The following is a 110,434-nucleotide window of genomic DNA, read 5'->3' as shown; positions in this document are numbered from 1 at the left end:
CCAGGCGCAGGATCTCACCAGCGGGCTCGGCAAGGTGTTCCGCATCGACACCGACGGGAATGCGCCCAAGGACAACCCGTTCTCGGGCGGCGAGAAGGCCAAGCCCGAGATCTGGTCCTATGGACATCGGAACGTCCAGGCGGCCGCCCTCGACCCGCAGGGCCGGCTCTGGACCGCCGAGCATGGCCCGAAGGGCGGCGACGAGCTCAACCGGCCTCGCCCGGGCGTGAATTACGGCTGGCCCGAGGTCACCTACGGCCTGGAATACAGCGGCGAGAAGATCGGCGAGGGCAGGACCCAGGCAGGCGGGACCGCGCAACCGGTCTATTACTGGGATCCGGTGATCGGGCCCTCGGGGATGGCCCTCTATACCGGTGACGCCTTCCCGGACTGGAAGGATGCCTTCCTCATCGGTGGCCTCGTCAGCGAGGGCCTCGTCGTGGTGAAGCTCGACGGCGACAAGGTCGTGACCGAAGAGCGTATTCCCCTGCAGGCCCGCATTCGGGATGTCCGGGTCGGCAGCGAGGGTGCGGTCTACGCCGTCACCGAGGGAGCGGACGGCAAGATCCTGAAGCTGACTCCTGGCAGCTGAGCCCCCCATCTCAGCCCGGCGGCCCGGCGGCATGGCCGCCGGCCTCAAGGTGACGGGATCAGGCGGAACCGCATCCGCTCCAGGGTCCGCCCGAAAGCCGCGGGCTCGTCCAGGGCGCGCGCTAGGACAAGCCCTCCTTGGATCGCCGCGATGGCCTCCTCGGCGAGGTCGGCCGCCGCCTCCGGGCCGTGTCCGCTCCGCCGCAACGCAGCGGCCAGGGCATCGCGCCAGGCCGCGAAGTATCCAGCGATGCGCGCGCCGAACCGATCCCGTCCCCCCGTCAGGGCGAAGGCCCCGACGAGGCAGGCCCGGCCGCCGGAGCGAAAATAGGTGTCGGTTTCCGACAGCATCCGGGTGATCGCCGCACGCGGATCGGCCTCTTCGCGCAGCGGCGCGTAGATCCGGGTCTCGAACCATGCCTCGATCGCCGCAAGCACGGCCTCCGCCATCTCCGCCTTCCCCCCCGGGAAGGCGTGATAGAGGCTCCCCTTACCGAGACCGGTGCGTGCCCCGAGAAGCGCAAGGCTGGCGCCCTCGTAGCCGCGCTCCCGGAACACCTCGGCGAGGACCGGGATCGCAGCCGCCCGGGCGCCCTCCCCCTGTCCCATGCCGAGATCCCTAAAGACCAAGCTCTGTCAGGCCCGGGTGATCCTCCGGACGCGGCGCGGAGCGGTCCCACCGGAACTTGCGCTCGGTTTCGGGGATGGCGAGATCGTTGATGCTGGCATGGCGGTCGCGCATCAAGCCGTTCGCGTCGAAGGCCCAGTTCTCGTTGCCGTAGGCGCGGAACCATTGCCCGGACGCATCGCGGAATTCGTAAGCGAACCGCACCGCGATCCGATCGCCGCCGTGAGCCCAGATTTCCTTGATCAGGCGATAATCCAGTTCGCGCGCCCACTTGCGCTGGAGAAAGGCGACGATGGCGGGGCGACCGGAAAAGAACTCCGCCCGGTTCCGCCAGCGGCTGTCCGGCGTGTAGGCGAGCGCGACCTTCTCGGGGTCGCAGCCGTTCCAGCCGTTCTCGGCGGCACGCACCTTCTGGATTGCGGTTTCCCGGGTGAAGGGCGGCAGCGGCGGACGCGCTTCGGACATGACGGCATCTCCCTCGTCCATGATCGACGCCTCGGCATCTGTACCGATCGGTACAAACGCCTGCACGAATCGTCAAGCGTGTCCGAGGATCGTGAGCCAGACGATGGTCGTGACGATCGCCAGCAGGGTCGAGAGCATCACGGCGGCGGCGACCACGCCGGTCTCGGTCTTATAGCGCGAGGCCAGCAGATAGGCGTTGATCCCCACGGGCATGGCCGCGAACAGGGTCGCCACGCCGGCATAGGCCGGCGGCATGGTGAAGACATGGAAGGCCAGCACCCAGACCGCGAGGGGATGGATCACGAGCTTCAACCCGGTGATGACCATGGCGCTGGGCAGGTCGTGCAGGACCCGGTAGCGCACGAGCCCGGCTCCGAGGGCGATGAGCGCGCAGGTCGAGGCTGTCCCCGCCAGGGCGTCGACCAGGGACTTGACCATTCCGGTGGGGGCGAGCCCGAGCCCCTTGAGGGCGAGTCCGGCGATGAGCGCCAGGAAGATCGGATTGCGCAGGAGAACCAGGGCGAGACCGCGCAGGCGCCTCAGGATCGAGGCCTGCCCGTCCGCCTCGATCAGGAAGGTCGCGCAGCCCATCATGAGGGGCAGGTGCACTGCCAGCAGCATGAAGAGTGGGAAAGCCCCCTCCTCGCCATAGGCCTGGAGGATCATGGGCACGCCGATGAAGACGGTGTTCGACTGGCTGGAGGCGAAGCCGTGCAGGATCGCGCCGCGCCGCTCCACGCCCTTGCGGCGCAGGCTGAGGAGGGAGCCGACCAACCAGGACAGCCCGGCGCCGCCGAAGTAGCTGACCCAGTAGGACGGCGTGATCTCGCCGGTCAGGCCCGGGCGCGTCAGCGTGGAGAGGATGAGAGCCGGAACGGCGATCGAAAAGACGTATTCCGACAGGCCGTCGCTGACCTTGTCGGACAGGAAGCCGGCCAGGGCCGCGATCCAGCCGATCAGGATCAGCCCGAAGATCGGGGCGACGAGCGACAGGATGGTCATCGAAGGCGAGCCGGTGCTCCAACGCGAACGGTCGCCGTACGCGCTGAGCGTGCGGCGACCGTTCGGGAACCTGGACGGAGGCGTTGTGGGGGACCGCCGGCGGTGCGCGCCGGAGTGATTCGATCCCGCCGAAGCCTCAGGCGGCGGCGGGGGCCTCGACTTCGGCGAGCTTCTTGTGCAGCTCGCGCTTGAGGAGGCGGGCCGTCTGCGACAGCTCGATCTCGCGGGCCTTGATCAGGAAGGCGTCGAGACCGCCACGGTGCTCGACCGAGCGCAGGGCGTGAGCGGTGACGCGCAGGCGCACCCGGCGCTTGAGCGCGTCCGACTGCAGCGTGACCTGGCACAGGTTCGGCAGGAACCGGCACTTGGTCTTGCGGTTCGAGTGGCTCACGAGGTGGCCGGTCTGCACGGCTTTGCCCGTGAGTTCGCAACGGCGCGACATTGTTCTATTTCCCGTCTCGTTCCGCATGTCCGACAGGCTGGCGGGAAACCAGAACCGCGTCGCGGCAAACGGCTTCTCGCACGCCACGCCCGGTGGAGCGGCGTTCTCGTTGAAGGCGCGAGCCTATAGGGGACTGTGCCCCTTGGCGTCAAGGCCCGAGGCGATCTTTCGCGCCGTTCCGCGGACCGGCGGCCCGCGGCGTGCAAGCCTGGCTGTTCCGTGCCCAACGATGTGTTAACCATGAAGACGGACGATGCCGGCGAGATGTCTCCGGTCCGTTCGACCGGAGACCGACAGCCAACCCCGAGTCCCCAGCCATGTGCGGCACCCGCAAGCGCCCCGCCCCGCTCTTCCTCCTCGGCGCCAGCCTGCTGACGCTCGCGGCCCTGCTCGCCGCCCCGGCGGCGGAAGCCCGCGCCAAGGCCGGCCGGTCGGCCTCCAAGACGGCCGCCGCCGTCACCGTAGACTACGACATCGCTCTGGCCGGCCTCACCATCGGGAACGCCCAGGTGGCCGGCACCTTCGAGGGGTCCGGCTACCGGATGGACGTCTCGGCGCGCCTCACGGGCCTCGCCGGCGTGGTTACGGGCGGCATGGGCTCGGCCCGCGCCAGCGGCGCCATCGCGGCGGCGCCGCAGCCCAATACCTTCGCGATCGCCACCAAGACCACGAATTCCGGAATCGCCGTGCGCATGGCGCTCGCCCGCGGCACCGTCACCCAGGCGGAGATCACCCCGCCCCTCATCGACATGGGCGACCGGGTTCCGATCACCCCCGCCAACAAGCGCGGCGTCATCGATCCGGCGAGCGCCCTGATGATGCCCGTGCAGGGGCGCGCCGACCCGATGGACCCGGCCAACTGCAACCGGACCCTGCCGATCTTCGACGGTGCGACCCGGTTCGACGTCGTGCTGAGCTACGGCGAGACCCGCAGGATCGCCAAGCCCGGCTACAATGGTCCCGTCCTGGTCTGCAACGCGCGCTACACGCCCATCGCCGGCCACCGTCCGGATCGGCCGGGCGTGAAATTCATGGAGGACAACCGCGAGATGTCGGTCTGGCTCGCGCCGGTTGAGGGCACCCGCGTGCTCCTGCCCGTGCGCATCGCGGTCCGAACCACCGTCGGCACCAACATCATCGAGGCGACGCGCTGGACGCAGACCGGCGGACAGCAGGGCAGCACCACGGCGTCGGCGCCGGGCACTCCCGTCACGCAGGCCAGCCTGGCCCAGTGAGACGGTGCGCCGAATCGCGAATCGCCCGGCCCTGCGCGCTGGTCGTGCTGCTTGTCCTGACGGGCGGCGGGGCCTTGGCGCAGGCGAGCCTGTCCACGGGCCCGGATTGCGGCGGCGATGCCTATTCGTCGGCCCAGGTGATCGAGAACCGCCCGCCCCGGCGCGGCCCCCTCACGGCGGTGCCCGACACCCTCTGCGCCGATGTCGCACCGCAGGGGGGCCAGCCCCCCGTCGAGATCGGAATCTACCCGAGTCTCGGCACACCCGGCATGCCGCCACGGGATGGCAGGCGGGGCGATGGCGACCCATATGAGGCGCAGCCGCCACGGCAGCGCCGACCCTGACGGCGCCGCGGCGGTCTCCCCCGTTCCTGAGCCTGCCGGCCTCGCCGAAGGGACCGCCCCCACCTCATGATCCGCCCCTCCCTCTCCCCGCAGGCCCGCGCACGCGGCGTCACGGCGGTGCTCGGGCCGACCAATACCGGCAAGACCCATCTGGCTATCGAGCGCATGCTCGCCCATCCGACCGGCATGATCGGCCTGCCCCTCAGGCTGCTCGCGCGGGAGGTCTACCTGCGGGTCGTCGCCAAGGTGGGGGTCAACAAGGTCGCCCTCGTCACCGGCGAGGAGAAGATCAAGCCGGACCGACCGCGCTACTGGATCTCCACCATCGAGGCGATGCCGCGCGACCTCGACGTCGCCTTCGTGGCGATCGACGAGATCCAACTCGCCGCCGACATGGACCGGGGCCATGTCTTCACCGACCGCCTGCTGCACCAGCGCGGGCGGGAGGAGACCCTGCTCATCGGATCGTCGACGATGCTGCCGCTGGTGCAGTCGTTGATCCCCGGCGTCCACACGACGACGCGACCGCGCCTGTCGCAGCTCACCTTCGCGGGCGAGAAGAAGCTCGGCCGACTGCCCCGCCGCTCGGCCATCGTCGCCTTCTCGGCCGAGGAGGTCTACGCCATCGCGGAGCTGATCCGGCGCCAGCGCGGCGGCGCGGCGGTGGTGCTCGGCGCGCTCTCGCCGCGGACCCGCAACGCGCAGGTGGAGCTCTATCAGTCCGGCGACGTCGACTACCTCATCGCCACCGACGCGGTCGGCATGGGCCTCAACCTCGACGTGGACCACGTCGCGTTCGCGGCGAACTGGAAATACGACGGCACCCGCTTCCGCAAGCTGACCCCGCCCGAGATGGGACAGATCGCCGGCCGCGCCGGGCGCCACCTCTCGGACGGCACCTTCGGCTCGACCGGACGGTGTGCGCCCTTCGAGCCCGAGATGATCGAGGCGCTGGAGACCCACGACTTCGAGCCCCTGCGCGTCCTGCAATGGCGCAATCCCGACCTCGACTTCTCCTCCCTGAAGGCGCTGCAGGAAAGCCTGGACGAGCACCCGCGCGAGAAAGGCCTCACCCGCGCGCCCATGGGCGAGGACCAGTCGGCCCTCGAGATCCTGATGCGCGAGGACGACATCCGCGACCTCGCCAACAGCCCCGCCAACGTGCGCCGGCTCTGGGACGTCTGCGGCGTCCCGGACTACCGGAAGGTGCATCCGCAGACCCATGCCGACCTCGTCGCCCAGCTGTTCCGCTTCCTCATGCGCGGCATGGCGGGGCGCATCCCCGACGACTGGTTCGCCAAGCACGTCGCCATGATCGACCGCACCGACGGCGACATCGACGCGCTGTCCCAGCGCATCGCGCAGGGGCGGACATGGACCTTCGTGGCGAACCGTCCGGATTGGCTCGTTGATCCAGTGCATTGGCAGGGCGAGACGCGTCGGGTAGAGGACAGGCTGTCTGACGCCCTGCACGAGCGCCTTGCGAGCCGTTTCGTCGATCGGCGCACCAGCGTCCTGATGCGGCGCCTGAGAGAGAATACGATGTTGGAAGCTGAGATCACCGCCGGCGGGGACGTCACCGTCGAGGGCCAGCATGTCGGCCATCTGCATGGCTTCCAGTTCGTTCCGGATCCCGGTGCGGAAGGACATGAGGCCAAGACTCTGCGCAGCGCGGCCGAGAAGGCGCTCGGCGGCGAGATCGAGGCCCGCGCCGAGCGGTTCTCGTCGGCCGCGGACGCCTCCCTCGTGCTGAGCCACGACGGCGTCATTCGCTGGACCGGCGATCCGGTGGCCAAGCTGACGCCGGGCGACAAGCTGTTCGAGCCGCATGTCCGCCTGCTCGCCGACGAGCAGCTGACCGGCCCGGCCCGCGACAAAGTCGAAGCCCGGCTCGTCGCCTGGCTCAAGGCCACCGTGGTGCGCCTCCTCGGCCCGCTGATGGAGATCGAGACCGCAGCGGACCTCACCGGTCTCGCCAAGGGCATCGGCTTCCAGGTGGTGGAGTCCCTGGGCGTGCTGGAGCGTGCCAAGGTGATGCAGGAAATGCGCACCCTCGACCAGGATGGACGCGGAGCCTTGCGCCGCCACGGCGTCCGCTTCGGCGCCTACCACATCTTCCTGCCGGCCCTGCTCAAGCCGGCGCCCCGGACCCTGGCGGCCCAGCTCTGGGCCCTGAAGAACGGCGGCCTCGACCAGCGCGGCCTCGACGAGATCGCCCATCTGGCGAGCTCCGGCCGGACTTCGATCAAGGTCGATCCCGAGATTGCCAAGGGCCTGTACCGCGCGGCCGGCTTCCGGGTCTGCGGCGAGCGCGCCGTGCGCGTGGACATCCTCGAGCGCCTCGCCGACCTGATCCGGCCGGCCATCGCCTACCGCCCCGGCACAACGCCGGGCGACGCCCCGATGGGCGCGGCCGACGGCGACGCCTTCGTGGCGACGGTGGGCATGACCTCCCTAGTCGGCTGCTCCGGCGAGGATTTCGCCTCGATCCTCAAATCCCTCGGCTACGCACCCGAGACCCGTCCAGGCCCGGCGATCACCGTGCCGCTGCTCCCGGCGGCGGCGACCCAGCCCATCGTTCCCGCCGCGACCGCCAGCACCGACCCTATCGGCCCCGAGACGGCAGCCGACGAGAATGCTCCGGCCGAGGCCGCGAGCGAGATGGCGCCCGAGAGTGGGACCGACACGACTCCGGCCGGCGAGAGCGCGGCATCGGCCGAGATTGCCGAGCCCGAGATCGCCCCCGGCTCGACCGAGGATTCCGTTGCCGCCGACGCTCCCGAAGAGGCCGCCGGGGCCAGCCCGACCCAGGAGACCTCGTCTCAGGACAGCCCGCCGCGGGACGATGCGGCCGACGCGGTCGCCGAATCTGCCGAAGACGCTGCGGCACAGCCCGTCGCCGACGCCGCGGCTGTCGCCGAGGCGACGGAACATCCGCCGGAGAACGCCGACTTCGCCCAGCCTGAGGACGCCTCCGCGGAGGCTCAGGCCGAGACGGCTGACGGCGAGATGCCGTCCGACGTTTCCGCGGCCGAGATCGCGACCGTCGAAGTCTGGCGGCTTCAGCGTCACCAGCGCCATGCCAACCCGCGTCAGAATCGTCCGCGTGGCCAGAGCCGCGACGGCGGCGCCCCGAACCGCGCCGCGGGCGAAGCGCGCCCCGACCATCGCCGTCCGGGCGGTGGAAGTGGCGAGGGCCGCGACCGTCCGCGCAGTGGCCCGCCTGGGGATCGGCCTGAGGGGGGACGCCGCGGCGGCCCCGGCGAGGGGCGTCCGGATGGGGGGCGGCCGCAGCGCCGCGAGCGCTTCGAGCCGGGCCGCACGCGACCCGAGCGTCGGGACGAACCACGGGCGGCGCCCCGCGACGAGCCGCGTCCGCAGCGGCGCGAGCGGGCTCCGGATCCGGATTCGCCGTTCGCCAAGCTCGCCGCCCTGAAGGCGCAGCTCGAGGCTGGGACCGACCGCAAGCGTTGAGGTGGAATGAAGCCGGGACGTCAGCGGCTCGACAAATGGCTGTGGTTCGCGCGCTTCGCGCGAACCCGATCGCTCGCGGCACGCCTCGTCACCGATGGCTATGTCCGGGTGAATGGAAAGCGGGTCGATGCGTCCGCCACCGCCGTCGCCCTCGGCGATGTGGTGACGGTCGCCGCGGCGCACGCCACGGTGATCGCCCGGATCCTGGATCTCGGCGAGCGGCGCGGCCCGGCGCCGGAGGCCCAGCAGCTCTATAGGATCGTGGGGAGCGACCTCGAATAGGCCGCCCGCCCGTGTCGCCCGCGCGACACCGGAGACACGGTGGTGCAGGAGGCCCGCCGACGCGCTTGTCAGCCCCTCGGACAGGGTCTAGAGCCAGCGCGACTCCATCTTGCCCATGCGACCCCGCATCACCGCCACCCCGCATTAAGGCATCCGTGCAACGATCTGCGCGAGCGACCATGCATCGGCATCGGGACGCTCCCGGCGATGCCCGGATCAAGGACTGAAGGCCCCATGACCTACGTCGTCACCGACAACTGCATCAAGTGCAAGTACATGGACTGCGTCGAGGTCTGTCCGGTGGACTGCTTCTACGAAGGCGAGAACATGCTCGTCATCCACCCCGACGAGTGCATCGATTGCGGAGTCTGCGAACCGGAATGCCCCGCTGAGGCGATCAAGCCCGACACCGAGCCGAAGCTCGAGACCTGGCTGAAGGTGAACGCGGACTACGCGCGGACCTGGCCGAACATCACACAGAAGAAGGACGCTCCAGCGGACGCCAAGACCTGGGACGGCGTTGCCGGCAAGTTCGAGGCGCATTTCTCGGCCAATCCCGGCACCGGCGACTGAACGCCGCGCGGGGGTTCGGTGCGGTCCGTCATGGACGACGCGCACCTGACGGAGCGTTCACGAAGAGGCTGTGGAGGGCTGGCCCGCGGTCGCCCATCCCATGGCCTAGCGCCAGCAATCCTTTGATTCGTCGGCTGGTTTGTGTTATGACAAATGCCTGCCGTCGTTCGTGCCCGACGTGCTGCCTCCAGCCACCACTTGATGGGTCTCACACTCAGCTGTGGACTGGGGTCGCATGCGATCGATCGCTGAAGGCTCAGGTGCTTTCGGCGAACGCTCTCTCGTTGCGCGATCATCGGCGTGCCCGGGAACCGGCGGCTGTGCGTCACTGATGCAGATCCTTCGGATAAGGGGCTGAAGCCGGGTGACCCACCCCGGATTACAGGGTTCGGCGCGGCGTTCAAGGCCGCGCAATGTTCTGGAGGCGCTTCTCGCATGACCACAGCCAAGAAGACGACGGCAGGCCGCCAAGGCTTCAAGACCGGCGAAGCGGTCGTGTACCCAGCCCATGGTGTCGGTCGCATCACCGCCATCGAGGAGCAAGAGATCGCCGGCTATAAACTTGAGCTGTTCGTTGTGTCCTTCGAGAAGGACAAGATGGTCCTGCGCGTCCCCACCGCCAAGGCCAACAGCGTCGGCATGCGCAAGCTCGCCGAGCCGGATCTCGTGAAGAAAGCCCTGGATCTCCTCACCGGCCGCGCCCGGGTCAAGCGGACCATGTGGTCGCGTCGCGCCCAGGAATACGAGGCCAAGATCAACTCTGGCGACCTCCTCTCGGTCACCGAAGTGGTGCGCGACCTCTATCGCTCCGAGGCTCAGCCCGAGCAGTCCTACAGCGAGCGTCAGCTCTATGAGTCGGCCCTCGACCGGGTCGTGCGCGAGATCTCGTCGGTGAACCGCATCACCGAGACCGAGGCCTTGAAGCTCATCGAGCAGAGCCTTGCCAAGTCGCCGCGCCGCGCCAAGGGCGAGGCCGAGGCGGAAGGCGAAGCCGAGGGCGACGACCTGCAGGAAGAGGCGGCCTGACCGCCAGCCCCATCGTCCCGGACGCGGTCCGGGACACCCCGTTTCCCGAAGCCCGGCGCGCACGCGCCGGGCTTTTTTCATGGTCGAGACGGCGACGCGTCACAAGCTCACGAGACCGTGTGAAGCAAGCCGCCTGCGGAACCATCCCGGCGACTTCGGGTTGTCGCGTTGCCAGTCACAGGTCCTCTGCCCGATTACCATCGGCGACGTCGACTTGTGGTCAGAAGCACACGTTTCATCGAGGCGGAGGCGGGAATGGCGGACATCGCAGGGATACGGCGGCAGTTCATACGCACGGCGATGGAGGCGCCCTTCCTTGCGCGGGATGAGGAACGGGGTCTCGCCGTCCGGTGGAAGGACGAGCGCGACGAGCGAGCCCTGCATGGGCTGATCTCGGCGCATATGCGTCTCGTCATCGCGATCGCCGGGCGCTTTCGGCACTACGGCCTTCCTATGGCCGACCTCGTCCAAGAGGGCCATGTGGGCCTGATGGAGGCGGCGGCCCGCTTCGAGCCCGAGCGCGAAGTTCGCTTCTCCACCTACGCCACGTGGTGGATCCGGGCCTCGATCCAGGACTACATCCTCCGCAACTGGTCCATCGTTCGCGGTGGCACGAGTTCCGCCCAGAAGGCGTTGTTCTTCAACCTGCGTCGCCTGCGCGCTCGCCTGATGCAGTCGACCGAAGAGCATGTCGGCGACGAGATCCACCGCCGCATCGCGACGGCCATCGGCGTGTCCCGGGAGGACGTGGCCCTGATGGACGCCCGGCTCTCGGGCCCCGACATGTCCCTGAACGCGCCGGTTGGCGAGGAGAGCGAAGCCTCCTCCGAGCGCATGGACTTCCTCGTCGACGGAGCCGCGCTTCCGGATGAGACGGTCTCCGCGACGGTGGACGGCGAGCGCCGTCTGATCTGGCTGAACGAGGCCCTGACTGTTCTGTCCGAACGCGAGCTGCGCATCCTCAAGGAGCGCCGTCTCGCAGAGGACCAAGCGACCCTCGAGGCCCTTGGTCATCGGCTCGGCATCTCGAAGGAGCGGGTCCGTCAGATCGAGAATCGCGCTCTTGAGAAGTTGCGACGCGCCCTGGCCGAGCGCTTTCCCCAGACCGGTGGCAACGTCTACGCTTGAAACGTTGTCGGCGCTTCGCGAAGCCCCGCGAAACGTGGGCTTTCGCGGGATGCGCGGACCAGCTTAAAGCACTGTCCACGCTCACCATGCGGGCCTGACTGGGGCAATGACCGCAGTTGGACGGATCGGCTAATCGTGAACGATGCGGCGCACGGTGTCGCGGAGGCGGCGACGCCCGCCGCCCGGGATTGGAATGATGCCGTGCCTTGCCCCGGTGCCGGTACGGCAGTCTGGCGGATCGACCTCGCACTTCGCATGGCCCTTCCTCCCGAACAATCCGCTTGGCTCTCGCAGGAGGAGCAGGACCGCGCCGACCGTTTCCTGCGGGCCGAGGATCGTGCGCGCTTCGTCGAAAGCCACGCGGCGCTTCGCTTGATCCTAGCGGGATATGGGGATCGGCGGCCTCAGGACCTGATCTTCGCGCAGGAACCCGGCGGACGGCCGGTCCTGGCGTCACATCCTCGGGCAGGCCTCCACTTCAACCTGTCGCATTCGGGATCTCTTGCACTGGTGGGCATCTCCACGGCCACCCCGATCGGTGTCGACGTGGAGGCGATCAGGCCGGTTGGCGACCCGCTCACGATCGCGCGCGCCCATTTCCATCGGAACGAGATCGCGGCCCTGACACAGGTGCCGCAGTCCCGCCAGGGGCCGACGTTCTTTCGGCTCTGGACGCGGAAGGAGGCCGTGGTGAAGGCACTGGGCACCGGCCTGATGGGCGCGCTCGACGGCTTTGACGTCAGCGCCGGTGATCCTTCCGGCCCTGCCATCGCCTGGGAGGATATGGACCCCGTGGCCTCCGGATGGTCGCTCTCCGACCTCGACCTTGGACCGGAGGCGGCCGGTGCCGTCGCTATCCCGCTGCCCGGCCAGTCCTGCCACCGATACCACCTCCCGAAGGACTGGGCCGCGCGGGCTTGAGAACGGCCTCGTCCGACAATTTCCCGCAAGGAAGCGCTTGCGGCCCGGAGGAGGGCTCGCTATACGTCCGCTCGCCGGCCCACCAAGCCGGCGTTGTCGGAGTGTAGCGCAGTCTGGTAGCGCACCACGTTCGGGACGTGGGGGTCGCAGGTTCAAATCCTGCCACTCCGACCAGTATCATCAAGACCCTGTCTTTCCCGAGATTATCGAACATCAGAAGCTGTCCGGCTTTTCGTGCGGATTATCCTGACGGGAGCGCCTCGCGACGTCACGATCTCGGCCGATCGACGTCCCTCTTCGCCTGAAAATTCGGCCCGCGCGTTCGCGTAACGGGCAAGCCCCTGTCCGCTCGGACTGTCCGTCTGGAGTGAGGCGATCGCACGTTGGGGGTACGTCGGGGTCGTCCGCCGGAATTCAGCTCCGCGCATACGGACGATTCAGGTCTTTCCCCGCATCCTATGCGGCGGCCCTCGGCATTCCCGACGGCGCCCAGGCAAGCAGTGGTCGGGCGAAGGGTGATCGGGCAAGCGTGACGGACTTATCGGACAGATCCGTCGCGCAGCCGACGGTCGATGGAGTCGCCGACCGCTTCGGACCCCGTGCGCATGGCATCGCGGCCTGGCCCTTCGGACCACCCCGTCCCGCTCTGGTCGTTCCGCCCTTGACGAATCGTGCCTGGCCTCGCCTGCGTGTCGTCACGCTGGTCCATGGCTCGTGCGACGGGCCGCTCGCCGCCACCCGGGCGTCCGTGGAGGCTCAGGGCTATCCGAACCTCCGCCACGACCTCATCCCGCCGGCAGAGGGCGCGGTGCAGTTGCCCGTCATTGTCGCGGACGAAGGGTGGGACGCTCTTCTGGTCCTCCGGCCGGGGGATCTTCTGGCCCCGGATGCGCTCGCGGCCCTCGGCCTGCAATTCCTTCTCAGTGGCGCCGATGTCGTCGTCGGCCTGCGAGTCGTCTTCGATATGGGACCACTCGGTCTCGACGCACCGGCGGCGCCGCCGGGGACGCTCGTCGATCCCGCGCCGCCGGACGGGCCGCTCGCTCCCTTCACCGGCGGCGAGGTTCTGCTCAAGCGCTCCTGCGTGCAGGCCGCCGGCGGCCTCGACCCCGAGGCCGCACATCCGGTAGCCGCCCTCTGGCCCCGCCTCGTCCGACAGGGCGCCGCACTTGCACGCGTGGGCCGACCGGTGCTTCTGCACTATGCGCCGGGCAGCGTTGCGCCCGCGATGGCCTCCGGCCTCTCAGTGGCCAGCCTGACCGACCAGGGTCAGCTCGGCGGCGCCGGGATCGCCCACCGGCGCCTGTGCGATGCGCTTGCCCTTGCCGGCCACTCCGTCAGCGATCACTGCCTCGGGGCAGAATCGCCGCCGGCCGCGGCCGAGTGGGTCGAGCGGTTTCCGCAGACGGAGCATGCCCTGTCGCAGGGTGGCTACGATGTTGTCCTGGCGGGCAACCTTCATGGCGCGACCCGCCGCACCACGATCCTGGGGCGACTCGCCCGCACCGTTCCGGTCGCCGCCGTTCTGCACGATCTCTTCCCCGTCACCGGGCGCTGCGCCTCCCCGTCCGGCTGCCCGATCATCGCCGACGGATGCGACGCCCGCTGCCCCTCACCCAACGCCTATCCGCAGTTGCTGCCGCAGCGGATCGCCGGCGTTTATGCGGAAAAGCAGGCGATCCTCGCGGGACCCGAGGGACCCTTCCTGCTCGCGGCCTCCGACTGGTCGGAATCCGCGGCGCGCGCGCTGGCGCCGGAGGGGACACGCGTCCACCGCATCGACCTGGCTTTTCCGACGGGGGTGTTCCGGCCCGGATCGCGGGAAGCCCTGCGGCGCGAACTCGGCTTGCCGTCCGGTGACGTCCTCGTCATGTTCGCCGCCGTGATCGCGGACGCGCCCAGCAAGGGGACCACCGAGCTGACCGCGATCCTGCGCCGGGTCGCCCGGCCGGGGCTCCGTTTCGTCGCGGTCGGGCGGCTCGACGATCCGGATTCCCTGGGAATCCCGGATTTGATCGCGGCGGGTCCCATCGGCGACGAGGCGACGCTGGCAGCCTGGTACGGTGCCTGTGATCTCGCCATCACGGCGAGCCGCCAGGAGACGTTCGGCCAAACCCCCGTCGAAGCCGGGCTGTGCGGAACTCCGACCGTCGCCTATCGCACGACCGGTCTCGCCACCGCCGTCCTGGACGGGGTCTCGGGCCGCCTCGTCTCACCGGACGGGGGCGCCCTCGAGGACGCACTCCGAGCGCTGATCGCCGATGCTTCCGAGCGCAGACGCCTGGGAGCCCTGGGGCGGATTGCCCTCGAGAGCCGCAACAGCCACGCCGCCTGTGCGATGCGCCTGAACGACGTGTTCGTCGCGCGCGGGATCCTGCCGGCCTCGGCCGGGGCCGGACGTCTCCGCTTCGCGCCGGAGATGCTGTCGACCTTCGCGATGGCGTTGGACCGCGCGCCCGGACGTACGGGCCTGATCCCCGGCGACGCGTCGCGGGGAGTCCGCTTGGCCCGGCGGGCCAAGCACGCTCTCGTGGGACGCGACATGCCGCCGTGGCTGCGCCGGCTCCTCTACGCGGTCGCGACGCTTCGGAGAACGTTCCGGCCCGTTCCCAGCGGAGAGGCGCGATGACCGTGCCGTCCGAGCCGCGCCGCCTCTATCTCGATCACACCCATCTGCGCGGGCACGTCACCGGGATCGAGCGCGTCGCCCTCGACCTGTTCACGTCCGACACGCTCCATCCGCACCCTGTCACCACGGTCCGGGCGCGCGGGATCGCCGGCATGATCGCGGCCCAGCATCTCGGCCTGCCCCTACGGGCCCTGCGCGATCCCTCGGCCCTGTTCCTCTTTCCGGGGTTCCCCCCGGGGCCGCTCTCGGTCCTGCGCCGTCGCCAATGCATCACCTATGTGCACGACACCTTTCTGCTGACGCGCCCAAACGACCTCAGCTGGAAGAGCCGCCTCTACATGGCGCCGAGCTTCGACTTCGCGCTGCGCTTCGGGCGCACCTTCCTCGTCAACTCCCGCACCACCGGAGAGGCGGTAAGGACCTTCTGCGCCCGCGAGGCCCTAGTGGCCCTGCTGCGGCCGGCCGTGCGCGATGTATTCGGACTCACCGACCTGCCCGCAGGCCCGCCGCCCGCCCCCGGCATGCCGCTTCGGCTGCTCTGCATCGGGACCATCGAGCCGCGGAAGGACTACCCGTCCGCGCTCGCGATCGTTGCAGCCCTGAATGCGGGTGGGGTCGCGGCGGAACTCCATGTGGTCGGCCGGGTCGGCTGGGGACACCATGCGTTCCTCGCCGCACCGCCGCCGTTCCTCACCCTGCACGGCTATCTCGACGACGGGGCCCTGCGCGGCCTCGTCGCCCGGTGTCATCTCCTGCTCTCGACTTCGAAGGCCGAGGGGCTCGGGTTGCCACTCCTCGAGGCTCAGCACGGCGGGCTTCCGGTCGTCTCACCGCACGGACCGGTCTTCTCCGAAGTCCTGGCCGGCTCCGGTTTGCAGATCGAACCCTCCGATCCGGAGGGTGCCGCGGCCGCGATCCTCGCTTGGGTCGAGAATCCCGCATTCGCAGCGGTCCCGGCGGCCGCCCGGGCCAACGTGGCACGCTGGAACCGCTTGGCCGCCGGGGACGCGGCGTGTTTCTCGACATTTTTAAAGGTCGGCCCATCCGCCTACGAGGTCGCGGAAGATCGGCTCGTACAGCCATCCAATCATGACCCAGCATGACGTCGGGCGCAGTTGTGCACAGGCAAATGACGAAGGTTCGGCGGACTACGTAGATCGCAACCTGTCATCAAGCCTGTTCTTGCCAATATCATCTCGAATCCCGGCTTGGACGAGAACATCGTGGGGTGCGGCCATCGCGACGCACAGCGCATCAGCTCCCTTGGCATAGGTTCTGCGCACACGACGTTGTTGAGGACGTTTCGGTGGGCGCCTGTTCCGTTTCGAAACAGACCGGCGACGAAACTGGAACAGAGTTGTTCGAGGCGGAAGACAAGAACCGCGCGAGCGGCGACCCGGTCGGGAGACGAGACAGATGTTCGACTTCGGAAGCCCGGTCCGTGGCGAGCCGGTGATCCTCGAGACCAGAGTACCGAGCGGGCTCGACAGTGGCCTGATCCTGCGTCGCCTGTGGCGCGGCACCGGCGTGATCCTGCTCGGCGGGCTCGCGGCCGTCATCCTCGCCGTGGTGCTGCTGAACGCCGTGACACCGACTTACACCGCCGTGACGCAGATCCTGGTCGATCCGGCCGATCTTCCGGTGATCCAGAACGACTTGAGCAACCGGCAGCCCCAGGCGGATAGCGGCGTCTCGATCGCCGAGAGCCAGACGTGGGTGATGCAGTCCGACAACGTCCTGCGGCGGGTCATCGACCGCCTCGATCTGACGCGGGACGAGGAGTTCGTTCCCGCAGCCTCGACAAATCCTCTGGTGCTGAGCCTCAAGGCGCTCCTCGGCATGGAGCCGCCGCCGGCGAGCCGCGAGCCGGTCAATCTCGCCCTCGACAACCTGCGCCTCAAGCTCGGCGTGCGTCGGGCCGAACGGACATTCGTCATCGACGTCTACGTCCAGACCCGGGACCCGGAGAAGTCGGCCCGGATCGCCAATGCCATCGCGGACGCGTATTTCGCGGAGGATGCGGCAGCGCGCACCGATGCGGCGCGCCGTGCCTCTGAGGCCCTGTCGGGCCGTTTGACGACGCTGCGCCAATCGGTCGAGGAGGCCGAGCGCAGGGTCCTGCAATATCGGGTGACGAACAAGCTGGTGACGTCGAGCGGGCGCCTCCTGAGCGACCAGCAGCTCAGCGACCTCAACCAACAGCTCGTCACCGCGACCCTGAAAATGGCCGAGGCCAAGGCCCGCCTCGATCAGGCGCGGCACATGCGCACCGGCGAAGCCGGGACCGCCCTGCCGGAGATGCTGCAATCCCTCGAGATGCAGAACCTGCGGCAGCAATACGCGACGCTCTCGCGCAACACCGCAGAACTCGCCCAGCGCCTCGGCGACCGCCACCCGGCCATGGCCGACCAGTATGCGCAGCAGCGCGATCTCCAACGCCTGATCCAACGCGAGAAGGAGCGCATCATCGACACCTCGCAGAAGGACTACGACCGGGCCGTGGCGAGCGAGTCCGCCGTACGCCGGAGCCTGGAGCGGGCCAAGACCGAGACGGCGGGCAACGATCGCGCCAATGTCGGCCTGCGCGAACTCGAGCGCGAGCTCGATGCCCGGCGGTCGATCTACGAGGCATTCCTGCGCCGCTCACGGGAGACCAACGAACAGGAGCGCGTGAACAGCTCCAACGTGCGGGTCATCTCGACGGCGACGCCGCCGCGGAGCCGAGCCTGGCCACCCTCCCCCAAACTGGTGCTGCCCCTCGCCCTGCTACTGGGCATGGGTCTCGGCGCCGCCGCCGCTCTCTGGCTCGGGGCCCGTCGCGACCGACGCGTGATGACCCGTCCGCCTCGGACGAGCGGGTCAACCGGGGCCCGCAGCTTCCGAGCTGTCGATGCCTGAACGCAGCGCCGTCCGCCACGCCCCCCACGATCGATCCCCTCAAACCTCCCCCGCGCCAGCCTCCCCCGAGGCGCGATGGATCAGCCCCGGGTTCCCGTCGCTCATCCTCGGGGTGCGCACGGGACAGGTCCCAAAGGCGATGACATGAGCGTTCGCTTATTCGACATCACGTTCACGCCCGGATCGGCCTCCGACATCCTCGCGACCTCGGCCCGCCAGCCGGCGACTCGGCCGCGCATGATCGTCACCGCGAACCTCGATCACATCGTTACGCTGTCGGAGAACGCGGCGTTCCGGAAAGCGTATGAGGGCGCCGTCGCTCACACCCTCGACGGCATGCCCCTCGTCTGGCTCGCCCGGCTCCGCGGGGGCCGATCGGCACAGCGGGTCACGGGCCACGACCTGATCGCGGCCGCCTTCGCTGCGCCATGGCCTGCCGGCCAGCAGATCTTCCTCGTCTGCTCGACGGAGGCCGTCGGGCTCCACCTCACCGAGCGCCTGGTGGCGGAGGGGATCCCGCGCGCGTCGATCGCCTTCACGGTGCCGCCCTTCGGATTCGAGAACGATGAGACCTATGGGGCGCAACTCTGTGCGGCCGTGCGGGCGCACGGGACGACCCTCCTGGTCTTCGGCGTCGGTGCGCCGCGCTCGGAAATCTGGGTCGACCGCCAAGGAAATGCCCTCGGCGGTCCCGTGGTCCTGGCCGTCGGTGAAGCGCTGAACGTCGCGGCCGGGCTGGTGCCCCGCGCGCCCGCCCTGATGCAGCGCTTCGGGCTCGAGTGGTTCTTCCGGTTCTGGCACGCGCCGCACCGGCTGTTCCGCCGCTACTTCGTCCGCTCCTGGGGGCTGATCGGAATTGCCCTGCGCCGATCGCTGCTCATGACATCCCGCCGGCGTCCCCATGCTGCCCGGCCGCGTCCGACCCCCAACGCGCGGCGCGCGCCCGATACGCCCTGAAGCGTCGAGGAGGTATCAGGCCGCGGCGAACAGGTGCGGATGCCGCAGGCGTAGGGTCAGGATCAATGCCAGGGTCTTGATGTCGGTGACCTCGCCGCGATCCGTCATGGCCGCAAGTTCGCTCAGGGCCATCTCGCGAATGGTGATGTCCTCATGCTCCCCGGCAAGGCCGCCGCCGGGACCGACCCGGTCGGGCGCCTCGTACGGGGCCAGGAACAGGTCCATCTGCTCGGTCGAGATTCCCGGCATGCTCCAGCCGCAGGTCACCGGTTCGAGGGCACCGAGACGCAGGCCGGTCTCCTCGTAGGCCTCGCGCCGTGCGCCTTCCTCGGGCTCCGACTCGTCGAGGAGGCCGGCCGGGACCTCCAGCACGGAGGTGACCCCAGCCGCATAGAAGGCCGGGGTCCGGAACTGCTCGACCAGCAGGGCGACCCGCCGGGTCGGGTCGTAGGGCAGTACCGCTGTCGCCCGTCCGTGATCCTCGATCTCGCGCGCCAGGCGTGTGCCGTCGTCCATCGTCACCTCAGCGACGAGAAACCGGCTCCAGCCGTCGTGCACGATTCGGGTGCCGCGGATAATCGGCGCCATTCTGCTCTCCCCCGTCGGATCGCCGAGGCTGCGGCGACCGGATGGGAGGGCCCTAACAGGGCGTTGGCGCATCAATGAGGCGTGAGGCGCGTGTTTTCGGCAACAATCTCGGGGATTGTGCGGCCTCTGCGGATCGTAAACGTCATCCGATCCGCGTCCCGCGCCTGCGCGAGGAGGGTGTCGCCCTCCTCCCTGACTAGGTGCGGAATGTCGATCACCGCCATCGGATCGGTGCACGTCACCACCAGGACGGCGCCGGACCGCATCCGGCGCAGGGCTTTCCGGGTCCGCAGGGCCGGCAGGGGGCACTTCAAGCCGGTGAGGTCGAGATGCTCGGTCTCGCTGCCTCCGTCCGTCATCGGCAACGCATCCCAGCCCGCAGCTTTCCCGCTCACCGCTGCTCTACCCCCTGAAGGAATGAAAAATCCCGCCGACGGCTTTGACCGTCGGCGGGATCATGGACGTCCGGTCCGGGCGCTAAGCGCACCCGGACGGCGAGACGTCAGTAACCGTAGCCGTAGGCCGGATAGCCGTAGCCATAACCGTAAGACGGGGCGGCATAGTAGCCATAGGCGGGCGCGCCGTAGCCATAGCCGTAGCCCGTTCCGACGTAGCCGCGATCGTAGTAGCCGTAGCGCGGGGCCTGACTGGCGGCGATGGCGCCACCGATGATGCCGAGGGCCGCACTGGCCGCGAGCGCGCCGCCAACGCCGGGCCCGCGACGGTAGCCACCGTGATAGCCCCGGCCATAGCCACGATAGCGCACGGTTTCGATGGCCGCGCCGCCACCGACCTGGGCGGCGCTGAGCATCGGCATCGGAGCGGCCTGAGCGGCGGTGAAGGAACCGGCCGAAAGACCGATGGCAGTGGCGCCCGCGAGGGCGAAGGACAAGATGCGCGACATGCGAGCGTTCTCCGTCACAGGAAGAGTTAGTCCTGGAAACGGCAACATTGGCGATCCGTTCCCGATTCGCGACAGTCAAGCCAGGATGGCGGGTGTTTTCGAGCACCTTCGCGCTTTTGCCGGCGAATGTGCCCGGCTGCGACGGCGCGAGTCGTTCAGAAGACGCATTCGGTGAAGGCAGGCTCCACGGAGCGCTGCCAGCGGCCCTCGTAATCGGCGAGGCGCTCCTCGGCGAGGGAGCGTCCGGCGGCGACGATGGCCTCCAACGGCTGCAGGAAATGGGTCTCGTCCCGACCTTGAGCGTCGCGTCGCGCCCGGGCGGAAAGCCCGGCGCGGGCGATCGTCAGCGCCTCGGCCGCCACCGCCCCGAGGGATCGACCCGCGATGCGGGCGGCCAGACCGAGGCGGGGAACGGTGGCGCGCAGCCCCTCCCGGTCGCAGGCGTTCCAGTTCTTGGCGATGTCCCAGGCCGCCGCAAGCGAGGCTTCGTCGTAGAGCAACCCGACCCAGAAAGCAGCCTGCGCAGCGATCATCGACGGACCGCCCACATCGGATCCGCGCATCTCGATGAAGCGCTTGAGCCGGACCTCCGGGAAGGCGGTCGAAGCGTGGTTGGCCCAATCCGACACCGTCGCGCGCTCCCCCGGCAGCGTCGCGAGCCGGCCGGCCATCAGGTCGCGGAACGAGGCACCGGAGACGTCATGGTAGGTCTCGCCGCGCTTCACGAAGTACATCGGCATGTCGAGCAGCCAGTCGACGTAGGACTCGTAGCCGAAGCCGGGCTCGAAGGCCCGCGGCAGCATGCCGGTGCGGTCGCCATCGGTGTCGCGCCAGATCTCGGACCGGCGCGACAGGAAGCCGTTGGGACGCCCATCCGTGAAGGGCGAATTGGCGAAGAGGGCGGTCGCCACCGGCTGCAGCGCCAGGGCGACGCGCATCTTGGCCACCATGTCGGCCTCGGAGGCGAAATCGAGGTTCACCTGCACGGTGGCGGTACGCAGCATCATGTCCAGGCCGAGGCTGCCGACCTTGGGCATGTACGCCGCCATGATCTTGTAGCGGCTCTTCGGCATCACGGGGGTTTCCTCCCGCGTCCATTTCGGACTCATGCCGAGATCGAGGAAGCCGATGCCGAGACCGTCTGCAACCCGGGTCGTCGCCTCGAGATGCGTCCGCAACTCCGTGGCCGTCGCGTGCACGTCGGCCAGCGGTGCACCGGAGAGCTCGAACTGTCCGCCGGGCTCCAGGGAGATGGCGCCGCCCTCGGCACCGGCGAGACCGATCAGGTGGCCGGCATCCTCGATCGCCTCCCAGCCGGTCTCGCGGCCGAGCCCCTCCAGCAGCGCCCGGATGCCCTTCTCACCTGCATACGGGACCGGGCGGTGTCCGTCGCGGTAGAAGGGCACCTTCTCGTGTTCGGTGCCGATCGCGAAGCGCGCGCGCGGCTTCTCGCCCTCCGCGAACCAGGCGATGAGCTCGTCCCGCGTGGTCAGGGGCGTCGTATCGGACGTGTCGCGCGCCATGCGCTGCCTCTTCAGGAAGGTCGTTCAAAGGAGAGGCGCGCCGGACCGCAGCGGCGTGGCCCCTTACATCGGGTCAACGCGCCTCATAGGCCACGGGACCCGCGCGAACAACGCGGGCAAGCGACGCCTCAGCGAGCGTCGCCGAGCACCGCCTGAACCAGGGCCAGCACCGTCACCGCCGCCGTGTCGGCCCGCAGGATGCGCGGACCGAGGGAGAGGGCCACCGTGTTCGGACGTTCCAGGATCAGGGCGCGCTCGTCCGGTGAAAACCCGCCCTCGGGTCCGACCAGAACCGCGAGAGGCGGGGCGGCTGCGGGATCGGCGGCCTGCCGGAGAGCCAGGATCGGATCCGAAACCGGGGCGTCCTCGTCGCAGAACACGAGCAGGCGCAAGGGGTTGAGGTCTGCGAGCGCCGCCGGGAGCTTGGCCGCCTCCTGGATCTCCGGCAGTTCGAGGATGCCGCATTGCTCGGCGGCCTCGATGGCGTTCGCGCGCAGGCGATCGACATTCAGCCGCTCGCTCTGGGTATAGCGAGTGTAGACAGGGCGAAGGGTACCGGCCCCCATCTCCACCGCCCTCTGGGCCAGGTAGTCGAGCCGGGCCGACTTCAACGGCGCAAACAGGTAGTGAAGGTCCGCGCGTGGCGGCTGCTGGCGTGTGCGCTCCCGCACGATCAGGTCCGCGCTCTTGCGCCCGGTCGGGGCGATCTCTGCGCGCCATTCGCCGTCGCGCCCGTTGAACAGGAGAACTGGATCGGAGGGCCCGCGCCGCAGGACGTTGAGGAGATAGTTCGCCTGCGCCCGGTCGAGGGGCAGCGTCGCTCCGACGGAGAGGTCGGCCGCGACGAAGAGGCGTGGGGCGGTGAAGTCATAAGCGGCCATACCCGGCGTGGTCGCGTGGGGTGAGTCGGCTGTCAACGGCGCGGTCCCGAACCGCAGCGGCTGATGCAAACCCGCAACACGCGGCAACATTGCGCCGTAAATCCACCTTCGAATGCGACCCGGCGTTTGCGGCTCGAAAGACGCCACATTCCTATGCCGAAACGAAACCAAGACCGAAAGGCGCGAACTCTTGTGCGCTTCCGGGCACGCATCAGGCCATTCCGCATCCGGTCGCCGGGCTCACCCCCATCGGATCGCGGATGGGGGGAGAAAGGATCTCAAGGCATGTCGTTCAAGACCATCGCGACGCTGGCCGTCGCCCTCGCCGGCACGGCGCTCTTCAGCGAACAGGCCTTCGCGCAGTCCGCCGAGTGCGGCGAGATCCAGCAGACCCTCCAGGCCCGCAAGGACCTGATCGGCAAGGCGAACGCCGCGTCGAACTCGAAGAAGAAGATGACGCCGGCCGAGGCCTGCACCCTGTTCGGCAAGCTCCAGGCCAACGGCACCGCCGGCCTGAAGTGGATCACCGCCAACAAGGAGTGGTGCTCGATCCCGGATTCCTTCGCGGAAGGCTTCAAGGCCGACCACCTCAAGGTGTCGGGCATCAAGACCAAGGTCTGCACCGTCGCGGCCCAGGCCTCCAAGATGGAAGCCCAGGCCCGCGCGCAGGCCCAGAACGGCGGCGGCGGTGGCCTCCTCGGTGGCCCCGGACTCACGGGCAGCCTGAAGATGCCGCAGGGCGCCCTCTAATCCGGTGCTGAAACCTTTCCGGACGAGTCGGCCCGACGCGCCCGTGCGTCCATGGACGGCGTGAGCTCCCCGCATGCGGACCGCCGCGTCGCCGATGCGGTGGCGGGACATTGGGTCGACCGGATCGCGCCGCGCTGGTCCCGGCCCTACCTGCGCCTCGCCCGTATCGACCGGCCGATCGGATGGTGGCTCCTGCTTCTGCCCTGCTGGTGGTCGGCCTCCCTCGCGGCCATCCGGTCCGGTGCCGCTTTCCCCGACCCGGTCCATCTGGCCCTGTTCTTCGTCGGCGCCGTCGCCATGCGGGGTGCGGGCTCGACCTACAACGACATCGCCGATCGGGACCTCGACGCCCAGGTGGAGCGCACCCGCTCGCGCCCCCTGCCCTCGGGCCAGGTCCGGGCGCGCCAAGCCGCCGTCTTCCTCGTGCTGCAGGCCCTGATGGGCCTCGCGGTACTGCTCCAGTTCAACGGTCCTGCGATCGGCGTCGGCATCGCCTCGCTGGTCCCGGTGGCGATCTATCCCTTCATGAAGCGCGTCATGCCGGTGCCGCAGGCGGTCCTCGGCCTCGCCTTCGCGTGGGGCGCGCTGATGGGCTGGGTCGCGGTGTTCGCACGCCTCGATGTCCCGGCCCTGCTGCTCTATGTGGGCACCATCGCCTGGGTGATCGGATACGACACGATCTACGCCGTACAGGATATCGAGGACGACGAGATCGCGGGCATCCGCTCCTCGGCCCGCTTCTTCGGGCGCCGGATGCGGGGGGCGATCGGTCTGTGCTACGGCACCAGCGTCGGCTTCGTCGCGCTCGCTGCGGTCCTGGCAGGCGCAGGCCCCGTGGGCCTGCTCGGCGTCGCCCTGTTCGGCGTCCATCTCGGGCGACAGGTGCTGCGCCTCGACACGCGCGACGGGCGCGGTGCCCTGACGCTCTTCCGCTCCAATCGGGAAGCGGGCCTGATCCTATTTCTCGGCCTCGCGGCGGATGCCGCCGTGACGCACATCCTCTGAGTCTCGCTCGGGATCCGGCGACCCGGCTCAGCAGCGGGCGCCGGAGATGATCTCGTTCTCGCCGCGATGGATCAGGGGACGAACCGGCAGCGCGCCGGTCTTGCGGCGGACGAGGAAGCGCGGGCGGCGGCCGTTGAGAAGGCCGTGACGGCGGCGGGTCCGGGTCCGACCCAGGGCCACCGGGCCGAGCTGGTTCGAGACGCTGGCGAGTTCGCCGTCCTCCTTGACGATCATCCGTGGCAGGCCCGACTTGGCGGCGACGTCACGCCAATGTGCCACGACCTCGTCCTCGCAGAACGGTCCGAGGCGGGTGACGACCCGGCCGATGGCGTCGACGAGGAGGAGGTCGAAGCGGTCCTCGCCGCAAGCATCCGAATCATCCTCGGCGTAGGCGAGGGCCACGCCGGCGGGCCGCCCCGGGCCCAGGCGGTCGATCACCGGGAGACGCGACAGCGTCAGAACGGGGGCAGCGCCGACGAAGGTGGCATCCGCCGACATGTCGTTCATGTTCGCGAAAGTGTTCATGGATCGTACACCCTGTTGGCGCCGGCAACCTCTAAGGGCTACCCGTCTATGACAAGCAGATTTACGTCTAACCTCCTCAGGTCAGCTTAAGAGTGAGCGTTAAGCGAGTATGGACAAGGGTGAAGCACGTGGAATGCTCAACGCTTCCTTGCTTCGATCTAAGAGATTTGTCCGTATCGACATCTGCGTCGCTCTCCTTGTGACAACCCGCCCGGCATCCTACAACGAAGGAAGCACCGCCCTCCATGCATCCGTGCCGGGGCGACGGGCTCTTCAACAAGCGCCCAGCCTGACCTCCTGAACCGTATGGAGACGCATGTCCGATCCGATCCCCCCGGAAGCCGCACACGCCCTCGTTCCCGCCCTGCGCGAGACGATCCGCGAAGCGGCCGCCCTCGCGTTGCCGTTCTACAAGGCAGGCGGGCAGACGGGGGCGCGGGTCTGGTCGAAGGCGGGCGGCTCGCCGGTGACGGAAGCCGACGTGGCGGTGGACACCTTCCTGAAGGTTCGCCTCAGCGCGATGCTGCCCCGAGCAGCCTGGCTCTCGGAGGAGACCAGCGACAATCCGGTGCGGCTCGATGCCGGTCTCGTCTGGATCGTCGATCCCATCGATGGGACCCGCGCCTTCATGTCCGGGCATCCCGATTGGTCGATCGCCGTGGCGCTGCTGTCGGCCGGGCAACCCGTCCTCGGCTTCGTCCACGCGCCCGTGACCAATACCTTCTATGAAGCCATCGCGGGAGGGGGAGCCACCCGCAACGGACAGACCATCACCGTCTCCGGCCAGCGCGCCGTCGAAGGGGCTCGCGTCACCGGTCCGAAGCCGATGATGGACCGCCTGGCCCGGGGCGCCGGGACGAACGGGCAACAGGCCGAGCTCGTCTCCGTCGAGCGGGTTCCGTCCCTGGCTCTGCGCGTCGCGCGGGTTGCCGAGGGCTCCATCGATGTCGGATTGGTCTCGCCCCATGCGCGGGACTGGGATCTCGCGGGCGCCGACCTGATCCTGCGCGAGGCGGGCGGCACGGTCAGCGATCTTCAAGGCCGTCCCACGACCTACAACCGTCCGGATCCGGTGCATGGAGAACTCGTGGCCGTATCCCAGACCTTGCGAAACGATGTCGTGGCGGCGCTGACAGCCCGCTGAAAACGCCGGCGGAGGCGGCGCCCGGGTGTCTCGAAACAGGAAAGCCCAGCACCTGGGCGCTGGGCTCGATCGTAACGTCGGCTCGATGACGAGGCGCGTGGTCCGCCCCGACAGGATCCGGGCGGCCTCGGATCAGTGATGCTCGCGGAGGGCGACCGCCTCTGGGGCCATGCCGAACCGCTCGGCCAGATGCCAGCGCAGTTCGCGGGGCGAATGGTAGTTGTAGGAGGTGTCGATCAGATGGCTGAGGTCGACGGTCTTTGCCTCATGAGCCATGGTTTGCTTCAGGTGCCCCACCTTGAAGGTCGCCGCATCGGTGACGGGCGAACGGACGCCGCGGCGTCGGGTATATTCAAACAACATATTTTTCTTGTGTACTTTCAATAACGTGCAGGTTTTGCGTGCCGTGTCTCGGACGCATCGGGCCGGTTGAGCCGCGCGCGTCGTTGGTGTTGCGGGATATGCCGGATGCTAAACCCCTTCTCCCCAGAAGGGTGTCGGTCACCGGCGGCGGAGGCTTCGTGGGAAGCCCTTCAGGGTGACGCCAGCCCGGGGGCTGGCGCCGGGAGCATCAGGCCGCCTGGAGGTTACCAGCCGAGTCCTTGCCGCTGCGCTTGTCGGTCTGAATCTCGTAGGAGATCTTCTGACCCTCGATGAGGTTGCGCATGCCAGCGCGCTCGACTGCGGAGATGTGCACAAACACATCCTTGCCGCCGTCGTCAGGCTGAATGAAGCCGTAGCCCTTGGTCTCGTTGAACCACTTTACAGTGCCGGTATTCACGAAATAGATCCTCGTATCGTTCGTCGATCAACAGCCTGCGTCTGCTCGACACAAGCGGCAGATCCTCTTCGGTAGGCCTGACGGAATCAGCAGGACGTGAGACGCTTGCGGTACAAGATCCCAGCTCACCGATACCCGCTATCTCTCATGTAGTCCGATCATGCGGCGGCAACAAGGCGTTCTACCCGACGGAAACGACCCCGGTTCGGAGCGCCCCTAACGGCCCCCCTGTGTTATTTGCGTGGCCCAGCGCATATAAGAGTTCCTGAGCAAGCGGTTAGGCGATTCATGGCGGGCATCTCGGTTTCCCTCGAAGGGGCGAACATCCAGCTTTCATTTCAGAAGGACGATCAGGCCACGGCCGTCGTGATGGATGCCCGGGCGGCTCGCGCCCTGGTGCGGGCGGTGGGCCAGCTTCTCACCGCCATCGACGAACCCGACGACAGCGATCTACCCGAGGACATGTCCGACGAGGGGATTGCGATGCTCGACGTCACGTCGTCGGCGATCGAGATCGGTACGGACGAAAAAGGCCAGGCCGTCGTGGCCCTCCAGGCTGGCGCCCTGCCCCCGTTTCAGCTTCGCCTGACGGATGAAGAGGCCCGTCACGTGGCGACGAGCCTCTCCGAAATCCTGAGTGCACCGCGCGACGTGCGCGCGTCGCACGGGGACCACTGACCCCCCTACATCCGGACGCCGGGATCGGTCGGACCGCCCGGCAGGTAATCCGGCTCCGAGCCCGGGCCGGCCGGCTCGTCGATCCCCGGATCGTTGACCGGATACGGCGTGCGCGGCCCCGTCGGTCCGATATCGGGCTGCTCGTCCGGCGGGGGCGGCGTCGGCAGATCGCCCGGAATTCCACCCGGCAGCGGCTCGGGAATCGGCAGGCCGGGATTGGCCATCTCGTGATTGGCCATGCGAAGCCTCCTGTCTGTCTGAGGGATGTGCGGACCAACACGGCCGAGCGCGGCCAGGTTCCCGCGCCCGAAGGGCCCGTCCGTTACCCGTGCGGAACCCGCATCTCACGGGACCTGTTCAGTGCCATATCTTTCGCATTCCGGAGACAATCCATGTCTGACATCAGGCAGGCCAAGGTCTTAATCCTCGCCACCGATGGCTTCGAGGAGACCGAGCTCACCGTCCCGCAGAGCAGGCTCAAGGAGGTCGGCGCCACCGTGCACGTCGCGGCGCCGCAGTCCCGCACGGCGAAGGAATCCATTCGCGGGTGGGACAAGACCGATTGGGGCAAGAACGTCGCGGTCGACAAGGATCTCGAGTCCGTGTCACCGCAGGACTACGATGCCCTCGTCCTCCCGGGCGGCCAGATCAACCCGGACAAGCTGCGCCTGGAGCCGAAGGCCCTCGCGGTGATCCGCAGCTTCGTGGATTCCGGCAAGGTGGTCGCTGCCATCTGCCACGCGCCTTGGCTGCTGATCGAGGTCGGCGCCGCGAAGGGACGCCGGATGACCTCGTTCGAATCGATCCGGACGGATGTGGTGAATGCGGGCGCGGACTGGACGGACGAGCCCGTCGTGACCGACCGGGGCCTGATCACGAGCCGCAACCCTGGCGACCTCGACGTCTTCTGCGCCAAGATCATCGCGGAGATCCAGGACGGCAATCACGCCAGCCGCGCCGCCGCCTGACCGATCCACGATCCCGTCGTCGACGGTCGCACGCCCCGGATTCGGGCGTGCGGTTCGTGGCATGGCCGGCTGACGGGTAGTCGGGACTTTGGTCCTAGCGCTTGACGGCCGTCTTCTGCACCTTCGCCTTTTCGGGCGCCGCACCGGCGAAGAGTTCGGAAAGGTGGCGCTGGTCGAGGGTCTTGGCAAAGTCCGCAGCCGGCTCCGCCAGGACGGCAGGCTCTGCGTGCCGCGGCGTGATCGATCCGGTGGTGATCGGGTCGGGAAGCTCCGCCTGAGCGCGGAGCGGAAGGGTCGGCTCGCGCTGCAGGCGCAAGGTCCAGTGAGCGGCGGTGGAGAGCGCAGCGACCGCGAGGATCGCCTTGATGCCGCCCGTCAGGAGGCGTCTCATAGTGGTCTGGCCCGAAACTACGCAGTGGCACACGACCGGTTCCCCGGCCAATCCCTACACTTGCCGAGGATCCTTAACGAACGCGACCGGGATGCAGCCGAAGACCGTCCCGGGATGAGACGGGGCCGATGAGGTGGGCCTTGCGCCAAGGCTGCGGTTCCTGTTCCCCGCGTCCCTGACACGCCTGTCGCCACCCGGCCCACTAGGCCTCACAGGAACCATGCAGAGAACTGGTCCGCACCGCCCCGTCACGACAAGCCCCGCTGCCATGCCAAGCCCGAGAGGGTTCGCGAAACCATCGAGCGCCTCGGCAGCAGGGACCGCCGATGTAGGCGGCGCCGATGGAGCCGGCAACCGGCTTCCCCCGCGTCATGACGGCTGCGACGATCCGCACGCCGCCGCGAAGGCTCGCAGGCGGGCGCTGTCACCCGCCTCGTCCGCGCCGGACAGACGCGCATAGAGGTCGGCCGCGCCGGCGAAGACCTGGCGCCCGGCGGCATCGTCACCGAGGAAATCGGCGATCTCGTGCATCTCGGCGACCCAGCGCTGGGCTTTGGGAAGCATGTCGGGCAGGCCGCGGGCGAAGCGCGCGAGGAGAGCCGGCTCGGTTTCGGCGAGCTCCGCCCGCAGGGCTTCGCCGGCGCCCGCCCGTTCGGCCCCCAGCACCATGAGGGCGGCCAGAGCGGTGAGGCCCTTGTTGATGACCGCATAGGCCATCTTCAGGCCCGAGGCCGCGCCGATACCACCAGTATTCATCCTTAGGTCGACACCGAGGTCGCGAAGAGGTCGCGCGGATTCGGCGGCATCGCCCGACACGTGAAGGCGCGGACCGGGGGTGCCGGGTTTCGGCGGCAGGCCGATGATCGCACCGTCGAGGAAGGCCGCCCCGGTCGGCGCGACGATCCCGGCGATGCGTCGGACCGTCACGACGTTCACCGCGTTGCAATCGACGTAGACGGGCTTGTGCGCCGCAGCCGCGAGGATCGGCGCCAGAGTGATGGCGAGGGCCTCGGCATCGGCCGGCGGGACGATGGAGAGCAGCAGGTCGGCCCGCATCAGGCCGGGCAGGTCGGTGTCGGTCATGCCGGCGGCGAGCGCCCGCGCCCGGGTCCCCGGGCTGCGTCCGTCGAGGACGGTCAGGACTTCGGCGCCGTTCCCGGTCAGGCGCGCTGCGAGCGCGCTCCCCATCGCGCCGGCGGCCAGGATGGCGATCGTCGTCATGGGCACGGACCTCCGAAAACGAGAACGACCGCGCCGCGGCTCTCGGCCGGGGCGCGGTCGTTCCAGGGACGCAAGATCCGGGCGAGGCCCGCGGGCCGCGCCGGACGCCGCCTTCAGCTCAGGGAGCCGCAGAAGCGCTGGATCCGGGTGCAGGCCTCTTCGAGGGCCGCGTTGGAGGTGGCGTAGGAGATGCGCAGGTTGGGGCCGAGGCCGAAGGCCGAGCCGTGGACCGCCGCGACGCCCTCCGCCTGGAGCAGCTCCACCACGAAGTCCTCGTCGGTCGCGATGGTCTTGCCCGCCGGGGTCTTGCGCCCGATGGTCTCGGCGCAGGACGGATAGACGTAGAACGCGCCCTCGGGCGTCGGGCACTTGAGGCCCTTGGTCTGGTTCAGCATCGACACCACGAGGTCGCGGCGGGTGTGGAAGGCCTTGCGGAACTCGGCGAGGTGGGCCTGCGTCCCCTCGAGGGCCGCCACCGCGGCCCATTGCGAGATCGTCGAGGCGCCGGAGGTCTGCTGGCCCTGGACGAAGTCCATCGCCTTGATCAGGTGCTCGGGACCGGCGGCGTAGCCGATGCGCCACCCGGTCATGGCGTAGGCCTTGGAGACGCCGTTCATCGTCAGCGTGCGCTCGTAGAGGCCGGGCTCGATCTGGGCCGGGGTGACGAATTCGAAGTCACCGTAGGTCAGGTGCTCGTACATGTCGTCGGTGAGCACCCAGACCTGCGGGTGGCGCATCAGCACGTCGGTGATCTTCTTCAGCTCGTCGCGGGCATAGGCCGCGCCGGAGGGGTTCGAGGGCGAGTTGAGGATGATCCACTTGGTCTTGGGGGTGATCACCCGCTCCAGCTCCTCGGGCTGCAGCTTGAAGTCATGGGCCATGTCGGTCTCGGCGAAGACCGGGGTGCCGCCGCACAGCACCACCATCTCCGGGTAGGAAACCCAGTACGGACGCGGGATCACCACCTCGTCGCCGGGGTTCAGGGTGGCGAGGAGGGCGTTGTAGATGACGTGCTTGCCGCCGGTGCCGACGATGGTCTGGGACGGCTTGTAGTCGAGCCCGTTCTCGCGCTTGAACTTCTTGGCGATGGCCTCGCGCAGGGGCACGATGCCGGAGACGGGCGGGTACTTGGTCTCGCCGCGCCGGATCGCCTCGATGGCCGCATCCTTGATGTGCTGGGGGGTGTCGAAATCCGGCTCTCCGACGGAGAGGCTGATCACGTCCATGCCCTGCGCTTTCAGCTCGCGCGCCTTCTGCGTCATCGCGATGGTCGCGGACGGCTTCACGCGGGACAAGGCGTCGGCCAGAAAGCCCATGGGTGGTCACTCCCGTCTGTTTTCGAAGGTCGGATCGAGCGGCGCGGACCCTAGTCGCGCCGTCGCGCACGGGCAAGGGAGATGGGCGAGGGAGATGACCCTCGCCGCATCGATCCCTCCTTGCAAACGGCACCGGCGCGCAGCGAACGCAAACCGCCGCGGCTCCGGGAGGAGCCGCGGCGGTGAGGCCGTCGGGGGTGGTCCCGCGGGCCCGGCGCTGCCGGGCCGGGTACGGACCCGTCAGATCCCGCCGAAGACCCAGCGCAGCTTCGACAGGAAGCCGCCGCCGGAGCGCGTCTCGCGCACCTCCGCGGGCTCGTCCTTGACCGGGGTCGCCGCCGCATCGGCCTGGATCAGGCCGAGGGCCGCCGTGTCGGTGGTCTCGCGGTCGATCAGGATGAAGCCGCCGGTGTCGCGGTTGGCCGTATAGGCGTCCACCGCCACCGCCCGGTCGAGGGTCAGGGTCACGTCGGCGATGTCGTTGGCGGTCAGGCGCGCGGCCGGCTCGGGGTTGCCGGTCTCGGGATCGATCCGGGTCCGGATCGTCGTGACGACGGCGTTCACCGTCACGGTCCCGATCTTGGCGAGCAGGGTGGCGCCGGGCAGCAGCTCGGTCTCGGCCGCCCAGAACAGGCGGGCGTCGAGGCTGTCCGTCACCCGCATCGGGGCGTCCGCGGTGACGATCACCGAGCCGCGCGAGGCGTCGATCTCGTCGGCGAGCACCAGGGTCACCGACTGGCCCTCCACCGCATGCGGCAGGTCGCCGTCGGCGGTGACGATGCGGGCGATGGTCGAGGTCCGGCCCGAGGGCTCGACGATGACGGCGTCGCCCGGGGCCACGCGGCCGCTGGCGATCAGACCGGCGAAGCCCCGGAAATCCGAGTTCGGCCGGTTCACCCACTGCACCGCCATGCGGAACGGGGCGGCCTGCTCCTCGACGCGGACCGGGACCTCTTCGAGGTACTGGAGCAGCGGGGTGCCGGTGTACCAGGGTGCGGCGGCGCCCGGCAGCACCACGTTGTCGCCGTTCTTGGCCGAGAGCGGGATCGCCCGGATCTCGCTGAAGCCGAGGGGGCCTGCGAAGGCGTTAAAGGCCGACAGGAGCTCCTCGAACCGGGTCTGCGACCAGCCGACGAGGTCCATCTTGTTCACGGCCAGCGCTACGCGCTTGATCCCCAGCAGGGAGACCAGAAGCGCGTGCCGCCGGGTCTGCCGGGTGAGACCCTGGCGGGCATCCACCAGGATCACGGCCACGTCCGCCGTGGAGGCGCCGGTGGCCATGTTGCGGGTGTACTGCTCGTGGCCGGGGGTGTCCGCCACGATGAAGGAACGCTTGTCGGTGGAGAAGAAGCGGTAGGCGACGTCGATGGTGATGCCCTGCTCGCGCTCGGCCTGGAGGCCGTCCACGAGGAGCGCCAGGTCGATCTCCGCGCCCTGCGTGCCGTGCTTGCGCGAGTCGCGCTGCAGGGCCGTCACCTGGTCGTCGAAGATCTGCTTGGTGTCGTGCAGCAGGCGGCCGATCAGGGTCGACTTGCCGTCGTCGACGGAGCCGCAGGTGATGAAGCGCAGGACTTCCTTGTTCTGGTGGGCGGACAGGAACGCGTCGTAGCCGAAGGCTTCGGGTGACTGGTGGATCGTCATCTTAGAAATAGCCCTCCTGCTTCTTCCGCTCCATGGCGCCCGCACCGTCCTTGTCGATGACCCGGCCCTGGCGCTCCGAGGTGCGGGCGGCCAGGGTCTCGCCGATGATCTCCGGCAGGGTCGCGGCGCCGCTCTCGACGGCACCGGTCAGGGGATAGTCGCCCAGCGTCCGGAAACGGACCGACACCTCCTGGGGCGTCTCGCCGGGGTTCAGCGGCAGCCGGTCGTCGTCGACCATGATGAGCTGGCCCTCGCGCTCCACCACCGGGCGGGGCTTGGCGAAGTAGAGCGGCACGATCGGGATCTGCTCCTGCTCGATGTAGAGCCAGACGTCGAGCTCGGTCCAATTCGAGAGCGGGAACACGCGCAGCGACTCACCGCGCTTCTTGCGCATGTTGTAGAGGTGCCAGGGCTCGGCGCGCTGGCGCTTCGGGTCCCAGCGGTGCTGCGCCGTGCGCAGGGAGACGATGCGCTCCTTGGCGCGCGAGGCCTCCTCGTCGCGCCGCGCGCCGCCGAAGGCCGCATCGAACTTGTGCTTGTCCAGGGCCTGGCGCAGGGCCTGGGTCTTCATCACGTCGGTGTGCACCTCCGAGCCGTGGCTCACCGGACCGATGCCGCGGGCGAGACCGTCCTGGTTGGTGTGCACGATGAGGTCGAGGCCGAGTTCCTTCGCGCGCTGGTCGCGGAAGGCGATCATCTCCTTGAACTTCCAGGTGGTGTCGATGTGCATCAGCGGAAACGGCAGGCGCCCCGGCGCGAAGGCCTTCAGCGCCAGGTGCAGCAGCACCGAGGAATCCTTGCCGATGGAATAGAGCATCACCGGGTTCTCGGTCTCGGCGACCGTCTCCCGCATGATGTGGATGCTCTCGGCCTCCAGGCGCTGGAGGTGGGTGAGCCGGGCGGACCGGCTCGCCCCTTGGGCGGTGGCCGCGTGGGTGGTGAGGGGGGCGGCGCTCATCGGGCCATCTCCAGGGCGTTCGAGGTTCGGGTCGTTTCGAAGGCGGCCGCTTCCTGGCCGGGCGCGACATTCCGTTCGGGCGATCGCTCTTCGGGTGGCTGCTCTTCGGGGGCGTGGACGTGCAAGCCGCATTCCTTCTTGGACGCCTGTTCCCACCACCAGCGGCCGGCGCGCTCGTCCTCGCCGACGCGGATCGCCCGGGTGCAGGGCGCGCAGCCGATGGAGGGGAAGCCGCGATCGTGCAGCACGTTGTAGGGCACGTAATTGTCCGCGACGAAGCGCTCGACGTCGGCGCGGGACCAGTCGGCCAGGGGGTTGATCTTCAGGAGGCCGCGCCCCTCGTCGGCCTCGGCCAGGGGCGTGTCGGCCCGGTTGGCCGACTGCCCGGCCCGCAGGCCCGTGAGCCAGCCGGCGGCCCCTGCGAGGGCCCGGCCCAGGGGCTCGACCTTGCGGAAGCCGCAGCAGGCCTGCCGGGCGGCGACCGAGTGGCGGAACCCGTTGATGCCGGACTCGGCCACGAAGCGCTCCTCGGCCTCGCGCTCGGGTGCATAGGCGCGGATGCGGATGCCATAGGCCGATTCGGTCTCGGTCCAGGTGTCGTAGGTTTCGGGGTAGAGCCGCCCGGTGTCGAGGGTGACGATCTCGGTCCGGCCCTTGTGCATCGCGACCGCGTGCGTGAGCGCCTGGTCCTCGATGCCGAGGCTGGTGGTGAACACGAGCCGGCCCGGCACCGTCGCCTCGATCAAGGCGATCCGGGCCTTCAGGTCGCGGCCCGCCATCGCGGACGCGAGGTCCCGCGCCGCGTGTTCCAGTTGAGAGCTCATGAGAGACTTCGCGATGTACCGTGGTGGAGGTGGCTTGATGGCGAATGTGGCGATGTGACTTGTCTGGCACCTGAAATGTTCGCTATAACGAACGCTGTCAAGGCATGGCGGCCATCGATACCGGGCAACTCCCCGGTGCCGCGCCCCCCTTGCCGAAACGGGCCGCAGGGGCATTCTGTTGCTCGACGAAGGAAATTCCTTCTCATTATGCGGCCACGATGTGCCGACCAGCACGTCGCCGCGTCTCACGAACCCGCGAGGCCAGCTTGGATTCGATCGACCTGAAGATCCTGGCGCTGCTGCAGCAGGACGCCACCCTGTCCATCGCCACCATCGGCGAGAAGGTCGGCCTGTCGCAGACGCCCTGCTGGAAGCGCATCCAGCGGCTGGAGGCGGACGGCGTCATCGATCGGCGCGTCGCCGTGCTCGATCCGGTGAAGCTCGGCCTGGGCCTCACCGTCTTCGTCTCCATCGAGACGGCGGATCACTCGCGCGAATGGCTGGAACGCTTCGCCGAGACCGTCTCGGCCATGCCGGAGGTGCTCGAGTTCTATCGCATGGCCGGCGACGTGGATTACATGCTCCGCGTCGTCGTCGCCGATATGCGCGCCTACGATACGTTCTATAAGCACCTCATCGCGACTCTACCCCTCAAGAACGTGACCTCCCGGTTCGCGATGGAAAAGGTCAAGTCCACCACCGCCCTGCCCCTTCCGGCCCCGCCCGCCAACGGACGCTTCACGCCGACGCTGTCGGTGGCGGCCGGGGAATAAAATTCTCTTTCGCCCTGCACACGCAGGCAGCTCCTTCTACCGTGACGTCGTTCTGTAAAACGGACAACCCCGTTGACAGCCGGCCTCTCAGGACGACATGGCTTCCCACATGGCACGACACGCGATCATTCCCCGCACGGCTCCCTTCGGCGACACCGAACGCGCGAGCCTCGACGCCGTCCTCGGCGCCGCCTCCCCGATTCAGCGGGCCTGGCTCGCGGGCTTCCTCGCCGGCCTCGACGCCAGCGGTGCGCCGCAGGCCGCCACCGTCCCGGCCGCGCCGCCCAAGGCCGCCGAGCCGCTGACCATCCTGTTCGCGAGCGAGTCGGGCAACTCCGAGAAGCTCGCCGGCGACATGGCCAAGCTCGCCCGCAAGAACGGCTTCAAGCCGAAGGTCCTCGACTTCGCCGATCTCGACATCGCCAGCCTCGCCAAGGAGAAGCGCATCGTCGCCATCGCGGCGACCTGGGGCGAAGGCGAGCCGCCGGCCCGGGCCGTGCGCGCCTACAACGAACTGATGGCCGACGGTGCGCCGCGCCTCGACGGCGTGTCCTTCGGCGTGCTGTCCCTCGGCGACACCTCCTACGCGGAGTTCTGCGCCATCGGGAAGGCGCTCGATGCCCGCTTCGAGGCCCTGGGGGGCACCCGGGCCCATGACCGCGCCGACCTCGACCTCGATTTCGAGACGCCGGCCGCCGCCTGGATCAAGGATACCCTCAAGGCACTGGCGCCGCCCCCGAGCGCCGACAACGTCGTGGCGGTGGACTTCGCCGCGCGCGCTGCCGGCGACGAGGACGAGGAGGCCGAGCCGAGCCGCGAGCCCCGGGTCGTGGAGGTCATCGACCACGTCAACCTGAACTCGTCGCGCTCCGACAAGGAGACGATCCACCTCGCCCTCGAATTCGAGGACGGCGCGCCCGCCTACGAGCCCGGCGATTCCCTGGAGATCTATCCGGAGAACGACCCGGCCCTGGTGGACGAGATCCTGGCGGCCACCGGCCTGTCCGGTGACGCGGCCCTGCGCCAGGCCCTGCTGGCCGAGCGCGACATCACCACCCTGTCGGCCACCACCGTCGAGCGCTTCGTCAAGGCGACGGGCCATGCCGAGGCGCAGAAACTCATCGACAGCGGCGAGGCCAAGGCCTGGATCGAGGGGCGCCACCTCATCGACCTCATCCAGAGCTTCCCGACCACGGTCACGGCCGAGCACCTCACCACCATCACCCGGCCCCTGCCGCCGCGGGCCTATTCCATCGCGTCCTCCCGCAAGGAGGTGGGCGACGAGGTCCACCTCGTGATCGCGGCCGTGCGCTACGAGACCCACGGCCGGGCGCGCAGCGGCGTCGCCTCGACCCACGTGGCCGACCGGATCCGCAACGGCGCCAAGCTGCGGGTGAAGCTGAAGCCCAACCGGCACTTCCGCCTGCCGCAGGACCCGGCCACCGACATCATCATGGTCGGCCCCGGCACCGGTGTCGCGCCGTTCCGCGCCTTCGTGCAGGAGCGCCGCGCCGTCGAAGCGCCCGGCCGCTCGTGGCTGTTCTTCGGCGACCGGCACTTCACCCACGACTTCCTGTACCAGCTCGAGTGGCAGGAGGCCCTGGAGGACGGGTCGCTGTCGCAGATCAACGTGGCCTTCTCGCGCGACCAGCCCGAGAAGGTCTACGTGCAGGACCGGATCGCCCAGCACGCCAAGGAGGTCGTCGCCTGGCTCGACGGCGGCGCCAGCTTCTACGTCTGCGGCGATGCCACCCGGATGGCCAAGGACGTGCGCAACGCCGTGGTGAAGGCCTTCCAGGACGTGAAGGCCCTCAGCCCCGCCGAGGCCGAGGCCGCCGTCGCCGCCCTGGAGCGCGCCCACCGCTACCAGCAGGACGTCTACTGAGACCCCTCCCTCCCCCTTGTGGGGAGGGACCAAGGGTGGGGGTGGTGCAGGATCGAGCGCTCGCGGTGCCTCCTGCACCACCCCCACCTCCAACTCCTCCCCACAGGGGGGAGGAGAGTTCCCGAACCGGATGCCCGCCATGGCCGACAAGACCACCACCCGCACCTACGAGACCCCGCCCACCGACCGCCCGATCTCGGAAGCGGAAGCGGCGCGCGCCGCGGGCCTGGCCGCCAACGAACACATCAAGATCGCCAGCGGCTACCTGCGCGGCACCCTGGCGGACGGCCTCCTCAAGCACGCCACCGGCGCCATCTCCGAGGATGACGGTCAGCTCGTGAAGTTCCACGGGATGTACCTGCAGGACGACCGCGACATCCGGGCCGAGCGCACCAAGAAGAAGCTCGAGAAGGCCTACAGCTTCATGATCCGCCTGCGCATCGCCGGCGGCGTCGTCACCCCGAAGCAGTGGCTGGCGCTGGACGAGATCGCCACGACCTATGCGGGCGGGGCGCTCCGGGCGACCACGCGCCAGACCTTCCAGTACCACGGCGTCATCAAGTCGAACCTGAAGCGCACGATGGCGGCCATCGACGCGACGCTCCTCGACACCATCGCGGCCTGCGGCGACGTCAACCGCAACGTGATGGCGGCGACCAACCCGGCCCAGACCGGCGCCCACAAGGCCGCCTACCAGCTCGCCAAGGACATCTCGGACTCGCTCCTGCCCAAGACCAGCGCCTGGCGCGAGATCTGGCTCGACGGCGAGCGCGTGGTCGGCGGCGAGGACGCGGCGGAGATCGAGCCGATCTACGGCAAGACCTACCTGCCCCGGAAGTTCAAGACCGTGGTCGCCGTGCCGCCCTCCAACGAGGTCGACATCTTCGCCCACGATCTCGGCTTCATCGCCATCCTCGACGAGAAGGGTGGGGTGACGGGCTGGAACGTCACGGTGGGCGGCGGCATGGGCATGACCCACGGCGAGACCGACACCTTTCCGCGCACCGCCGACGTGATGTGCTTCGTGGCGCCGGAGGATGCCCTGAAGGTGGCGGAAGCCGTGATGACGGTGCAGCGCGACTGGGGCAACCGCAAGGTCCGCAAGAACGCCCGCCTGAAGTACACCATCGAGCGCTACGGGCTCGCCGCGTTCCGGGCCGAGGTGGAGACGCGCGTCGGCAAGCCGCTCGCCGACCCGAAGCCCTTCGCCTTCACGGCCAACGGCGACCGCTACGGCTGGACCGAGGGCGACGACGGGCGCCACCACCTCACGCTCTACGTCGCCTCGGGCCGGATTAAGGACTACGAGAACGGCCCGCAGCTGCTCACCGGCCTGCGCCGGATCGCCGAGATCCACGAAGGCGACTTCCGCCTCACCGGCAACCAGAACGTCATCATCGCCAACGTGCCGTCCGAGAAGCGGGCGGAGATCGAGGCCCTGGTGGACCAGTACGGCATGCTGAAGGGCGCCAGCGCCCTGCGCCGCAACTCCATGGCCTGCGTCGCCCTGCCGACCTGCGGCCTGGCCCTGGCCGAGAGCGAGCGCTACCTGCCGAGCCTGATGGACGAGCTGGAGGCGAGCCTCGCCTCCCACGGCCTGCAGGACGACGAGATCACCATCCGGATGACCGGCTGCCCCAACGGCTGCGCCCGGCCGTTCATCGCCGAGATCGGCCTCGTCGGCCGCGGGCCCGAGCGCTACCACCTCTATCTCGGGGCGGCCTTCGACGGCTCGCGCCTCGGCAAGCTCTACGCCGAGGATGTCACCGCCTCCGAGATCAAGACCCTCCTCGACCCGCTCTTCGCCGCCTATGCCCGGAACAAGCAGGCCGGCGAACGGTTCGGCGATTACCTGATCCGCGACGGCTACGTGACCCGGACGACCAACGGCCCGGATTTCCACGACAGCACGGGCGCGCTGAAGAGCGCCGCCTGATCCCGGAGCGCCCGGGCTCCGTGACGCCGGGAGGCCATCCCCCCCCGGCCACGGACCCGGCGGCAATCTCCGCAAGACCAGAATAGTTGCGGCGCACCATCGGACAGTGCGGCGCGGGGACGCCCAAAGCTAACGGTCAAGCTCGAACTTCGTTAACCGGGAGCGCAACCGTTCCCGTGCCGGCCCGTTGTCTGATGAGACAGCCGGGGAGGCCCTCATGGCCAAGCATGAGATCTTGAATTTCTTCGAACATCGGCGCGACGGCGCCTGGGTCTGCGTGAAGCCCTTCACGTTGACGACCAAGAGCAGCAGCGTCGACATCCGCCAGGGCATGCGCTTCGACTACGGCAAGCGGATCGGCGGCGTCGATCTGGCCGAGTACCTGGAACAGCTGGGCTCGCAGTTCGGATCCTGATCCGTTCCGATCCGGTTCCAGCCCGAAACTGTCCGGCGCCGCGCGGTGCCGGGCCGCGTCGTGCGTCGGCAGGCCATCGGCGAGGGACGGTAGGGCGCGGCGTGTTTTTGACGCCAGCGTGGCAACAGCCTAGTTAAACGCCATGACCCGTACAGCGGCCCTCGTCCGCGACATCCCCGACGAAGCGGCCCCCACCACGCGCTGCCGCATTCTCGCGACGGCGGAAGAGGCGTTCCGGCTCGTCGGCTACCAGAAGACCACCGTCGCCGACATCGCCAAGACGCTGCGGATGAGCCCGGCCAACGTGTACCGCTTCTTCGAGTCGAAGAAGGCGATCCACGAGGCCGTCATCAAGCGCCTGATGGACGACACGGAGCAGCGGGTGGCCCAGGCCGCCGCCGCGCCGGACCGGACGGCCGCCGCGCGGATCGCCGGGGTCGTCACGGTCATGCATCAGGCCTGTGTCGAGCGTTGCGAAGCGAACCCGCGCCTCCACGAGATGGTGGAAGCGGCCATCACCGAGAGCTGGGACGTCTGCCGCGCCCATGTGGACCAGATCGGCTCGGTCCTGCGCGAACTCGTCCAGGCGGGGGTGGCGGCCGGCGAGTTCGACGTCGCCGATCCGTCGACCGCGGCGGCCTGCATCCATACCGCCGTCATCCGCTACTGCCATCCCGCCCTGGTCAGCCATTACCCGGACGCGGGTGCCCCGCCCCTCGAAGCGATGATCGCCTTCCTGCTGGGAAGCCTGCGCGCCAGGAGCTGAACCCCTATCGCATCTCCGCGACGATGCCCTGCGCCACCACGCGGGGGTCCGCCGCTTGGGTGATGGGACGCCCCACCACGACGTGATCGATCCCGATCCGGCGCGCCTCGCCGGGCGTCATGACGCGCTTCTGGTCGCCCGCCTCGGCGCCCGCCGGCCGGATGCCGGGGGTAACGATGGCGCGGTCCGCCCCGATCCGGGCGCGCACCGCCGGGGCCTCGGCGGCGCTGCAGACGATGCCGTCGATCCCGGCCTCCGCCGCCTGGCCGGCGCGCCGGGCCACGAGATCGGCCACCGGCAGGGCATAGCCCGCCTCCACCGCATCGGCATCGTCGTAGGAGGTCAGCACCGTGACGGCGAGAATCCGGGGGCCGTTCGCACCCCGGCCCCGGATCGCCGCCCGCATGGTCTGCGGATAGGCGTGGACGGTGAGAAAGGTGGCGCCGAGGTCGGTGAGGGCCCGGACCCCTTCCTCCACGGTGTTGCCGATGTCATGGAGCTTGAGGTCGAGGAAGACCTTGTGGCCGGCGGCGGCGAGGCGCGGCACCAGGGCGAGCCCGCCCGCATAGGCCAGCCGGTAGCCGATCTTGTAGAAGGTCGCCGCATCGCCGATCCGGTCGACCAGACGCTCGGCCTCGTCCACGGTGCCCACGTCGAGGGCGACGATCAGGCGGTCGCGCGGGTCCACTAATGCGGTCATGGGGCTCTCCAGTTTCCCCGCGAGCGATCCCGCGCAGGCCCGTTCCTGTCAACGGGCGATCCCGCCGGGGGGAACGCCGTCAACGGGGCGCCATCGCTCGCGACACCTCGGCCTTCAGGACCGGCAGCAGCTCGGCCTCGTACCAGGGATTGGCCTTGAGCCAGCCGCTGTTGCGCCAGGAGGGATGGGGCAGCGGCAGAACCCGCGGCGTGCCGGGGCTCGCCAGGATCTCGCGCCAGCGCCGGACCGTGTCGGTGAGCCCGGCCTTGGAGCGGCCGAGATGCCAAGCCTGCGCGTATTGCCCAATTACCAGGATGAGTTCGAGGTTCGGCAGGCCGGCGAACAGCTCGTCCCGCCAGCGCTCGGCGCATTCCCGGCGCGGGGGTTTGTCGCCCCCCTTCGCGTCGTAGCCGGGAAAGCAGGCCCCCATGGGTACGATGGCAAGGCGGCGCGCGTCGTAGAAGGCCGCTTCGTCGAGGCCAAGCCAGTCCCGCAGGCGGGTGCCCGAGGGATCCATGAAGGGGATGCCGCTCTTGTCGGCTCGGTTGCCGGGCGCCTGGCTCGCGACGCAGAGCCGGGCCGAGGCCAGGCCCTGGACGATGGGGCGCGGCTCCTGCGGCAGGGGCGCGCCGTAGTGCGGCGCATCCCGGCAGATCCGGCAGGCGCGCAGGCGCGCCACGGTGGCGTCGAAGGGCGTCTCGGTGGGCTTGATCTCGGAGAGCATGATGCCCTCCGAGATAGGCGGCGTCGGAGCCGCGGGCGAGAGCCCGTGTCGTCGCGCCGGCTCAGGCCCCCTTCAGGCCGCTGAGGTCGAGGGGCAGCGAGCGCAGGCGCTGGCCGGTGGCGGCGAAGATCGCATTCGAGATCGCCGGGGCGATGACGGGCACGCCGGGCTCGCCGATGCCGGTGGGCGCCGCGGTGGAGGGCACGATGTGGACCTCGACCACCGGCATCTCGCTCATCCGGGTCGGCTCGTAGGCGTCGAAGTTCTTCTCCTGCACCACGCCGTCCTTGAGCGTGATCTTGTTGCGCAGGACCGAGGACAGGGCGAAGCCCACGGCGCCCTCGACCTGGGCGCGGATCACGTCCGGGTTGACCGCGATGCCGACATCCACCGCCGCCACGATGCGGTTCACCTTCACCTTGGCGTCCTCGGCCGTCACGTCCGCCACCATGGCCACGTAGGAGCCGAAGGATTCGTGCGCCGCGACGCCGAGGCCGCGATTCTTGTCTCGATTTTTGTCGGCGCCCTTCTTCGGATCCCAGCCGGCCTTCTCGGCGGCGAGCTTCAGGGTGGCGGAGAGGCGCGGCGCGCCCCCCAGCAGCCCGAGGCGGTAGGCGACGGGATCGGCGCCGGCCGCGTGGGCGAGCTCGTCGATGAACACCTCCATCGCCTGGGCGGTGTGGGTGTGGCCCACCGAGCGCCACCACAGCACCGGCACGCCCTCGCGGGCGTTGTGGACCTCGAAGCGGTAGGCGGGCAGCGCGTAGGGGGTGTCCGAGGCGCCCTCCACCGTGGTCGCGTCGACGCCGTCCTTCACGATCATGGTCTCGAAGGCGGTGCCGATCATGATCGACTTGCCGATGGTCCGGTGCTCCCAGCCCGTGATCCCGCCCTTGGCGTCGAGGCCGGCGCGGAGGCGGTGGACCACCATCGGCCGGTAGAAGCCGCCGGCCATGTCGTCCTCGCGGGTCCAGACGAGGTGGACGGGAGCCTTGCCGCCGGTGGCGCGGACGATGGAGGCGGTCTCGGCGAAGTAGTCGGCGCCCGGGGTCGCGCGCCGGCCGAAGGAGCCGCCGGCCCATTGCGTGTGCAGCCGGACCTTGTCGGTGGTCACCCCGAGCGTGGCCGCCACCACGGCCTGCTCGATCGTCTGGAGCTGGCAGCCGGCGAAGACGTCGTAGGTGCCGTCCGAGGCCTTCTCGATGGTGGCGTTCAGGGGCTCCATCGCCGCGTGGGCGAGGTAGGGGAAGGTGAACTCGGCCTCCAGCACCTTGGCCGAGCCGGCGATCGCGCCGGCGGCGTCGCCCTTCTTGGACGCGACGAGGCCGGGCGTCTCCAGGCGCTTGCGGTGATCAGCCAGGATCGCGTCGGACGAGCGGGTCTCGGCCGCGCTGTCGTCCCAGGTGATCTTGAGCGCCTCGCGGCCCTTCATGGCCGACCAAGTGTCACGCGCCAGCACCGCGACGCCGGTGGGGATCGTGAGCACGTCGACCACGCCCGCCACCGCGCGGGCGGCCTTGTCGTCGACGGTCTTCACGGTGCCGCCGAAGCGGGGCGCATGGGCCACCACCGCGGTCAGCTGCCCGGGGCGGCGGATGTCGAGGGAGTAGATCGCCGTGCCGTCGGTCTTGGCCACCGAATCGGTCCGCGGCACCTTCTTGCCGATGAGGGTGAACTGGCTCGCCTCCTTGAGGCGCGGTTCCTTCGGCACCGGCTGAGCCGCGGCGGCTTCCGCGAGTTCGCCGAACCGGGCCTGCCGGTTCGAGGCCGCGTGGCGCACCGTGCCGGATTCGACCGTGATCTCGGAGGCCGGGACCGTCCAGCGCTCGGCGGCCGCCGCCACCAGCATGGCGCGGGCGGCCGCCCCCGCCTTGCGCAGCTGGACCCAGGAATTGGCGATGGCGGTGGAGCCGCCGGTGCCCTGGACGGGGCCGAAAGCGAAGTTGTTGTAGAGCGTGGCGTCGGCCGGCGCGAAGGTGGTGCGGATGGTGGCCCAGTCCGCATCGAGCTCGTCGGCCAGGATGGTGGCGAGGCCGGTGGTGTTGCCCTGGCCCATGTCGAGGTGCTTGATCACCACCGTCACGGTGTCGTCGGCGGCGATCCGCACGAAGGCGTTCGGCATCGGCGGCAGGGCCGAGAGGTCGGGGCCGGGGGCGGCCTGGGCGAACTTCGCCGGGTCGAGGGTGAAGCCGATGACGAGGGCCCCGGCGGCCACGACGCCTCCGCCCAGGAAGGCGCGGCGGGACGGCACGGGCGGGGCGGCCTGACGGACCTTCAGCATGGGGGGCTCCAGTTCAGACGCGAGAGTCGGAAAGATCGGGAATTCGGGGTCGCGGCGGGCCTGAGGCTCAGGCGAGGGTTCGCGCCGCCTCGTGGATCGCCGCGCGGATGCGCTGGTAGGTGCCGCAGCGGCAGACGTTGCCGTCCATGGCCCCGTCGATGTCGGCATCGGTGGGCTTCGGGTTCCCGGACAGGAGGCCGATCGCCGACATGATCTGGCCGGACTGGCAGTAGCCGCACTGGACCACGTCGAGGCCGCGCCAGGCGGTGCGCACCGCTTCGGCGACCTTGCCGGAGACGCCCTCGATGGTGGTGATCTGGGCCGCGCCCACATCGCCGATGCGGGTCTGGCAGGCGCGGACGGGCTGGCCGTCGAGATGGACCGTGCAGGCGCCGCACTGGGCGATGCCGCAGCCGTACTTGGTGCCGGTCTGGTTGAGGTGGTCGCGCAGCGCCCAGAGGAGCGGCATCTCCGGGTCGGCATCGACCTCGTGGGAGACCCCGTTGACGGTGAGTTTCAGCATCTCGGCCTCCCGATCGCAGTTTGGAACGAGGCTAAGCGTTGCTTGATCGTAACCATGTGCGGCAGCACACCCCGGCAGACCGCATTCCATCGCCGCACCGTGGCCAAGCGCCCCTGAAATCCTTGCCGGAATCCTGTTCACAGGCCGCCGCCGTGATGCGGATTCCGACAATCCGCCCGGTTCCGGCAGGCGCTTCTTAACATATCCGGCGCAGGTTCCGAGCGGTTGTATCCCGGCCTCTCCGCGGTCCCGATCTCGACCGCGACGCCCCCTCCGACTCCTCGCGACGGTGATGACCGACCTGACTGCCGAGATGATTCAGCGCGGCCGCGGCCCCTCCGCCCAGGAGGCGGCCCGTCGACGCGAGGTGGCGCGCGACATGCGATCGGCGCGGGAGAAGCTCACCTCGACGAGCGGGCTGGAACGTGCCTTCGACTACGAGCTGATCCGGGTCTACGCGCAGTACCGATCGGGCGCGGTCATCCCCCTGGCGCTGCTCGGCCTCGCGGTGGCGGGGATCGCGGCGGTCTGGACCCCGCCGGCCCTCGCGGCGGGCTGGGGGCTGTGCCTCCTGGCGACGGTGACGGTTTCCAAGCTGCTCACGCGCCGCTTCCTGGCCCAGGACCCGGACCTCGTCTCGGTGCGGAGCTGGCGCCGCACCTTCATGGCCGCGGAGTTCCTCCAGAGCACGGCCTGGGCGATGATGGTGCTGGTCGGCGCCTCCGGGGCGCGGACCTTCGTGCTGTTCGGCCTCGTCATCGTGGCCGCCATGGCGACGATGCTGGCCGCGACCCTGCCGGCCGCCGCCGGGACCGCCCTGGTGCCCCTGTGCATCGCCGCCCTCTCGCTCCTGGCGGTGTCCCAGGACATGAACACGATGATGCTGGTCACCATGGTGGTCGGCGCGCAGCTGTTCTTCCTCGGCCTCGGGCGCCGCGTCTACGCCTCGACGGTGGAGGCGCTGCAATCCCAGGCGGAGAAGGATTCGATCTTCGGCGAGCTCGAGCAGGCTAAGGCCAATTCCGATGAGGCCCGCCGCCGCGCCGAGGAGGCCAACCTCGCCAAGTCCCGCTTCCTGGCCACCATGAGCCACGAGCTGCGCACGCCGCTCAACGCCATCCTGGGCTTCTCCGAGGTGATGAAGAACGAGGTGTTCGGCGTCCACGTCGCGCCCTCGTACAAGGAATACGCCTCCGACATCCACGACAGCGGGATGCACCTCCTCAACCTGATCAACGAGATCCTCGACCTCTCGCGCATCGAGGCCGGGCGCTACGAGCTCAATGAGGAGGCGGTTCAGCTCGGCCACGCCGTGGAGGAGTGCCGCCACATGATGAGCCTGCGCGCCCGCGGCAAGAACCAGGTCGTCCACGAGTTCATCGACGGCAGCCTGCCCCGGCTCTGGGCCGACGAACGGGCCCTGCGCCAGATCGTGCTGAACCTCCTCTCGAACGCGGTGAAGTTCACGCCGCCGGGGGGCGAGATCACCATCAAGGTCGGCTGGACCTCGTCCGGGGGCCAGTACGTCAGCGTGAAGGACAGCGGCCCCGGCATCCCCGAGGACGAGATCGGCACCGTGATGTCGTCCTTTGGACGCGGGTCGCTGGCGATCAAGACGGCCGAGCAGGGCTCGGGTCTCGGCCTGCCCATCGTGAAGGGCCTCGTCGACCTGCACGGCGGCAATTTCCAGCTGAAGTCGAAGCCGCGCGAGGGCACCGAGGTCGTGGTGATCTTCCCCGCGAGCCGCGTGATGGAGACCCTGCCGGCGCTGGAAGTGCCGAGGGAATCCCAGGCCGCCCCCGCCGAGAAGCGTGCCCGGGCCGCCTGAGGGCGTCAGCCCGCGCTGCGCTCCGAGACCCCGGCCTGGGCGAAGGTCGCCATGTCCCGGTGGCAGGCGAGCGCGCCCTTGAGGAGGCCCAGGGCCAGGGCCGCGCCGGAGGCCTCGCCGAGGCGCATCCCGAGGGCCAGCAGCGGCACGAGGCCGAGGCGCTCCAGCACGTCCGCATGCGCCCCCTCCGCCGAGACGTGCCCGGCGAGGCAGTGGTCGAGGAGCGTCGGGTCGAGCCGGTGCAGGAGCGCGGCGGCGGCGGTCGCCACATAGCCGTCGAGCACCACCGGCACCCGCTGCAGGCGGGCCGCCAGGATCGCCCCCGCCATGGCGGCGATCTCGCGGCCGCCGAGGCGCGCCAGGATCTCCAGGGGATCGTCGAGGTGGCCGGCATGCTGGGCGAGGGCCGCCTCCACGGCCGCGACCTTGCGGGCGAGCCCCGCCGCGTCGACGCCGGTTCCGCGCCCGACCCAATGGGCGGCCTCTCCCCCGTAGAGGGCCGCGTAGATCGCCGCCGCCACGGTGGTGTTGCCGATGCCCATCTCGCCCAGCGCCAGGCAATCGGTCCCGGCGGCCACCGCCTCCATCCCGAACGCCATGGTGGCGACGCAGGCCTTCTCGTCGAAGGCCGGCCCGACCGTGATGTCGCCCGTGGGCATGTCGATGGCGAGGTCGAACACCTTGAAGCCCAGGCCGTAGGCGGCGCAGATCTGGTTGATCGCCCCGCCGCCGGCCGCGAAGTTGTCGAGCATCTGGCGGTTCACCGCATCCGGGAAGGCCGAGACGCCCCGGGCGGTGACGCCGTGGCTGCCGGCGAAGACGCAGACGAGGGGACGGTCGAGGCTCGGCTGGCCCTTGCCCTGCCAGGCGGCGAGCCAGGAGACGAGATGTTCCAGGCGCCCCAGGGAGCCGGCGGGCTTGGTCAGGGTGGCGTCGCGCTCGGCCACCATCGCCACCGCGTCCCGGTCCGGCCCCGGCAGGGATTCGACGAGGCGGCGGATGTCGCCGAAGGGGCTCTCGGGGGCGGTCGTCTCGGAGGTCATGGAGCGATTCCGGTGGCCGGCCCCGGTGCCAGGATGGCGGGCCGCCCGTCGCGGGAGCTATAACGCTCCGGGCACGGGTGGTGAAGGCGAGGCAGGATCGCGATGAACGAGGAGGCCGAACCCGCCTTTCCGGGGGCCCGCCTGGCCTACGACCTGGCGGGCTGCCTGCGCTTCTACTCCCGCCTGCCCGTGCCGGCGCTGCCCGGCGAGGGCGACCCGCACGCGGTCCCGGACTTCCGCACCCTCCCCCGGATGCTGCCCCTGGCGGGCTTCCTCCTCGGCCTGCCCGGAGCCGGGGTGCTGCTCGCCGCCTGGGGCCTCGGCCTCGGGCCCTTCCTCGCCGCAGCCCTCGCGGTGACGGCGGGCGTCCTGGTGACGGGGGCCCTGCACGAGGACGGCCTCGCCGACGTCGCCGACGGATTCGGCGGCGGGACCACGCCCGCCCGGCGCCTGGAGATCATGCGCGACAGCCGCATCGGCGCCTATGGCGGCGTCGCCCTGATGCTGTCCCTGGCCCTGCGGATTGGCGCCCTGGCGACGCTCCTCGACCGGGTCGAGCTCCTGGCGGCGACGGCCCTGCTGCTGGCCGCCGCGGTCTCGCGCAGCGCCGCCCTGGCGCCCCTCGCCCTGCTGCCGCCCGCCCGTGCGGACGGCGCCGGCGCCGCCGTGGGACGTCCGAGCCGGCGGACCCTGGCCACCGCCGGGGCCCTCACCCTCCTCGTCGCCCTGGTGGCCCTGGTCCTCGGCCTTCCGGTGCCCGGCCTCGTCCTGATGCTCGGCCTCGGCCTCGGCGCGTCCCTCGCGGTCACCGCCCTGGCGCGACGGATGATCGGCGGGCAGAGCGGCGACGTGGTCGGTGCCGCCCAGCAGGCGGCCGAGATCGCCGCCCTTATCGGTCTCCTGGCGGCGGTCCCCGCCTGATCCGCGGCCGGACTTGATCCGGACGCCATGGCCCTGGCATGGACAGGGGCGATGACCCAGCTCCGCCCCAAACCCTCCAGCCCCTGCACGAAGCTCTGCCTCCTCGATGCGGCCACCGGCCTGTGCGAGGGCTGCGGCCGGACCCGCGACGAGATCGCCCTCTGGGGCTCGATGTCGGAGCCCCAGCGCCGGGCGGTGATGGCCACGCTCGACGCACGCCTGCGGAACGCCTTCCCGACCCGGGTCCCGGCCCCGGCGGCGTCATGATCCTGGTCGGACTGCTCATCCTGGGCGGCGCCCTGGCGGTGCTGCTCCTGTCCGATGACACCCAGCGCATCGCCGGGATGGAGCCGGACCAGTTTGCCCAGCTCGCCATGAGCGCCGGCCTCCTCGCCGTGGTGGCGGCGGGATTCTGGCACCAGTTCCGGGGCCGCATGAGCGCGAACCTGACGGCCCTGCTGCTCTGGGGCGCCCTTGGGGCCGCCCTGGTGGCCGGCTACGCCTACCGCGACGACGCCCGGATCATCGGCGACCGGATGCTCGGGGCCTTGCGCCCCGGCAGCGCGGTAACGGGGTCGGACGGCACGGTGACGATCACCCGGCGCAGCGACGGCAACTTCCACGTCCGGGCCGAGGTGAACGGCCAGCCCCAAGGCTTCCAGTTCGACACCGGCGCCAGCTCCGTGGTGCTCAGCGCCGAGAGCGCGGCCGCCCTCGGCATCCGCCCGGCGGAGTCCGAATTCAGCGTCCGGGTCTCCACCGCCAACGGCGTCACCGTGGCGGCCCCGGCCTTCCTCGACAGCCTCCGGGTCGGGGGTATCGTCGCGCGGCGGGTCCCGGCCCTGGTGAGCCGGCCGGGAGCCCTGCGCGAAAACCTCCTCGGCATGAGCTTCCTCGACCGCCTCGCTTCCTTCGAGGTCCGCGGGGACCGGCTGGTGCTGCGCGGCCGCTGAGGTTCTTCGCCGAAGGAGACGCCGCCCGGCCGACGGGGCGGGCGGCGTCTTCGCGTCTCCGACCCGGCCGGTCGCGTCTCAGAACCGGTAGGTGAAGCTGCCCTTCACCGCGTGGTCCTGGGCGCGTTCGCCGACCTGGCCGGTATAGGCCACGCCCAGGGTGGTGGCGCGGTCCACCCGCACGTCGAGGCCGGCCTCGGCCACCAGCGCGTCCCGGCCGATCGGCGTGCCGGCCACGAGGAAGCTCGGACCGGTGCCGAAGCCGAGGAGCGCCTTCGGCACCACGTCGCCATAGGCCCGGCGATAGCCCATCAGACCGTGCAGAGACACCGGCGCCCCGGAGCCCAGGCCCAGGTCCAGGCTGGTCTGGCCGCGCACGCCCACCGTGGAGGTCGCCACCTCGGTGGTTTGCGCCGCGCCGGTCAGGGCGGCGAGCCCCCCGGTCTCGGCGAAGCGGTCGCGCCCGATCGACACGTAGGCCCCGCCCACGAAGGGCTCGAGGTAGGTCGGCTGCAGGGCGGACGCCTGGAGCGCGAGCGCCGGCGCCGCACCCAGCACGATCCGGTATCCGATTTCGCCGAAGCCCTGCACGGTGGAGCCGCCGATGCGGGCCGTGTCGCTGTCGGAGACGCCCGCGAAGGTCACCGCCCGGCGCAGGCGGCTCGCCTGGTCGGCATAGACCGCGCCGAGGCGCAGGGCGAAGGCCCCCCGCGCGAAGCCGCCATAGACGCCGCCGAAGCCGCTCTCGATCGTGCCGGAGGCGAGCCGTCCGGCGCTGTCGAGGCTGGTGAGCGTGTAGCCGCCCGTGAACCCGAGGCGGAAGCCGGCTTCGAGGCGCAGATCGGCGCCGAGCACGAAGCCGGAGGTCTGGCGCGCCAGGGACGCGGCGTTGCCGTCACCGCGGGCCTGGCCGAAGCTGCCGAAGCCCTGACCCCAGAGCCCGAACACCTGCGGATCGAGCCCCCGCATGGGCACGGGCACCACCGGGGCGGCCCGGCCCGGCAGGTCGGCGGTGTAGGTCGCCGGAAGGACGCCGTAGTCGGCGGCCTCGCCTGCGCCCCAGCGCAGGCGGTCGAGGATCGCTTCGCGCACGAAGAAGGCGGTCTCGAACTGGGCGCCGGCCGCGCTGGCGTGGATGTCACCGGTGAGCGCCCCGAAGGCGGCGCGGGCCTCGGGCGTGCTCAGCCCGACGGTGCGGCCGTAGAGGGCGGCGCCCGCCCCGGCCGCCTGGATGGCGTCGGCGACGCTGCCCTGGTTGCGGGTCTGGGCGATGGTGGAGAACGCGACGTCGTTGCGGGTCAGGGTCAGGTCGACCGCGTTCGCGCCATAGCCCAGGGTGGGCGTCAGGAAGGCGAAGTTGGCGGTGACGCCGGAAAACTGGCCCTGCACGCCGCCGCCGGCGGTCAGGACGGTGTAGCGGGTGCGCGGATCGTAGGCGCCGTCGGCCGCCAGCACCTGGACGGTGCCGCCCGACAGCGTCGCGGTGCCCGCCACGGCGAGGCGGTCGGCCTGGCCGGCGGCGTTGGCCTCGACCCGGAGGGTGGTGCCGGCGGCGAAGGCGGCGTTGCCGGCCACGTTCAGGGTGCCGATGGAATTGCCCGGCGCCACCACGGCCCCGGACTGGGCCACGAGCCCGCCCACCGTGCCGGTGCCGCCGAGAAGACCGCCCGTGCCCACCGTGACGGTCCCCGCGATGGTGCCGTTGGCATAGAGGGCCCCGGTCTGGCCGACGGTGACGTCGGTGGCGACACGGTCGCTCGCGGCCATCGACAGCGTGCCGACGACGTTCCGGAAGTAGCCGGCGGCGCTGTAGAGGTCGATGCGCGCCCAGTAGCTCAGCGGCATGCCGTAGAAGGCGCTGAGCGCGTTCGTCTCGGTGTTGACGATGATCTGATTGATCGTGCTGTCCTGGAGCGCGCCATAGAGGCCGCCTTTCGGCGCGATCTGCGCGGCCGCGCTGCTGCTACCGCCATACAGAGGCGCAAGCAGAATGGCGGCATCCGGCCCGCCGGCAGGTGCGGCTTCGCGCGGCGCCTCGGCGAAGGTGAGGACCGGCAAACCATAGGTCAGGCGCGACTGGTACAAGGCCTGATTGGCGGCGGACGGGAGATAGGGGTTGCCCCCCGTGTTGGCCGCGCTCGTGGCGCAGGTCGCGACGGCGGCGCCGCAGCCGGCCGACAGGTAGCTCTGGAGTTCTCCCTGGGCCTGGGTGAAGAGCGAGGTCAGGTTGATGGCCGTGCCGGTGGTGGCGGCATTGTCGATATAGGCCGGGTTGGTGAAGGCCTGCGCGAGATTATAAGCCGAGAAGGCGCGACTTCCGATGATGTCGAGCGGATAATGGACGCCGAGCACGATGCGGCTGTCGCCGAATTCCGAGCCGCGCATGAGCATGCTCTGGTAGAGCGACGGCGTCAGCATGCCGAGCAGAATCGAATCGGTAATCCCGTAATTGGTGTGGCCGCTGGGGAACGAAGGGTTGGTGGTCAGGCCATTGATCGAGGTCGGATCGAACGGGTCGATGCCCTTCGGACGGACCTGGACCGGGCGCGAACTCCCGTAGACGTCCTGTCCGGCTTGCGTGTTGGTCACGCCGGCAGCGATATCGAGGACGCTCGTCGTCGTGTTGGGCAGCCCGTTGAAGCGGGGCAGCGTGTATCCGGCAGGCGCGACGGCGGGAACCGGGACATAGCCGGCCGGCGTCACGCTCGGGTTGTTGGCCGCACCGTTGGCGAAGTAGTTCTTCGCGACGCCCAGATCGGAGCTGGTGAACTTGTAGGCCCGGTTCAGGAAATTAAAAGTCCGGGCCAGCGGTCCCGTCGTGTCCGTGCTGGCGCGGATGCCCTGCTGATAGAGCGGACCCAGCACCGGGCCGTAACCACCCACCGGCTGGATCGGGTTGATCGTGCCCGGCATTCCCGGATTGCTCTGGATGGCCTGGAGCGGGAGGCCGCCGGCCAGATTGTCGGCCGGTCCGAGCTTCACCACCGATCCGTCGACCAGGGTGATCGAGCCGAGGAAGGGGGTGCTGCCCGGCAGGGCCTTGCCGCTGATGGCGAGGGCGCGCTGGTCCGGCGTCGACTGGTTGTTGATGGCGATGGCTTGCGAGAGGTTGCCTTGCAGCGTCGCCTGGCCAATCGCACTGGCGTTCAGGGACAGGAACGGTGCGAGCAGGTTCAGCACATTGGCATTGGACGGCGTGATAGTCGCGGTCTGTGCCTGCGCCGAGGCTATACCCGATGCCGCGAGAATGATGGCCGCACTCGAAACACTGTATTGGAATCGCATCGTTCGCCCCATCGAATCCGCTGGTCGGATCGATGGTTGAAATACCGAAAACTACAGCCGCAAATTGTTCATAATGATGTCACAATCTAAGCTGTGATCTTGCGTGCCATATCAGCAACGACCCCAATGCACTTCCTGAATATTGCGCCAGCAAACAAGAAGACGCCCGCTTCTAGTTATAAAGGCCCGGACGGGGAGGCTCAGGCGGCATCCTGTGCCCCCTCCCTGTCCGGAATGGCCGGATCGGAAGCCTGACCGCCGCGGGAGACCCGATTCACTGCCTCCCGCAGGGTCGCGAGGCCGGCCTCGGGCTGGAGGCCGAAGGTGGAGAGATGCCGGCGATAGGCGCGCGCGCCCGGGCGGCCGTTGAACAGGCCGAGCATGTGTCGGGTCACCGCGTGCAGGCGCACGCCCTCCTGCAGCATTCCGGCGAGGACGGGCTCGAAGGCCGCGATCGCGGCGAACGGGTCGGCCGCCGGGGCGGGCTCGCCGAACAGGACCGGATCGACGTCGAGGAGGATCGCTGGGTCGCTGTAGGCGGCTCGGCCGATCATGACGCCGTCGACCTCCGCCAGACGGGCGACCGCGTCCGCGAGGGTGGCGATGCCGCCGTTGATGGCGATGGGCAGCGTGGGATGGGCCCGCTTCAGCCGGGCCACCCGCGGATAATCGAGGGGCGGCACGTCGCGGTTCTCCTTGGGCGACAGGCCCTGGAGCCAGGCCTTGCGGGCATGCACCACGAGGCCGTCGACGCCGGCCGCGACCACGGCGTCCGCGAGGGCGTCGAGGGCCCGCTCGGGGTCCTGGTCGTCGACGCCGATGCGGCACTTCACCGTGACCGGCACCGACACGGCCGCCTTCATGGCGGCGACGCAGTCGGCCACCACGGCGGGTTCGCGCATCAAGCAGGCGCCAAAGCGCCCGTCCTGAACCCGGTCGGACGGGCAGCCGACGTTGAGGTTGACCTCGTCGTAGCCGAAATCCTCGGCGATGCGGGCGGCGCGCGCGAGGTCGGCCGGGTCTGAGCCGCCGAGCTGCACCGCCACCGGGTGCTCCAGCGCGTCGAAGCCGAGCAGCCGGTCGCGCGGACCGTGGATGACCGCCCCGGTGGTCACCATCTCGGTGTAGAGGCGGGCGTGCCGCGACAGGGTGCGGTGGAAGGCCCGACAGTAACGGTCGGTCCAGTCCATCATGGGGGCGACGGAGAAGCGGAGGTCGCGGGCGATCATCCGGCGGACATAACGGTCGGCGCCGCCGGCTTCAACGCGGGGCGGCTCCGCTCAGTGGTCGTGATTGCAGTCCGGCCCGTGCACGTGGCCGTGCGCGCCGTGCTCTTTGGCAGGGTCTTTGGCATGATCGTGCGCGTGGGCATGATCGTGCCCATGGGAATGGGTGTGCGCGTGATCATGGCCGTGATCATGGTCATGCCCCGCATGGGTATGGCCGTGGTCGTGATCCGCGTCGTCGTGCGCGTGGTGCCCGTGATCGTGATGATCGTGGCCGCACTGGCTGTGGTCGTGGGCGGCGCGCTCGGGCTTGAAGGCGCGGGTGACCGGCGTGGCGGCGCAGCCCTGGCCGCGCACCAACTCGGCGGCGCTGCGGGGCACGTAGAGCACCTCGGCGGCGATCTCGGCCGGCACGTGGCTGCCGCCGAGCTGCCAGGCGAGGCGCAGGAGCCGGGCCGGGTTCTCGGCACGGACCTCGAGGAGCGGCTCGCCGGCGGCGCGGATCGCGACGAGGCGCCCGTCCTCCAGGCGCAGGGCGTCGCCGTCCTCGAAGGCCGCCGCCTTGGCGAGCGTGAGGGTCAGGCTCAGCCCGCCTTCCCCGGTCAGGCTGTCCGGGGGGGCCTGCCGGGCAGCATGGTCGAGCACGATCGTGTCGACGATCGCATCGGCGCGGACGGCGACCTTGCGGACGATGGCGGTGGCGCGCTGCATGGAGTCCTCGCGGCGGGATGGGCGGACGGCGCCGCCCGGATGGGCCCTGATCGGCGCATCACTAGAGGGTTTTTCGACGAAACGGAAAGGCGGGACGGAACCTGAGCCGTTTCGCGTGCATTTCTCGCGCGGAATGCTTAAGCTCGGGCGGCACGAACATCACGGCCGAAGGCCGGGTCACGACGACGCACAAGGGAGTCTCGGAACCATGAAGAAGCTCATTGCCGCCACCCTCGCGGGTGCTCTCGCCCTCTCGGTCGGCGCCTGCAACACGCCGCAGGACCGCGCCCTCGGCGGCGCCGGCCTCGGCGCCCTCGCGGGTGCCGCCATCGGCGGTGCCGCCACCGGCCGCGCCGGCGGCGCGCTCGCGGGTGCCGCCATCGGCGGTGCCGGCGGTGCCATCGTCGGCGCCTCCACCGCCCCGCGCTGCCCCTACGGCACCTACCGCGACGCCTACGGCGACGTGTACTGCCGCTGAGACCCGGCAGCGCGCGGCCCGGAACGGCCGCGCCGGACCATCAGGCTCCCTCTCCCCCGAGAGGGAGCCTTTTTCGTGAGACGGCGAATCACGCGCCTCGGGCGGCGTCCCGCGCGATCCAGGCCAGCATGCCCGCCGCAGCCGCGCGGCCCGAGGCGAAGGCCCCCTGGAGGAGGTAGCCCCCCGTCGGGGCCTCCCAATCCAGCATCTCGCCGGCCACGAAGGTGCCGGGCCGCCGGACGAGCATGAAGCCGGCATCGAAGTCGCCGAAGCGGACCCCGCCCGCCGTGGAGATCGCCCGGTCGAGGCCGCGCGGCGCCAGGAGACGGAGCGGCACCGCCTTGACCAGGGCCGCCAGGGCCTCGGCGGCCACGGGCAGCGGGTGCGCCGCCTCGCGCAGGAGGCCGATCCCCACGGGCGTCAGCGCCGCGGCCTTGCGCAGGCGGTTGGCGAGGGAGAGCCCGGGTTTCGGATCGCGGAGCGCCCGTGCCAGCGCGGCCTCCTCCACGTCCGGCCGGAGATCGATCTCCAGCCGGGCCTCGCCGCGTTCGGTGGCGGCCCGGATTCGATGTGCGAGGGCGTAGATCGCCCCGCCCTCGATCCCGTCGGCGCTGATCACGGCCTCGCCCCGCACGCGGATCCCGTCGAGGCTGAGGGCGATCCGCTTCAGGGGCGTGCCGGCGAAGCGCGCGGAGAAGACCGGCGACCAGGCCACGGTGAACCCGACATTGGCGGGCTTGAGCGGCGCCACCGCGACACCGTCCCGTTCGAGCAGGGGCACCCAGGCGCCATCGGAGCCGAGGCGGGGCCAGCTCGCGCCGCCGAGAGCCAGGAGCACCGGGCGGTGCGCGGCCTCGACCCGTCCGTCCGGGGTCTCGAAGACTGGCCCGCCCGCGTCCGACCAGCCGGTGAAGCGGTGACGGGTGCGGATGCGGACGCCCAGCCCGTCGAGGCGCTGGAGCCAGGCCCGGAGCAGCGGCGAGGCCTTGAAGGCCTCGGGAAAGACGCGGCCGCTCGACCCGACGAAGGTCGGCTGGCCGAGGTCGTCGCACCAGGCGCGTAGGGCGCTCGGCGGAAACGCCGCGATCGCCCCGGCGAAGGCGTCTTCAGCCGGCTGGTAGCGCGCCAGGAAGGCCGGCAGCGGCTCGGAATGCGTGAGGTTGAGCCCGCCGCGTCCGGCGATGAGGAATTTTCGCCCCACGCTCGGCATCCGGTCGTAGAGGGTCACGGCGTGGCCGGCCTGCGCCAGCACCTCCGCCGCCGCGAGGCCGGCCGGGCCGCCCCCGATCACCGCGGGGCCGCGAGCCTCGCGGCCGTTGCGTTCGCTGTCAGTCATGCGCTTTGGGAAGCCGCCGGGGGCCGGCCCTGTCAAGCGTGACGGCCCGATGCCCTTGATTCGCCCGGTTCAGAGTCCCAACTGCGCCTCATCGGCTGCGGGCCCCTCTGGCGGGATGCTGCATGATGCGTTCCGTGATGTCGGAGCCGATGCTTTCTCTCCTCAAGAAGCATCGACGGTCCTGCGTCATGGTTGATTTTCTGTATTACGAGTGGCTCGGCAAGCCCGTGTGGATGTGGCTCGGGTTCCACGCCCTCGTGGCCGGGTTGCTGGCCTTCGATCTCGGACTCCTGCATCGCGACAAGAATCATGAGATCGGCGTGAAGGAGAGCCTGCTCCTCACGCTGTTCTACTTCACCCTGGGCATGATCTTCGGCGGCTGGGTCTGGTGGTATCTCGGGCCCCAGGCGGGCCAGGAATACGTCGCCGGCCTCGTGGTCGAGAAGTCGCTGTCGATGGACAACGTTTTCGTGATCGCCGTCATCCTCACGGCGCTCGGCATCCCCCGCGCCGCCCAGCACCGGGTCCTGGTCTGGGGCATCCTCGCGGCCGTCCTGCTGCGCGGGCTGATGATCGGCCTCGGCGCGGCCCTCGTGCACCAGGCCGCCTGGGTGCTGTCAATCTTTGCCGCCTTCCTGATCTTCGCCGGCCTCAAGATGCTGCTCTCGAAGGACGAGGAGCCGGGCGACATCCGCGAGAACCGGGCCGTCCGGTTCCTGCAGCGGGTCCTGCGCATCACGCCCGAGCTGCACGGGCAGCACTTCGTCGTGCGCAAGCCCGACCCGAAGACCGGCAAGACCGCCCTCTGGCTGACGCCCCTGGCCCTGGCGCTCATTCTCGTGAACGGCGCCGACGTGATCTTCGCCGTCGACAGCGTGCCGGCGATCTTCGCCATCACCACCGACACCTTCGTGGTCTACACCTCGAACATCTTCGCGATCCTCGGCCTGCGCGCGCTCTACTTCGCCCTGGCCGCAATGGTGGACCGCTTCGCCTATCTCAAGACGGCGCTGGCCTTCATCCTGATCTTCATCGGCGGCAAGATCGTGGTCGCCGACACCTTCGACCTCGTCCATGTGCCGCCGTGGGTCTCCCTCGCGGTCACCGTCGTGTTCCTCATCGCGGGCATCGCCTACAGCCTATGGCGCACCCGCGGCTCGGTGACGGAAGAGGCGCACGGGCATGGCGGCGGAGCGGTACAGCACCGGGCCTGAGCCGGCTTCCAGAGGTGAACCGGGATCTCCCGGCTCACCCGAGCGGGATCGCAGGCCGCACGCCCGCGAAGTGCCCGTCGGCCCTGGCGCAGGCGCCTTCCTCTCTAGAGGCTCCGCGCCCACCCTTTTCCGCAGGAGGACGCGAGCGGAAGCGCGCCCTCTCGTCCCCTACCGTCCCGGCAGCGCCGCGATCAGATCCCGCAGGGTCGTGATCGTCGAGGCGTCGGCGACACCATCGATGCGGGCCGGACGGAAGTGGCGCTGGAACGCCGTCACCATCGCGCCCATGCGGGCATCGAAGGTGGCGCTCACCGGCAGGTCGTAGCCGTAGAGGGCGAACATCGCCTGCAGCGCCTCGATCGGCGGCCCGGCATCGCCCTGCGCGAAGAAGCGGCCGTCGCGGATCGGGGCCGGCGGCACCCAGTGGCCGATGCCGGCGCGGGCGAGGGTCTCCCAGGGGAAGTGCTCGCCCGGGTCCTCCTTGCGCTCGGGGGCGATGTCGGAATGGGCGAGGATCCGGTGCGGAGCGAGGCTCCAGCGCTTGGCGAGATCGCCGCACAGGGCGATCACGGCCTCGATCTGTGCCGGGGGGTAGGCCGGCAGGCCGCCCGCATGGCCACCATTGACGATCTCGACGCCGAGGGAGCGCGAATTCACGTCGCTGAGCCCGGCCCAGGAGCCCTGGCCCGCGTGCCAGGCCCGGCGCCCCTCGGGCACCATCTGAACCACGCGGCCGTCCTCCAGCACCACGTAATGGGCCGAGACCTCCGCCACGGGGTTGGCAAGGCGCTGCAGGGCGACGGCCGCGCTCTCCATGCCGGTGTAGTGCAGGATGAGGAGATCCACCGGGCCGGACCGCCGCTCGCCGTGATTCGGCGACGGGTGGACGCTGGTGGCGACGGCGCTCTCGGGCGTCGGTTTCACGTGAGGCCCCGCTCGGTGCTGATCCGGTCATAGGCGGCGTTGATGGCCGCGAGCCGGCGGGTGGCGATGGCCACCGCCTCCGGCGGCAGGCCGCGCGCGATGGCCCGGTCGGGATGGTTCTCCCGCACCAGGGCCCGGTGGGCGGCCTTAAGCCCGGCATCGTCGACGTCGTGGTCGAGGCCGAGGACGAGGTAGGGATCGTCGGAGAGCCGGACGTGGCGGGCGGCGATGCGGCGGAACGCGGCCTCGTCGTAGCCGAAGGTCGCCGCCACCGCCCGCAGGTAGCGCTCCTCCGCCTCGTGGATGGCGCCGTCGGCCTTGGCGATGTGGAACAGGCCGTCGAGCACGTCCTCCAGCAGGGCCGGCTCGTCGTGGAAGGTGGTGGCCAATTGCCGGGCATAGGCCTCGAAGCCGTTCGCGGTGCCCTTGGCGAGGTCGAACAGGCGCTGCACGCCGGGCCGGGCGCGCTCGTCCACCTGCACCACCTTGGCGAAGGCCTCCACCTCGGCCTGCGTCACCACGCCGTCGGATTTGGCCATCTTGGCGGCCAGGGCCACGAGGCCGGTGGTGAAGACCACGTCGCGCGGCGTGGTGCCGAACAGCGCGCCCTCGCGGTCGACCAGGAAGTGCCCGGCCACCCCGCCGACGAGGCCGCCGAGGGGACCGCCGATGGCGAGGCCGAGGCCGGCCCCGCCGAGCTTGCCCCAGATGCCCAGGGTCATCGGACGACCCCGCGGGCGCGGGGAACGGGGCTGGCAGGGGCAGGGAGCATGGACGGTATCGACACGGGTGGGATCGACTTCGGCGCGAAACGAAGCGCGTCCTTACACCGGACGGCTCCGTTTCGGCGAGGGGCGATCGCCCGGGTCGTTCGTCCCCTCAGCGCCGGGCGCAGAGGCCGACGAGGCCCTGGCTCTCAGTGGGGCAGGCCGCGCTCAAGGTTCCGTCGGCGCCCGCCGTCACGATGGCGCTGCCGCCCTTCAGGCAGAGGGCCGAGGCGAGGATCTCGGTGCCCTCGCAGGTGATCGCGCAGCCCGAGGCCGGGCAGGTGTCCTGGCGCACCACCCGGAACGGGGATGCGGGTGCGGCGGCCGCCAGGGCGGCCTGACCGGGCTCGCCCTTCTGACCCGCCGGGCCGCGCTCGCCGGCCGGCCCCTTCGCGCCCGTCTCGCCCTTCGGTCCGGCGTCCCCCTTCGGACCCGTCTCTCCCTTGGGGCCGGGTTCCCCCTTCGGTCCGACCTCGCCCTTGGCACCCGGCTCGCCCTTGACACCCAGCTCGCCCTTGGGCCCCAGGGGACCGGGCAGGCCAGCGACGCCCTGCGGGCCGGCGGGGCCAGTCTCGCCCTTGTCACCCGTGTCGCCCTTCTGCCCCGTCTCGCCCTTCGGGCCGGGCTGGCCGGCGGGGCCGCAATTGGCGATGACCGCCTCGCGCTCGTCCTCGCCCGCCTTCAGGGTGGCGATGCAATTGGTGGGCACGTAAGGCAGGCGGAAGACGAAGCGGCCCCGGCTGTCGGCGATGATCGAGATGTCCTCGTCGAGCACCACCACGGTGCCGGGCTTGCGCACGCTGCCGGAGATGCGCAGGTCCCCGTTCTCGAAGCGGGCATCGTAGACCTGGATCGGCTGCGACACGACCTGGGGCCGGCGCGCCTTGGCCTCGCCCCGGGGCTGGGCCGCCGTCTGCGCGGCGGCGGGGAGGCCGCCCGCGACGGTGATCAGGCCCGACAGGACCACGAGGGCACGAGCGAAACGCATGGAGTTCTCCCGGCTGATCCGCGTCTTGTGCGCGGCAGGTGAGGAGTGCTGCCCTGCCCTCGCTATAGGGTCAAGCGCGGCGGATCGGCCGGCCCGGAAACCATCGTCCACAAGCGTCCACAGCCGTCCACAGGCCAAGTCCCTATGAGCAGGCGAAATTCCGAATCCCCCCGGAAACCGATTGAGTGTGTTCCTGTTTTGTTCTTAGCGTAGCGGGATGGAGCGGAGCCGATGAGACAGAGCCCTGAAGACCCTCCCGATGCCGAGACCGAGACTTTGCCGGCGGATCCGCCACATCCGGATGCCGCGAATCCGGGTGCGCCCCCGGATCTGGCGGCCCTGCGCGCCCTCGTGGCCGATCGCGGAGGCGCATCCGTCCTCCGGGGCGCCCTGCCCCTCGGCATCCACGACGTCGATACGCGCCTCGCACAGGGCGGCCTCGCCCTCGGTCAGTTGCACGAGATCGCCCCGGCGCAGGCGGGCGACGAGCCGGCGGCGCTGGGCTTCGCCCTTGCGCTGGTGGCGCGCCACCTCGCCCGGGTGCGCGGCGAGGCCCTGCTCGTGGCGGGCCGGGGGCATCCCCTCCCCTACGGGCACGGGCTGGCCGGGCTCGGCCTCGATCCCGGCCGCCTGCTGCTGTTCGAGGTGGCGAGCGACGGGGACGCCTACCGGGCCCTGGAGGAATCCCTGCGCGCGCAGGGGCTGGCGGCCGTGGCGGGCCTCATCGATGCCGCCCTGCCCCTCGCCCAGAGCCGCCGGCTCCACCTCGCGGCGGCCCGGACCGACCTGCTTCTCCTCATCCTGAGGCCGCCGGAGGCGGAGAGCCCCAATGTGGCGGCGACACGCTGGCGGGTCGCCGCCGGCAAGGCCCTGCGCGACCGCTTCGGCTGCATCGAGCGGCCGTGCTGGCAGGTGACCCTCGACCGGAGCCGCAACGGGCGGACCGGACATTGGCTTCTGGAGTGGGATCATGCCGCGCATCGTTTCGGTCTGGCTGGAGCACTGGCCGGTCACGCGGCTGAGGCGGGCGCAGGCGGCGTCCGTCCCGAGCGGCGCGCCCAGCGCTCGGGCTGACGGCGACCGCGACAGCGGCCCGATGGTCGTGGCCGCCATGGAGGCCAACGGCCTGCGCCTGGTGGCGGTGGATTCCGCCGCCCGCGCCCTCGGCCTCGTGCCCGGTGAAACCCTGGCCCGGGCCCGCGCCCGGATCGGGACGCCGGTCGCCGTCCATCCGGCCGATCCAGAGGCCGACGCCGCCGCCTTGCACCGCCTCTGCCTGTGGGCCAAGCGCTACACGCCCGTCGTCGCTCCCTACGGCCCGGCGGAGGGCGGCGACGGGTTCTTCCTCGACATCGCGGGGGCGAGCCACCTGTTCGGCGGCGAGGCCGCGCTGGTGGAAGACCTCGCCCGGCGGCTGTCGACCCGCGACATGCCGGCCCGGATCGCCCTCGCCGACACGCCGGCCTGCGCCTTCGCCCTGGCGCGCCACGGCGGGGGCGGCCTCGTGGCCCCGGGCTGCAACGCGGAGGCCCTGCACGCCCTGCCCGTCTCGGCCCTGCGCCTCGATGGGGCCACGGCGCAGGCCCTGGCCCGCCTCGGCCTGCACCGGATCGGCGACCTCGCCACGGCGCCCCGGGCGCCGCTGGCCCGGCGCTTCGGCGAAACCCTGCTGCTGCGCCTCGACCAGGCCCTCGGATACCGGCCCGAACCCCTGGTCACCGCCGAGGACCCGCGCGAATTCCAGGCGGCGCGCGGCTTTCTCGAACCGATCGGGCAGCCGGAGACCATCGTGGCCACCGCCATGGGTCTGATGGAGGGCATCGCCCCCCGGCTGGAAGCGGCCGGCCTCGGCGCCCGGGCCGTACGGCTGACCCTGACCCGCGTCGATGGGATCCTGCGCAGCCTCGACCTCGGCCTGAGTCTGCCGACCCGCTGCCCGGCCCAGATCGGACGCCTGCTCGCCCTGCGCCTCGACCGCCTCGGCCCGGCCCTCGATGCCGGCTTCGGCTTCGAGACGGTGGGCCTCGAGGTCACCGCCACGGGCCCGATCGCGGCACGCCAGACGGCCCTGATGGAGGCCCCCGGCGGGGGCGAAGGCACCGAGCATCTGGGCGATGCCCTGCGCCAGCGCCTCGGCCGGCGGATGATGCGCCTCGGGTTTCGCCAGACCCACCTGCCCGAGCGGGCCGAGGCCGTGGAGCCGTGGCGCGCGAGCCTCCCCGCGCAGGCGGGCCGACCCGATCCGGGAGCCCGCGCGCCCCTGCCGCCGCGCCCGCTGGTGCTGCTCAGCCGGGGCGAAGCGGCCGAGGACGTCATCGCGCTGGCCCCCGACGGGCCGCCGCACCGCTTCCGCTGGCGCCGGCGCCTGCACCACGTCGCCCATGCGGACGGACCCGAGCGCATCGCCGACGAGTGGTGGCGGGCGCCGGGTCCGCTGCGGGACTACTACGTGGTCGAAGACGAGGCCGGCCGCCGCCTCTGGGTCTATCGCGAGGGCTTCCCCACGATGGAGGCGCCCGCGCGCTGGTTCGTGCACGGGCTGTTCGCGTGACGCGACGGGAGTACCGCGCCGGGGCGATGCCGCGCCCCGCAACCTGTGATAGCACTCCGCGCGATCGGGCACGCCCGTCCGGGACGGAAACGCAGGGCCATCGGAATGATCCCCACCGGACGGGCGTGGAATCGGGTGCGGCCGTTCGCGGCGGCGCTGCTGGGGATCGTCCACGTCCCGATCTCGGACGCCGCGTCGGACGCTCGCGGCCGCGCCGCCTTCGTCGCGGCCCATCGCTGCGAAGTGGTCGCGCGGCTGAGCAGCATCCACCTGCGCGGCCCGCGCAGCACGTCCCGGGATCGGTTCCTCACCGTGAGCATCGTCCGAACGGATCAGCGCTACGTGCAGTGCATCTTCTTCGACATGGATACGTGGATGCGCTGCGAAGCCGCGTCGGGCGGGTGTGCGCAGGGGCCGGAGGCGTCTGGCGATGCCCTGCCCGACTCCGCGAAGGCGGCCCTTCACCGGCTGGGCTTCGTGCAGCTCCGGCGGAACGAGAACTATGAGCGGGAGATTTCGCTGGGCACGCCGCCCGACTTCGATGCCGCGGCCGATGTCATGATCGGCGCGCTCTCCGATGCCTACGACGCGCGCGCACCCACGCCTCTGGAATTCCACGCACCGCGTGCGGTCCTTCCCCGCGATGCCTGTCCCGGGCCGGTCAGCGAAAACCAGCCGGCCCGGGACGCGGGGGCCTACTCCGCCGCGTCGACGTAGAGCTTGCCACCCTCGGCCTGGAACTCGGCCGATTTCGCCGCCATGCCAGCCTCGCGCTCGGCCGCGCTCAAGGGCGCGGCCTCGCCCAGCACCTGGCCGGCCGCCTCCATCGCCAGCACCTCGGCGCGCAGGTCCTGCGTGATCTTCATCGAGCAGAACTTCGGGCCGCACATCGAGCAGAAATGGGCGACCTTGTGGGCGTCCTTCGGCAGGGTCTCGTCGTGGTAGGCGCGGGCGGTGTCGGGATCGAGGGAGAGGTTGAACTGGTCCTCCCAGCGGAAGTCGAACCGGGCCCGCGACAGGGCGTCGTCGCGCAGCTGCGCCGCCGGATGGCCCTTGGCGAGGTCGGCGGCATGGGCCGCGATCTTGTAGGTGATCACGCCTTCCTTGACGTCGTCGCGGTTGGGCAGGCCGAGATGCTCCTTCGGGGTGACGTAGCAGAGCATGGCGCAGCCGAACCAGCCGATCATGGCGGCGCCGATGCCCGACGTGATGTGGTCGTAGCCGGGGGCGATGTCGGTGGTCAGCGGGCCGAGGGTGTAGAACGGCGCCTCGCCGCACTCCACGAGCTGCTTCTCCATGTTCACCTTGATCTTGTGCATCGGCACGTGGCCGGGGCCCTCGATCATGGTCTGGCAGCCCTTGTCCCAGGCGATCTTGGTCAGTTCGCCCAGGGTCTCCAGCTCGGCGAACTGGGCCGCGTCGTTGGCATCGGCGATGGAGCCGGGGCGCAGGCCGTCGCCGAGCGAGAACGACACGTCGTAGGCCCGCATGATGTCGCAGATCTCGTCGAAGCGCTCGTAGAGGAACGATTCGCGGTGCCCGGCCAGGCACCAGCGCGCCATGATCGAACCGCCGCGGCTGACGATGCCGGTGACGCGGCGGGCGGTGAGCGGCACGTGGGCGAGGCGCACGCCGGCATGGATGGTGAAGTAGTCGATGCCCTGCTCGGCCTGCTCGATCAGGGTGTCCTTGAAGACCTCCCAGTCGAGCTTCAGCGGGTCGCCGCCGACCTTCTCTAGAGCCTGATAGATCGGCACCGTGCCGATCGGCACGGGCGAGTTGCGTACGATCCACGAGCGGATGTTGTGGATGTTGCGGCCCGTCGAGAGGTCCATCACCGTGTCGGCGCCCCAGCGGGTCGCCCAGACCAGCTTCTCGACCTCCTCGGCGGCGGACGAGGTCACGGCGGAATTGCCGATGTTGGCGTTGATCTTCACGAGGAAGTTGCGGCCGATCGCCATCGGCTCCACCTCGGGGTGGTTGATGTTGGCCGGGATGATGGCGCGGCCCCGGGCGACCTCGTCGCGCACGAATTCCGGCGTGATGAAGGCGGGCAGGGCGGCGCCGAAGCTGTTGCCGTCGGCCAGGGCCGCCTGGGCGCCCTCCAGCATCGTCTCGCGCGCCAGGTTCTCGCGGTGCGCGACGTAGATCATCTCCTCGGTGATGATCCCGGCGCGGGCGAACTCGTACTGCGTCACCATCTGGCCGGGCGCGGCCTTGCGGATCTCGCGGGTGGCCGGACACGGGGCCACGAGCTTGTCCTCGGGCACGAAGCCGTTGTCCTCGGGCTTGACCGCGCGCGGGGTCACGGTGGCGTAGCCGCGCCGGGCGATCCAGGGCTCGCGCACCAGCGGAAGGCCGGCCCCGAGGTCGATCCCCGCATCCGTCTCCGTGTAGGGACCCGACGGATCGTAGACCCGCACCGCCGCCTCCTTCGGATCGCTCAAGGTGATCTCGCGGAACGGTACCCGGATGTCGTCGTGCCCGGCCACCGCCGCGTAGACCTTGCGCGAGCCCATGATCGGGCCGGTGGTCACCGTGGGCGCCTGCCCCTGCGGCAGATCCTTCGGAAGAACGGGTGCATTCATCGGGTTCGCTCCTGGCGTGGGAGACGATCCGGACTCGCGAACGGCGGTGTCGGATGGGACGACGCCTGAACATGCGCGCCGCGTCTTGGAATTCCCGTCCCTCCGCCGGTACGAACCGGATCAGGTTCAAGGGTCAGGGCGTCGCGCCCAATCTCAGCCCCCGCACTCGGAGCTCCCCTCGGAATGCTTCCAGATTCGAGGTCGGCGGCCGTTTTGTCAATCGCCGGCCCGACGAACTGAGACGGAATAGGGCCTGAAACGAACTTTATCGTCAGGCCCCGCGTTCCTTTACCAGAAGTTCGATCCTCGGGATCGGCATGCGAACGACAGGTTCTCCCATGAAGCGCATACTCCTGGCATCGGCCGCCCTGGTCGGGGCCCTCTCGATGATTCCCGCCTCCGCGGACGCACGTCCGGGCGGCGGCGGCGGTGGTTTCCGTGGCGGTGGCGGCGGCTTCCACGGCGGCGGCCTGGGTGGCGGCGGATTCCGCGGCGGCAACTTCGGCGGCGGTGGCTTCCGCGGTGGTCTCGCCCAGGGCGGCGGGTTCCGCGGCGGCAATGTCGGGGGCAACTTCGGCGGCGGCGGGTTCCGCGGCGGCCTCGCGCAGGGTGGCTTCAACCGCGGCGGGTTCAACCGCGGCGGGACCATCGGCGTGGGCGCCGGTGCCGTCGGTGCCGGGGCGGGCCTCGCTGCCGGCAACGGCTTACGGGGTGATCGCGGCGGCTTCAACCGCGGTGGGTTCAACCGGGGTCGCGCCTATGCCGGGCGCGGCTACGGCTACCGTCGCGGCTATGGCGGCCTCGGGCTCGGCCTGGGTCTCGCCGGCGCCGGGATCGGCTACGGCCTCGGCAGCGCCTATGGCGGCTACTACGGCGACGACTATTACGCCGGCGGCTATGCGCCGGCCTATTACGGCGGTTACGCGCCCTATGGTGGCGGCTACGCCGCGACGGGCTACGAGGCCACCCCGGAGGTCGCGACCAGCGGCGAGGACGTCGCCTACTGCGTCCAGCGCTTCCGGTCCTACGACCGCCGCACCGGGACCTATCTCGGCAATGACGGTCAGCGCCACGCCTGCCCGTAACGGCTGACAGGCTCCGGGACGATCAGAAGGGGCTCCGCCGCGCGGCGGGGCCCTTTCGCGTCCGCAGGGCACTTTGATCGGGGGCGCGGAGGCCGGACGCGTCGGGCCTCACGAGCCCTGCAGGCTCTCGGCGAAGTCGTCCGGCACCTCGCCGAAGCTGCCGAGGATCGTGGCGCTCTCCAGTTCCCCCGTCTCGTCGTCGGCCACGACCTTGATCGCCGCCGTCCCGGGAAAGCGGGCGGCCATCGCCTCGGCCTTCTTCAGGGCCCCGCTCTCCGTCACCGCCACCTCACGGTCGCCCGGCGAGAGCCGCTTGCGCTTGAGCACGAAGGTCTGCACCAGGAACGTCGTCTTGAGGGCCATCGCAGGGTCTCTCCACCGGGCCGCGCCGGATCGCGTCGGATCCGGATACCGAGCGCACCTAGCACGAAAGCCCGGTTCCCACGCGACCCGAACGCCGCGGACAGGCCCGGGCCGCGCTCCTCCGCTCAGGCTGTCGGTTCGTGTGGTGCCTCGAGCCGCTGGATCAGGCGCCCCCCGTCCCAGAGCTCGACCGAACGGCCGTCCATGAAGGCCCGTGCCCGCTCCAGCGCCTCCGCCTCGGTGCAGCCCGCGAGGGACTTGGTGCGAAGGACGCGGCCGGCATTGTTCAGCAGCAACACGCGGTAGGCCGACGGCGGCGTCCCCTGCCCCGGCGCATCGTCCCGCATGCCCCCCTCCCGCCTCGACGATCGCGACGGGCCGGTGCGTCGCCCCGAATTCAAGACGAACCGCGCACCGGCTCCGCATGCGTCGCAAGAGTACGGCTCGGCTCGTTAACGTACACACCGCATCGGCAAATCATTCCACGATGGGTTCAAGTCTTCCGTTCGCGGTGGTCGCCCCGCACGAGCGGATCACCACAGGCGCACCAGCCGGAAACCTGCGATCACATCTGCGAGATCGATGCCGAGCAGGTCCGTCAACAGCAGGCTGGCGCGGAACAGCGGCCGGGTGAAGGCGGCGGAGACGAGGAAAAGACCCAGCAGCACCAGCCCCGAATGCCGGGCCATCCGGTCCACGAAGGCCCAGGGCGGGGATGGCGGCGAAGCCGGCGGCCCGGAGAGCCAGGGTCGGACGATGCCGTAGCCGTCGAGCCCTGGGATCGGCATCAGCCCGAGCACCAGGGCTGTGCCCTGGAACAGCACCGAGACGGCGAGCACCGCACGCAGCGTCTCGGCCCCCGGACTGGCCAGGGCATAGAGCAGCGCGAGAACGACGAGGAAGAGGACGCTCATCGCCGGGCCGGCGGCGGCCACCGCCGATTGCCGTCCCCGGCTCAACCCGGCCTCGGGCGGACCGCCGACGCGGCCAGGCAATCCCACGTCGCCCGGAAATCCCACGCCCCCCGGAAATCCCACGCCCCCCATGACGGTGAAGAGCGCCGGCAGCAGCATGGTCACCACGGGGTTGGGGGCCCGCAGGGGATCGAGGCTGAGCGCGCCGGTCGGGGGCAGGCCCCAGGACAGCGCGGCCCGGGCATGGCCGTATTCGTGCAGACACAGGCCCAGCACCCAGCCGGACATCAGGAACACGAAGGCGGCGCCCGAGCCCGCGAGCGCCCCGGCGCCGATGCCGAAGCCGACTCCGCAGAAGATAAGCCCGATGAGGAGCGCGTTCGGGCTCAGGCCGGGACCGCCCATACCCTCCGCGCGGCCGGACGCGTCCCTCATGCCACGCCGCGCCGGACCGGTGCGGGCGCGGCGGACCGGTGACGCGTCGTCAGGAGGCGGCTTTGGGGCCGGAGGCCGCTTCGGGGAGGGACGGGCGCGGGAGCATTCACGCGACGCAACATCGCTGGTGACACGCCAAAGTCCAGCCCTACCTCTCGGGGACGCCCCAGTGTCCCCTCCATCCCCAGGGTCCGGCGCGGTTCGGCGCCCCGCCACGACGGTCCGGGGTCGTCGCTCGGTCGCGGCTTCCCCTTCATCGAGCGCATGCGCCTTCTCGCTTCCCTCGTGGCCACCGCCATCCTCGGTCTCTCCGTCCTGGCCGTGACCCTGCTGACCGTCTTCCAGCGGCACCTGATCTATCCGGGCGCCTTCCGCAGCCGAGCGCCCGCCCCCGCCCGGCCGGCCCCCCCCGGGCACGGAGGCGATCAGCCTGCCCACGGCCGACGGCGAGCGGCTGTTCGGGTTCTGGCGCGCGCCGGAGCCGGGCTGTCCCGTGGTGCTCAGCTTCCACGGCAACGGCTCGCGTCCGGAGCCCGGTGCGGCGCGCTTTGCCGGCGCTCCCTGGCGCGGGGCGGGCTGGGGCGTCCTCGCCATCGCCTATCGCGGCTATCCCGGCTCGACCGGGAGTCCGAGCGAGGCGGGGCTGATCGCCGACGGACAGGCGGCCTACGCGATGGTCCAGGCGCGGGTCCCCGGAACCCCGGTGCTGCTGCACGGCCACTCCCTCGGGGCCGCGGTGGCGGTGGCCCTGGCCGAGGCCCGGCCGCATCTCGGCCTCTATCTCGAGGCGCCCTTCGACTCCCTCTCCGCCATCGTCGCCGGGCGCTTCCCCTTCCTGCCGACCAGCCTGCTCCTTCGGGACACCTTCCGGTCCGATGCGCGCATCGCCGCCGAGGGCGGTCCGATCGTCATCGTCCACGGCCGGGACGACCCGGTGGTGCCCCTCGCGCATGCCGAGCGGCTGGCGGCGCAGGCCGGTCCGCGCACGCGCCTGACGGTCATCGCCGGCGACCACGTCTCCATTCTCGGGACCCAGGACCGCGAGGCCGCGGCCGTGTTCCAACCGAACGACCCCGCCCACCGCCGGCCTGTTCCGGCAGCGGTCCACTGACGCACGCATCCGACGGGAGACACCCTTGGGACGACGAGCCCGACTCTGGCGCGACGACGACCCGGCGACGCACGGTCCGCAGGCCAAGCCTCCGGTGATCTGCCCGCTCTGCGAGCGGCCGATCCCGCCCCATGCCAAATCGAGCCTGCACCACCTGACCCCGAAGCTGAAGGGCGGGGCGCGGGCCAGCACCGTGCGCCTGCACCAGATCTGCCATTCGGCGATCCATGCCCGCTTCAGCGAGGCCGAGATCGCCCGGCGCCTCGCCGACGTCGATGCCCTGCGGGCGGCGCCCGAGATGGCGGAGTTCCTGGCCTGGGTCCGCACCAAGCCGGACGACTTTCACGCCGCGACCCGCATGACCCGCGACCGCCGGGGCGCCAAGCGCGACCCGCATTGAGGCGGCGAGGCGTGGCAGCACGCGGGCAAGGCGCGGCCCAAACCGGAGCCGGTCACGGCCCGGCATTTACCCTCCGTTCGGCATGATCCGCGGGCGGTCCTCGCCGTATCGCCATCCTTAAGACCTGGCGCCGAAGGATCGGGGTCCTGTGGGCGGGGGCGGATCATGGCGGCGGTCGCGGTGGGACAAGGCATGGCGGAAGGAACGGTGGACGGAACGGGGCAGCGCGCAGCGGGATTCCCGCGGGATGCCGCCCGGCTCGCCTGGGTGGATGTCGCCAAGGGCCTGTGCATCATCCTCGTGGTCATGATGCATGCGACGCTCGGCACCGGGATCGCGATGGAAGGCGAGGGCTTCCTGCACACCGTGGTGGCCTTCGCGCGCCCGTTCCGCATCCCGGACTTCTTCCTGCTGTCGGGCCTGTTCCTCGGCCGGGTCATCGACCGCGACTGGCGCCTGTTCCTCGACCGGCGCCTCGTGCACTTCGTCTACTTCTACGTCCTCTGGGTGCTGATCCAGTCGACCTTCAAGTACGGCCCGATCACCGACGGAGCCGGGCCGGGCGCCTTCGTCGCCCACCTCGCCCTGGCGGTGGTCGAACCCTACTCGACCCTGTGGTTCATCTACCTGCTGGCGGTGTTCTCGGTGCTGACCAAGGCGCTGCGGCCGGTGCCGACGGCCTGGCTCCTCGGCGGGGCGGCACTGCTGCAGGTCCTGCCGATCCATACCGGTTTCGAACTGATCGACGAGTTCTGCGACCGCTACGTCTGGTTCCTGGTCGGCTACCTCTTCGCCGCGCGCATCTTCACCTTCGCCGATCTCGTGCAACGCCACGCCCGCGCCGCGATGCTCGGACTGGCACTCTGGGCCGTGGTCAACGCCGCGATGGTCTTCGTCCCCACGGGCTTCCCAGCCGTGCCGGTCCTGGCGAACCTCCCGGGCCTCGCCCTCGTCCTGAGCGGCGCCGGCGCCCTCGCGATCGTCGCCATCGGGGCCCTGATGTCCCGGGCCGGCGGGCCGGTGACGGCGGCGCTGCGGGCCTGCGGCCAGCGCTCGATCGTGATCTACCTCGCGTTCTTCCTGCCGATGGCCCTCACCCGCACGCTGATCGTGCGGTCGGGGGCGATCACCGACATCGGCTGGGCGAGCCTCGTCGTCACGGTGGTGGCGATCCTGGTTCCGCTGGGCTTCGAGCGGATGATCCGTCACACGCGCCTGTCGTTCCTGTTCGTGCGACCGCGGGCATTCCACATCGTCGGCGCCCGCCCGCGGCCGGGCGCTCCCGCCCTGCGCGCGGTCTGAGCCCTCAGGCCGCGGCCTCGACCCGCGGCCGGACGAGACGGTCGAGGAAGTTCCCGATCTCCGCCCGCCGGCGGGCCGGCTCCAGCAGGTCGGGGCCGAGCCGGTGGCGGGCGATCCGGTCCCGGTGTCCCTCCGGGTCCGCGTGGATGCGGCAGAGGTCCGCCGCATAGGCCTCCACCGCCGCGCGGTCGGGCAGCGCGCCCGCCTCCACCACGTCCTCGGCGCTGAGGCGCAGCATCGCGGCCAGGGCGTCGAGATCGAGTTCGGGGTGGTACTGCGTGCCCCAGAACACGCCGGCCCCGTGCCGGATCTCGATCGCCTGGACCGACAGGACCGCGTTGCCCGCCAGCACCGTGGCGTGGGCCGGCGGCGTGATGACGGCGTCGAGATGCATGGCGGGGGCATCGAAGCGCTCGCCCCGCCCGGCGAGGAGCGGGTGCGCCCGCCCGGCCTCGGTGCGCACGAGATCGCGCGAGAATCCGTATTCCGGACCCTTCGGGTTGCGGGCCGCATGGCCGCCGGCCACCACCGCGGCGACCTGGACGCCCCAGCACGAGCCGAAGACCGGAAGCCCGGCGCCGAGGGCTTCGCGCACGAGGTCAATCTGGCGCCGCACGGCGTCGGACGCGTCGCAGACGTGGAGCGTCGATCCCGTGAGGAAGAGGGCGTCGAAGGCGGCGAGCCGCGTCCCGGGGGACAAAGCCGCATCGGCGTCGGCCGGGGTGATCAGGGTGCAGTCGACCCCGGGTGAGATCTGGCGCAGGACCTCCGCATAGGCTTGCGCCGAGGTGACGCCGGTGGCTGAGACGTGATCGGCCCGTCCGGACCGGTCGTTCCCATCGGCCACGAGGAGGTGCAGCATGGATGCGGTCCCATCCGGCCCCGGGGCCGGCCAAAGGGACGGGGAACGATCCCTGCCTGCCCTCGTTCCCGTCAGGCGGGACGCCGGATCGCCGCATGGCGGTCGGCGGCGATTCGCACCGAGAGCCCACGATCGGAGGCTTCGATGGCCACGCCACGTCCCGCGACCGCCCCACTCGGTCGCGACCGCCCTCGGTGGGCCTCCCTGGGTCTCGCCCTCGCCGGTCTGGTACCCGGCCTCGCACCGGCGCCCGCCGCGGCGCAGTACATGGCCCTGACCGCCCCCGCGCCGAAACCGGCCGCGCCCGAGCCGCCGAAGCCGGTTCCGCCGCCGACCCGCGCGGCGGAGCAGGCCTTCGACGGACACCTGCCGAACCAGCGCACGGGACACGGGCGCGAGCGCGTGGTGCGCGACATCTGCATCGGCTGCGACCGCTGACCCCGATCGATCAGGTGTCCGCGCGGGCGCCTCGCGTGATCGCCTCCACCATGCCCTGCGACAGCCGCACGAACTGGCCGGTGCCATGCCCGCGCGCATCGAGGAGTTCGGCGAAGACCGGCTTGGCCGGCTCGTAGGCCAGGGCGTCGCGGGACCGCGGCCTTCGGCGCTTCTCCCGGAGGCGGTCGGCAAGGGCGGCAGGAACGAACGGATCGCGCAAGTCCGGCAGGCTCCTCGTCATGGCCCGCGCGGGTGGGAATCCGCCGGGCGAGGCCCGGGCTTAGGTCCAGGGTGGTTGCGGGAAGCTTAAGGCCGGGCCGCCCGTCACGCTCAGAACCCGCGATCACGGAACCGTATTCCCGCGGCCGTGGTTGGGTCTGCCGAACAGGGAGAAAACTTGATGTCTGACAGCGTGTTGGCGACCGTGACCGTTCCGTCTCTCAGGGCCGCCCGCGTGGCACGGGATCGTCTGTCGCGCGCCGGCTTCGCCCGCAACAGCATCGAGATCGACCGCGTGGACGACGACGCCTTCGAAGTGTCGATCGCGACCCGGCCGGAGAACCATGCCCGGGCCGAGCGCATCCTCAGCGGCTCGCCCCTGGGCAACGACCTGCGGGCCGCAGGACAGGCCGCGGCGAGCCGCTTCCAGGACAATCGCGGTCTCGCCCTCGGTCTCGCGGCCCTGGCGGGCTTCGCCCTGTTCGGCCTGATGCGCCGGGACTAGAACCACCCGCAAGACCCTTGCTCCGCCGGCTCCGGCCGGGGGAGCCGACCGGAGTGATGCGTGGCGAGCCGTTACGGGCTGGAGATCCGAGCGGCGAACAGCAGCGACGCGGCGGGCCTCGCCGAACTCCTGCGCGGCTCCGGCCACCCCGCCGCGAGCGAGACCCTGGCCGAGCGGATCGAGGCCCTGCGGCACGGCTCGGGCGCGGCCCTCGTCGCGGTCGACTGGGGTCCGCCGAGCGGCCTCGTCGTCCTGCACTGGTATCCCTCCCTCACGGCCAGCCTGCCCACGGCGCAGATCACCACCCTGCTGGTCGATCCCGAGGCCCGACGGCGCGGTATCGGCCGCCTTCTCCTCAAGGCGGCCTCGCAGGCGGCGCGCTCGGCCGGATGCGGCGAGATCCAGTTGCTGGCCCGCCCCGACCAGGCGCATCTGCAGGCCTTCGGCGCCGCCACCGGATTCAGCGATCACGGCTCCGTCTCGGTCCGGCCCCTGCGCAAGAAGGCGTGAGCAGGCCCACCGGGTTGCGGGGGTCGAGCGGGCGGCCGCTCCCGCCGCCCCGGTCGCCCCCTGAACATCCGGTGCACGAACCGCGCGGGCCGTCGAATTTCCCCTGGTTTTTCAAGGCTTTGAAAAATCAGCCGGTTAACACCCCTTAAACCCGCCGCAATTACCGTGCGCAAGCAGGGTCGCTCGAATCGCGAACGAACCTTGGGGCAGACGGGACGCATGGCGAAGGGACGTGGAGGCGCGGGCAGGGGGGAGCCGAACTTCGACGTGCCCGAGGGCCGTGTCGGGGACCCGGCCGATCTCGATCTGCGGCTCTCGCGCGCCGATCGCGCGGGAGGCGGCGTGGCACGAGGCGAGTCAGGTTCACGGGGCGGCCGCGGCGCGAAGAGCCGTGCCCCCGCCCCATCACGGGCGCTGCGCAAGGCGCCGCGCCGGGCCCGCCGCTCGATCCTCGGCCGGCTCGTCTACGGCGTCCTCGTCCTCGGCCTCTGGGGCGTGATCGGCATCGCGGGGCTCGTGGCCTACCACGCGTCGCAGCTGCCGCCGATCGACCAACTCGCGGTCCCCAAGCGCCCGCCCAACATCGCCATCCTGGCGAGCGACGGTTCGCTCCTGGCCAATCGCGGCGAGACCGGCGGCCGGGTGGTCGGCATCAAGGAACTGCCGCCCTACCTGCCGCGTGCCTTCGTGGCCATCGAGGACCGGCGCTTCTACAGCCATTTCGGCGTCGATCCCGTCGGCATCGCCCGCGCGGTCGCCCAGAACGTGACCCGCCGCGGCGTGTCGCAGGGCGGCTCGACCCTGACGCAGCAGCTCGCCAAGAACCTGTTCCTCACCCCGGAACGCTCCGCATCGCGAAAGATCCAGGAGGCGATCCTGGCCCTCTGGCTGGAGCACAAGTACAGCAAGGACGAGATCCTCGAGCTCTACCTCAACCGCGTCTATTTCGGCGCCGGCGCCTACGGCGTGGAGGCCGCGGCCCAGCGCTATTTCGGCAAGCCCGCCAAGGCCGTGACGCTGGCGGAGGCGGCCATGCTCGGCGGCCTCGTGCAGGCGCCGTCGCGCCTGGCGCCGAACCGCAACCTGCCCGCCGCCCAGGCCCGTGCCGCCCAGGTGCTCGCCGCCATGGAGGAGCTGGGCTTCGCCAAGCCCGCCGACGTCAAGCTGGCGCTCGCGACCCCGGCCCGGCCCGCCGGCGTACGCGGCGGCGGCTCGGCCAACTACGTCGCCGACCTCGTCATGGATGTCCTCGACGACTTCGTGCCGAAGTTCGAGAGCGACATCGTCATCGCCACCACCGTCGAGACCGGCCTTCAGGCCGCCGGCGAGAAGGCCCTGGTGGACGAGCTGAACCAGAAGGGCGGCCGCTACAACGTCGCCCAGGGCGCCCTCGTCTCGATGAAGCCGGACGGGGCGATCCGCGCCCTGGTGGGCGGGCGCGACTATGCCCAGAGCCAGTTCAACCGCGCCACCACGGCCAAGCGCCAGCCCGGCTCGTCGTTCAAGCCCTTCGTCTACCTCGCGGCGGTCGAGCACGGCCTGACCCCCGATTCCGTGCGGGAGGACGCCCCGATCAGCATCAGGGGCTGGAGCCCGGAGAACTATTCCCGCGATTACCGGGGCGCGGTGACCCTGCGCGACGCCCTCGCGCTCTCCCTCAACACCGTGGCGGTCCGCCTCGGCCAGGAGGTCGGGCCCAAGACCGTGGTGCAGACGGCCCAGCGCCTCGGCATCTCCTCCCCGCTGCAGGCCAACGGCTCGATCGCGCTCGGCACCTCGGAGGTGACGCCCCTGGAGATGGTGGGCGCCTACGCCGCCTTCGCCAATGGCGGCACGGGGGTGATCCCCTACGTCATCGCCAGCGTGAAGAGTGCCGACGGCAAGGTGCTCTACCGGCGCAAGGACGGCGGCCTCGGCCGCGTCATCGACGCTAACGCGGTCTCGATGATGAACGCCATGATGCACGAAACCTTCGTGAGCGGCACCGCCAGGAAGGCGGAGGTTCCGGGCTGGGATCTCGCCGGCAAGACCGGCACCAGCCAGGACTTCCGCGATGCCTGGTTCATCGGCTTCTCGGCCACCCTGGTGACCGGCGTCTGGCTCGGCAACGACGACGGCGAGCCGACGAAGAAGGTCTCGGGCGGCAACCTGCCGGGCGAGATCTGGAAGGCCTACATGACCGTGGCGCTGAAGGGCCAGAGCCCGGTGATGCTCCCCGGCGCCAATCGCTGGCGCAACCGCGGCCCGTCGTCCGAGCCCGCCGTCACCAACAGCACCCCGGGCGGCCTGATCGGCGCCCTCCTGGGCGAGCCGCAGGCCGCCGCCCCGCCGCGCCCGGCCGCCCGCCACGCGGATGCGAGCCGCGGCCCGAGCCAGGACGACCGCAACTTCCTCGAGAAGCTGTTCGGGGTCGGCGAGTAGCGCCGGCTCCGGATCCCCTCCAATCGTTGCTGCGGGGTGACGGGTCCGCGCTTCGCCCAGGCGCAGCGCGAGCCGGCGGATACAGTCCTGGCTCCGGTCCAGCCGGATCAATGTCAGTCGTCCGCTCCCCAGGTCAACCCGTGCTGCGCCTGGAAGGCGGCCAGCGTCGAGACGGAGGCTTGCCCATCGGCGAGGGCCACGTAGCCGTCGGGCCGCACGAGGTAGAGGGCGTCCCGGGCAAGACCGACGCGCTCGGCCTCGGGGCTCCAGGCGCAGACGTGCAGGCACAGACCCTGCTGACCGCACCAGCGCGCCAGGTCCGGCGCCGCCGCCCCGTGGACCCGCACCCGCCATTCCGGGTCGTCCACGTCCGCGCCCGGCACCCAAGGCAGCCGGTCCCCGCCATGGACCCGGCCCGCCCGGCCGGCGCTGAGCGCGCTGTGCCGGTAGGCCAGGGCGATCTGCGCGATCGTTCGGAACAGGTAGCGCCGGAGGGCCGGGGAACCGGCGACGAGCCGTGCCAGCAGGGGCGCGAGGGTGGTCCGCCCGAGCTGCGCCAGCGGGGTCTCCGACGTCGCCAGGGTAAACACCCGGTCCGTCGTCGCGACGAGCCGGCGGGCAAAGCCGATCCGCTCGGTCTCGTAGGTGTCGAGCAAAGCGTCGTCGGCCCGCCCCCGGAGACAGGCGGCGAGCTTCCAGCCGAGATTCATCGCGTCGCCGATGCCGGTGTTCATGCCCTGCCCGCCGGCCGGGCTGTGAATGTGTCCCGCATCCCCGAGCAGGAAGGCGCGCCCGTCGCGAAAGCGGTCGGCGACCCGGTGATGCACCCGGTAGGTCGAGAACCAATTCACGGTCCGCGGCGCGATCCGCAGCCGCTCCAGCGCCGTGACGGCGATCTCGTCGAAGGTCAGGCGCTCGCCGCGACCGGCCTGATCGTCGCGCATCGTTCCGACGAGGCGCGCCCGCCCGCGCTCCGCCAGGGGAAACACGGCGAGGAAATCGGCGGCCCCGTCGAGGTTGAGATGGATCTCGCCGTCGATGGCCGGGCCGTCCGCGGCGAGATCGGCGACGTAGAAGAAGCGATCGTAGGTGCCGCCCGGGAACCCGATGCCCAGGGTCTCGCGCACCGTCGAGCGGGCGCCGTCGCACCCGGCCAGATAGGCGGTCGCCACCTGGGCCGGCACTCCCTCGGCCGTGCGCAGGGTGGCGACGACGCGCGCCCTGTCCTGCGTGAACCCGATGAGTTCGGTGCCTCGCTCAACCCGGATCCCGGCCGCGGCGAGACGATCGATCAGGAGCCGCTCGTGCGCGTCCTGTGGGTAGATCAGCAGGAAAGGATAGGGCGTCGGGTTCCGCGGGTCGGCCGCGAAGGCCACGCGGGCGCGCCGGGTGCCGGCGGTCCAGACGTTGACGGCCGGCACCCGGTGCCCCGCGGCGACGACCGCCTCGGCGACGCCGAGGAGGCGGTAGAGTTCGAGGGTGCGCGCCTGGATTCCGAGCGCCCGGGAGGCGGTGCCGGGCCCCGCTGTCCGGTCGATGATCCGGACGCGGATGCCGAGCCGTGTCAACCACAGGGCGAGGACCAGGCCCGTGGGCCCGGCGCCCACGATCAGGACTTCCGTGCGTTCCATGGATCGTCATGCCGACCCGGATCGCCGGGCGCGGCCCGGCCTGCCGGCGCATCGTAGCATCGCCCCGGGGGCCGGCCGCAAGCCTGCCCAACGGGCTTAGGCCATCCCGAACCGCCTACCAGTAGAGCTGAAACCGCCCGATGAAGCTGTCCGCGTCGATGGTGCGGCCGCCCTGCACCGCCGACGGGCTGGTATGCGAGCGGACGTAGTCGGCGACCACGCGGATGTTGCGGTCGGGGTACCAGTTCAGTCCGACCGTGACGTCGCGCTCGATGCCGCCGCGAATGCCGGCATCGTCGAGGTCGATGGCGCTGAAGCGGGTGCCGAGTTCGAAGACGCCGATCCCGCCCCGCGAGACACGGTCGGCCTCCGCCACCTGCACGCCGGAGAAGATCGCGTAGGTGGCACCGTAATCGGGGGCGAGCTTGTAGGCGCGGCCCTTGCCGTTCAGGATGAGGCTGGCCTGGACGTAGCCGCCCTGGAAGCCGACCGTGCGGGCGCCCCCGAAGCGCTCCACCTCCGTGCGGATGTACTCGGCCTGGACCAGGAACGGGCCGTCGCGATAGGCCGCCTCGAGGCCGATGCGGCGGACGCCCGACGCGTCGCGGATGGCGCCGGTGTCGACGAAGTCGCGCTGGTACAGGAACGCCTCGGACCGGCTCGACAGCGACAGCCCCTGCCCGTCGCGGGGCAGATCGCGAAAGCTTCCGGCGAGGCCGAGATGCAGCACCCTGTCGTCCTCGTGGATCGGCGCGTAGGTGGCGCGCCCCGTGGCGGCGACGCCCTCGCTGCCGACCCCGGTATTGGCGTTGCCGCCGAAGACGCTGGCGACCACCGTCCAGTCCTCTCCGTGGCGGCCGAGCGCGAAACCGAAATTGCGGGCCGGCGCGAAGGCATCGGCGAGCGAGCGCTCGGTGAACAGGGTGTTGTTGTCGCCGGTCAGCTGGTCGAGGCTGAAGGGCTCCTTCATGTTGCCTACCGTCAGGAGGGTGTTCGCGAAGCCCGTATAGGCGGCGGCCGCGTCATTGATCGGCCGCATCGGGTCGGCGAAATCGTACTGGAGGGCGAGCTCCAGGCTCTTGCCGAGGGTGAGATAGCTCTCGATCCAGGCCCGGCGCACCGCGAAATTCTCCGGGAAGGGCTCGGGAAAGCCGGGCTGCCGGATGGCCGCCGCCCCGTAATCGAGCTGCAGCTTGCCGCCGATGCGCAGCTTGGCGACATCGGGGAAGCGCAGGGTGATGCCCTTCTCGTCGATCGTCAGGGTCTCGCCGTTGGGCTGGTCGGGATTGCGCGTGTCGGGCCGGCTCTTGTCGGTCTTGGCGTCCTCGGACAGCGCAGGGGTGCCGGCGAGGCAGCACAGGCCGAGGACGACCGGATCCAGCCATCGCACCATCGCACGCATTCCTCACAGGGGCCCGGCGCGGACCGTCCGCGCCGGATCGTCCCCGGCCATTGGCCACAACTTCGCCCCGGCCGCTACAGCATCGGCAGGCTGCGCGGGCGCGGACCGCGCGGGAAGGCCGCCTCGAGGGCGGCGCGATCCTCCGGCGTCAGGCCGATCGACCCCGCCGCCGCGTTCGCCCGGGCCCGCTCGGGCCGCGCCGTCTTCGGAATGGTGAAGGTGCCCTCCTCCCGTGTCAGGAACGCGACGGCGATGGCCCGCGCCGTGGTGCCGTACGCCTCCGCCAGGCGGGCGAGCACCCGGCCTCCGGCGCTTCCGGCCTCGGGGAAGTCACCGCTCCCGAAGGGCGAATAGCCGACCAGGGCGACGCCGTTGCGTCGGCACCAGGGCAGCACCGCGTGCTCGATGGCGCGCTCCTTCAGATGGTAGAGCACCTGATTGCAGGCGATCTGGCCCGGCCCCGCGATCGCCAGGGCCTCGTCGAGATCGGCGACGTCGAAGTTGCTCACCCCCCAGGACCGGATCTTGCCCGCCTGCTTGAGGGTGGAGAAGCCCGCGATGGTGTCCTCCAGCGGGTAACGGCCCGGCCAGTGCAGCAGGTAGGCGTCGAGATGGTCGGTGCCGAGGCGCTTGAGCGAGCGCTCGCAGGCGGCGACCACCCCCGCCCGGCTGGCATTGCCGGGCACCACCTTCGACACCAGGAACACCTCCGCGCGCCGGCCCGCGATGGCCTCGCCCACCAGGGGCTCGGCCTCGCCGTACATCTCGGCGGTGTCGATATGCGTCAGGCCAGCGTCGAGGCCCGCCCGCAGAGTCGCGACCGCGGCGGCGCGGTCCGCCTGGTCGAGGTGCCACGTGCCCTGTCCGATGACGGGCACCGCCGGCCCCGCCGTCCCGAAGGTTCTACTCCGCATCCGCCTCGCGCTCCCAGAATGGTGATCTCCTCTGGCAACGCATGGCGGCCACACCGGTCCCCGATCCGCGGGCCTGCGTCACCTTGGCCTTACTCGCGCCATCATGGGGCGATGATCAGGACGGGGTTCGAAGCTCAGCGCGCCAAGGGGCGCCGCCGCCTCCGGACCCATCCCCGAAGGGGTCCATCCGTTGCGCAGCGCTGCACCCTCCCCCATCCTGACCGGATCGCCGCGGCCGGCCCCCGCCGGGGCACCGCACGAGGGACGCCGCTGATGCTGCCGCAGCACCGCTGGTTCTGGCTCCTCATCCTCTTCGCCTGCGGCGGCGCGGGCCTCCTCTACAACGTGCTGTTCGCCGGCGGCGCGACGCCCCTCGCCGGCCTGACCTACGGCCTGGCCGTGGGCGGTACGACGCTCGCCTTCGACCGGGGCATGATCCTGGGCGGCCTACAGGCGCGGATGCGCCGGATGCCGGCGAAGCTCTACGTGCCGGCGGCCGAGCTCGCCTACGTGCTGATGATCGCCGCCGGGATCGCGCTGGGCGGGTTGCTGGTCTGGGCTCTCGGACTCACCGACGACGACCTCAGCCACGCCGTGCGGATCACCCCGCGGGTGCTGGCCTACTGCCTCGCGGTCTCGGCGATGCTCGTCTTCGTCATCCGCATGCGCGATCTCATCGGCGGCGAGGTGTTCGTGAACTTCCTCGTGGGGCGCTACCACCAGCCCGTGCGGGAGGAACGGATCTTCCTGTTCCTCGACGTCGTCGGATCGACCGCCTTCGCCGAAACCCACGGCGACCTGAAGGCCCAGGCCTATCTCGGCGCGGTCTTCGCGGCCCTCGCCGAGCCCGTCCGGCGCAACGCCGGCTCCATCGACGACTATATCGGCGACATGGCGATGATCACCTGGCCGATGGCCCGCGGCCTGAAGGATGCGCGCTGCGTCGCCTGCGTGTTCGACGTGATGGACCGCCTGGACGCGGAATCCGAGGCCTGGATGGCGCGGTTCGGCACCGTGCCGCGCCTGCGCGCGGCCCTGCACGGCGGCTCGATCGTCACGGCGGAAGTCGGAGTCGACCGGCACAAGATCGCGTATTTCGGCGATGCGGTGAACGTCACCGCGCGCATCGAATCCCTGTGCCGGCCCCTCGGCACCGAGGTCCTCGTCTCGGACGACCTGCTGGCCCGGATCGCGCGCCTGCCCGCGGGCATCCGCGCCCGAGCCCTCGGCGCCCACGCCCTGCGGGGGCGCGGCCAGCCCCTCAGCGTCTCGACCCTGGAGCGCGTCGGGACGGAGACGGTGGAGTCCGGCGTACCGCCGCACGCGGTCGCCGCGCAGTGAGCGGGGCCGAGCCGACCCGGTCCATCGTCGTCTACATCGACGCGGATGCCTGCCCGGTGAAGGACGAGACCTACCGGGTCGCCGGCCGATACGGGCTGCACGTCTATGTCGTCGCCAACAGTTTCCTGGCGCTGCCGCGGGAGCCGTGGATCGAACGGGTGGTGGTCAGCGACGGGTTCGACGCCGCCGATGACTGGATCGCCGAGCGAGCCCGGCCCGGTGCCATCGTCGTCACCGCCGATGTGCCCCTGGCCAGCCGCTGCGTGAAGGCGGGCGCCGACGTGCTCGCCCCCACCGGCAAGCCCTTCAGCGAGAGCGGCATCGGCATGGCGCTGGCCACGCGCAACCTGATGCAGGACCTGCGCGAGGCCGGCGCGATCACCGGCGGGCCGAAGCCGTTCTCGGCCCGCGACCGCTCGGCCTTCCTCGGCGCCCTCGACCGCACCGTGATGCGGCTGAAGCGGGGCGGCTTCGGCTAGGCTTCCGAATCCGAATCGTCGACCGCTGCGGCAGAGCCGATGCCCCCACGATCAGGCCTCGCGGCGGCGTTGCGCCGTGCGGCCCCGGCCTAGAGCCCGGCGGCGGCCTTGAGCGCCGCGTTGATGCGATCCTGCCAGCCCGGACCGTCCTTCTGGAAATGCTCGAGCACGGCGCGGTCGAGGCGCAGGCTGACCATCTCGCGGGCGCCGGGCACGACCGAGGCCGGGGCGGCCGGCGTGGCCGAGATCGTCTTGGCCGTTCCGATGGGCTTGGCGGTCTCGACGGGTTTGGTGGTGGCGGCCTTGAAGGCCGCCTCGGCGGCCTGTCGCGGGTCGCTCGGTCGACGGGAGCGGTCGAATGCCATGGCTTCTCCTCCGCCGGGCCGTCTCAGGACCGCTTGCGCTTGGGCGCGGGCGGCGGGGCGGCGGCCTTCGCTTCGGCGTCGGCGGCCTCCTTGGCCAAGCGCAAGGCCCGCAGCTTCACCGTCCGCTCGTCCACGGCCTTCACCGAGGCGAGATGCTCGGCCATGGCCTGGGCGCCTTCCTTGGCCATCCGCTCGGCCCGCTCGGCGCGCTCCTCGGATCGGGTCCGGGCGTCGGTCTCGTCGCTCATCGCATTCCTGTCCTTGAACCCTCCCGCACGCGCTCGGCGCGGCGTCGCAGATGCCCGTCGGCGCGGCCGCGTGGGCGGTCCGGGCGCCGGATTTCGGTGACCGATCAGGTCGTGACGCGCGCCGGACTCAGCCGGGAGACGGCAATCGGGCGGCACGAGAGGCTGTCCACACACCCTTGACGCGGATCGGCTCCGGGCGGGATCGTCGGAGGTTTAGCACGCCGGGCGCCGAAAAGGCCAACGTTTCCCGGCGGCTGCAACCGCTTGTCCTCAAGCTTCGCGTTTTCGAATACGCAGGGGCCGCTCAAAACACCGAGATCAGCACGATGCCGGCGACCATCAGGGCCGCACCGCCGAGCCGGGCGGGCCCGGCCTTGACCTGCTTCATGCCGACCCAGCCGAAATGGTCGAGGGCCACCGAGGTCAGGAGGTTGGCGGTGATGAGGAGGCCGTTGAAGGCACCCGCCCCCACTTTGTCGACGAAGAGCAGGCCGCCGAACACCGCCACCGCCCCGGTGATGCCGGCGAGCGGCATCCACCAGCGCACGCCGGACACGTCCTGCCGGGTGGGCAGCGGGGTCGGGCGCACGAGGAACACCAGCACGAACACGAACACGACGGGCAGGAAGGAGACGGAGGCGGCGAGCCAAGGGTTCACCAGGGCGCCGCGCAGCTGCGAATTCCAGACGACGCCGACGGCCTGCAGGATGCCCGCCACCACGATGAAGGGATAGAGCAGCTTCGGGTTGAGCCCATGCCCGCCGTCCTTGTCCCCGCCCGTGTCGGCGGTGGTGCGGGCGATGAAGAACACGCCGACCGCCATCAGCAGACCGCCGAGCCAGGGCATCAGCTTGAAGCCGCCGCCCTGGAGCCCGAACAGGCCGAAGGAATCCATGGCGAGAGAGGCCAGGATGTTGGCCGTCAGGGTCAAGCCGTTGAAGGGCCCGGCCCCGACCTTGTCGATGAAGGCGAGCCCGCCGAACACCGCCACCGCGCCGGCCACACCGCCGAGGGGCGCGTACCAGGGCATCTTGCCCAGGGTCTCCAGGGTTGGGAGCGGTGTCGGCATGACGAGGAACAGCGTGGCGAACACGAACACGATGGGCAGGAACGAGACCGAGGCGGCGAGCCAGGGGTTCACAAGCCGGCCGCGCAGCTGCGCGTTCATCGAATTGCCCAGCGCCTGCAGGACGCCCGCGACGAGGATGAAGGGATAGAGCAGTGCGGCGTTCACGGGGGACCTTGGGCTAGGGACTTTGGACCGGAGACTTCGGGCTGAGACGCAAGGGAGCTAGACGAGGAGCAGGCCGGCGAGCGCCAGCAGCAGCGCGGGCGGCATGACGAGCAGGCCGAGCTTGAGGAAGCGCCAGAAGCCGACGTCCTGGCCCTCGCGGCGGATCGCGGTCAGCCACAGGATGGTGGCCAGCGACCCCGTCACCGAGAGGTTCGGACCGATGTCGACCCCGATCAGCACCGCGCCCGCGACCGTGTCGGGCACGTGGGCGGTCTGCACCGCGGCACCCGCGATGAGGCCGGCGGGAAGGTTGTTGACGAGGTTGCAGAGCACCGCGATCAGGGTGCCGGCGCCCCAGGCGGTCTCGACGGGCGAGGCGGCCGCCGCCTGCTTCAGCGCATCGGCGATCATCCGCAGGACGCCGGTCTTCTCCAGGGCCTCGACCAGCACGAACAGGCCGGCGACCAGGGGCAGCACGCTCCAGGACACGTCCTTGGCGACCTCGACGAGGCCGCCGCGCTTCATCAGGAGGACGGCCGCCGTGGTGAGGCCACCGGCCACGAAGGTCGGAAGGCCGAGATCGAGCCCCAGGGCGGAGGCGCCGATGAGGACGCCGCCGGTGGCCACGATGCCGAGGCCGGCGACGAGCCCGGTCCGCGACAGGCGTACCATTTCGACATCGGTGGCGACCTGCTGGTCGCGCAGAACGGAATTCTGCGTCAGGCGAAGGGTGGCGTAGGTGGCGACGATGGCCAGCACCGAGGGCAGCGCGAACATCGCCAGCCACTGCGTCAGCGGCGGCATGTGCTCGGCGAAGACCACGAGGTTGGCCGGGTTCGAGATCGGCAGCACGAAGCTCGCCGCATTGGCGATGAAGGCGCAGATCAGGAGGTAGGGCAGCGGGTTCTCGACCTTGGCGGCCTTGGTGGCGGCGTAGACGGCCGGGGTCAGCACCACCGCGCAGGCATCGTTGGAGAGGAAGACCGTCACCACGGTGCCGACGACGTAGATCAGGGTGAACAGGCGGGTGGCCGAGCCCTTGGCCGCCCGCACCGCGATGCCGGCGAGCCAGTCGAACAGGCCCTCCTTCCGCGCCACCTCCGACATCAGCATCATGCCGACGAGGAAGAGATAGACGTCGGTACCCTTGAGGACGCCCTCCCAGGCGGTCCCGGCCGGCATCAGGCCGAACACCACGAGGGCGGCAGCGCCCAGGACGGCCCAGATCGCCTCCGGCCAGGAGAAGGGACGGGTGATCACCCCCAGGGTGGCCACGGCGGCGATCGCCCATGTGACGAGGTTCGGGGTCAGCGTCAGCGCACCCATCGGGTTCGGAATCCTTGGTCGGAAAGAAAGTCGGGCAGGGCGGATGCGCCCTACCAGTGGCGCCCGTTGCGGTTCGGGCCGAGCTGGGTGCCGAGGATGCCCCGGTCCGGCCAGGCGCCGACGGAATCCGCGTCGCTGCCGAGGCCCTTGGAGCGGACGAGGGCGCCGACGTCGCCGGCCGGCTCGATCTGGTCCTGGCCGACGCCGCCTTCGGAATCCTGGGCGCGGACGGTGAGGCGTCCCGCGCCGGGGGGCCAGTCGACCGTGGCGCGGAAGCGGCGCTCGCCCTCGGCGCGCCGCATCGGGCGCCAGGGACCGCCGTCGATGCTGAACTCGCAGACCGCCGTCCGGCCGGCACCGAGCACCAGGGCGCGGATCTCGGTGGTGCCCGAGACGATGTGGTCCTCGGCATGGGCGAGGCGGCGGTCGGCCGGCGCGGTGATCACCACGAAGGGCCAGCCCTGCGCCAGTTCCTTGAAGCGCCAGCTCACCACGCCCCGGTCGATCGCCGCGATGGTGTAACCGACCGGCCCCTCCTCGATCTGGCCCGTCGAGCGGGTCACCGCGTAGATGGTCCGGCCGTCATTGGCGAGTTCGTTGTAGTGGGTGTGCCCCATCTCGACGAGGCGGATGCGCGAGCCGTGCACGAGTTCTGCGACCGTCGCAGCCTCGCCCTCCCCCGTCAGGTCGGCGGGGTAGCTGTGCATGAACAGGGCGCAGTCGTGCCCTTCCGCCTCGGCGGCGTCCGCCTCCCGCCGGAGCCAGGCGACCTGCCCGTCGCCGAGGCGAAAATCCGGTCCGCCGGAGCCCGGCCCGCACATGTCGAGGAACAGGCAGCGGGTGCCCGACACCGTCACCGCATAGGGCAGCCGCGGCACGCCGAGGCCGGCATAGAACGCCGCGAGGCTCCCGCCCTCCATGTCGTGGTCGCCGGTGATGACGTGGAAAGGCCGGCGCAGGCGGTCGAGTTCGGCGCGCACCAGGGCGTACTGCGCGGGCGTGCCGTTGTCGGCGTTGTCGCCGGGCAGATAGACGAAGTCGACCCCGTCCACGGCGTTGATCTGGTCCACGATGGCGTGGAGGTCGCGGGCGTTGTCGGCGTCCGCATCGGTGAGGTGCAGGTCGCCGATATGGGCGAAGGCGAGGATGTCGTCGGTGGCGGCCATGGGGGTCAGACCGCCGGCGCGGGGACGGGCGTCAGGCCGCCACCGTCGGCACCGGAGCGGCCGGGCTCGTAGCCGCGCGTCTCCGGCATCGCGAAGAGGTAGAGGGCGAAGCCCAGGCCCGCGATGGCGGCCAGGGACAGGAACGCGGTTGAGTAGCCCGCCGACACGATGATCAGGCCGGCGAGGGTCGCGCTCAGCGCCGCGCCCAGGCTCTGGGCCGTAGCGACGGCCCCCTGGGAGACGTTGAACCGGCCCGTGCCCCGGGTCAGGTCGGCGACGATGACGGGGAAGAGGGCGCCGTAGATGCCGGCGCCGACGCCGTCGAGGAGCTGGACGCCCACGAGATAGAACGGGTTGTCCGACAGGGTGTAGAGCACGCCCCGGATCGCCAGGACGCCGAACGCCGCGAGGAAGATCGGCTTGCGCCCGATCGCATCGGCCTTGGCGCCGACGAACACCGCCACCGGCACCATCACCAGCTGCGCGGCCACGATGCAGATCGCGATCAGCGAGGTGGCGTTGTCCTTGCCGGAGAGCTTCGTGAGCAGCTGCCCCACCGAGGTGAGCATCGCGGCGTTCGAGAGGTGGAACAGCGCGGCCAGCACCGCGAAGAGCAGCAGGTACTTGTTCTTCAGGAGCGCGGTGAGGCCCGACGGTTCCTCCTCGCCCTCGGTCCGGGCCTGCGTCTCGGTCTGGTCGAGACCGCGGGCGAGATCGTCGTCGATGGAATTGGACGGCACCATCAGCATGGCGCCGATGCTGCACACGGCGAGCAGCGCCATCAGCCAGAACACCACGATCGGTCCGAAGAAGTAGGCGGTACCGCCGGCGATCGCCGCCGAAGCGGCGTTGCCCGCATGGTTGAAGCCCTCGTTGCGGCCGATGCGCTTGGCGAACAGCTTCGGGCCGACGACGCCGAGGGTGATGGCGGCCAACGCCGGCGGGAAGATCGCCCCGGCGATGCCGGCCACCGATTGCGTGGCGGCCACCACGTAGAAATTCGTGATGAAGGGCAGGACGAGGCAGCTCAGCGTGACCGCGACGGCCGCCGCGATGACGATGGCGCGCTTGTGATTGGTCCGGTCGATCAGCGCCCCGGCTGGCGTCTGGGCGATGAGGCCGGCGATGCCCGCGATGGTCATGACGAGGCCGGTGGTGGCCTCGTTCCAGCCCTGGTCCGGCCCCCGCACGGCGATCAGGTAGATCGCCAGGTAGGGACCGAGCCCATCGCGGACGTCGGCGAGGAAGAAGTTGAGCGCATCGAGCCCCCGCAGGACACGGGCCGACGGGTTTCGCATCGGAGCGGTGCGGGAGGAGAGCGGCTCGGCCATGAGGGGCCCTTCCGGACGTTCGAGCAGGACGATGTGAGATCGGGCTCGCAGGGGACCGGATTCCTTGCCCCCACCAGCGGTGGCACAAGCGTGCGCGCCGATGATTGTTCCTGGGGCGGGATTAAAATGTCCGTGATGACGTAAGTGGCTGCGAAACGTCAGGTTTCGGAGACACCGCCCGCCCCGCCGCGGAAGCGCCGGCGGACGCGTCCGGCCCCGTCGATGAATTCAAAATGCGGCGTTCGGTTGAGGGTGTGCAGGCCCGTGCCCGGGAAGCGCGGCCCCGCACGCAGGATCATCTCCACGCTCTGGGCGTAGCCCGCCGCGTCGAGGCGCCGGATCCGCGCGAGGCCGAGCGCCCCGCCATAGCCGTCGCGGCAATCCTGCACCGGCCGGAACAGGGCACCGTCCCGGGCGACGATGCGGCCGCCGGACCGGGCGGCGGCGATGTCGATCAGCACCGGATTTCCGGGATGCGCGGTCCACGGCCCGCGGAAATCCGGCGCGGACCAGAGGTGCAGGCTGTCGGAATACGATCCCCAGGCGGCGAAGGGGCCGTCATGCTCGCCGTCGTCGCGCACCGTCGCGAACAGCCACCAGCGGCCGTCGTGCCGGAGAAGAGTCGGATCGCTGGCATTCAGGCCGGAGATCAGGGTCGCCTCCCTGACCCAGCCGCCGGGGAAGGCGGTGGCGCGGTAGAGATCGAGGGTTCCGGTGGCGCCGCTCTCGGGCACCATCCAGTAGGCACCGCCCTCCGCGAAGACGAACGGATAGGAGAGGTGGTGGGCGGCCTCCAGCACCGGCACCGGTGTCCCGAGGGGGCCGTCGGCGCCGAAGCGCACGGCCGAGATCACGCCCTTCTGCAGGACGTGGCTGTAATCCTCCACGAACAGCACCGTGCCGGCGGCATCGGCGATCGGGAACGGATCGGCGTAGAAGCGGCGCCCGTCGTCCGGAAGCGTGTGCCATCCGGTCTCCGGATGGGCCTGGAGGTCGATGAGGTCGGGACCGGCGAGCCGGCGCCAGCCGACCCGCCAATGGGGCGCCCAGGTGCAGAGGGCGTAGAGCCGGCGGGCGGCCATCCGGGCACAGGTGCGGGCGGCCCGGGCCGTGAGGGCGGCCGCCGTGAAGCCCGTCGGCGCCGGGCTCGGGATCGGGACACCCTCGGGCGCGAGCCGCGGCCCCGCTCCGCCGAGGGCGGCCAGGATCAGGCTCGCGGTCCGAACGAGAGCATCCTCGAAGGCGGTGAGCATGATGCCCCGCGCCTCGGTTCCGACCCGGCCGGAGGCGACGATCCGCCCGTCCTCGGTCAGGCTGACCACGGGCGGGCGCCCGGCCATCAGCGAGGCGAGCAGGGCCGCCTCGCCGCAGGCCCCGTCGAAGGCGAGGCGCCAGACCGGCACGCCCGGCGGACCCGCCGCGTCGCCGCAGAGGTCGAGGACGAGGTCGGGCATTCCGTCGGCCGGGGCGGCACCGGCCAGGAGGTCCGCGCGTTCGACCCGCAGGGCCGGCCCGTTGCGCGGCAGACTTCGCAGCATCGCCTCGAGCCGGAACAGCAGCGCGGCGTTGGGCGGCAACGCGCCTGGTCCCGGCGACAGGTCGAGGGACACCGAGAGCCCGGGGCGGCGCAGGAGGCGTTCGATCAGCCGGAGGTGCCAACGGCGGCACATGCCCCCGTCGAGGCGAACGCTCAGGCGCATGGAGACGGATGTCCTCAGACGAGGGAGTGGTGCGGCCCTCCGGCATGGCGCCTCCGGCGGGAGGCGTCAATCCGCGCGTTCGCGCGCCCGAACCGGGTTCCACCGCGGCCAGCCGAGGAGGCGCTGTGGCGCGAAGGGCGCCACCGGAACGGCGGGCGCGGCGCCGGTGGCGAGATCGGCCACCAGGCGCCCCGTAATCGGCCCCGTGGACAGGCCGATATGGCCGTGGCCGAACGCGAAGATCAGGCCGCGATGCCGGGGTGCCGGGCCGATCACCGGCAGGCCGTCCGGGGTCGAGGGGCGCGCGCCCATCCAGGGGCGGTTGTCGAGGCTCGCGCCCAGGCGCAGCGTTCCGCCCGCCTCCTGCGCAGCGGCCTCGATCTGGACGTAGTCGGGGGGAGCCTCGCGGGCATTGAGTTCGACGCCGGAGAGGACGCGCACGCGCCCCTCCCCCATCGGGGCGATGATCGAGCCGGCGCCGGTGTCGAGCACCGGGCGGGTCAGCGGCGGGCTGTCGGGATGCAGGGCGTAGTGGGCGTGGTAGCCGCGCTCCGCCGCGAAGGCGAAGCGGTAGCCGAGGCCGCGGGCGATCTCGCCGGAGGCGGCGCCCGCGGCCAGGACGACCTGGCGGGCCCGCACAGTGCCGCCGTCGTGGCGGATGCACCAGCCCTCCCCCTCGGGCTCGAGGTGCGTCGTAACCATCCGGAGCGTTCGTCCGCCGAGCCCGAGATAGAGGTGTTGATAGGCTTCCAGCAGCCCGCCCGGATCGCTCACGGCGCCGGTCTCCGGCAGGAGCATGCCGTGGGCATAGGCCCGGATCAGGGCTGGCTCCGCGGCGCGGATGTCGTCCGGGTCGAGGATCTCGAAGGAGACGCCGTGCCGGCCCAGGATCGCCCGCTCCAGGGCCGCGCCGGCGAAGGCGGCGTGCGTCCGGTAGAGCTTGATCCAGCCGCAGCGGCGCAACAGGTGGCCGGCGCCCGCCCGCTCGGCCAGGGTGAGATGCGCGGGCAGCGCCGCGCTGGTCAGGGGCAGCAGGGACGCGGCGGCCCGCTCCCAGGCGGAGGTTCGGGCGGAGGCCAGGAAATGCGCCGTCCAGGGCAGCACGCGGGCGACGTGGGTGTGGCGCAGGCGCAGGCCCCGGTCGGCGTTGCGCAGGTAGGTCGGCAGCTTGGCCCAGAGGGCCGGGCTCGACATCGGAAAGATCGAGCCCCGGCTGATCACGCCGGCATTGCCGTAGGAGGTCCGGGCGCGCGCCTCCCCGGGATCGCAGAGCAGGACGTCGAGGCCCCGGTCCCGCAGGGCGATCGCCGAGGCGAGCCCGACCATGCCGCCGCCGATGACGACCACATCCGCCTTCATTGTCTCGACGCTCATCGGACCTCGTCCCATCCCTGCCGGCGGACTGGCGCGTATCAGGGTGCGGCCCGTTGATCGAGACCGCCCGCACGCACGCCAGCCCCTCGTCCGCCGCGAGGCCGGCCCGCGCGCGGCTCAGGATGCGCCGCGTTCCCCCGCATGCTCCTGCTGGCGGTCGACCTCGTCCCGGATGCCGCGCCCGGCCATCAGGATCTCGACGAGGAAGGCGCAGACCGCGACCACGGTGCAGACCAGCGCCACGCCGAAGCAGGCGAACAGGATCGAGGCGGTCGCGGCATCGCGCAGGGCCCCGACGAACAGGGTGAGCACGGCGATACCGGTCATGACCGCGCCGGTGGAGGCCAGGACCACGGCGCCGTCCAGCACGAAGGAGCGCCGCCGCAGATACGACAATTGCCGGGAGAGGCGGACGGCCTCGTGCGGGTCGGCGGTCCGCAGACCGGCAGCCGCCGCATCGACCTTGTCGGCGACGCGGCCGAGGCGCGTCGAGAAGACGTTGAGCAGGGTCGCGAGCGCCGTCAGCAGGAACGCGGGCGCGAGGGCGATCTGGATGACGTGGGCGATGTCGTCGGGTGCGACGGGCGTGGGGGACATGAAGGCCTGATAGGGCAATGCGCGACCGACCGGAATACGCTCCGGTGCCCCCGAGGCGACGGGGGCAGCGTGTCCCAAGGCTCCGATCCCCGATCCTGCGACGCGACCGGGAAACCGCCCCCCGACAAGACGGTTGACGCTTACATTGGATCTGTTCTAATTCGTAAGTAGCAGCGGCGGCACGCCGCGCAGGATGGAGATCACCGACATGGCGAACGCGAAGTGCGAGAGCTGCAAGTTCTTCGACGAGCACAAGGTCAACGGCGCCGCCGCGGCGGCCGACGAGGGCCTGTGCCGGTTCAATCCGCCGGTGAGCCAGCCGGGTCCGTCGGATCACGGCCTGTGGCCGGTGGTCGGCTCGGCCGACTGGTGCGGCCACTTCGCGCCCGAGATGACCGCCGCGGAGTAAGCGGCGGCGTCGATCCCGCTTCGACCATCCCGAAGGCCAGCCGCGAGGCTGGCCTTTCCCGTTCCGGGTCCTGCGGTTTCGGGTAGCGCCTCGGTTCAGCGCGCCGACCGCGGCGTCACGCACCGGCCTCGGCGTCGTCCGGGAAGGCCAGCACCTCCAGGGGATCGCCGACGCCGCGCAGGGGAAAGGTCCCGAGGGACACGAGCTGGTGCCCGTCGCTGGAGCGGGCCGCGAAGGCGCCCGAGAACAGCACGCTGACGTCGAGGACCTTGGTCAGGCTCTCCAGCCGAGCCGCCACGTTCACGGCGGGCCCGATGATCGTGAAGTCCAGGCGCGAGCGCGAGCCGATGTTGCCGTACATCACCGCACCGACATTGACGCCGATGCCGTAGCCGAGACGCGGCTGCCCGCGCTCGGCCCGCGCCGCGTTCAGCGCCCGCATGGCGGCGCGCGCCTCCAGGGCGGCGGATTGCGCGGCGGTGCAGGCGGCCGGCGTGTCGAGGTGGAAGATCGCCAGCAGGCCGTCGCCCATGAATTTCAGGATCTCGCCCCCGTGCCGCTCGATCGGCAGGGAGATCGCGTCGAAGTAGTCGTTCAGCAGGGCGATGACGTCGTCGCGCGGCCACAGCTCAGAGATCTCGGTGAAGCCCCGCAGGTCGATCACCATGATGGCGGCCTCCACGGTAACGCCGCTGCCGCGCCGGGTCGCCCCGTTGAGGATCATCTCGCTGGCATGCGGTCCGACATAGGTGTCGAGGAGCAGGCGGGTCAGGCGGTTCTTGTGCCGGACCTCCGTGACCACCGACAGGGCCGGCAGGAGCGAGGCCAGGAGATCGAGGTCGTCAGGCGCGAACCCGCCGGGCCGATCGGCCGAGAAGGTGACGATGTGGCTCTTACCGAGGGTGTAGTGCAGCGGCCAGGCGACGTAGTCGGTCAGGCCCTCCGCGCGCAGGTCGCGGTAGATCCCGTAATCCGTCGCCGGCTGCGCCGGCTCTTCCAGGCGCTTCCGGACCCGCTCCGCGCCGTTGAAGATCTCGGCGGCCGGGCTCAGCTTGAACTGGTCGGTCTCGACGATGCCGTACTCGAAGTTCTGCAACGCGGCCGCCTCAAGGCCGGTCCGCCAGAGGATGCGGGTTCCGAGCCACAGGGGATGATGCGTCCGCAGGTGGATCGTGCCCCGCGCCACCGGGATCCCGGCTTCGCGCAGGCGCCGGCAGAATGCCACGAAGATATCGTCGAGGAAGCGCTCCCCCCGGGTTCCCGCCAGGAGCCAATCGAGCATCTCCCCGCGCAGCTGGGCCCGTGCGAAGCGACGGGTCTCGTCCTGGTGCAGGGGACTGTTCATGGCCGCGCCTCGCTGCCTGCTGTCGCCGTCCGAGCCGGGTCCGGCGTGCCGGGACCGGCCGGTAATTCCGCGATCATGGAGCCGTCGGCCCGCGCGCACCAGGGCGCCTCGACATTAAGGCGCGGTCACGCCGATGCCCTGTCACGCCGAGATCTTTCGGGGATCCACGCCCGGCTCCTCCGGCTCGACCATCCGGCGCCAGCGCCCGGGGCTCACACCCGCCTCGCGGGCGAAGACGCGGGTGAAATGACTCTGGTCGGCGAACCCGCAGGCGAGCGCGATCTCGGCCAGCGACGGGCCGGCCCCCCGCATCAGGGTCTTGGCCCGGGCGATGCGCTGACGGACGAGCCAGACATGGGGCGAAACCCCGAGGGACTGTCGGAACGCCCGGGCGAAGTGGCTCACGGAGAGGCCGCACGCCACCGCGATCGCCTGCAGGCTCGGCGTGTCGCCCAGCCCGGCGCGCAGGCGGTCCTGGGCGCGGCGCAGCTGCCAGGGGGCGAGCCCGCCCCGGGCCGGCTCCGCGGCGAGGCCCGGATCGGCATGGAGGCCGATCAGATGCGCCCCGATGGCCCGGCCGATCTGCAGGCGAAACACGGCTGCGCCGCGATCCGGCCGATCGAGCGTAGCGGCGGCGCTGGCGGCGAGGTCATGGATCGTCGGGTCGACCAGGACCCTGCCGTCGACCGGCTTCAGAGCCTCGAGCGGATCGATGTCCCCGAGGCCGATGCTCGCGGCCACCTCGACGAGGATCCGGCGCGACAGCCAGATCTGCACCGCGACGCCCCGATGGCTGGCCGGGGGCCTGATGCGGCGATCGAGGAGCGTGACGGCGCTGGCGCAGATGCGCTCGGGGGCGGGTCGGAGGGGACCGCCCGCCGGCCAGCCCCCGTCATCGGCCCGCTGCACGCGGATCAGCAACCCCTCGCCGTAGGTCTGCGGCTGCGGTGCCGTCGTTCGCCCGACGGCGGGGAGCTCCGAGACCACGATGCCGTCCGTCTCCGCATCCGGCGACCGGGTCGTGCGAACGGGTTCGGGACCGGGCTCCCGCGGGGGTTCGACCGCGCGCGGGCGCTGGCCGGGCTCCAGGGCGGGCCGCCGGCGGCGCGGCAGCGGCGGAATCGCGAGCCGGGCCGCAGGGGTGTCGGCTGACCGATGCATCCTCGTCTCCACAGCAGACCTTCGGGTGAGGACACCCTGCCGGCGGGACGGGGCAACGGTCTTTCGCAGACTTGCTCGGCCGTTACGCGATCCTGCTCTTTGCCGGGCGCCTCAGGGCGCAAGCTGCCGGTATTCCCCCGGCGTGCAGCCCGTCACCCGCTTGAAGGCGGTACTGAAGGCGGCCTGGCTCGAGAAACCGGACGAGAGGGCGACATCCACCAGCGGCAGCTTGCGCTCGGCCAGGAGCCGGCGGGCGCGCGCCAGCCGCTCGGCGCTGACGAAGCCGTAGGGCGTCTTGCCGGTGACGCGCTTGAACAGGCGCGCGAAGTGGAACGGGCTGAGGCAGGCGGCGGCGGCGAGTTCGGTGACACTGAGGTCGCGATCGAGGTTGTCGCGGATGAAGGCGATCGCCCGCTGGATGCGCTCGGGACAATCGTGGTCGCCGCAGACCGGATCGGCCCGGTCCGGACGGTCGTGGCCGTAGGCCTGCGCCACCCGGGCCGTGAGGGCGAGGGCCGCAGCCTCCACCATCATCCGGCCCGCCGAGGATTCCCGGACGAGTTCGCTGAGGATCGACAGCCCGATCTGGCGGATCAGCGGATCCGGCACATCGGCGAGGTAGCGCACGGTGTCGGCGCGGATGCGGGCATCGCCGTAGAGGTTCGCCAGGGCCGCGAAGCGCTCGGCCGGCAGGTAGATGTGCAGGATCTCGGTCAACGGGGCCGAAATGTTGATGTCGTCCTCCCCGACGCCGACGGGGCAGAGCCAGATCGTGCCCGCCTCGACCGCCGTCCGCTGGCGGAGACCGGCGCCCTTGCGGCTGACATGCGCCCCCGGAACGCGGCGCGTCGCCAGGGTGATCTCCATCTGGGTCGGTACGATCGCCGGCAGATCGCCGGCCGGATGCGAGCGCAGCTCCGCCGCGACCCCCTGCCACTGCCGGCCCCGGGAGGTCGCAAGCAGGCCGGCCTTGGGAAACTTGTGGGCGCTGTGCCGGTGCAGATCCATGCCCGCACCGTGCAATCCTTGCGTCGGGCGCGCCATTATACAGGTGTATCGGAGACCCCCGGGCGCGGTCCCGCTATCCTGTCGGACCCCGGTGGATGAGGTGCATGCGGCACGGTTTCTCGCGGCAACGGTTTGCACGCCCGACGGACTCGCGACAGGCGCTGCCGCCCCAGGTCTTCTCCCGCTGGCCCAGCCGCGCCTCCGCCTCGGCCCATGACGGTCCCATCGGCATCGACGATCTTCCGGCCTGGATGCTGGCCGCGCCGCCGGGGCGGGGCCGGGCCCGGGCGACGGCCATCGGCACGGCGGCCCTGCTGATCCTGCCATCCATGGGCCTCGCCGGCCTCGCGGGCTGGGCCGCCGCGGCCTGGGGCGGGGCGCCCGCCCTCGTCCTCGGCGCACTCGCCCTCGTCGCCGGGGGCGCGGCCCTCGCCGTGGCGGCCCGACAGGCGCAGCGGTACCGGATCGGCGAGACGCGCCTGGAGGCCATCTTCGAGCGGTCCGGCATCTCGATGTGGCGTGAGGACTGGACGGCGGCGGGCGAAGCGGTGATGGCCCTGCGCCGGGCCGGCACGGTGGACATCGAGTCCCACTTCGCGAGCCGGCCGGAGGCGCTTCGCGCCCTGCGCCGGCAGGTCATCGTCACCGACGTGAACGGCTTCACGGTTGAGGAGACGGGCGCCTCCGGGAAGGACGCCTATCTGGGTCCCCTGGACCGCCTCCTGCCGGACACCGACCAGACCTTCGTGCAGTGGCTGGTGGCCTTCGGCCGGGGCGACCGCTTCTTCCGCTCGGAAGCCCACGTGGTGCGCGCCGACGGCAGCGAGATCGACATGCTGTTCACCGCCATGCTGCCCCGGGACCTGGCGGGCTTCTCCGAGATCGTCGTGACGGCCCTCGACGTGACGGCCTTCAAGCAGGCCCAGAAGCGCTTCGCCCGGGCCGACACCGAACTCGCGCGCGCCTCCCGCATCACCACCGTGGGGGCGCTCAGCGCCTCCATCGCCCACGAGGTCAATTCCCCCCTGGCGGCCATCCTGGCCAACGCACAGGCCGCCACCCGCTGGCTGCGGCGCCCGGTGCCGGATATCGGCGAGGCCGCGGCGGCCCTCGACGACGTCGTCACCGAGGCGACCCGCGCCCGCCACGTGATCGCCCGGACCCGGTCCTATCTCGGCAACGCCCCGCGCGCCTCCGCCCCCGTGGACCTCCTCCAGGCGGCCCGCGACGCGAACCTGCTCGTCGAGGGCGAACTGCGCCTGCACCGTGCCGCCGTCCACATCGCGGCCGAGGGCGCGATTCCCTGGATCGACGCCGATGCGATCGGCCTGCAGCAGGTCTTCGTGAACCTGCTCCTCAACGCCGCCCAGGCGATGGCGGAGGGGGACGGACCGCGCGACGTCACCGTGACGATCCGGGCCACGGGCGAGGCGGTGACGGTCGACGTCACCGATACCGGCCCCGGCATCGCGCCCGAGCGGCGCGCCCACATCTTCGAGCCGTTCCACTCGACCCGGGCGGGCGGGATGGGCATGGGCCTCGCCATCTGCCGCAACCTCATCGATGCCCATGGCGGCGACATCTGGGCCGATGCCGCGCCCGGGGGCGGGGCCGCCTTCCACTTCACCCTCCCGGTCGCCGGACCCGCCCATGGCTGAGCCCGCCGCCGGAGATTCCGCCACCCGGAACGCGGCCCCGCGGGCGCCCGTCGTCGCCATCGTGGACGACGACCCGGCGATCCGCTCGGCCCTGTCGCGGCTCGCCCGCTCCCTCGGCTACGCCCCCGCCTCCTTCGCCGGGGCCGAGCCGCTCCTGAACGCGGCGGACGATGCGGGGATCGCCGTCGTCGTCACGGACGTGCAGATGCCGGGCGTGAACGGTCTCGACCTCCTGCGGCTCCTGCGCCTGCGCCGACCGACGCTGCCGGTCATCGTGATGACGGCCTATCCGAGCGAGTCGAGCCGTGCGCGGGCGCTGGCCTCCGGCGCCTTCGCCTACCTTGCCAAGCCCTTCGACGCCGAGCAGTTCGAACACTGCCTGGGCAGCGTCCTCGGCATCACGCGCCACCCGTGATACGCAGGTGCCTCATCCGTAGAAGATGCACCTGGCTGGCGCGTATCTTGTAAGCTTGCCCAGTGTATTTGCTTTCCTTGGAAAGATGTCCGAAGCGACCGTCCACATCGTCGACGATGATCCGGCCCTGCGTTGCGCGCTGATGCGTCTGTGCCGGTCGAGCGGATTGCTTGCGGTTGGTCACGGAGACGCTGCCGCACTCGCCGCGACACGGGTCCGGACGGCACCGGAATGCATCCTCCTCGACGTTCGTCTTGCCGGGGAGAACGGCCTCTCGGTCCAGGAGGCCCTGCGTTCGGCCGGCAGCACCGTGCCGATCATCTTCCTGACCGGCTTCGGCACCATCCCGATGACGGTGCGGGCGATGCGCGGCGGCGCGGTGGAGTTCCTGACGAAGCCGGTGGTGGCTGAGGTCCTGCTCGATGCCGTGCACCGGGCCCTCGAAGCCGATGCGGCGGCCCTGGAGGCCCGCCGCGCCCGGGAGGCTTTGGCCGAGCGTCTGCAGGCCCTGACCCCGCGCGAGCTGGACGTCATGCGCTGCGCCATCGGCGGCCTGATGAACAAGCAGATCGCCGCCGAACTCGGGATCACCGAGATCACCGCCAAGGTCCACAAGCGGCGGATGATGGAAAAGATGCAGGCCCGATCCCTGGCCGACCTCGTGCGCATGGCCGACCAGATCGGCGTGGCGGCGACCCGCCAGCGCTAAGGCACGGCGCGAAGGTGCAAAGCGAAGCCGGATTCGACAATCCCATCCCCTCCCCCGGCCTCCAGATGCGAGCGGGCCGGCACCCGGGCCGGCGCCGCCTGCCGGGCGAGGCGGTCGGCACGGGATGATCCGGCTTGGCGGCCATGACACGGGAGGACATCGAATGAGCTGGCACAGTGCGGAGGACCCGATCCCGGGCGACCGCTTCACCTGCGACGCGATCAAGACCCTGATCGTGCCGCGCTCGCGGGACCTCGGCTCCTTCGCGGTCCGGCGTGCCCTGCCGTCGACCGAGTGCCGGATGGTCGGCCCGTTCATCTTCTTCGACCAGATGGGCCCGTCCGAGTTCCTGCTCGGCCAGGGCATGGACGTGCGGCCCCACCCGCATATCGGCCTGTCGACGGTGACCTACCTGTTCGAGGGGGAGATCCTGCACCGGGACAGCCTGGGCACCGCGCTGCCGATCCGGCCGGGCGCGCTGAACTGGATGACGGCCGGGCGGGGCATCACCCATTCCGAGCGCACCGGGGCGGACCTGCGCCGGACCGGCTCGACCCTGTTCGGCCTTCAGAGCTGGGTGGCGCTGAGCCGCCAGGACGAGGAGACCGCGCCGGCGTTCGAGCATTACGAAGCCGAGGCGCTGCCGATCCTCGGCGGCGAGGGCAAGACCGTCCGGTTGATCGCCGGCGAGGCCTTCGGGGCGACATCGCCGGTGCGGACCTCGAGCCCGATAGTCTATGCCGACGTGAGGCTCGAGGCCGGCGCAGTGCTGCCCCTCGACCCGACCTACGACGAGCGTGCCATCTACACGGTCTCGGGCGCCATCGACATCGCCGGGGATGGGTTCGGCCCGGGCCAGCTCCTCGTCTTCCGGCCGGGCGACCGGATCAGCGTGCGGGCGACCGAGACCGCCCGCTTCATGGTCCTGGGCGGCGAGCCGATGGACGGCCCGCGCCATCTCTGGTGGAACTTCGTCTCCTCCCGGCCCGAGCGGATCGAGCAGGCCAAGGAGGATTGGCGCCAGGCCCGCTTCGACACCGTGCCGGGGGAATCCGAGTTCATCCCCTTGCCCGAGCAGCCGGCCCCGGTGCGCTACCCATGAGCCGGATGCCCGCGCCTCAGACCCTCTCCGGTCGATTCCTCCGGCGCCCTTCGCGCGCCGGTCCCCTCTCCTGGAAGGAGAGGGACAGGGCGAGGTGTGTGACTTCCGCGGATGGGGCACTGCCCTCACCCCAACCCTCTCCCCATGGGAGAGGGGGCCTGTCCCGACCGGTCCAATCGACGCGATCGACCGGAAAGAACGTTCAGTAGCCGAGGGCGCAGCCGTCCTTGCGCGGATCGGATCCGGCGGCGCGCATGCCCGTCGCCGGGTCGACCCAGATGATCTGGCCGCCACCGATCGGGACCGGGGCCGGCACCGTGACGTGCCCGCGCGCGGCCAGCCCCTCGGCGAGCCCGGCGCCGAAGCCACCCTCCAACTCGATGCCGCCGCCATAGGCGAAGCTGCGCGGCGCATCGAGGGCCTCCTGCACGTCGAGGCCCCGGTCGATGATGCCGGTGAGCAGCTCGACATGGCCCATGGCCTGGTAGTGCCCGCCCATCACGCCGAAGGGCGCCACCATGGCGCCGTCGCGCATCAGCATGCCGGGGATGATGGTGTGCATCGGGCGCTTCGAGGGCGCGATGGTGTTGGGATGGCCAGGCTCGACCCGGAACGAGAAGCCGCGGTTGTGCAGCAGCACGCCGCTCTCCGGCGCGGTGATGCCGCTGCCGAAGCCCTGGAAGATCGAGTTGATCAGCGAGATCGCGTTGCCGTCGCGGTCGACCACGCAGAGGTAGACCGTGTCGGTGTGCCGGATCTCCGGCCACAGCACCGGCGCCTGCGCGTGGGCCATGTCGATGGCGCCGTGCGCCCGCGCCTGCCAGGCCTGGGAGAGCAGGTGCTCCACCGGCACGGCGTTCACGACCGGATCGGCGAAGAGCGCGTCGCGGTGGTGGTAAGCCTGCTTGCAGGCTTCCGTGAAGAGGTGGACCCGGTCCAGTTCGGACAGCGCGCCGACGTCGTACTGCGACAGCACGTTCAGCATCATCAGGGCGGCGAGGCCCTGGCCGCTCGGGGGACATTCATAGACGTCGTAACCCCGGTAGCGGGTCGAGATCGGCGTCACGTATTCGGGCGCCGCGTTGGCGAAATCCTCCAGCGTGTGCAGGCCGCCGAGTTCGCGCAAGGTGCGCACCATGTCCTCGGCCACCGGGCCCTCGTAGAAGCCGGGGGCGCCGTGCTCGGCGATGCGCCGCAGGGTGGCGGCGAGCTTCGGGTGGCGCATGATCGTGCCGACCTTCGGCGCCTCGCCGTCGACGAGGTAGGCGGCGGCCGAGCCGGGATCGGCCCGCAGCTTGTCGCGGTTGCGCGCCCAGTCGTAGGCGACGCGCGGCTGCACCGGATAGCCCTCCTCGGCGTAGCGGATCGCCGGCTGCAGCAGCTCGCCCAAGGTGCGGGTGCCGTGATCGGCGAGCAGCCGCGCCCAGGCCGCGACGGCGCCCGGAACCGTGACGGCGTGCGGCGAGGTCGCGTCGATCGCCACCTGGTTCTCCACGTACCAGGCGTCGTGCGCGGCGGCCGGGCTGCGGCCGGAGCCGTTCAGCGTGACCGGCACGGCGGCGCCCTTCGGCGCGTAGAGGGCGAAGCAGTCGCCGCCGATGCCGGTCATGGCCGGCTCGACCACGCCCTGCACCGCCACCGCCGCGATGGCGGCGTCAACGGCGTTGCCGCCGGCCTTCAGGACCTCGATGGCGGCCAGCGAAGCGAGGGGATGGGAGGTCGCGACCGCGGCGTTGGCGGCATAGACGGGCGAGCGGCCCGGTTTCGAGAAGTCTCTCACGGCGTCGGGTCCTTGGGGGTCAGGAATAGCGGGTGTCGGCGACCCAGTGGCCGGGGGCGACCTCGACCAGGCCGCCGATGGCATCCGGATCGGCGGGGGGCAGGAGGGAGGCGGCGCGCAGGCGGGCGCGCTCCTCCACGGGGTTGGGCACCGGCACGGCGCTGAGGAGGCGCCGGGTGTAGGGATGGCGCGGATCTTCGTAGAGGGCATCGGCCTCGGCGAGTTCCACCACCCGGCCGTGCCAGAGCACGGCGACGCGCTGGCAGAGGTAGCGCACCATGCGCAGGTCGTGGGAGATGAACAGGTACGAGATGCCGAGCTCGTCCTGCAGGTCCTGCAGCAGGTTGACGACCTGGGCCTGGATCGAGACGTCGAGGGCGGCGATCGGCTCGTCGGCGACGATGAAGCTGGGTTTCAGCGCGATCGCGCGGGCGATGCAGATGCGCTGGCGCTGCCCGCCGGAGAACTGGTGCGGGTAGCGCCGGGCGAAGCGCGGATCGAGTCCGACCCGGGCCAGCAAGCCCTCGACCTCGTCGCGGCGCTCGCCCCGGGCCATGCCAGGCCGGTGCAGCCGAAACGGCTCGGCCACGTAGTCGCCGATGCTCATGCGCGGGTTGAGGGCCGCGTAGGGGTCCTGGAACACCATCTGGATGCGAGCGCGCATCCGGCGCATCTCCCCGGCGGAGAGCTTGGCGAGGTCGGCGCCCTCGAAGGCGACGGTGCCGGCGCTCGGCGGGTTCAGCATGGTGACGGCACGGCCGATGGTGGACTTGCCCGAGCCGGATTCCCCCACGAGGCCCAGCGTTTCGCCCGGCCGGATGTCGAAGCTGACATCCTGGACCGCCCGGAACACCGCGCCCTTGCCGCCCCACCAGCTGCGCAAGGGGTAGTGCTTGCTCAGGTTGCGCACCGAGAGCAGCGGATAGTGGTCGGCGGGCTCGGGCCTCATCGTGCGGCTTCCTCGGCGGCGAGGCGCGCCGGCAGGTCGTACCACGCCGCCACGAGGTGGCCCGGGGCGGCGCCGGGGGCCTGGGCCAGGGGCGGCGCCTCGGTGAGGCAGCGCGACGTCGCGTACGCGTTGCGCGCGGCGAAGGGGTCGCCCGGCGGCGGATGGCGCATGTCCGGGGGAGCGCCCTCGATCTGATGCAGGCGCCGGCGCCCGGCCCGGCCGCGGCTGAGGTCGGGCAGCGAGCGCAGCAGACCGAGGGTGTAGGCGCTGCGCGGATCGCGGAAAAGGTCGTCCACCGGGCCGCGCTCGAGGATGCGGCCGGCATACATGACCTGCACGGTGTCGGCGATGCCCGCCACCACGCCGAGATCGTGGGTGATCCAGATGATCGCCATGCCGATCTCGCGCTTGAGCTCCTGCACCAGACCGATGATCTCCGCCTGCACGGTGACGTCGAGGGCGGTCGTCGCCTCGTCGGCGATGAGGAGCTTGGGGCGGCACGACAACCCGATGGCGATCATCACCCGCTGGCGCTGGCCGCCGGAGAACTCGTGCGGGTACTGGTCGAGGCGGGCGCCGGCGTTCGGGATGCGCACGAGGTCGAGGAGGTCGCGGGCCCGGGCCCGCGCCGCCCGGCCGTCGAGGCCGAGATGGATGCGCAGGGGCTCGATGATCTGCGCGGCCACCGTCATGCCGGGGTTGAGGGAGCTCATCGGGTCCTGGAAGACGAAGCCGATCTGCCCGCCGCGCACCTTCCGCAGGTCGCGCTCCGGCAGGCGCAAGAGGTCGCGGCCGGCGAACAGAACCTGCCCGCCGGTGATGCGGCCGGGCGGGCGCGGGATCAGCCCCAGCATCGCCAGCACGTGCACGCTCTTGCCGGAGCCGGATTCGCCGACGATGCCGAGGGTCTCGCCCTCCTTGAGCGCATACGACACGCCGTTGACCGCGTGGACCGCGCCGCCCTCGCTGTCGAAGGCGACGCCGAGGTCGCGGACGTCGAGCAGGGGCTTCGGGCTCTCCGGAACCATGGTCAGGTCCTCTGCCGGGGGTCGAGGGCATCGCGCAGGCCGTCACCGAGGAGGTTGAAGGCCAGCACCGCAAGGAAGATTGAGGCCCCGGGCCAGATCGCCATCCAGGGCGCCTGCTCGAGGAAGTTCTTGGCGACGTTGAGCATCGAGCCCCAGGACGGCTCGGGCGGCTGCTGGCCGAGGCCGAGGAAGGACAGGCTGGCCTCGGCGATGATCGCCGCCGCGATGGTCAGGGTCGCCTGGACCAGGATCGCCGGCACGATGTTGGGCACGATGTGGCGGATGGCGATCCGCCAGGGCGAGTTGCCGACGGCGCGGGCAGCCTCCACGAACTCCTCCGCCGCCACCGCCTGCACCTGCGCCCGGGTCAGGCGCACGAAGGTCGAGGTGGCCGAGAGGCCGATCGCCACCATGGCGTTGGACAGGCTCGGACCGAGGAAGGCGGCGAGCGCGATGGCGAGGATCAGGAACGGGATCGCCAGGAGGGCGTCGGTCAGGCGCATGATCGCCAGGTCGACCATGCCACCGGCATAGCCGGCCAGCAGGCCGAACGGCAGGCCGAGCGCCACCGCGAGAGCCACCGAGGTCAGGCCGGCGCCGAGGGAGGCCCGCGCCCCGAAGACGATGCGCGAGAGCACGTCATGCCCGACCTCGTCGGTGCCGAAGGGATGCGCCCAGCTCGGCGGAGAGCGGATGGCGCCCCAATCGGTGGCGATGGGATCGTAGGGCGCGATCCCGTCGGCGAAGATTGCCATCAAGATCAGCGCCACCACGATGACGAGGCCCACCATGGCGGTGCGGCGCGCTTTCAAGCGCGTCCAGAATTCGCGGATCGGGCTCGGCTCGGCGCGGAGCGCGGGCTCGGCGGCCGGCAGGGCGATGTCGGGCGGGGCGATGGCAGCCTTGGTCATCGGGCGCCACTCCCGTCGATCGGTTCCTGCCAGGCGATCACGCGCTTCCCTCCCCCTCGTGGGGAGGGATCGAGGGTGGGGGTGGCGCCGTTAGCCTTCGCACTTGGAGGGTCACCCAGCCTTCTACTCCGCCCCACAAGGGGGAGGAGAGACGCGCTCGATATCCCCGCGATGCGGTGCTCCTGCACAACGCCCATGCTCACGCGCGCCTCAGCTTCGGGTTGACGAAGGCCGCGAGGAGGTCGGCCGCGAGGTTGAGGAGGACGTAGGTGGTGGCGGTGCAGATCACGACGCCCTGCACGGTGGCGTAGTCGCGGTTGAACACCGCATCGACCATCAGCTTGCCGAAGCCCGGCACCGAAAACACCTGCTCGGTGAGCACCGCGCCGGAGAGAAGCTGCCCGAATTCGAGGGCGCCCAGGGTGATGATCGGGATCGCGGCGTTGGGCAGGGCGTGGCGCAGGATCAGGCGCAGGGGCGAGACGCCCTTGGCCCGGGCGGTGCGGACGTAGTCCGAGCAGAGCACGCCCAGCATCGCCGCGCGGGTGTGGCGCATCATCACCGCCGCGATGGCGTTGCCGAGGACGAAGGCCGGCATCGCCATGGAGCGCAGGTTCTCGGACAAGCTCTCGAAGGGCGAGACGTAGCCGGACGCCGGGAGCCAGCCGAGCTGCACGGAGAACAGCAGGATCATCAGGATGCCGAGCCAGAAATTCGGCACCGACAGGCCCCAGAGGGCGATGCCGTTGGCCAGGGTGTCGGCAGCCGTTCCGCGCTTGACCGCCGACAGGATGCCCATCGGCACGCCGATGACGAGCGCCACCAGCATGGCGAGGCAGGCGAGTTCGAGGGTGACCGGCAGCTTCTCGATGACGAGGTCGAGGACCGGCTTCTGCAGGCGGATCGACTCGCCGAGATCGCCCTGCAGCACGCCGCCGGCCCAGAGGGCGTAGCGCACGGGCAGGGGCTGATCGAGGTGGTACTTCTGCCGGATGAAGGCGATGACCTCGGGGTCGCGCTCCTCGCCGGACAGGGCCGTCGCGGTGTCGCCCGGCAGCAATTGCTGCAGGGTGAAGATGATCATCGAGGCGATCACCAGGGTTGGGATCGCGAGCGCCAGGCGCTGGACGAGAAAGCGCAGCATCGGCCGCCCCCCCGCCTCAGTTGAGCGTGAGGCCGGTGAAGCGCACGAGGCCGTCGGGATAGGGCGTGAAGCCGGTGAGCTTGGTGCTGTAGGCCCAGAACAGCTTGCGGTGGAACAGGTAGATCAGCGGCCGGTCGGCCATCACCCGGTCGGCGAGCTGTTTCCAGGCCTCGGCGCGCTGGCCGGGATCGACCGTGGCACGCTCGGCGCCGAGCGCCGCGTCCGCCTCCGGGTTGCAGTAGCGGGCGTAGTTCAGGGGCGTCTTGCAGGCGAGGAAGCTGAAGGTGTTGCCGTCGGGATCGGGCCGGCCGCTCCAGGAATAGAGGTAGGCGTCGAAATTGCCCTTGTCGGCGGCGTCCAGCGCGGTGGTGAAGTCGGTGGCCTGGAGCTTCACATCGAAGCCGGCCTCACGGGTCATCGCCTGGATGACCTGGCCCACCTGGGGCGCCTCGTTGTTGGCGTAGACCGTGAGGGTCACGCTCGGCTTCGGCACCCCGGCCTCCGCCAGCAGGGCCTTGGCCTTGGCCACATCCCGCTTCGGGATCGGATACGCCTGCACGTAGGCCGGGTGCTTGGGCGAGACCCACTGGTTGCCGGGCAGGAACTCGCCGCTGAACACCACCTGGTTGAGGGCGTTGCGGTCGATGGCGAGGTCGAAGGCGGCGCGCACGCGCGGGTCGGCCACCGCCGAGCCCGCCCTGTTCGGGTTGAACACGATGGACTGGAAGCCGAGCTCGATGGTCGAGCCGATCTTGAGCTTCGGGTCGCGGCTCACCTGCGGCAGGTCGGTCGGGGTCAGCCGCTCCAGCAGGTCGAGCTGGCCGGCGCGGAGGTTCGTCAGGCGCACGGTGCCGTCGGGGATCGGCCGGAACTCGATGCGCTGCAGGTGGATCTGGTCCTTGTTCCAGTAATCGTCGAAGCGCTCGACCACGATCCGGTCCTGCGGCACCCGCTCGACGAACTTGAACGGCCCGGCGCAGACGGGAGCCGTGGAGAACTTGTCGCCCAGGCGCTCGGCGGCCTTGGGAGAGACCATCATGCCGGCGCGGTCGGTGAACTGCGCCATCAGGGGGGCGAACGGCGTCTTGAGGAGGATCTTGAAGGTCAGGTCGTCGACGACCTCGACCCGGTCGATCGGTGCGATCTCGCCGCGCCGCTGCGATCCGGGCAGCTTCATGTGCCGCTCAAGGCTGTACTTGGCCGCCGCCGCGTCGAGCTTCTCGCCGTCGTGGAACAGCACGCCGGGCCGCAGGGTCATGGTGAGGGTCTTCTGGTCCTCCGACAGGCTCCAGCCGGTGGCGAGCTGCGGCACCGGCTTCAGGTCGGGGCCGATATCCACGAGCTTGTCGCACAGGGCTGCGAAGACCATGCGGCCGGCGAAGGTGCGGGCCAGCGTCGGGTCGAGGGCGTCCGGGTCCTCCATCAGGCCGAAGCGCAGGGTCTGGGCCTGCGACGCCCCGACGAGAACGGGCGACAGCGCGGCAATGCCCGCGACGAGGCTGACAGCGAACAGACGCAGCATCAAGCTTCCTTCAGAACAGGGATCGGTCCGGATCGCGGATCGGTCGCACCCGAGGGCCGATCGGCACGAGCCGGGAAGACGTTCGAAAGTGCATACATTATCCGTGCCAGCGGATGCTGGCGCAAGCGCGGCCGGTTACCAAACCGCCACTTGCCCATCGCGGCGCGGATCGCTGGCGCCGACATAGCCCTCGGTGCTCGCGTCCCCCATGCGCCAGATGAACTGGCCGGCGCCGAAATCCTGGTAGCTGTCCTGGATCACGTCGACCCGGTGGCCGCGCTCCACGAGGCCCTGCAGGGTCGCGGCCGGCATCGTCGCCTCGGCGTTGATCTCCCGGCCCGCGTTGAAGCGCCAGCGCGGCGCGTCGCAGGCGGCCTGCGGGTTCTGGCCGTGGTCGATCATCCGCACCAGGGTCTGCAGGTGGCCTTGCGGCTGCATGTTGCCGCCCATCACGCCGAAGCTCATCACGGGCGCGCCGCCCTGCGTGAGGAAACCCGGGATGATGGTGTGGAAGGGCCGCTTGCCCGGCGCCACCACGTTCGGACTGCTCGGGTCCAGCACGAAGCCGTAGCCGCGGTTCTGCAGCGACAGGCCCCATTCGGGCACGACCACGCCCGAGCCGAAGCCCATGAAGTTCGACTGGATGAAGCTCACCATCATGCCGGATTCATCGGCCGCCGTGAGGTAGACGGTGCCGCCGCGCACCGGGTTGCCGGCGCCGAAATCCTGCGCCCGGCGCGGGTCGATCAGCTTGGCGCGGTCCGCCAGATAGGCGGGGTCGAGCATCGCCTCCGGGCTGACCTCCATGCTGCGCGCGTCGGCGACGTAGCGGTAGGTGTCGGCGAACGCGAGCTTCATCGCCTCGATCTGCAGGTGCTGCGCCGCCGGCCCGTCGGGGGCCAAGCCCGCGAGGTCGAAGGAGTCGAGGATGCCGAGGGCGATCTGGGCGGCGATGCCCTGCCCGTTCGGCGGGATCTCGTGCAGGGTGTAGCCGCGGTAGTCCTTGGCCGTCGGCGTCACCCATTCGGGCCGGAAAGCGGAAAGGTCCGCCACCGTCATGGCGCCGCCATGGGCCGCGGCGTGGCGGGCCATGGCCTCGGCGATCTCGCCCTCGTAGAAGGCCCGCCCCTTGGTCTCGGCGATGGCCCGCAGCGACCGGGCGATGCCCGGCAGGGTGACGCGCTCGCCCACATGGGGGACGCGGCCGCGGGGCAGGAAGGTTTCGGCGAAGCCGGGCTGGCTCACGAGATCGGCGACCGTCGCGGCGGCCGCCCATTTCTGCTGCACCACGACCGGCGCGAGGTAGCCGCGCTCGGCGATCTCGATGGCGGGCTGCAGGAGATCGGCGAAGGGCAGCGTCCCGAAGCGCTCGCTCAGGGCCACCCAGGCCGCGACGGCGCCCGGCACCGTGACGGAATCCCAGCCCCGCATCGGCGGGCGCTCGGCTGCCCCGTATTTCCGGGCGAAGTAGTCGGGGGTCCAGGCCGCCGGCGCCCCGCCCGAGGCGTTGAGGCCGTGCAGCGCCTTGCCGTCCCACAGGATGCAGAAGGCGTCCGAGCCGAGGCCGTTGCTGCAGGGCTCGGTGATGGTCTTGGCCGCCGCCGTGGCGATGGCGGCATCGACCGCATTGCCGCCCTGCCACAGCATGCGGATGCCGGCCTGGGCCGCGAGCGCGTGCGAGGTCGAGACCATGTTGCGGCCGAAGATCGGCATCCGCACGGTGGGGTAGCCGGTGGTCCAGTCGAACGGCTTCATCGGATCGGGGTCTCGCGCATCGGGGGATCCGGCGATGATGGAGACAAACGCCGGGTCCGCCAAGTCGCGGGCGAAGCCCCGGCCGGTGGCGGATGTCAGGGAATGACCCGCTCCGCCCGCAGGCGGGCGAACAGGTCGAAGAACGCGTCGTCGGTGGCCTGGTAGTCCAGGAAACCGAGGCGCCGGCTCTTGCTCATGTCGGTGACGACCTCGATGGGGCGGCCGAGATCCGCATCCGTGTGCCAGGCCGAGGCGAGGCGCCCGAGATCGGCCTCCTTGAGGCCGTGCCGGGCGGCGAGTTCGGCCCAGAGCGGGGCGGCGCCGTCCATCTGCTGCTCCAGGGGCAGGACCGTGCCGTCGAAGGGCGCCGGCTGCACGCCGAACCAGTCGGCGATCCGGCCCCACATCCAGCTCCAGCGGAAGACGTCGCCGTCGACGATGTTGAAGGCCTCGTTGCGGGCTGCCGGCGTGGTGGCGGCCCAGGCGAGCTGGCGCGCCAGGATGCGCGCATCCGTCATGTCGGTGAGCCCGTTCCACTGGGCGGCCGAGCCCGGGAAGCGGAACGGCCGACCGGTCTCGCGGCAGAGCGTGGCGTAGACCGCCAGGGTCACGCCCATGTTCATGGCGTTGCCGAGGGCGTAGCCGATGATGGTGTGGGGCCGGTGCACGCTCCAGCCGAAGCCGTCCCGTGCTGCGGCGGCGAAGACCTCGTCCTCCTGCGCGTAGTAGAAGTTCTCGACGTCGAGGCGGCCCTGCTCCTCGCGGAACGGCGTGGCCGGCAGGGTGCCCTTTCCGTAGGCCTCGAACGGCCCGAGATAGTGCTTGAGGCCGGTGACCAGGCCGACATGCGCCACGCCGCCGTTCGGCCGAAGGGCGTCGAGGAGATTGCGCACCATCGTCCCGTTGACGCGGATGTTCTCCGCCTCCGTCTCCTGGCGGAGCCAGGTCGTGATGAAGACGTCGGTGGGGCGGACCTCCGCCAGCGCGCCGCGTAGGCTCTCGGGGTCGAGGAGGTCGGCGGCCACCGGCGTGACGCCGGCCAGGTCGGCGGGCGGGCGCCGGGCGAGGCCGGCCACGGACCAGCCCTCCGACACCAGGTGACGGGCGAGGTTGTTGCCGACGATGCCGCTGACGCCGGCGATGAGGGCCGTCCTGGTCATGGAAGTCTCCGTCTTGATCTGAGACCGACCTATGGAGACAGTCCGCCCCTGACCAGACGGCACCGATTGGAGTCATAGGCACCAAACGGTAACCAGCAAAGGGCGACGACCATGGAGAGGCTGAGTGCGGACGAGACGTGGCGCGAGGACTGCGCACCGCGCCGGGTGCTCGACCTGTTCGCGACCAAGTGGACCAGCATGGTCCTGCATACGCTGCACGCCCGCCACGGCGGGGCGGCGCGCACCGGCGTGCTCCAGCGCAGCCTGCCCGGCATCTCGAAGAAGATGCTGACCCAGACCCTGCGCGACATGGAGGCGAGCGGCCTCCTCACCCGCCACGTGGCCGGCACGGTGCCGCCCGCCGTGGACTATCGCCTGACCGCGCTCGGGGGCCGCTTCGTCGAGCCGGTCGAACTCCTCTACGCCTGGGGCCGCGCCAATGCCGACGCCCTCGACGACCTGAAGCCCCGGCCGACCTCCCGCCGCTGACGGGCGGACGCTCAATCCGGCAGGCCTCCTGCATGGGGGCCGTCCGTACCGTAAACAGGAACGGAGACGACGACACGATGGCGACGCGATCCAAGGTGGCCTTCATCGGCACGGGCGGGACGATCGCGTCCCTCGGCTGGGATTCCCTCGACGTCCTCGACTACACCGCCACCGGGCAACGCCTCGCGGCCGACGCGATCCTCGAGCGGGTGCCCGAGGCGCGCACCGTGGCCGAGGTGGTCGCGGTGCCGTTCCGCGCGGTGGAGAGCCCCGCCATCGGCTTTGCCGAGTGGCGTGCCCTCGCCGCCCTCTGCGCGGAACTCGCGGAGGCCCATCCCGACCTCGCCGGCATCGTGATCGGGCACGGCACCGCGACCCTGGAGGAGACCGCCTACGCGCTCGGCCTCACCCTGACGGTGGCCTGTACGGTGGTCCTCGTCGGGGCCCAGCGCCCGATCAGCGCCCTGTCGAGCGACGCCGGCCTCAACCTCATCGCGGCCCTGCGGGTCGCCGCCGATCCGGCCTCGCGCGGGCGCGGGGTGCTGGTGGTGCTCAACGACGAGATCCAGGCGGCCCGCGAGGTGACGAAGACCTCGGTCGGCCGGCTCCAGACCTTCCGCACGGCGGATTTCGGCGTCCTCGGCCACGTCGATGGACCGCATGTCCGCTACTACCGCCGCCCCGAGCGACGGCACGCCCCGGGCACG

110 protein-coding genes, 1 tRNA gene, 1 pseudogene and 1 riboswitch (2 of these 113 cut by a window edge) are annotated in these 110,434 nt (G+C 70.9%); of the genes and pseudogenes, 51 read left to right on the top strand and 61 right to left on the bottom strand.

Annotated features, from left to right (window positions below):
• On the top strand, positions 1–592 hold the 3' portion of the coding sequence (locus ASF41_RS17745; RefSeq protein WP_056278423.1) for a PQQ-dependent sugar dehydrogenase. It extends 692 nt beyond the left edge of the window; only the last 592 of its 1,284 coding nucleotides appear in the window; its start codon lies off the left edge, out of view; it ends in the stop codon at positions 590–592.
• Between the two features lie 44 nt (positions 593–636).
• On the opposite strand, the gene ASF41_RS17740 is transcribed toward ASF41_RS17745, so the two are convergent.
• The 4 genes from ASF41_RS17740 to rpmB form a co-directional block, all read right to left on the bottom strand.
• Positions 637–1,200, bottom strand: a complete 564-nt coding sequence (locus ASF41_RS17740) for a TetR/AcrR family transcriptional regulator (protein WP_056495490.1) — start codon at positions 1,198–1,200, stop codon at positions 637–639.
• 10 nt (positions 1,201–1,210) lie between these two features.
• Positions 1,211–1,684, bottom strand: a complete 474-nt coding sequence (locus tag ASF41_RS17735) for a nuclear transport factor 2 family protein (RefSeq protein WP_056496017.1) — start codon at positions 1,682–1,684, stop codon at positions 1,211–1,213.
• A gap of 72 nt (positions 1,685–1,756) precedes the next feature.
• Positions 1,757–2,686 (bottom strand): AEC family transporter, encoded by a 930-nt coding sequence (locus ASF41_RS17730; protein WP_056355219.1) that lies wholly within the window; start codon positions 2,684–2,686, stop codon positions 1,757–1,759.
• 136 nt (positions 2,687–2,822) lie between these two features.
• On the bottom strand, positions 2,823–3,128 hold the full coding sequence (gene rpmB, locus ASF41_RS17725; RefSeq protein WP_056278414.1) for a 50S ribosomal protein L28: 306 nt from the start codon (positions 3,126–3,128) through the stop codon (positions 2,823–2,825).
• Positions 3,129–3,445: 317 nt separating this feature from the next.
• Between rpmB and ASF41_RS17720 the strand changes: the two genes are divergently transcribed.
• The 7 genes from ASF41_RS17720 (at position 3,446) to ASF41_RS17690 (ending at position 11,190) form a co-directional block, all read left to right on the top strand.
• A complete protein-coding gene (locus ASF41_RS17720; protein WP_056495487.1) occupies positions 3,446–4,363 on the top strand; it encodes a DUF3108 domain-containing protein in 918 nt (305 codons plus the stop codon).
• Between the two features lie 44 nt (positions 4,364–4,407).
• A complete protein-coding gene (locus tag ASF41_RS17715; protein ID WP_162242131.1) occupies positions 4,408–4,707 on the top strand; it encodes a hypothetical protein in 300 nt (99 codons plus the stop codon).
• Between the two features lie 66 nt (positions 4,708–4,773).
• Positions 4,774–8,181 (top strand): helicase-related protein, encoded by a 3,408-nt coding sequence (locus tag ASF41_RS17710; protein WP_056495481.1) that lies wholly within the window; start codon positions 4,774–4,776, stop codon positions 8,179–8,181.
• A gap of 6 nt (positions 8,182–8,187) precedes the next feature.
• Positions 8,188–8,463 (top strand): RNA-binding S4 domain-containing protein, encoded by a 276-nt coding sequence (locus tag ASF41_RS17705; RefSeq protein ID WP_056380135.1) that lies wholly within the window; start codon positions 8,188–8,190, stop codon positions 8,461–8,463.
• A gap of 234 nt (positions 8,464–8,697) precedes the next feature.
• Entirely contained in the window at positions 8,698–9,036 is a 339-nt protein-coding gene (gene fdxA, locus ASF41_RS17700; RefSeq protein ID WP_056212150.1) for a ferredoxin FdxA, read from the top strand.
• Between the two features lie 435 nt (positions 9,037–9,471).
• Positions 9,472–10,062, top strand: coding sequence for a CarD family transcriptional regulator (locus tag ASF41_RS17695; protein ID WP_056212152.1), 591 nt, complete (start codon positions 9,472–9,474; stop codon positions 10,060–10,062).
• A 255-nt stretch (positions 10,063–10,317) separates the two neighbouring features.
• Entirely contained in the window at positions 10,318–11,190 is an 873-nt protein-coding gene (locus ASF41_RS17690; protein WP_055956812.1) for an RNA polymerase factor sigma-32, read from the top strand.
• 129 nt (positions 11,191–11,319) lie between these two features.
• Here the strand turns inward: ASF41_RS17690 and ASF41_RS25460 are convergent, their stop codons facing one another.
• A complete protein-coding gene (locus ASF41_RS25460) occupies positions 11,320–11,550 on the bottom strand; it encodes a hypothetical protein (protein ID WP_162242134.1) in 231 nt (76 codons plus the stop codon).
• On the opposite strand from ASF41_RS25460, the pseudogene ASF41_RS26695 reads away from it, so the two are divergent.
• The 7 genes and pseudogenes from ASF41_RS26695 to ASF41_RS17660 all read left to right on the top strand — a co-directional run.
• Positions 11,512–11,643 (top strand): annotated as a pseudogene (locus tag ASF41_RS26695) (4-phosphopantetheinyl transferase); the annotation flags it as partial. The gene ASF41_RS25460 and the pseudogene ASF41_RS26695 overlap by 39 nt on opposite strands.
• 57 nt (positions 11,644–11,700) lie before the next feature.
• Complete coding sequence (locus tag ASF41_RS25455) at positions 11,701–12,111, top strand: 4'-phosphopantetheinyl transferase superfamily protein (protein WP_162242133.1); 411 nt, start codon at positions 11,701–11,703, stop codon at positions 12,109–12,111.
• A gap of 97 nt (positions 12,112–12,208) precedes the next feature.
• Positions 12,209–12,285, top strand: a tRNA-Pro gene (locus ASF41_RS17680).
• A 487-nt stretch (positions 12,286–12,772) separates the two neighbouring features.
• A complete protein-coding gene (locus ASF41_RS17675) occupies positions 12,773–14,740 on the top strand; it encodes a glycosyltransferase (RefSeq protein WP_244479697.1) in 1,968 nt (655 codons plus the stop codon).
• Positions 14,737–15,843 carry a glycosyltransferase gene (locus tag ASF41_RS17670; RefSeq protein ID WP_056495475.1) on the top strand — a complete coding sequence of 369 codons (1,107 nt, stop codon included), beginning with the start codon at positions 14,737–14,739 and terminating at the stop codon, positions 15,841–15,843. Before ASF41_RS17675 ends, ASF41_RS17670 begins: the two co-directional genes overlap by 4 nt.
• Before the next feature lie 313 nt (positions 15,844–16,156).
• Complete coding sequence (locus tag ASF41_RS17665) at positions 16,157–17,638, top strand: GumC family protein (protein WP_056495472.1); 1,482 nt, start codon at positions 16,157–16,159, stop codon at positions 17,636–17,638.
• Positions 17,639–17,782: 144 nt separating this feature from the next.
• Complete coding sequence (locus ASF41_RS17660; RefSeq protein WP_244472789.1) at positions 17,783–18,595, top strand: WecB/TagA/CpsF family glycosyltransferase; 813 nt, start codon at positions 17,783–17,785, stop codon at positions 18,593–18,595.
• Positions 18,596–18,610: 15 nt separating this feature from the next.
• On the opposite strand, the gene ASF41_RS17655 is transcribed toward ASF41_RS17660, so the two are convergent.
• The 5 genes from ASF41_RS17655 to ASF41_RS17635 form a co-directional block, all read right to left on the bottom strand.
• Positions 18,611–19,183, bottom strand: a complete 573-nt coding sequence (locus tag ASF41_RS17655; protein WP_056278168.1) for an NUDIX hydrolase — start codon at positions 19,181–19,183, stop codon at positions 18,611–18,613.
• A gap of 71 nt (positions 19,184–19,254) precedes the next feature.
• Positions 19,255–19,542 carry a sulfurtransferase TusA family protein gene (locus tag ASF41_RS17650; RefSeq protein WP_056495468.1) on the bottom strand — a complete coding sequence of 96 codons (288 nt, stop codon included), beginning with the start codon at positions 19,540–19,542 and terminating at the stop codon, positions 19,255–19,257.
• A 143-nt stretch (positions 19,543–19,685) separates the two neighbouring features.
• Positions 19,686–20,087 carry a hypothetical protein gene (locus ASF41_RS17645; RefSeq protein WP_056495466.1) on the bottom strand — a complete coding sequence of 134 codons (402 nt, stop codon included), beginning with the start codon at positions 20,085–20,087 and terminating at the stop codon, positions 19,686–19,688.
• Positions 20,088–20,242: 155 nt separating this feature from the next.
• The gene (locus ASF41_RS17640; protein WP_056495463.1) at positions 20,243–21,610 is read right to left on the bottom strand and encodes a glutamate--cysteine ligase; all 1,368 of its coding nucleotides are present in this window, start codon (positions 21,608–21,610) and stop codon (positions 20,243–20,245) included.
• Positions 21,611–21,738: 128 nt separating this feature from the next.
• Entirely contained in the window at positions 21,739–22,491 is a 753-nt protein-coding gene (locus ASF41_RS17635; RefSeq protein ID WP_056495460.1) for a 16S rRNA (uracil(1498)-N(3))-methyltransferase, read from the bottom strand.
• Between the two features lie 285 nt (positions 22,492–22,776).
• Between ASF41_RS17635 and ASF41_RS17630 the strand changes: the two genes are divergently transcribed.
• On the top strand, positions 22,777–23,241 hold the full coding sequence (locus ASF41_RS17630) for a hypothetical protein (protein ID WP_056212170.1): 465 nt from the start codon (positions 22,777–22,779) through the stop codon (positions 23,239–23,241).
• Between the two features lie 51 nt (positions 23,242–23,292).
• Complete coding sequence (ubiA, locus tag ASF41_RS17625) at positions 23,293–24,246, top strand: 4-hydroxybenzoate octaprenyltransferase (protein ID WP_056495457.1); 954 nt, start codon at positions 23,293–23,295, stop codon at positions 24,244–24,246.
• Positions 24,247–24,273: 27 nt separating this feature from the next.
• On the opposite strand, the gene ASF41_RS17620 is transcribed toward ubiA, so the two are convergent.
• The gene (locus tag ASF41_RS17620; RefSeq protein WP_407067299.1) at positions 24,274–24,771 is read right to left on the bottom strand and encodes a DUF6101 family protein; all 498 of its coding nucleotides are present in this window, start codon (positions 24,769–24,771) and stop codon (positions 24,274–24,276) included.
• 316 nt (positions 24,772–25,087) lie between these two features.
• On the opposite strand from ASF41_RS17620, the gene ASF41_RS17615 reads away from it, so the two are divergent.
• Complete coding sequence (locus ASF41_RS17615; RefSeq protein ID WP_056495454.1) at positions 25,088–25,915, top strand: 3'(2'),5'-bisphosphate nucleotidase CysQ; 828 nt, start codon at positions 25,088–25,090, stop codon at positions 25,913–25,915.
• Between the two features lie 132 nt (positions 25,916–26,047).
• Here the strand turns inward: ASF41_RS17615 and ASF41_RS17610 are convergent, their stop codons facing one another.
• Positions 26,048–26,278, bottom strand: coding sequence for a hypothetical protein (locus ASF41_RS17610; RefSeq protein ID WP_056212176.1), 231 nt, complete (start codon positions 26,276–26,278; stop codon positions 26,048–26,050).
• Positions 26,279–26,486: 208 nt separating this feature from the next.
• On the bottom strand, positions 26,487–26,696 hold the full coding sequence (locus ASF41_RS17605; RefSeq protein ID WP_055956856.1) for a cold-shock protein: 210 nt from the start codon (positions 26,694–26,696) through the stop codon (positions 26,487–26,489).
• Between the two features lie 288 nt (positions 26,697–26,984).
• Here ASF41_RS17605 and ASF41_RS17600 point away from each other — a divergent pair, with 288 nt between their 5' ends.
• Positions 26,985–27,374, top strand: coding sequence for a hypothetical protein (locus ASF41_RS17600; protein WP_056495451.1), 390 nt, complete (start codon positions 26,985–26,987; stop codon positions 27,372–27,374).
• A 5-nt stretch (positions 27,375–27,379) separates the two neighbouring features.
• Here ASF41_RS17600 and ASF41_RS17595 read toward each other — a convergent pair whose 3' ends face one another.
• The gene (locus ASF41_RS17595) at positions 27,380–27,598 is read right to left on the bottom strand and encodes a hypothetical protein (protein ID WP_055957152.1); all 219 of its coding nucleotides are present in this window, start codon (positions 27,596–27,598) and stop codon (positions 27,380–27,382) included.
• A 168-nt stretch (positions 27,599–27,766) separates the two neighbouring features.
• Here ASF41_RS17595 and ASF41_RS17590 point away from each other — a divergent pair, with 168 nt between their 5' ends.
• Positions 27,767–28,342, top strand: coding sequence for a type 1 glutamine amidotransferase domain-containing protein (locus tag ASF41_RS17590; RefSeq protein ID WP_056495448.1), 576 nt, complete (start codon positions 27,767–27,769; stop codon positions 28,340–28,342).
• Positions 28,343–28,436: 94 nt separating this feature from the next.
• On the opposite strand, the gene ASF41_RS17585 is transcribed toward ASF41_RS17590, so the two are convergent.
• From ASF41_RS17585 to ASF41_RS17560, 6 genes are all read right to left on the bottom strand, one after another.
• Complete coding sequence (locus tag ASF41_RS17585) at positions 28,437–28,733, bottom strand: hypothetical protein (RefSeq protein ID WP_056212182.1); 297 nt, start codon at positions 28,731–28,733, stop codon at positions 28,437–28,439.
• Positions 28,734–29,102: 369 nt separating this feature from the next.
• Complete coding sequence (locus tag ASF41_RS17580; protein ID WP_056495444.1) at positions 29,103–29,954, bottom strand: NAD(P)-dependent oxidoreductase; 852 nt, start codon at positions 29,952–29,954, stop codon at positions 29,103–29,105.
• A 113-nt stretch (positions 29,955–30,067) separates the two neighbouring features.
• The gene (locus ASF41_RS17575; protein WP_056212186.1) at positions 30,068–31,270 is read right to left on the bottom strand and encodes a pyridoxal phosphate-dependent aminotransferase; all 1,203 of its coding nucleotides are present in this window, start codon (positions 31,268–31,270) and stop codon (positions 30,068–30,070) included.
• Positions 31,271–31,510: 240 nt separating this feature from the next.
• Positions 31,511–32,911 carry a sulfate adenylyltransferase subunit CysN gene (gene cysN / locus ASF41_RS17570; protein WP_056354885.1) on the bottom strand — a complete coding sequence of 467 codons (1,401 nt, stop codon included), beginning with the start codon at positions 32,909–32,911 and terminating at the stop codon, positions 31,511–31,513.
• A gap of 1 nt (position 32,912) precedes the next feature.
• Positions 32,913–33,869, bottom strand: a complete 957-nt coding sequence (gene cysD, locus ASF41_RS17565; RefSeq protein WP_056212190.1) for a sulfate adenylyltransferase subunit CysD — start codon at positions 33,867–33,869, stop codon at positions 32,913–32,915.
• Positions 33,866–34,693, bottom strand: a complete 828-nt coding sequence (locus ASF41_RS17560) for a phosphoadenylyl-sulfate reductase (protein WP_056495441.1) — start codon at positions 34,691–34,693, stop codon at positions 33,866–33,868. The genes cysD and ASF41_RS17560 overlap by 4 nt, the downstream gene beginning before the upstream one ends.
• A 266-nt stretch (positions 34,694–34,959) precedes the next feature.
• On the opposite strand from ASF41_RS17560, the gene ASF41_RS17555 reads away from it, so the two are divergent.
• The 5 genes from ASF41_RS17555 to ASF41_RS17535 all read left to right on the top strand — a co-directional run bounded on the left by ASF41_RS17555 (position 34,960) and on the right by ASF41_RS17535 (position 40,468).
• Positions 34,960–35,466 carry an Lrp/AsnC family transcriptional regulator gene (locus ASF41_RS17555; protein ID WP_056495438.1) on the top strand — a complete coding sequence of 169 codons (507 nt, stop codon included), beginning with the start codon at positions 34,960–34,962 and terminating at the stop codon, positions 35,464–35,466.
• Between the two features lie 109 nt (positions 35,467–35,575).
• Positions 35,576–37,351: a sulfite reductase flavoprotein subunit alpha gene (locus ASF41_RS17550; RefSeq protein ID WP_056495436.1), complete on the top strand. Its 1,776-nt coding sequence runs from the start codon at positions 35,576–35,578 to the stop codon at positions 37,349–37,351.
• Positions 37,352–37,490: 139 nt separating this feature from the next.
• Positions 37,491–39,287, top strand: coding sequence for an NADPH-dependent assimilatory sulfite reductase hemoprotein subunit (locus ASF41_RS17545; RefSeq protein WP_082504676.1), 1,797 nt, complete (start codon positions 37,491–37,493; stop codon positions 39,285–39,287).
• Between the two features lie 217 nt (positions 39,288–39,504).
• Positions 39,505–39,702: a hypothetical protein gene (locus tag ASF41_RS17540; RefSeq protein WP_055956893.1), complete on the top strand. Its 198-nt coding sequence runs from the start codon at positions 39,505–39,507 to the stop codon at positions 39,700–39,702.
• Positions 39,703–39,844: 142 nt separating this feature from the next.
• A complete protein-coding gene (locus tag ASF41_RS17535) occupies positions 39,845–40,468 on the top strand; it encodes a TetR/AcrR family transcriptional regulator (RefSeq protein ID WP_056354870.1) in 624 nt (207 codons plus the stop codon).
• Between the two features lie 4 nt (positions 40,469–40,472).
• On the opposite strand, the gene pyrF is transcribed toward ASF41_RS17535, so the two are convergent.
• The 4 genes from pyrF to ASF41_RS17515 all read right to left on the bottom strand — a co-directional run bounded on the left by pyrF (position 40,473) and on the right by ASF41_RS17515 (position 44,696).
• Positions 40,473–41,168, bottom strand: coding sequence for an orotidine-5'-phosphate decarboxylase (pyrF, locus tag ASF41_RS17530; RefSeq protein WP_056495433.1), 696 nt, complete (start codon positions 41,166–41,168; stop codon positions 40,473–40,475).
• A gap of 79 nt (positions 41,169–41,247) precedes the next feature.
• Positions 41,248–41,892, bottom strand: coding sequence for a uracil-DNA glycosylase family protein (locus ASF41_RS17525; RefSeq protein ID WP_056495430.1), 645 nt, complete (start codon positions 41,890–41,892; stop codon positions 41,248–41,250).
• A 61-nt stretch (positions 41,893–41,953) separates the two neighbouring features.
• Entirely contained in the window at positions 41,954–44,173 is a 2,220-nt protein-coding gene (locus ASF41_RS17520) for a xanthine dehydrogenase family protein molybdopterin-binding subunit (protein ID WP_056495427.1), read from the bottom strand.
• Positions 44,174–44,240: 67 nt separating this feature from the next.
• A complete protein-coding gene (locus ASF41_RS17515; protein WP_056212209.1) occupies positions 44,241–44,696 on the bottom strand; it encodes a (2Fe-2S)-binding protein in 456 nt (151 codons plus the stop codon).
• A 292-nt stretch (positions 44,697–44,988) separates the two neighbouring features.
• On the opposite strand from ASF41_RS17515, the gene ASF41_RS17510 reads away from it, so the two are divergent.
• Positions 44,989–46,524, top strand: a complete 1,536-nt coding sequence (locus ASF41_RS17510) for a HAMP domain-containing sensor histidine kinase (protein WP_056495424.1) — start codon at positions 44,989–44,991, stop codon at positions 46,522–46,524.
• Between the two features lie 5 nt (positions 46,525–46,529).
• On the opposite strand, the gene cobT is transcribed toward ASF41_RS17510, so the two are convergent.
• Positions 46,530–47,567, bottom strand: coding sequence for a nicotinate-nucleotide--dimethylbenzimidazole phosphoribosyltransferase (cobT, locus tag ASF41_RS17505; protein WP_056212212.1), 1,038 nt, complete (start codon positions 47,565–47,567; stop codon positions 46,530–46,532).
• Positions 47,568–47,669: 102 nt separating this feature from the next.
• Here cobT and cobS point away from each other — a divergent pair, with 102 nt between their 5' ends.
• From cobS to ASF41_RS17490, 3 genes are read left to right on the top strand one after another with little or no spacing between them, the layout of a single operon-like run.
• On the top strand, positions 47,670–48,488 hold the full coding sequence (cobS, locus tag ASF41_RS17500) for an adenosylcobinamide-GDP ribazoletransferase (protein ID WP_056495421.1): 819 nt from the start codon (positions 47,670–47,672) through the stop codon (positions 48,486–48,488).
• A gap of 51 nt (positions 48,489–48,539) precedes the next feature.
• Positions 48,540–48,755 (top strand): DUF1289 domain-containing protein, encoded by a 216-nt coding sequence (locus ASF41_RS17495; protein WP_056278093.1) that lies wholly within the window; start codon positions 48,540–48,542, stop codon positions 48,753–48,755.
• Entirely contained in the window at positions 48,752–49,441 is a 690-nt protein-coding gene (locus ASF41_RS17490) for a TIGR02281 family clan AA aspartic protease (protein WP_056495417.1), read from the top strand. The genes ASF41_RS17495 and ASF41_RS17490 overlap by 4 nt, the downstream gene beginning before the upstream one ends.
• A gap of 78 nt (positions 49,442–49,519) precedes the next feature.
• On the opposite strand, the gene ASF41_RS17485 is transcribed toward ASF41_RS17490, so the two are convergent.
• The 3 genes from ASF41_RS17485 to ASF41_RS17475 all read right to left on the bottom strand — a co-directional run bounded on the left by ASF41_RS17485 (position 49,520) and on the right by ASF41_RS17475 (position 54,663).
• Positions 49,520–52,621, bottom strand: a complete 3,102-nt coding sequence (locus tag ASF41_RS17485) for an autotransporter domain-containing protein (protein WP_244479696.1) — start codon at positions 52,619–52,621, stop codon at positions 49,520–49,522.
• A gap of 305 nt (positions 52,622–52,926) precedes the next feature.
• Positions 52,927–53,955 carry a tRNA dihydrouridine(20/20a) synthase DusA gene (gene dusA, locus ASF41_RS17480; protein WP_082504658.1) on the bottom strand — a complete coding sequence of 343 codons (1,029 nt, stop codon included), beginning with the start codon at positions 53,953–53,955 and terminating at the stop codon, positions 52,927–52,929.
• A 51-nt stretch (positions 53,956–54,006) separates the two neighbouring features.
• Positions 54,007–54,663, bottom strand: coding sequence for an urease accessory protein UreE (locus ASF41_RS17475; RefSeq protein WP_056495410.1), 657 nt, complete (start codon positions 54,661–54,663; stop codon positions 54,007–54,009).
• Positions 54,664–54,871: 208 nt separating this feature from the next.
• Between ASF41_RS17475 and ASF41_RS17470 the strand changes: the two genes are divergently transcribed.
• Positions 54,872–55,141: a hypothetical protein gene (locus tag ASF41_RS17470; protein WP_056212224.1), complete on the top strand. Its 270-nt coding sequence runs from the start codon at positions 54,872–54,874 to the stop codon at positions 55,139–55,141.
• A gap of 88 nt (positions 55,142–55,229) precedes the next feature.
• Here the strand turns inward: ASF41_RS17470 and ASF41_RS17465 are convergent, their stop codons facing one another.
• Positions 55,230–56,477, bottom strand: coding sequence for a TIGR03862 family flavoprotein (locus tag ASF41_RS17465; protein ID WP_056495407.1), 1,248 nt, complete (start codon positions 56,475–56,477; stop codon positions 55,230–55,232).
• 188 nt (positions 56,478–56,665) lie between these two features.
• Here ASF41_RS17465 and ASF41_RS17460 point away from each other — a divergent pair, with 188 nt between their 5' ends.
• Positions 56,666–57,691, top strand: coding sequence for a TerC family protein (locus ASF41_RS17460; protein WP_056212355.1), 1,026 nt, complete (start codon positions 56,666–56,668; stop codon positions 57,689–57,691).
• Between the two features lie 168 nt (positions 57,692–57,859).
• On the opposite strand, the gene ASF41_RS17455 is transcribed toward ASF41_RS17460, so the two are convergent.
• The 3 genes from ASF41_RS17455 to ASF41_RS17445 all read right to left on the bottom strand — a co-directional run bounded on the left by ASF41_RS17455 (position 57,860) and on the right by ASF41_RS17445 (position 60,370).
• The gene (locus ASF41_RS17455; protein WP_056495404.1) at positions 57,860–58,615 is read right to left on the bottom strand and encodes an N-acetylmuramoyl-L-alanine amidase; all 756 of its coding nucleotides are present in this window, start codon (positions 58,613–58,615) and stop codon (positions 57,860–57,862) included.
• Positions 58,612–59,337, bottom strand: coding sequence for a molecular chaperone DjiA (locus ASF41_RS17450; RefSeq protein WP_056495401.1), 726 nt, complete (start codon positions 59,335–59,337; stop codon positions 58,612–58,614). The genes ASF41_RS17455 and ASF41_RS17450 overlap by 4 nt, the downstream gene beginning before the upstream one ends.
• Before the next feature lie 157 nt (positions 59,338–59,494).
• The gene (locus ASF41_RS17445) at positions 59,495–60,370 is read right to left on the bottom strand and encodes a collagen-like protein (protein WP_056495398.1); all 876 of its coding nucleotides are present in this window, start codon (positions 60,368–60,370) and stop codon (positions 59,495–59,497) included.
• A gap of 231 nt (positions 60,371–60,601) precedes the next feature.
• Here ASF41_RS17445 and ASF41_RS17440 point away from each other — a divergent pair, with 231 nt between their 5' ends.
• From ASF41_RS17440 to ASF41_RS17430, 3 genes are all read left to right on the top strand, one after another.
• Positions 60,602–61,444, top strand: coding sequence for an ImuA family protein (locus tag ASF41_RS17440; protein ID WP_244479695.1), 843 nt, complete (start codon positions 60,602–60,604; stop codon positions 61,442–61,444).
• Complete coding sequence (locus ASF41_RS17435) at positions 61,341–62,921, top strand: DNA polymerase Y family protein (protein ID WP_082504656.1); 1,581 nt, start codon at positions 61,341–61,343, stop codon at positions 62,919–62,921. Before ASF41_RS17440 ends, ASF41_RS17435 begins: the two co-directional genes overlap by 104 nt.
• Before the next feature lie 105 nt (positions 62,922–63,026).
• Positions 63,027–63,638, top strand: a complete 612-nt coding sequence (locus ASF41_RS17430; RefSeq protein WP_056495395.1) for a TY-Chap domain-containing protein — start codon at positions 63,027–63,029, stop codon at positions 63,636–63,638.
• Here ASF41_RS17430 and thiC read toward each other — a convergent pair.
• The gene (gene thiC / locus ASF41_RS17425; RefSeq protein ID WP_056495392.1) at positions 63,617–65,509 is read right to left on the bottom strand and encodes a phosphomethylpyrimidine synthase ThiC; all 1,893 of its coding nucleotides are present in this window, start codon (positions 65,507–65,509) and stop codon (positions 63,617–63,619) included. The two genes, ASF41_RS17430 and thiC, sit on opposite strands and share 22 nt — an antisense overlap.
• 80 nt (positions 65,510–65,589) lie before the next feature.
• A riboswitch (TPP riboswitch) is annotated at positions 65,590–65,698 on the bottom strand.
• Between the two features lie 149 nt (positions 65,699–65,847).
• Here thiC and ASF41_RS17420 point away from each other — a divergent pair.
• Positions 65,848–66,594, top strand: coding sequence for a BA14K family protein (locus ASF41_RS17420; RefSeq protein WP_056495389.1), 747 nt, complete (start codon positions 65,848–65,850; stop codon positions 66,592–66,594).
• A gap of 108 nt (positions 66,595–66,702) precedes the next feature.
• On the opposite strand, the gene ASF41_RS17415 is transcribed toward ASF41_RS17420, so the two are convergent.
• The 3 genes from ASF41_RS17415 to ASF41_RS17405 form a co-directional block, all read right to left on the bottom strand.
• A complete protein-coding gene (locus tag ASF41_RS17415) occupies positions 66,703–66,957 on the bottom strand; it encodes a hypothetical protein (RefSeq protein ID WP_056354828.1) in 255 nt (84 codons plus the stop codon).
• Positions 66,958–67,082: 125 nt separating this feature from the next.
• Positions 67,083–67,304, bottom strand: coding sequence for a hypothetical protein (locus ASF41_RS17410; RefSeq protein WP_056354824.1), 222 nt, complete (start codon positions 67,302–67,304; stop codon positions 67,083–67,085).
• Positions 67,305–67,490: 186 nt separating this feature from the next.
• Positions 67,491–68,306, bottom strand: coding sequence for a hypothetical protein (locus ASF41_RS17405; RefSeq protein WP_056495386.1), 816 nt, complete (start codon positions 68,304–68,306; stop codon positions 67,491–67,493).
• Between the two features lie 493 nt (positions 68,307–68,799).
• Here ASF41_RS17405 and ASF41_RS17400 point away from each other — a divergent pair, with 493 nt between their 5' ends.
• The 3 genes from ASF41_RS17400 to ASF41_RS17390 all read left to right on the top strand — a co-directional run bounded on the left by ASF41_RS17400 (position 68,800) and on the right by ASF41_RS17390 (position 71,119).
• Positions 68,800–69,417 carry an alpha/beta hydrolase gene (locus ASF41_RS17400; RefSeq protein ID WP_244479694.1) on the top strand — a complete coding sequence of 206 codons (618 nt, stop codon included), beginning with the start codon at positions 68,800–68,802 and terminating at the stop codon, positions 69,415–69,417.
• A 25-nt stretch (positions 69,418–69,442) separates the two neighbouring features.
• Positions 69,443–69,817 carry a hypothetical protein gene (locus ASF41_RS17395; protein ID WP_056495383.1) on the top strand — a complete coding sequence of 125 codons (375 nt, stop codon included), beginning with the start codon at positions 69,443–69,445 and terminating at the stop codon, positions 69,815–69,817.
• A gap of 192 nt (positions 69,818–70,009) precedes the next feature.
• The gene (locus ASF41_RS17390) at positions 70,010–71,119 is read left to right on the top strand and encodes an acyltransferase family protein (protein WP_056495998.1); all 1,110 of its coding nucleotides are present in this window, start codon (positions 70,010–70,012) and stop codon (positions 71,117–71,119) included.
• Positions 71,120–71,123: 4 nt separating this feature from the next.
• On the opposite strand, the gene ASF41_RS17385 is transcribed toward ASF41_RS17390, so the two are convergent.
• Positions 71,124–71,981 (bottom strand): glutamine amidotransferase-related protein, encoded by an 858-nt coding sequence (locus ASF41_RS17385; RefSeq protein WP_056495380.1) that lies wholly within the window; start codon positions 71,979–71,981, stop codon positions 71,124–71,126.
• Between the two features lie 144 nt (positions 71,982–72,125).
• Between ASF41_RS17385 and ASF41_RS17380 the strand changes: the two genes are divergently transcribed.
• Positions 72,126–72,419: a hypothetical protein gene (locus tag ASF41_RS17380; protein ID WP_056495377.1), complete on the top strand. Its 294-nt coding sequence runs from the start codon at positions 72,126–72,128 to the stop codon at positions 72,417–72,419.
• 10 nt (positions 72,420–72,429) lie between these two features.
• Here ASF41_RS17380 and ASF41_RS17375 read toward each other — a convergent pair whose 3' ends face one another.
• Positions 72,430–72,639, bottom strand: coding sequence for a hypothetical protein (locus ASF41_RS17375; RefSeq protein ID WP_056212257.1), 210 nt, complete (start codon positions 72,637–72,639; stop codon positions 72,430–72,432).
• A gap of 180 nt (positions 72,640–72,819) precedes the next feature.
• Here ASF41_RS17375 and ASF41_RS17370 point away from each other — a divergent pair, with 180 nt between their 5' ends.
• The 3 genes from ASF41_RS17370 to ASF41_RS17360 all read left to right on the top strand — a co-directional run bounded on the left by ASF41_RS17370 (position 72,820) and on the right by ASF41_RS17360 (position 76,074).
• Complete coding sequence (locus tag ASF41_RS17370; protein ID WP_056212260.1) at positions 72,820–73,143, top strand: hypothetical protein; 324 nt, start codon at positions 72,820–72,822, stop codon at positions 73,141–73,143.
• Between the two features lie 60 nt (positions 73,144–73,203).
• Positions 73,204–73,653, top strand: coding sequence for a GNAT family N-acetyltransferase (locus tag ASF41_RS17365; protein ID WP_056495374.1), 450 nt, complete (start codon positions 73,204–73,206; stop codon positions 73,651–73,653).
• A 219-nt stretch (positions 73,654–73,872) separates the two neighbouring features.
• The gene (locus ASF41_RS17360) at positions 73,873–76,074 is read left to right on the top strand and encodes a transglycosylase domain-containing protein (RefSeq protein WP_056495371.1); all 2,202 of its coding nucleotides are present in this window, start codon (positions 73,873–73,875) and stop codon (positions 76,072–76,074) included.
• Between the two features lie 113 nt (positions 76,075–76,187).
• On the opposite strand, the gene ASF41_RS17355 is transcribed toward ASF41_RS17360, so the two are convergent.
• The 3 genes from ASF41_RS17355 to ASF41_RS17345 all read right to left on the bottom strand — a co-directional run bounded on the left by ASF41_RS17355 (position 76,188) and on the right by ASF41_RS17345 (position 80,021).
• The gene (locus ASF41_RS17355) at positions 76,188–77,705 is read right to left on the bottom strand and encodes an FAD-dependent monooxygenase (protein ID WP_056495369.1); all 1,518 of its coding nucleotides are present in this window, start codon (positions 77,703–77,705) and stop codon (positions 76,188–76,190) included.
• Between the two features lie 115 nt (positions 77,706–77,820).
• On the bottom strand, positions 77,821–79,098 hold the full coding sequence (locus ASF41_RS17350; RefSeq protein WP_082504655.1) for an OprO/OprP family phosphate-selective porin: 1,278 nt from the start codon (positions 79,096–79,098) through the stop codon (positions 77,821–77,823).
• 83 nt (positions 79,099–79,181) lie between these two features.
• A complete protein-coding gene (locus ASF41_RS17345; protein ID WP_056495366.1) occupies positions 79,182–80,021 on the bottom strand; it encodes an aldo/keto reductase in 840 nt (279 codons plus the stop codon).
• A 273-nt stretch (positions 80,022–80,294) separates the two neighbouring features.
• Here ASF41_RS17345 and ASF41_RS17340 point away from each other — a divergent pair, with 273 nt between their 5' ends.
• A complete protein-coding gene (locus tag ASF41_RS17340; protein WP_056495365.1) occupies positions 80,295–81,362 on the top strand; it encodes an adenylate/guanylate cyclase domain-containing protein in 1,068 nt (355 codons plus the stop codon).
• Positions 81,359–81,841 (top strand): YaiI/YqxD family protein, encoded by a 483-nt coding sequence (locus ASF41_RS17335; protein ID WP_056495362.1) that lies wholly within the window; start codon positions 81,359–81,361, stop codon positions 81,839–81,841. Before ASF41_RS17340 ends, ASF41_RS17335 begins: the two co-directional genes overlap by 4 nt.
• A gap of 89 nt (positions 81,842–81,930) precedes the next feature.
• Here ASF41_RS17335 and ASF41_RS17330 read toward each other — a convergent pair whose 3' ends face one another.
• The 9 genes from ASF41_RS17330 to ASF41_RS17290 all read right to left on the bottom strand — a co-directional run bounded on the left by ASF41_RS17330 (position 81,931) and on the right by ASF41_RS17290 (position 91,182).
• On the bottom strand, positions 81,931–82,206 hold the full coding sequence (locus ASF41_RS17330; protein ID WP_056212274.1) for a BrnA antitoxin family protein: 276 nt from the start codon (positions 82,204–82,206) through the stop codon (positions 81,931–81,933).
• Positions 82,207–82,229: 23 nt separating this feature from the next.
• Entirely contained in the window at positions 82,230–82,454 is a 225-nt protein-coding gene (locus tag ASF41_RS17325) for a hypothetical protein (protein ID WP_055956977.1), read from the bottom strand.
• 304 nt (positions 82,455–82,758) lie between these two features.
• Positions 82,759–83,688 carry a DMT family transporter gene (locus ASF41_RS17320; RefSeq protein ID WP_056354798.1) on the bottom strand — a complete coding sequence of 310 codons (930 nt, stop codon included), beginning with the start codon at positions 83,686–83,688 and terminating at the stop codon, positions 82,759–82,761.
• A 57-nt stretch (positions 83,689–83,745) separates the two neighbouring features.
• Positions 83,746–85,014, bottom strand: a complete 1,269-nt coding sequence (locus ASF41_RS17315) for an arsenic transporter (protein WP_056495359.1) — start codon at positions 85,012–85,014, stop codon at positions 83,746–83,748.
• A gap of 50 nt (positions 85,015–85,064) precedes the next feature.
• Entirely contained in the window at positions 85,065–86,180 is a 1,116-nt protein-coding gene (locus tag ASF41_RS17310) for a metallophosphoesterase (protein ID WP_056495355.1), read from the bottom strand.
• A 5-nt stretch (positions 86,181–86,185) separates the two neighbouring features.
• On the bottom strand, positions 86,186–87,511 hold the full coding sequence (locus ASF41_RS17305; RefSeq protein ID WP_056495352.1) for an MFS transporter: 1,326 nt from the start codon (positions 87,509–87,511) through the stop codon (positions 86,186–86,188).
• 158 nt (positions 87,512–87,669) lie between these two features.
• Positions 87,670–89,211 carry a hypothetical protein gene (locus tag ASF41_RS17300; protein WP_056495349.1) on the bottom strand — a complete coding sequence of 514 codons (1,542 nt, stop codon included), beginning with the start codon at positions 89,209–89,211 and terminating at the stop codon, positions 87,670–87,672.
• A 66-nt stretch (positions 89,212–89,277) separates the two neighbouring features.
• Positions 89,278–90,585, bottom strand: coding sequence for an FAD-binding oxidoreductase (locus tag ASF41_RS17295; protein ID WP_056495346.1), 1,308 nt, complete (start codon positions 90,583–90,585; stop codon positions 89,278–89,280).
• Between the two features lie 117 nt (positions 90,586–90,702).
• Entirely contained in the window at positions 90,703–91,182 is a 480-nt protein-coding gene (locus ASF41_RS17290) for a DUF2721 domain-containing protein (RefSeq protein WP_056212365.1), read from the bottom strand.
• A gap of 208 nt (positions 91,183–91,390) precedes the next feature.
• On the opposite strand from ASF41_RS17290, the gene ASF41_RS17285 reads away from it, so the two are divergent.
• A complete protein-coding gene (locus tag ASF41_RS17285) occupies positions 91,391–91,591 on the top strand; it encodes a hypothetical protein (protein ID WP_056278476.1) in 201 nt (66 codons plus the stop codon).
• 115 nt (positions 91,592–91,706) lie between these two features.
• Here the strand turns inward: ASF41_RS17285 and ASF41_RS17280 are convergent, their stop codons facing one another.
• From ASF41_RS17280 to ASF41_RS17270, 3 genes are all read right to left on the bottom strand, one after another.
• Entirely contained in the window at positions 91,707–92,936 is a 1,230-nt protein-coding gene (locus ASF41_RS17280; protein ID WP_056354784.1) for an adenylate/guanylate cyclase domain-containing protein, read from the bottom strand.
• Between the two features lie 141 nt (positions 92,937–93,077).
• Positions 93,078–94,097, bottom strand: coding sequence for an AraC family transcriptional regulator (locus ASF41_RS17275; protein WP_056495343.1), 1,020 nt, complete (start codon positions 94,095–94,097; stop codon positions 93,078–93,080).
• Positions 94,098–94,208: 111 nt separating this feature from the next.
• The gene (locus tag ASF41_RS17270) at positions 94,209–95,141 is read right to left on the bottom strand and encodes an AraC family transcriptional regulator (RefSeq protein WP_200941288.1); all 933 of its coding nucleotides are present in this window, start codon (positions 95,139–95,141) and stop codon (positions 94,209–94,211) included.
• A gap of 68 nt (positions 95,142–95,209) precedes the next feature.
• Between ASF41_RS17270 and ASF41_RS17265 the strand changes: the two genes are divergently transcribed.
• The 4 genes from ASF41_RS17265 to ASF41_RS17250 all read left to right on the top strand — a co-directional run bounded on the left by ASF41_RS17265 (position 95,210) and on the right by ASF41_RS17250 (position 98,989).
• Positions 95,210–96,763 (top strand): sensor histidine kinase, encoded by a 1,554-nt coding sequence (locus ASF41_RS17265; protein WP_056495337.1) that lies wholly within the window; start codon positions 95,210–95,212, stop codon positions 96,761–96,763.
• Complete coding sequence (locus tag ASF41_RS17260; RefSeq protein ID WP_056354774.1) at positions 96,756–97,178, top strand: response regulator; 423 nt, start codon at positions 96,756–96,758, stop codon at positions 97,176–97,178. The genes ASF41_RS17265 and ASF41_RS17260 overlap by 8 nt, the downstream gene beginning before the upstream one ends.
• 85 nt (positions 97,179–97,263) lie before the next feature.
• Complete coding sequence (locus tag ASF41_RS17255) at positions 97,264–97,887, top strand: response regulator transcription factor (RefSeq protein WP_056495334.1); 624 nt, start codon at positions 97,264–97,266, stop codon at positions 97,885–97,887.
• A 163-nt stretch (positions 97,888–98,050) separates the two neighbouring features.
• Positions 98,051–98,989 carry a pirin family protein gene (locus ASF41_RS17250; RefSeq protein WP_056495331.1) on the top strand — a complete coding sequence of 313 codons (939 nt, stop codon included), beginning with the start codon at positions 98,051–98,053 and terminating at the stop codon, positions 98,987–98,989.
• A gap of 202 nt (positions 98,990–99,191) precedes the next feature.
• Here the strand turns inward: ASF41_RS17250 and ggt are convergent, their stop codons facing one another.
• The 8 genes from ggt to ASF41_RS17210 form a co-directional block, all read right to left on the bottom strand.
• A complete protein-coding gene (gene ggt / locus ASF41_RS17245) occupies positions 99,192–100,769 on the bottom strand; it encodes a gamma-glutamyltransferase (RefSeq protein ID WP_056495328.1) in 1,578 nt (525 codons plus the stop codon).
• Positions 100,770–100,788: 19 nt separating this feature from the next.
• Positions 100,789–101,718, bottom strand: a complete 930-nt coding sequence (locus ASF41_RS17240; RefSeq protein WP_056495324.1) for an ABC transporter ATP-binding protein — start codon at positions 101,716–101,718, stop codon at positions 100,789–100,791.
• Entirely contained in the window at positions 101,715–102,746 is a 1,032-nt protein-coding gene (locus tag ASF41_RS17235; RefSeq protein WP_056495321.1) for an ABC transporter ATP-binding protein, read from the bottom strand. The genes ASF41_RS17240 and ASF41_RS17235 overlap by 4 nt, the downstream gene beginning before the upstream one ends.
• 2 nt (positions 102,747–102,748) lie before the next feature.
• On the bottom strand, positions 102,749–103,657 hold the full coding sequence (locus ASF41_RS17230) for an ABC transporter permease (protein WP_056495318.1): 909 nt from the start codon (positions 103,655–103,657) through the stop codon (positions 102,749–102,751).
• A gap of 199 nt (positions 103,658–103,856) precedes the next feature.
• Positions 103,857–104,801 carry an ABC transporter permease gene (locus ASF41_RS17225; protein ID WP_056495315.1) on the bottom strand — a complete coding sequence of 315 codons (945 nt, stop codon included), beginning with the start codon at positions 104,799–104,801 and terminating at the stop codon, positions 103,857–103,859.
• A 16-nt stretch (positions 104,802–104,817) separates the two neighbouring features.
• A complete protein-coding gene (locus tag ASF41_RS17220) occupies positions 104,818–106,323 on the bottom strand; it encodes an ABC transporter substrate-binding protein (protein WP_056495312.1) in 1,506 nt (501 codons plus the stop codon).
• A gap of 135 nt (positions 106,324–106,458) precedes the next feature.
• A complete protein-coding gene (locus tag ASF41_RS17215) occupies positions 106,459–108,078 on the bottom strand; it encodes a gamma-glutamyltransferase family protein (protein ID WP_056495309.1) in 1,620 nt (539 codons plus the stop codon).
• 95 nt (positions 108,079–108,173) lie between these two features.
• Positions 108,174–109,238, bottom strand: coding sequence for an SDR family oxidoreductase (locus ASF41_RS17210; protein ID WP_056277964.1), 1,065 nt, complete (start codon positions 109,236–109,238; stop codon positions 108,174–108,176).
• A 111-nt stretch (positions 109,239–109,349) separates the two neighbouring features.
• Here ASF41_RS17210 and ASF41_RS17205 point away from each other — a divergent pair, with 111 nt between their 5' ends.
• Positions 109,350–109,727 carry a helix-turn-helix domain-containing protein gene (locus tag ASF41_RS17205; RefSeq protein WP_056212318.1) on the top strand — a complete coding sequence of 126 codons (378 nt, stop codon included), beginning with the start codon at positions 109,350–109,352 and terminating at the stop codon, positions 109,725–109,727.
• 77 nt (positions 109,728–109,804) lie between these two features.
• Positions 109,805–110,434, top strand: partial view of an asparaginase gene (locus tag ASF41_RS17200; RefSeq protein WP_056495306.1) — the 5' portion only. It continues 372 nt past the right edge of the window; only the first 630 of its 1,002 coding nucleotides appear in the window; its start codon is at positions 109,805–109,807; its stop codon lies off the right edge, out of view.

Source organism: Methylobacterium sp. Leaf111 (assembly GCF_001423285.1).
Classification (GTDB): Bacteria; Pseudomonadota; Alphaproteobacteria; order Rhizobiales; family Beijerinckiaceae; genus Methylobacterium.
The sequence above is the reverse complement of the archived record's forward strand: the minus strand, read 5'-3'. Positions and strand labels throughout refer to the sequence as shown.

Excerpts from the sequence above, each read along its gene's own strand:
- ASF41_RS17355 (WP_056495369.1), bottom strand. The coding sequence starts at position 77,705 with ATGGAACGCACGGAAGTCCTGATCGTGGGCGCCGGGCCCACGGGCCTG.
- ASF41_RS17435 (WP_082504656.1), top strand. The coding sequence starts at position 61,341 with ATGCCGCGCATCGTTTCGGTCTGGCTGGAGCACTGGCCGGTCACGCGG.
- ASF41_RS17640 (WP_056495463.1), bottom strand. The coding sequence starts at position 21,610 with ATGGCGCGCGACACGTCCGATACGACGCCCCTGACCACGCGGGACGAG.
- ASF41_RS17340 (WP_056495365.1), top strand. The coding sequence starts at position 80,295 with ATGCTGCCGCAGCACCGCTGGTTCTGGCTCCTCATCCTCTTCGCCTGC.
- ASF41_RS17740 (WP_056495490.1), bottom strand. The coding sequence starts at position 1,200 with ATGGGACAGGGGGAGGGCGCCCGGGCGGCTGCGATCCCGGTCCTCGCC.
- ASF41_RS17580 (WP_056495444.1), bottom strand. The coding sequence starts at position 29,954 with ATGACGACGATCGCCATCCTGGCCGCCGGCGCGATGGGGAGCGCGCTC.
- thiC (WP_056495392.1), bottom strand. The coding sequence starts at position 65,509 with ATGAATGCACCCGTTCTTCCGAAGGATCTGCCGCAGGGGCAGGCGCCC.
- ASF41_RS17635 (WP_056495460.1), bottom strand. The coding sequence starts at position 22,491 with ATGGCCGCTTATGACTTCACCGCCCCACGCCTCTTCGTCGCGGCCGAC.
- ASF41_RS17710 (WP_056495481.1), top strand. The coding sequence starts at position 4,774 with ATGATCCGCCCCTCCCTCTCCCCGCAGGCCCGCGCACGCGGCGTCACG.
- ASF41_RS17665 (WP_056495472.1), top strand. The coding sequence starts at position 16,157 with ATGTTCGACTTCGGAAGCCCGGTCCGTGGCGAGCCGGTGATCCTCGAG.
- cysN (WP_056354885.1), bottom strand. The coding sequence starts at position 32,911 with ATGACGATCCACCAGTCACCCGAAGCCTTCGGCTACGACGCGTTCCTG.
- ASF41_RS17280 (WP_056354784.1), bottom strand. The coding sequence starts at position 92,936 with ATGAACAGTCCCCTGCACCAGGACGAGACCCGTCGCTTCGCACGGGCC.
- ASF41_RS17265 (WP_056495337.1), top strand. The coding sequence starts at position 95,210 with ATGCGGCACGGTTTCTCGCGGCAACGGTTTGCACGCCCGACGGACTCG.
- ASF41_RS17420 (WP_056495389.1), top strand. The coding sequence starts at position 65,848 with ATGAAGCGCATACTCCTGGCATCGGCCGCCCTGGTCGGGGCCCTCTCG.
- ASF41_RS17215 (WP_056495309.1), bottom strand. The coding sequence starts at position 108,078 with ATGAAGCCGTTCGACTGGACCACCGGCTACCCCACCGTGCGGATGCCG.
- ASF41_RS17465 (WP_056495407.1), bottom strand. The coding sequence starts at position 56,477 with ATGACTGACAGCGAACGCAACGGCCGCGAGGCTCGCGGCCCCGCGGTG.
- ASF41_RS17695 (WP_056212152.1), top strand. The coding sequence starts at position 9,472 with ATGACCACAGCCAAGAAGACGACGGCAGGCCGCCAAGGCTTCAAGACC.
- ASF41_RS17585 (WP_056212182.1), bottom strand. The coding sequence starts at position 28,733 with ATGAGACGCCTCCTGACGGGCGGCATCAAGGCGATCCTCGCGGTCGCT.
- ASF41_RS17645 (WP_056495466.1), bottom strand. The coding sequence starts at position 20,087 with ATGTCGCGCATCTTGTCCTTCGCCCTCGCGGGCGCCACTGCCATCGGT.
- ASF41_RS17430 (WP_056495395.1), top strand. The coding sequence starts at position 63,027 with ATGATCCCCACCGGACGGGCGTGGAATCGGGTGCGGCCGTTCGCGGCG.
- ASF41_RS17330 (WP_056212274.1), bottom strand. The coding sequence starts at position 82,206 with ATGGCATTCGACCGCTCCCGTCGACCGAGCGACCCGCGACAGGCCGCC.
- ASF41_RS17225 (WP_056495315.1), bottom strand. The coding sequence starts at position 104,801 with ATGCTGCGCTTTCTCGTCCAGCGCCTGGCGCTCGCGATCCCAACCCTG.
- ubiA (WP_056495457.1), top strand. The coding sequence starts at position 23,293 with ATGGACGGCGTGAGCTCCCCGCATGCGGACCGCCGCGTCGCCGATGCG.
- ASF41_RS17325 (WP_055956977.1), bottom strand. The coding sequence starts at position 82,454 with ATGAGCGACGAGACCGACGCCCGGACCCGATCCGAGGAGCGCGCCGAG.
- pyrF (WP_056495433.1), bottom strand. The coding sequence starts at position 41,168 with ATGACCGCATTAGTGGACCCGCGCGACCGCCTGATCGTCGCCCTCGAC.
- ASF41_RS17545 (WP_082504676.1), top strand. The coding sequence starts at position 37,491 with ATGGCCGACAAGACCACCACCCGCACCTACGAGACCCCGCCCACCGAC.
- ASF41_RS17620 (WP_407067299.1), bottom strand. The coding sequence starts at position 24,771 with ATGAACACTTTCGCGAACATGAACGACATGTCGGCGGATGCCACCTTC.
- ASF41_RS17415 (WP_056354828.1), bottom strand. The coding sequence starts at position 66,957 with ATGGCCCTCAAGACGACGTTCCTGGTGCAGACCTTCGTGCTCAAGCGC.
- ASF41_RS17690 (WP_055956812.1), top strand. The coding sequence starts at position 10,318 with ATGGCGGACATCGCAGGGATACGGCGGCAGTTCATACGCACGGCGATG.
- ASF41_RS17205 (WP_056212318.1), top strand. The coding sequence starts at position 109,350 with ATGGAGAGGCTGAGTGCGGACGAGACGTGGCGCGAGGACTGCGCACCG.
- ASF41_RS17495 (WP_056278093.1), top strand. The coding sequence starts at position 48,540 with ATGACCCAGCTCCGCCCCAAACCCTCCAGCCCCTGCACGAAGCTCTGC.
- ASF41_RS17655 (WP_056278168.1), bottom strand. The coding sequence starts at position 19,183 with ATGGCGCCGATTATCCGCGGCACCCGAATCGTGCACGACGGCTGGAGC.
- ASF41_RS17610 (WP_056212176.1), bottom strand. The coding sequence starts at position 26,278 with ATGTTGTTTGAATATACCCGACGCCGCGGCGTCCGTTCGCCCGTCACC.
- ASF41_RS17535 (WP_056354870.1), top strand. The coding sequence starts at position 39,845 with ATGACCCGTACAGCGGCCCTCGTCCGCGACATCCCCGACGAAGCGGCC.
- ASF41_RS17440 (WP_244479695.1), top strand. The coding sequence starts at position 60,602 with ATGAGACAGAGCCCTGAAGACCCTCCCGATGCCGAGACCGAGACTTTG.
- ASF41_RS17380 (WP_056495377.1), top strand. The coding sequence starts at position 72,126 with ATGGCCACGCCACGTCCCGCGACCGCCCCACTCGGTCGCGACCGCCCT.
- ASF41_RS17275 (WP_056495343.1), bottom strand. The coding sequence starts at position 94,097 with ATGCATCGGTCAGCCGACACCCCTGCGGCCCGGCTCGCGATTCCGCCG.
- ASF41_RS17490 (WP_056495417.1), top strand. The coding sequence starts at position 48,752 with ATGATCCTGGTCGGACTGCTCATCCTGGGCGGCGCCCTGGCGGTGCTG.
- ASF41_RS17310 (WP_056495355.1), bottom strand. The coding sequence starts at position 86,180 with ATGGCCGCCACCGACGACATCCTCGCCTTCGCCCATATCGGCGACCTG.
- ASF41_RS17350 (WP_082504655.1), bottom strand. The coding sequence starts at position 79,098 with ATGGTGCGATGGCTGGATCCGGTCGTCCTCGGCCTGTGCTGCCTCGCC.
- ASF41_RS17250 (WP_056495331.1), top strand. The coding sequence starts at position 98,051 with ATGAGCTGGCACAGTGCGGAGGACCCGATCCCGGGCGACCGCTTCACC.
- ASF41_RS17235 (WP_056495321.1), bottom strand. The coding sequence starts at position 102,746 with ATGGTTCCGGAGAGCCCGAAGCCCCTGCTCGACGTCCGCGACCTCGGC.
- ASF41_RS17305 (WP_056495352.1), bottom strand. The coding sequence starts at position 87,511 with ATGGCCGAGCCGCTCTCCTCCCGCACCGCTCCGATGCGAAACCCGTCG.
- ASF41_RS17560 (WP_056495441.1), bottom strand. The coding sequence starts at position 34,693 with ATGAGCTCTCAACTGGAACACGCGGCGCGGGACCTCGCGTCCGCGATG.
- dusA (WP_082504658.1), bottom strand. The coding sequence starts at position 53,955 with ATGATCGCCCGCGACCTCCGCTTCTCCGTCGCCCCCATGATGGACTGG.
- ASF41_RS17210 (WP_056277964.1), bottom strand. The coding sequence starts at position 109,238 with ATGACCAGGACGGCCCTCATCGCCGGCGTCAGCGGCATCGTCGGCAAC.
- ASF41_RS17450 (WP_056495401.1), bottom strand. The coding sequence starts at position 59,337 with ATGACCCTGGGCATCTGGGGCAAGCTCGGCGGGGCCGGCCTCGGCCTC.
- ASF41_RS17720 (WP_056495487.1), top strand. The coding sequence starts at position 3,446 with ATGTGCGGCACCCGCAAGCGCCCCGCCCCGCTCTTCCTCCTCGGCGCC.
- fdxA (WP_056212150.1), top strand. The coding sequence starts at position 8,698 with ATGACCTACGTCGTCACCGACAACTGCATCAAGTGCAAGTACATGGAC.
- ASF41_RS17360 (WP_056495371.1), top strand. The coding sequence starts at position 73,873 with ATGGCGAAGGGACGTGGAGGCGCGGGCAGGGGGGAGCCGAACTTCGAC.
- rpmB (WP_056278414.1), bottom strand. The coding sequence starts at position 3,128 with ATGTCGCGCCGTTGCGAACTCACGGGCAAAGCCGTGCAGACCGGCCAC.
- cobT (WP_056212212.1), bottom strand. The coding sequence starts at position 47,567 with ATGACCTCCGAGACGACCGCCCCCGAGAGCCCCTTCGGCGACATCCGC.
- ASF41_RS17470 (WP_056212224.1), top strand. The coding sequence starts at position 54,872 with ATGAAGAAGCTCATTGCCGCCACCCTCGCGGGTGCTCTCGCCCTCTCG.
- ASF41_RS17270 (WP_200941288.1), bottom strand. The coding sequence starts at position 95,141 with ATGGCGCGCCCGACGCAAGGATTGCACGGTGCGGGCATGGATCTGCAC.
- ASF41_RS17370 (WP_056212260.1), top strand. The coding sequence starts at position 72,820 with ATGTCTGACAGCGTGTTGGCGACCGTGACCGTTCCGTCTCTCAGGGCC.
- ASF41_RS17590 (WP_056495448.1), top strand. The coding sequence starts at position 27,767 with ATGTCTGACATCAGGCAGGCCAAGGTCTTAATCCTCGCCACCGATGGC.
- ASF41_RS17550 (WP_056495436.1), top strand. The coding sequence starts at position 35,576 with ATGGCACGACACGCGATCATTCCCCGCACGGCTCCCTTCGGCGACACC.
- cobS (WP_056495421.1), top strand. The coding sequence starts at position 47,670 with ATGAACGAGGAGGCCGAACCCGCCTTTCCGGGGGCCCGCCTGGCCTAC.
- ASF41_RS17615 (WP_056495454.1), top strand. The coding sequence starts at position 25,088 with ATGTCCGATCCGATCCCCCCGGAAGCCGCACACGCCCTCGTTCCCGCC.
- ASF41_RS17670 (WP_056495475.1), top strand. The coding sequence starts at position 14,737 with ATGACCGTGCCGTCCGAGCCGCGCCGCCTCTATCTCGATCACACCCAT.
- cysD (WP_056212190.1), bottom strand. The coding sequence starts at position 33,869 with ATGAGCGCCGCCCCCCTCACCACCCACGCGGCCACCGCCCAAGGGGCG.
- ASF41_RS17390 (WP_056495998.1), top strand. The coding sequence starts at position 70,010 with ATGGCGGAAGGAACGGTGGACGGAACGGGGCAGCGCGCAGCGGGATTC.
- ASF41_RS17385 (WP_056495380.1), bottom strand. The coding sequence starts at position 71,981 with ATGCTGCACCTCCTCGTGGCCGATGGGAACGACCGGTCCGGACGGGCC.
- ASF41_RS17255 (WP_056495334.1), top strand. The coding sequence starts at position 97,264 with ATGTCCGAAGCGACCGTCCACATCGTCGACGATGATCCGGCCCTGCGT.
- ASF41_RS17540 (WP_055956893.1), top strand. The coding sequence starts at position 39,505 with ATGGCCAAGCATGAGATCTTGAATTTCTTCGAACATCGGCGCGACGGC.
- ASF41_RS17510 (WP_056495424.1), top strand. The coding sequence starts at position 44,989 with ATGACCGACCTGACTGCCGAGATGATTCAGCGCGGCCGCGGCCCCTCC.
- ASF41_RS17600 (WP_056495451.1), top strand. The coding sequence starts at position 26,985 with ATGGCGGGCATCTCGGTTTCCCTCGAAGGGGCGAACATCCAGCTTTCA.
- ASF41_RS17405 (WP_056495386.1), bottom strand. The coding sequence starts at position 68,306 with ATGAGGGACGCGTCCGGCCGCGCGGAGGGTATGGGCGGTCCCGGCCTG.
- ASF41_RS17735 (WP_056496017.1), bottom strand. The coding sequence starts at position 1,684 with ATGTCCGAAGCGCGTCCGCCGCTGCCGCCCTTCACCCGGGAAACCGCA.
- ASF41_RS17575 (WP_056212186.1), bottom strand. The coding sequence starts at position 31,270 with ATGGGCTTTCTGGCCGACGCCTTGTCCCGCGTGAAGCCGTCCGCGACC.
- ASF41_RS17525 (WP_056495430.1), bottom strand. The coding sequence starts at position 41,892 with ATGCTCTCCGAGATCAAGCCCACCGAGACGCCCTTCGACGCCACCGTG.
- ASF41_RS17230 (WP_056495318.1), bottom strand. The coding sequence starts at position 103,657 with ATGACCAAGGCTGCCATCGCCCCGCCCGACATCGCCCTGCCGGCCGCC.
- ASF41_RS17515 (WP_056212209.1), bottom strand. The coding sequence starts at position 44,696 with ATGCTGAAACTCACCGTCAACGGGGTCTCCCACGAGGTCGATGCCGAC.
- ASF41_RS17285 (WP_056278476.1), top strand. The coding sequence starts at position 91,391 with ATGGCGAACGCGAAGTGCGAGAGCTGCAAGTTCTTCGACGAGCACAAG.
- ASF41_RS17220 (WP_056495312.1), bottom strand. The coding sequence starts at position 106,323 with ATGCTGCGTCTGTTCGCTGTCAGCCTCGTCGCGGGCATTGCCGCGCTG.
- ASF41_RS17660 (WP_244472789.1), top strand. The coding sequence starts at position 17,783 with ATGAGCGTTCGCTTATTCGACATCACGTTCACGCCCGGATCGGCCTCC.
- ASF41_RS17650 (WP_056495468.1), bottom strand. The coding sequence starts at position 19,542 with ATGACGGACGGAGGCAGCGAGACCGAGCATCTCGACCTCACCGGCTTG.
- ASF41_RS17460 (WP_056212355.1), top strand. The coding sequence starts at position 56,666 with ATGGTTGATTTTCTGTATTACGAGTGGCTCGGCAAGCCCGTGTGGATG.
- ASF41_RS17705 (WP_056380135.1), top strand. The coding sequence starts at position 8,188 with ATGAAGCCGGGACGTCAGCGGCTCGACAAATGGCTGTGGTTCGCGCGC.
- ASF41_RS17520 (WP_056495427.1), bottom strand. The coding sequence starts at position 44,173 with ATGCTGAAGGTCCGTCAGGCCGCCCCGCCCGTGCCGTCCCGCCGCGCC.
- ASF41_RS17410 (WP_056354824.1), bottom strand. The coding sequence starts at position 67,304 with ATGCGGGACGATGCGCCGGGGCAGGGGACGCCGCCGTCGGCCTACCGC.
- ASF41_RS17595 (WP_055957152.1), bottom strand. The coding sequence starts at position 27,598 with ATGGCCAATCCCGGCCTGCCGATTCCCGAGCCGCTGCCGGGTGGAATT.
- ASF41_RS17475 (WP_056495410.1), bottom strand. The coding sequence starts at position 54,663 with ATGCAGCGCGCCACCGCCATCGTCCGCAAGGTCGCCGTCCGCGCCGAT.
- ASF41_RS17260 (WP_056354774.1), top strand. The coding sequence starts at position 96,756 with ATGGCTGAGCCCGCCGCCGGAGATTCCGCCACCCGGAACGCGGCCCCG.
- ASF41_RS17630 (WP_056212170.1), top strand. The coding sequence starts at position 22,777 with ATGTCGTTCAAGACCATCGCGACGCTGGCCGTCGCCCTCGCCGGCACG.
- ASF41_RS17445 (WP_056495398.1), bottom strand. The coding sequence starts at position 60,370 with ATGCGTTTCGCTCGTGCCCTCGTGGTCCTGTCGGGCCTGATCACCGTC.
- ASF41_RS17295 (WP_056495346.1), bottom strand. The coding sequence starts at position 90,585 with ATGAGCGTCGAGACAATGAAGGCGGATGTGGTCGTCATCGGCGGCGGC.
- ASF41_RS17240 (WP_056495324.1), bottom strand. The coding sequence starts at position 101,718 with ATGAGGCCCGAGCCCGCCGACCACTATCCGCTGCTCTCGGTGCGCAAC.
- ASF41_RS17300 (WP_056495349.1), bottom strand. The coding sequence starts at position 89,211 with ATGCGCCTGAGCGTTCGCCTCGACGGGGGCATGTGCCGCCGTTGGCAC.
- ASF41_RS17345 (WP_056495366.1), bottom strand. The coding sequence starts at position 80,021 with ATGCGGAGTAGAACCTTCGGGACGGCGGGGCCGGCGGTGCCCGTCATC.
- ASF41_RS17730 (WP_056355219.1), bottom strand. The coding sequence starts at position 2,686 with ATGACCATCCTGTCGCTCGTCGCCCCGATCTTCGGGCTGATCCTGATC.
- ASF41_RS17290 (WP_056212365.1), bottom strand. The coding sequence starts at position 91,182 with ATGTCCCCCACGCCCGTCGCACCCGACGACATCGCCCACGTCATCCAG.
- ASF41_RS17315 (WP_056495359.1), bottom strand. The coding sequence starts at position 85,014 with ATGGGTGCGCTGACGCTGACCCCGAACCTCGTCACATGGGCGATCGCC.